Source organism: Streptomyces sp. NPDC012835 (genome assembly GCF_042900885.1).
Lineage (GTDB): Bacteria > Actinomycetota > Actinomycetes > Streptomycetales > Streptomycetaceae > Streptomyces.
On the sequence record NZ_JBIBBW010000002.1, the window covers coordinates 697,969 to 813,311 of the forward strand.

A 115,343-nucleotide genomic window follows, 5' to 3' on the forward strand; every position below is an offset into this window, starting at 1 on the left:
GCGAGGGCGTCGAGGACCTGCGCGGACACCTGGATGGGTCTCGCCTGTTCGAGCCACGTGTACCAGGTGACCCCCACGGCGGAGAGCTGCGCGACCTCTTCCCGCCGCAGCCCCGGCGTACGCCGCCGCCTGCCCCGCTCCAGCCCGACCTGTTCGGGGGTGATGCGCTCGCGGCGGCTGCGCAGGAAACCCGCGAGTTCGTGCCGCCGGACGTCCGTCTCCTCGTTTTCCCGGCTCTCCCGGCTCTCCGGGGCCGCCTGCGCGGAAGTGCTCATACGGCAAGGGTGCCGCAGAGCCCGGACCATGACCAGGAGCGCCGGGTACCCGGACCACGACGCTCGGGTACCGGGCTGAGCGTCGTGGTCCCGGCCCCGGCCTCCTCCCACCGCCTGCCTGCTCCTCCTGCCCTCACCCTCGGCCCGGCGCCCTGGGGCCGGGGACGACCGCCGTGGGGGCGGGCGCCGACGAACTGGCCCTGACCACCAGTTCCGGTGCCAGCAGGACCTGGGCGCGCTCCCCTCGCGGGTCCTTGAGCCGCGCGAGCAGCAGCCGGGTGCAGGCCCGGCCCGCCTCCGCCAGCGGCTGGCGCAGTGAGGACAGGCTCGGGGACAGCAGCGCGGCGGCGGCCGAGTCGTCGAATCCGACGACGGCGACGTCCCGCCCCGGCGCGAGCCCGGCGTCGTGCAGCGCCCGGTAGCAGCCGAGGGCGAGGGTGTCGCTCGCCGCCACCACGGCGGTGACGCCCAGGGGGAGGATCTCCGCGACCGCCTCGCGGGCGGCGTCGACATCGTTGCGCGAGGCCGCCCGCAGTCCGCGTACGGGCAGACCGTGGCGGCCCATCGCCTCCCGCCAGCCCCGCGCCCGGTCGTCGCCGACGCCGGAGCCCTTCGGCCAGCCGAGGAAGGCGATCCTGCGGTGCCCGAGGGCGGCGAGGTGGTCGACGGCGGCGCCGGTGCCGTGCGCCCCGTCGACGTCCACCCAGTCCCCCGGGTCGCGGGTGCCCCAGGGACGTCCGAAGGACACATGGGGGATGCCGCGCTTGCGCAGCCAGTGGGGGCGGGGGTCGGCCCGGTGGGTGTTGCTCAGCACGAAGGCGTCCACCGACCGTTCGCGTAACAGCTCGGCGTAGGCGGCGGGTTCGTCCTCGACCTCGGCGGGCACGGCGAACAGCATGACGCGGTAGCCGGCCTGGTCGGTCGAGTCCGAGAGGGCGTGCAGGAAGCGGTCCAGGACGAGCCCGGACACCCCGTCGCGCGTGGCCCGGACTCCGTAACCGATCAGCAGGCTCGACCGGGTGCGCAGCAGACGAGCGGCCTGATGGGGCCGGTAGTCCATCTCCTCGATCGCCCTGCGGACGCGCTCCAGGGTCCGAGGGGCCAGCAGATCGGGCGAGTTGAGGGCGTTGGACACCGTCTGGGGCGACACACCGGCCCGTTGGGCGACCAGGGCGAGCGTCGCGGGCTTGCCCTTGGGCCCGCCGGACGTGGTCGTACGTGCCATCGCTCGCTCCATTCTGATGCGGTGTCACATCGGGTCCAAGGTTTCACATCCGCCCGTCCCGCGTCCTCGACAATAAGCTGATCATGATCATCACCTCTGTCGTGCGACGGGTGGGCTGGACGACGCCCGACCTCTTACGGGTAGGTCAGGTACCAGGATAAAGAGACTCTGGTACCTGGTTACGCGGTACGCGATCGTCGGTGGGGTGAGCAGAACATCCATGTCCCCCCGGAAGACATCCACCGCCGTCCCCGCGCCCGCCGGCGGGCCGCCCGTCCGCCACGACCACGGATCCGTCCTCGGGTCGCTCGGCCTCTTCACCGTGCTGCTCGGAGCGGCGCTCCCCCTGATCGACTTCTTCATCGTCAATGTCGCCCTGCCGACGATCGACCGCGATCTGGCCGCGGGCCCCGCGCTGCTGGAGCTGGTGGTCGCCGGGTACGGGCTGGCTTACGCCGTACTGCTCGTCCTCGGCGGCAGGCTCGGCGACACCTTCGGGCGGCGACGGCTGTTCCTGGTCGGCATGGCCGCCTTCGGGCTGACCTCCCTCGCCTGCGGACTCGCCCCGAGCGCCTGGACCCTGGTCGGGGCGCGGGTCGCGCAGGGCGCGGCGGCGGCGCTGATGCTGCCGCAGGTGCTGGCCACCATCCAGGCCGCGACCGCGGGGCCGCGCCGGGCGAAGGCGCTCAGCCTGTACGGGGCGACGGCCGGCCTCGCGATGGTGGCGGGCCAGATCCTGGGCGGGGTGCTCGTGGCGGCCGATCTCGCGGGGAGCGGCTGGCGGGCGATCTTCCTGGTCAACGTGCCGATCGCGCTGGCCGGGCTGTTCCTCGCGTACCGCTCGGTGCCGGAGACGCGCTCGGAGCGGCCGGCGCCCGTGGACGTGCCGGGGACCGTGCTGCTGGGCGTCAGCCTGGTGACGCTGCTGGCGCCGCTCACGGAGGGCCGGGCGGCCGGGTGGCCGCTGTGGACCTGGGTGTCGCTGGCGGCCTTCCCCGTCGCCGCGTACGCCTTCCTGCGGGTGGAGCGGCGGGCCGACCGGGAGGGGCGGACGCCGCTGGTGCCGCCGAGCCTGTTCGCGCTGGTCACGCTCCGGCGGGGGCTGGCGCTGCTGGTGCCCTTCGGTATCGCCTTCGGCGGGTTCATGTTCGTGATCGCGGTGGCGCTCCAGCAGGGCCTGCGGATGGGGGCGGTCACCGCCGGAATGGCGCTGGCGCCGATGGCCGTGGCGTTCTTCGCGGCCTCGCTGGCCGGACCCCGGCTGATCCGGCGGTACGGCAGTCGGCTGGTGACGTCGGGCGCGGTCGTGCAGGCGGCCGGTGTCGTGCTGCTGGTGCTCGCCGTCCGGCACGGCTGGCCCTCGCTCACGACGCCGGATCTGCTGCCGGGTGTCGCGCTGGCCGGTCTCGGCCAGGGCTTCCAACTGCCGGTCATCGTCCGGATCGTGCTCTCCGACATCCCGGCGGAGCGGGCCGGAGTGGGCGGTGGCGTCATGGTCACGGCGCAGCAGTCGGCGCTGGCGCTCGGGGTGGCGACGCTGGGGTCGCTCTTCCTGAGCCTGACGACCTCCCTGGGGATGGGCGACGCCCTGACGATCACCCTGCTGGCGCAGTTGGGGCTGGTCGTGCTGACGGGGCTGCTGAGTCTGCGGCTGCCGCGGGCGATCGGCTGAGCCGACGCAGTCCCGTCATGCGGGACGGCCCGGATCACCGAGGTGGTCCGGGCCGTCCGCACCGGGGTGGTGCCGGGTGGTGTCAGTCCCGCGCTTCGGCCGTTTCGCCACCGTCGGCGCCCTGGCCGGCGGCGCGCTCGCGCATCTTGCGCAGCAGTTCCTGCTTCTGGTCGGCGGCGGCCTTGCGGTTGGCGTCCCGGGCGGGGGCGCCGGACTGCGGGTCCGTGCGGCCGGGCCTGGTGCGCTGACCGCCCACGCCGAGAAGGTTGTTGCGGCTCTTTGCCACGGGGTTCTCCCGAAGTGATGAGAAGTGATCTGCGGAATCGTCGGTGGGGGGCGGGCTGTCGCCGCCGCGCTCTCACTCGTAGATCTGGAAGAACATGCGGCTGACGCTACCACCGGGCGGGTCCCGGGACGCAACGGGTTTTCCGGCGGGGCCCCGGATCGCCACTCCTCCGGACAGCTCGCGGGTGCGGCTGCGGTCCGACCCCGCGGCTGAGGACGGGGGCCGGCGCGCATCGCACGTCCGAACGAGTGACAGATATTGATAACTGTCACTCGTCATGCCATGGTTGCCCTGTCACACTCCGCCGCATCCGCGATTTCGTACGGAGGAATCCGCCATGACCACGATCCCCGCCCGCGCCCTCGGCTCCACGGGCCCCCGGTCCTCCGCGCTCGGCCTCGGCTGCATGAGCATGTCGGGTATGTACGGCGGCGACGGCGACCGCGACGAGTCCGTCGCCACGATCCACGCCGCTCTGGACGCGGGCGTCACCCTGCTCGACACCGGCGACTTCTACGGCATGGGGCACAACGAGCTGCTGATCGGCGAAGCCCTGCGCACCGCCCCGGCCGCCGCCCGCGAGCGGGCCCTCGTCAGTGTCAAGTTCGGTGCCCTGCGCGACCCGGACGGCGGCTGGGTGGGCCATGACGGCCGTCCCGCCGCCGTGAAGAACTTCGCCGCGTACTCGCTCCAGCGCCTGGGCGTCGGCCACATCGACATCTACCGGATCGCGCGGCTCGACCCGGACGTGCCGATCGAGGAGACGGTCGGCGCCATCTCCGAGCTGGTCCAGGCGGGACACGTACGGCACATCGGGCTCTCCGAGGTCGGTGCGGCGACCATCCGCCGGGCCGCCGCCACCGCCCCGATCTCCGATCTCCAGATCGAGTACGCGCTGATCACGCGCGGGATCGAGGAGGAGATCCTGCCGACCCTCCGTGAGCTGGGCATCGGCGTCACGGCCTACGGAGTCCTGTCGCGCGGACTGATCAGCGGCCACTTCACCGCCGACCGGAAGCTCGGGGCCGGCGACTTCCGCGCGATGAGTCCCCGCTTCCAGGGGGACAACCTCCGGCACAACCTCGCGCTGGTCGACTCGCTGCGCGGGATCGCCGAGCGGAAGGGGGCGACGGTCGCCCAGATCGCCATCGCCTGGGTGCTGTCCCGGGGCGAGGACATCGTGCCGCTCATCGGTGCCCGCACCCGCGAGCGGCTGGCCGAGTCCCTCGGCGCCCTGGACGTCACGCTGGACGCGAGCGACCTCGACGCGATCGAGCGCGCCTTCCCCGCCGACGTGGCCCGGGGCGAGCGCTACCCGGCGAGCCAGATGACCTCCCTCGACAGCGAGCGCTGACGGGGGCCGCCGGGGGCGACCGGAGCCGACCCGGCCGGGAGCCCGGCTCGACGGGTACCGTGATCCGTCACGTCACGTCCACCGCGCGAGCCACGCACGAGCCCTGAAAGGGCGGGATCTCATGGGCACCGAGACCCTGACCGCCGAGCGCATCCTCGAAGCCACCGAGGAGGTGCTGCGCCGTTACGGGCCGGCGAAGGCGACCGTCGTCGATGTGGCGCGGGTGCTCGGTGTCAGCCACGGCAGCGTCTACCGGCACTTCCGCACGAAGGCGGCGCTGCGCGAGGCCGTCACCTCACGGTGGCTGAGCCGCACGGAGACGGCCCTCGCCCGGATCGTCGCCGACGACGAGCGGGAGCCGGGGGCGGAGAAGATGCGCGGCTGGCTGCTGACCCTGTTCGACGCGAAGCGCCACAAGGCGGGGGACGACCCGGAGCTGTTCGCCACGTTCATCGTGCTCACCCAGGAGCACAGCGGCGTGGTCGAAGCGCATCTGGAGGAGCTGACGGCGCAGCTCACCCGCATCGTCGAAGAGGGGGTGCGGGCGGGGCGGTTCGCCTCGGACGACCCGGCGGGCAGCGCCGGGGCGGTGTTCGTCGCGACGGCCCGCTTCCACGACCCGGCCTATGCGACGGAGTGGCAGAAGCCCACGATCGAGGCGGAGTTCGACGCCGTGGCGGAGCTGCTGCTGCGCGGCCTGCGGGCCTGACCCGGCGCCGCCGGCGTCCCGGGCGCGCCCCGGAGCCGGGGCCCGCCCCGCCGGACCCCGCCCCTCAGTCCGCCGCCGGGTCCACCGTCGCCTGATGGGCGTCGGTGAGGTGCTCCTCGGCCTTGAGCCAGGGCAGGAACTGCGCGCTCTTGCGCCAGCCGCAGGTGTCGCAGACCAACGAGCGCTGCACACCGGCCTTCTGGACGCGTACGACGTGCTCGCGTCCGTGCTGGTCCCATCGGGTGACCTTGCTGGTGGTCGTGGACGGCATGATCCGTGTCTCCCTCGTAGGCCGGGGGACCAGTGTGCCGTACACGGACACGCCAACGGGCCGCGTCGACCGGGGCAGTTGACCCGGTGGCGCGGTCCCGGCACAGAGGAAGGCCCCCGGTTCCCTCCCGAAAGGGAGCCGGGGGCCTTCCGGCCTGTCGCGATGTCCCGTTCAGCAGCCGATCAGGCGTCCGCCCAGGTAGCTCTGGATCTGGTCGAGCGAGACGCGCTCCTGCTTCATCGTGTCGCGCTCGCGCACGGTGACCGCGTTGTCGTCCAGGGTGTCGAAGTCGACGGTGACGCAGAACGGCGTGCCGATCTCGTCCTGGCGACGGTAGCGGCGGCCGATGGCGCCCGCGTCGTCGAACTCGATGTTCCAGTTGCGCCGCAGGTCCGTCGCGAGCCCCTTCGCCTTCGGCGAGAGCTGCGGGTTGCGGGAGAGCGGCAGGACGGCCACCTTGACCGGCGCGAGGCGCGGGTCGAGGCGCATCACGGCGCGCTTCTCCATCACGCCCTTGGCGTTGGGCGCCTCGTCCTCGTTGTACGCGTCGAGGAGGAAGGCGAGCATCGCGCGGCCGACACCGGCGGCGGGCTCGATGACATACGGGGTCCAGCGCTCGCCGGCCTCCTGGTCGAAGTACGACAGGTCGTGGCCGGACGCCTTGGAGTGCGCCGTGAGGTCGTAGTCGGTGCGGTTGGCGACGCCCTCCAGCTCGCCCCACTCGCTGCCGCCGAACTGGAAGCGGTACTCGATGTCGGCGGTGCGCTTGGAGTAGTGCGAGAGCTTCTCGGCCGGGTGCTCGTACCAGCGCATGTTCTCCTCACGCATGCCCAGGTCGCGGTACCAGTTCCAGCGCTGCTCCATCCAGTATTCCTGCCACTGCTCGTCCTCGCCCGGCTTGACGAAGAACTCCATCTCCATCTGCTCGAACTCGCGGGTGCGGAAGATGAAGTTGCCCGGAGTGATCTCGTTCCGGAAGGACTTGCCCATCTGCGCGATGCCGAACGGCGGCTTCTTACGGGAAGTCTGCTGCACCTGGGCGAAGTTGGTGAAGATGCCCTGCGCGGTCTCGGGCCGCAGATACGCGACGGACCCGGAGTCCTGCGTCGGGCCGAGGTGGGTGGAGAGCAGCCCGGAGAACTGCTTGGGCTCGGTGAAGGTGCCCTTGTTGCCGCAGTTGGGGCAGTTCAGGTCGGCGAGGCCGTTCTCGGGGGCCTTGCCGTGCTTGGCCTCGTACGCCTCCTCCAGGTGGTCGGCGCGGAAGCGCTTGTGACAGGAGGTGCACTCGGTGAGCGGGTCACTGAAGGTCGCGACGTGGCCCGACGCTTCCCAGACCTCGGTGGCAAGGATCACCGAGGAGTCGATACCGACAACGTCCTCGCGCGAGGTGACCATGTAACGCCACCACTGACGCTTGAGGTTCTCCTTCAGCTCGACTCCGAGCGGCCCGTAGTCCCAGGCGGCGCGCTGGCCACCGTAGATCTCACTGCACGGGTAGACGAAGCCACGGCGCTTGCTCAGGTTGACGATGCTGTCGATCTTGTCGGCGGCCACGGTGCTCTCTTCATTACGACGACGACGAACGGCGAATGACTCAGATTAGCGGCGGGCGCACCCCTTCGATCAAATCGGTGCTGGGTATCGGACATCCCGCCCACTTCCCAAGCCGTTTCCGACTCGTTGTTGACAATCGTTTCCAATTTTGTTGAAAATGACTGTCATGAACGTACGACGCCTGATACCCACCGCCACCATCGCCGGAGCCGTCACGCTCGGCATGGTGGCCCTGTCCGCCTGCTCCTCCTCCGACGCCGCCACGAAGAGCGGGGGGAAGCTCGCGGTGACCGCGTCGTTCTACCCCATGCAGTTCCTGGCCGAGGAGATAGGCGGCGACCATGTCTCGGTCACCACGCTCACCAAGCCCGGTGTGGAGCCGCACGACCTGGAGCTGAAGCCCCGGCAGACCGCCCAGCTCGGCGAGGCCGATGTGATCCTGTACCTCAAGGGCATACAGCCCGCCGTGGACAAGGCCATCGCCCAGTCCGGTGTGCGGAACACCGTCGACGCGACCACCCTGACCACGATGGAGAAGCACGGCACCGAGACCGGCCACACGCACGACCACGGCGACGACCACGCCGACGATCACGCCGAAGACGAGGCCCACGGGGACGAGGAAGCCTCCACCGACGGCAACGACCCGCACATCTGGCTCGACCCCGTGAAGTACGCCGAGGTCGCCAAGGGCGTCGGCGCCGCTCTGGAGAAGGCCGACCCGGACCACGCCGCCGCGTACAAGAAGAACACCGCCGCCCTGGTCACCACGCTCGACAGGCTGAACACCGACTTCGAGCAGGGCCTCGCCGACACCTCCACCAAGACCTTCATCACCACCCACGCCGCCTTCGGCTACCTCGCCGAGCGCTACGGCCTGGAGCAGGAGGCCATCGCCGGCATCGACCCCGAGGCGGAGCCGAGCCCCGCCCGGGTCAAGGAACTGGAGACCATCGCGAAGCGCGACAAGGTCGGCACCGTATTCTTCGAGACGCTCGCCAGCGACAAGACCGCCAAGACCCTCGCCGGGGACTCGGGACTGAAGACCGACGTCCTGGACCCGCTGGAGGGAATCACGGACAAGTCGAAGGGCGCTGACTACGTCGAGGTCATGCGGTCGAACCTCACGGCATTGCAGAAGGCGCTCGGCGCGAAGTGAATCGGACAGCGGTATCGGAGGCGCCCGGCATGGTGACGGCGAAGACGGGACACGCCCAGGAGGCGGCGGAGGCGCGGGAGCCCGGACCGCTCCCCGCGCCGGTGATCTCCCTGCGCGGCGCCGCCGCCACCCTCGGCGGGCGCCCCGTGCTGCGCGGCATCGACCTCACCGTCCGCTCGGGAGAGGTCGTGGCGCTGCTCGGCGCCAACGGCTCCGGCAAGTCCACCGCCGTGCGCTCGGTGATCGGCCAGGTGTCGCTGACCAGCGGCGGGATCGCGCTGTTCGGCACCCCGCTGCGGCGCTTTCGCGACTGGTCCCGGGTCGGCTACGTACCGCAGCGCACCACGGCGGCCGGCGGGGTGCCCGCGACCGTCCGCGAGGTCGTCTCCTCCGGCCGGCTCTCCCGCACCCGGCTGGGATGGCCCTCCAAGGCCGATCGGGCGGCCGTACAGCGGGCGATCGAGCTGGTGGGGCTGGCCGACCGCGCCAAGGACTCCGTGGGCGCCCTGTCGGGCGGCCAGCACCAGCGGGTGCTGATCGCCCGGGCGCTCGCCGCCGAACCCGAACTCCTGATCATGGACGAGCCGATGGCGGGCGTCGACCTGGCCAGCCAGGAGATCCTCGCCGCGACCCTGCGCGAGCAGGTCGCGGCCGGGACGACCGTCCTGCTGGTCCTGCACGAGCTGGGCCCGCTGGAGCCGCTCATCGACCGGGCGGTGGTGCTGCGCGACGGCTGTGTGACCCACGACGGCCCCCCGCCCCGGGCCGTCGGCCAGCACGCCCTGCCCGGCCACGACCACGTCCACCCCCACGCGGCCGGCGAGCCGCTCCGCACCGGACTGCTGAGCTGACCCATGGAAATACTTCAGACCCCGTTCATGCAGCGAGCGCTGATAGCCGCCGTACTGGTCGGCATCACCGCCCCCGCCGTCGGCATCTACCTCGTCCAGCGCCGGCAGGCGCTGATGGGCGACGGCATCGGCCATGTCGCGATGACCGGGGTCGGGCTCGGCTTCCTGCTCTCCTGGAGCCCCGTGTGGGTGGCGACGCTGGTCTCGGTGGCCGGCGCCGTCACGATGGAGCTGATCAGGGCGTACGGCCGCACCCGCGGCGACATCGCGCTCGCCATGCTCTTCTACGGCGGCATGGCGGGCGGCGTCCTGCTGATCAATCTCGCGCCCAACGGCTCCAACGCCAACCTCAGCACCTATCTCTTCGGCTCGCTGTCGACGGTCTCCCCCTCCGACGTGACCGCGATCTCGCTGCTGGCGGCCTTCGTGGTGCTGGTGACCGTGGGGCTGCGCAGGCAGCTGTTCGCGGTCAGCCAGGACGAGGAGTTCGCCCGGGTCACCGGGCTGCCGGTGCGCACCCTGAACCTGCTGATCGCCGTGACGGCAGCGGTGACCGTGACCGTCGCCATGCGGGTGGTGGGGCTGCTGCTGGTCAGCGCGCTGATGGTGGTGCCGGTGGCGGCGGCGCAGCAGATCACCCGGTCCTTCGTGGTGACGTTCGTGCTCGCCGTCGTGATCGGTACGGCCGTGACGCTCGCCGGCACGGTCACCTCGTACTACCAGGACGTACCCCCCGGCGCGACGATCGTGCTCATCGCCATCGGCGTCTTCGTCCTGCTGACCGGGCTCGCCGCCCCGCTGGCCGCGCGCCGGGCCCGCGCGCCGCACACGGAGGGCACGCCGGACGACGGCGCGCACGGCGCACACGGCGCGCATCCGGCGGACACGGACGTACCGGCAGCGCGGCGTCCCGCGGACGAGGTATCCGTCTGAGCGCGAGCTGGCACAATGGCCCGACGTAAGCGGGTAACGCCCGACGGATGACGACGGGCAGAGGCAAGGAGGCACCTGTGACGACTGCGCCCAGCAGTGGATCGAGCGCGGCCCCCGTCCGCGGCCGATCGACCCGCCAGCGTGCCGCGGTGGCGGCGGCGCTCGACGAGGTGGACGAGTTCCGCAGTGCGCAGGAGCTTCACGACATGCTCAAGCACCGCGGCGACTCGGTCGGTCTGACCACGGTCTACCGCACCCTCCAGTCGCTCGCCGACGCCGGCGAGGTCGACGTACTGCGCACGAACGACGGCGAGTCGGTGTACCGGCGCTGCTCGACCGGCGACCACCATCACCATCTCGTCTGCCGGGTCTGCGGGAAGGCCGTCGAGGTCGAGGGCCCCGCGGTGGAGCAGTGGGCCGAGACGATCGCCGCGCAGCACGGCTATGTGGGGGTGGCCCACACGGTGGAGATCTTCGGCACGTGCGCGGAGTGCGCGGCGAGAGCCGCGAAGAACTGACGCCTCTCCCTCTCGCTTCCGCCGGGCGGGCGGCCGGTGTCCGGCCGCCCGCCCGGCGGTGCGAGGAGGCTGTGCCGCTCAGCCCCGCGAAGCCCGCGCCGGTTGCTCGTCCTGCTCCGGCACGTCCCCCCGGGACTCCTCGTTGGGCAGCGCGCCGCCGAAGCGGCGGTCGCGGGAGGCGTACTCCAGGCACGCCCGCCACAGATCACGCCGGTCGAAGTCGGGCCACAGCACGTCCTGGAAGACCATCTCCGCGTAACTGCTCTGCCAGATCAGGTAGTTGGACGTACGCTGCTCACCGCTCGGCCGCAGGAAGACATCCACGTCCGGCATGTCCGGGTAGTACAGATACTTGGCGAACGTCTTCTCGTTGACCTTGGAAGGGTCGAGTTTACCGGCCGCGACATCGGCGGCGAGCGCCCGCGCCGCGTCCGCGATCTCCGCTCGGCCGCCGTAGTTGACGCAGAAGTAGAGCGTCATCGCGTCGTTGTCCTTGGTCTGCTCCTGGGCGACCTGAAGCTCCTGGACGACCGACTTCCACATCTTGGGCATCCGGCCGACCCAGCGGATCCGGATGCCCAGCTCGTCCATCTCGTCGCGGCGGCGGCGGATGACATCGCGGTTGAAGTTCATCAGGAAGCGCACCTCGTCGGGGGTCCGCTTCCAGTTCTCGGTGGAGAACGCGAACAGGGAGAGGTTCTGGACGCCCATCTCCAGGCAGCCCTTGAGCACGTCGAGGACGACGCCCTCACCCACCTTGTGCCCCTCGGTGCGCGGCAGCCCGCGTTCCTTGGCCCAGCGGCCGTTGCCGTCCATGACGACGGCCACGTGCTTGGGCACCAGCTCGCTCTGTATCACCGGCGGAACAGCGCCGGAGGGATGCGGTTCCGGCGTCTTGTACTCGCGGCGGGAACGCCCCAGGATTCCGCGTCGTGCCATGCGCTTCTCGTCTCCTAGTTCTTCTCTACGTATCTGAGTGAGCGCAGGCCGCGCTCCAGATGCCAGTGCAGATAGGCGGACACCAGCCCGCTGCCCTCCCTGACATGCCGCGCCTCGCACGCGTCGGCCGTCCGCCAGTCCCCCGTCAGCAGCGCGCTGAGCAGCCCGACGGCCTCAGCAGAGGGTACGACGCTGCCGGGCACCCGGCAGTCCCCGCACACGACCCCGCCGGCCCCGACCGAGAAGAAGCGGTTGGGGCCCTGGAGCCCGCACTTCGCGCAGTCGTCGAAGCTGGGCGCGTACCCGTTGACGGCCAGCGAGCGCAGCAGGAAGGCGTCCAGGATCAGATGCGGCGCGTGCTCCCCGCGTGCCAGGGTGCGCAGCCCGCCGACGAGCAGCAGATACTGCTGCACGGCCGGCTCGCCCTCGTGGTCGGTGAACCGTTCCGCCGTCTCCAGCATGGCGGTGCCCGCGGTGTAGCGGGCGTAGTCGGTCACGATGCCGCCACCGTACGGAGCGATGGTCTCACCCTGGGTGCACAGCGGAAGCCCGCGTCCGATCAGCTCGCTGCCCCGCGCGAAGAACTGCACGTCGACATGGGAGAACGGCTCCAGCCGCGCGCCGAACTTGGACTTCGTCCGCCGTACCCCCCGGGCGACGGCGCGGACGCGGCCATGGCCGCGGGTCAGAAGCGTGATGATGCGGTCGGCCTCACCGAGCTTCTGAGTGCGCAGTACGACGCCGTCGTCCCGGAACAGACTCATGGGCTTCATTGTCCCGCACCCGTACGGTGCGCAGGCCCCCGGCCGCCCCGGCGTCCGGGCGGACGGGCCCGCCGAGGACGCGCCGGCTCACGAGAGCGTGCCCGCCGCCGCCAGCAGCCGCTCCGTGTCGTCCGCCCGCAGCTGGAGCGCGCCGCCGACCGTGGACAGCACCTCGCGCTCCGGCGGACTGTAGGCCCCGTCGGCCAGGGCGATCCGCGCGCCCTGGAGGAGGATCGCCTCGCGGCCCGCCGGGGCCAGGTGGGGGGCGAGCGGCTCCAGCGCCTCGTGCAGCTCGATGGCGAGCGCGGCGCCGCACGGGCCGGGCTCGACGATGAACCGGCCGGTGTCCGCCGCGAGCGCCTCCACCAGCTCCGTCAGCCGGTCCTCCGTACAGTCCTCGAACCCGGCCGCGCGCACGGTCAGGACCGCGGTCTCCCTGACCGTACGGGACGAGGTGCCGCCGGCCGCGAGGACGGCGAGGGCGACCGTGTGGACGGCGTCGCGCAGCATCGCGGAGAAGCGGATCGTGGTGGGGTGGTCCAGGACGTCCATGCCGAAGTGGGCGTGGCAGGCGGCGCATTCGACCACGGGACCGGCGTCGCCGCGCGGGAGCAGCGGGATACCGAGGACGGTGAAGCGCCGACGGCCCGTACGGCGGCGGTAGTTGCGGTCGCCCCCGCAGTCGGGGCAGAAGAACTCTCCGTCACCGACGGTGTTCCATGACGTACGAATGCCGCAGAGGCGCATCTTCCGGCCGCTTGATCGTCGGGTTGGCAGCACGTCGCGCACCTCCGTCACGCTTCGGCAACGCTTCGTTGCGTTGCACTCCGCCTCGTCTCCGCTCCCTTTCGGGGATCCCGCTGCGGAGCGTTGCGTTGACGTGATGTTAGCCACATCTTCGGCGTGCCGTCAGCACCGCGGCGTGAGATCGCCACGACATGGCCGAACCCCGCCCACCGGAGTGGCGGACGGGGTTCGTGTGGTGCGGGGCGAAGGCTCAGGTCAGCGGGTCGCGCGGTTGACCGCGGAGATGACGGCCTTCAGGGACGCGCGCGTGGTGTTCGCGTCGATTCCGATCCCCCACAGCACCTTCTCGCCGATCGCGCACTCGATGTACGAGGCGGCCTGGGCGCTCGCGCCCTCACTCATCGTGTGCTCCTGGTAGTCCAGCAGCCTGGCGTCCACCCCGACCTCGGCCAGCGCGGCGAAGAAGGCCGAAATCGGTCCGTTGCCGGTACCGCTCAGCAGTGCCTCCCGGCCGTCCACCACGGCCTGTACGGTCAGCGTGTCCCGGCCGTCCGTGTCGGTGGTGGTCTGGCCGGAGCGGATCTGGATCCGGCCCCAGGCGTTGTCCGGGTTGGGCAGGTACTCGTCCTGGAAGGCCGACCAGATCTGGCCGGGTGTGACCTCGCCGCCCTCGGCGTCGGTCTTGGCCTGGATGATGCGGGAGAACTCGATCTGCATCCGGCGCGGCAGGTCCAGCTTGTGGTCGTTCTTCAGGACGTACGAGATCCCGCCCTTGCCGGACTGCGAGTTGACCCGGATGACCGCCTCGTAGGAACGGCCCACGTCCTTCGGGTCGATCGGCAGGTAGGGCACGGCCCACTCGATCTCGTCGACGGACATGCCGCGTGCGGCCGCGTCGGCCTCCCGCGCGTCGAAGCCCTTCTTGATGGCGTCCTGGTGGGAGCCGGAGAAGGACGTGTAGACCAGATCGCCCGCGTAGGGATGGCGCGGGTGGATCTCCATCTGGTTGCAGTACTCGCTGGTACGACGGATCTCGTCGATCTGCGAGAAGTCGATCTGCGGGTCGACGCCCTGTGAGAAGAGGTTCATGCCCAGCGTCACCAGGTCGACGTTGCCGGTGCGCTCGCCCTGGCCGAACAGACAGCCCTCGATACGGTCCGCCCCGGCCATCAGCGCCAGCTCGGCGGCGGCCACGGCCGTGCCGCGGTCGTTGTGCGGGTGCACGGACAGACAGACGTGCTCGCGCCGGGAGAGATGGCGCGACATCCACTCGAAGCGGTCGGCGTGCGTGGACGGCGTGGACCGCTCCACGGTGGCGGGCAGGTTGAGGATGATCTCGCGGCCGGCCTCGGGCTGCCAGACGTCCATGACGGCCTCGCAGACCTCCAGGGCGAAGTCCAGCTCGGTGTCGGTGAAGATCTCCGGGCTGTACTGGTAGCCGAAGGTCGTCTCCGGGCCGAGGATCTTCTCGGCGTACTCCATCACCAGCCGGGTGCCGTCCACGGCGATCTGCTTGACCTGCTCCTTCGTGCCGCGGAAGACGACCCGGCGGAAGGTGGGGGCGGTGGCGTTGTAGAGGTGGACGGTGGCGCGGTGGGCGCCGCGCAGCGCCTCGACGGTGCGCTCGATCAGCTCTTCGCGGGACTGCGTCAGGACGGAGATCGTCACGTCCTCGGGGATCGCGCCCTCTTCGATGATCGACCGTACGAAGGCGAAGTCGGTCTCGCCGGAGGCCGGGAAGCCGACCTCGATCTCCTTGTAGCCCATGCGTACCAGCAGGTCGAACATCTCGCGCTTGCGGGCCGGCGACATGGGGTCGATCAGGGCCTGGTTGCCGTCGCGCAGATCGGTGGAGAGCCAGCGGGGGGCGGCGGTGATCCGGTTGTCCGGCCAGGTGCGGTCGGGGATGGCGACGGCCTCGTACGGCCCGTACTTGTGGACCGGCATCCCGGAGGGCTTCTGGGTACCGGTCGCGTTGGTTACGGGCGTGGGGCGACCGACGGAAGAATCAGACATTGCGCAGGGCTCCTCGTGTGTCCGCTGGACGGCCGACGGGGCGTGGTCACCGCAACGCCAAACTCCGCGGGGAGGGGGTCGGCCTACGACTACAGGCCCTCGCCGCGGCAGCTAAGGAGAAGCAGCCCGAAACGCATGATGTCCCACAGCGTAACCGAGGCGTCCGGTTCACGCGGGGCCGTATCAACATGCGGGACCGGCCGGCGGGAACAGGCCGGCCCCTCTGTGCGGAGAGTGAGGTTTTAACCGCCCCGAGGCGATGAATCACTCCATTTCAGCAACCTAGGTCGCAATGGGTGACAGGCGTTCCACGGAGTGCCACCGTTGTTTCATGGACGCCATCGCTCCCGCCACCGCCTCCGTCTTCTGCACCATCGTGCCGCCGCACGTACTCGACAGACTCGCGGAGGCCGAGAACCCCGCGCTCTCCGGGCCCGCCCGCCGCACCCTGGAGGCGGACTCCGCGCAGCGCACCCGCCGCCGGCTGGCCACGGCCGCCGGTCCGCGCACGCTCACCGAGCCCGCCGACCAGGACCCGACGGCCACGGGAAAGCCCCGCCGCACCATCCACGACTGCGAGCACACCACCACGCTGCCGGGCAAGAAGGTCCGCGACGAGGGCGACCCGCCCGGCCAGGACGCCACGGTCAACCGCGCGTACGCCGGGCTCGGCGCCACCTTCGAGCTGCTGCTGACCGCGTACCAGCGCGACTCGCTGGACGGCGCCGGGCTGCCGCTGTCCGCGAGCGTGCACTACGACAAGGACTACGCGAACGCCTTCTGGGACGGCGAGCAGATGGTGTTCGGGGACGGTGACGGGGAGGTCTTCCTCGACTTCACCATCCCGGTCGACGTGATCGGCCACGAGCTGACCCACGGCCTCACCCAGTACACCGCCAACCTCGACTACAACGGCCAGTCCGGCGCGCTGAACGAGTCGGTGTCGGACGTCTTCGGGGTCCTGGTCAAGCAGTTCACCCTGGACCAGACCGCCGACCAGGCCGACTGGCTGATCGGTGAGGGCCTGCTCGCCCCCGGCGTGAGCGGGGTCGCCCTGCGCTCCATGAAGGCACCGGGCACGGCGTACGACGACGACGTGATCGGCAAGGACCCGCAGCCCGCCGCCATGAAGGACTACGTCCGGACGACCCGTGACAACGGCGGGGTCCACATCAACTCCGGCATCCCGAATCACGCGTTCTATCTGTTCGCCACCCAGCTGGGCGGAAAGGCGTGGGAGCGGGCGGGCCAGGTCTGGTTCGACGTGCTGACCGGCGGCGAGCTGGAGACCGACGCGGACTTCGCCGACTTCGCCCGGCTGACCGTCGCCGCGGCGCGGGAGCGCTTCGGTGAGGCGGCGGAGCTGGAGGCCGTGACCAAGGCGTGGTCCCAGGTCGGGGTGGCCACGGAGTAGCGCGGACGGCCGACGGCACGCCCCACGGCACGGGCGGCGGCTACCGCCGCCGCCCTTCACGTACTAGAACAGGACTATGCGTATCCAAGTACGGCGCACAGGCGGCTTCGCGGGCATCGAGCGCAGGTCGGAGGTCGACACCGCGGACCTGCCCGACGCCGAGGTCTGGCGGGAGCTGGCCGAACGGGCGAAGGCCGACAGCCACGCCGCCGCGCCCTCGGGCGTGCCGGACGGCTTCAGCTACCGGATCACGATCGACGAGCACACGTTCCACTGCGCGGACCCCCGGCTGACCGACGCCCAGCGCGCGCTGATCTCCCGGGTGCTCAAGGAAGGCGCGTAGGACCTCTCGGCCGGGGCCCCGTTGGGACGGCGGCGAGGCGCGGCCCGGCTCAGAACCCCAGCTTGCGCAGCTGCTCGGGAACCCACCCCGTCCGCCGCACTCGCACGGCTCGGCCCGGGGGCCTCACCGGCTTCGACCGGCTGCGCCGGCCTCCGGCCGCCGGGGCGTGGCCCGGCTCAGAACCCCAGCTTGCGCAGCTGCTTGGGATCGCGCTGCCAGTCCTTGGCGACCTTGACGTGCAGGTCCAGGAAGACCGGCGTGCCCAGCAGCGCTTCGATGTGCTTGCGGGACTTCGTCCCGACCTCCTTGAGGCGCTTGCCCTTGGGGCCGATGATGATGCCCTTCTGGCTGGGCCGCTCGATGTAGACGTTCGCGTGGATGTCGAGCAGCGGCCGGTCCGCCGGGCGGTCCTCGCGCGGCAGCATCTCCTCGACCACGACGGCGATCGAGTGCGGCAGCTCGTCCCGTACGCCCTCCAGCGCGGCCTCGCGGATCAGCTCGGCCACCATGACCTGCTCCGGCTCGTCGGTGAGGTCGCCCTCCGGGTAGAGCGGCGGGCTCTGCGGGAGCAGCGGGACCAGCAGGTCGGCGAGCAGGCCGACCTGCTGGTCGCCGACGGCGGAGACGGGGACGATCTCGGCCCACTCCAGGCCGAGTTCCCTGCCGATCCGGTCGATCGCGATGAGCTGCTCGGCCAGGGCCTTGGAGTCGACCAGGTCCGTCTTGGTGACGACGGCGATCTTCGGCGTCTTCTTGATCGCGGCCAGTTCCTTGATGATGAACCGGTCGCCGGGGCCGAGCTTCTCGTTCGCGGGCAGACAGAAGCCGATCACGTCGACCTCGGCCCAGGTCGTCCGCACGACGTCGTTCAGCCGCTCGCCGAGCAGGGTGCGCGGCTTGTGGAGGCCCGGGGTGTCGACCAGGATCAGCTGCGCCTCGGGCCGGTGCACGATGCCCCGGACGGTGTGCCGCGTGGTCTGCGGCCGGTTCGAGGTGATGGCCACCTTCTGGCCGACCAGAGCGTTCGTGAGGGTGGACTTGCCCGCGTTCGGGCGACCGACGAAGCAGGCGAAGCCGGCCCGGTGGGGGGCTTCGGCTGTCTCGGGAGAAGTCTCGGGAGAGGAGGTACGAGCGCTCATGGCGCCCATTCTCCCCGATCGTTCACCCGCCGCCTACCAGCCGGGCGCCACGGACCGCCGCGTGACCGCCGTCCGGCCCGCAGGGCCGCCGTCTTCAGCCGGCCGTGACCGTGGCCTTCAGGCCGCCGTCCGGGCCCGCCACCAGCACCGGTGTGCCGGGGCCGCCGAGATCGCGCACGGCGGCGCGGTCCTCGTCCGAAGCGCCGGGCGCTGCGGTGACGACGGCGGCCGCCTCCAGTGAGGTGGCGCCGCTGGCCACGGCCATGGCGACGGCGGTGCGCAGCGCGCTGAGCCGGAGGGAGTCCAGGTCGACGGTGCCCGCGACATACGTACGGCCCGTCTCGTCCCGTACGGCCGCGCCCTCCGGTACGCCGTTACGGGCGCGGGCGCTGCGCGCGAGGGTGATGATCTTGCGGTCCTCGGGGTCGAGGTCGGTCCCGGGGCCGGTGCTGTCCGTGCTCTGAGTCATGGCGCCGAGCATAGGCAGCGGACGCGGCCCGGCGCCGGGCGGCCCCGGTGGGCGGGCGGCCCCGGTACGCGGCCATCGGCGGGCTCACCGGGGCGCGGGGCTCAGGGCCGGTCGAGCCGGAGCCGCAGTGCCTTCGGCAGGCCCGCCACCACCAGGTCGTACGAGTCCTCGATCATCTCGCGCACCATCCGGGCGGGCAGCCCGCCGACCGTCACCGTGTTCCAGTGGCGCTTGTTGAGGTGCCAGCCGGGGACGATCTCCGGATGGGTCTCCCGGAGCCGGACCGCGTCGTCGGGGTCGCACTTGAGGGTGGTCTTCAGCGGCCGCTCCTCCAGGGAGCAGAAGGCGAAGATCCGGCCGCCGACCTTGAAGACCGTGAGCTCCGGATTGCGCGGGAACGGGACCTCCTCGGAGGCCCCGTTGAACCCGAGGCAGTACGAGCGCAGCGCCGCCGCCGTCAGCGCGCCGCCCGTCACGACGCCGACGCCTCCTCGCGCACCGGCTCCGCCAGCACCGTGACGATCTTGTTGCGGCGGCCGGCCGGGGATTCGGCGGTCAGCCGGAGCGTACGGCCGTCGGGGAGGGCGACCTCGGCGCTGGCGCCCGCGATCGGGACCCGGCCCAGGGCCTTCGCCAGCAGTCCGCCGACCGTCTCGACGTCCTCGTCGTCGTACTCGTCGAGTCCGAACAGCTCGCCGAGGTCACCGATGTCCAGCCGGGCCGTGACCCGGTAGGCGCCGTCGCCCAGCTCCTCGACGGGCGGCAGCTCGCGGTCGTACTCGTCGGTGATCTCGCCGACGATCTCCTCCAGGATGTCCTCGATCGTGACGATGCCCGCCGTGCCGCCGTATTCGTCGATGACGACCGCGACATGGCTGCGCTCCTGCTGCATCTCGCGCAGCAGGTCGCCCGCGTTCTTCGTGTCGGGCACGAAGGCGGCCGGGCGCATCGCCGTGGAGACCAGGTCGGCTTCGGACTCGCGGTTGATGTGTGTCTTGCGCGCCAGGTCCTTGAGGTAGACGATGCCGACGATGTCGTCCTCGTTCTCCCCGGTGACCGGGATGCGCGAGAAGCCGGAGCGCAGCGCGAGGGTGAGCGCCTGACGGACCGTCTTGGAGCGCTCGATGGCGACCAGGTCGGTGCGCGGCACCATGACCTCGCGGACGAGTGTGTCGCCCAGCTCGAAGACGGAGTGCACCATCCGGCGCTCGTCGTCCTCGATGAGGGACTCGGCCTCGGCGAGGTCGACCATCGCCCGCAGCTCGGCCTCACTGGCGAACGGGCCCTTGCGGAAGCCCTTCCCGGGGGTCAGGGCGTTGCCGAGGAGGATCAGCAGCTGCGGTACGGGGCCCATCACGCGGGCCAGCGGCAGCAGGACGTACGCGGAGGCCGTGGCCGTGTTCAGCGGGTGCTGGCGGCCGATGGTGCGCGGCGAGACACCCACCGCGACGTAGGAGACGAGGACCATCACGCAGATGGCGACGAGGAGCGCCGCCCAGGTCTCCCGGAACTCCTCCAGGCAGACGTAGGTGACCAGCACCCCGGCCGCCATCTCGCAGGCGACGCGCACCAGCAGGGCCACATTGAGATAGCGCGTGGGGTCGGCGGCGACCTGTGCGAGCTTCGCCGCCCCCCGGCGGCCCGAGCGCACCGCCTCGGCCGCCCGGAAGCTGGAGACGCGGGCGAGCCCGGCCTCGGCGGACGCCGCCAGCCAGGCGACGACGACCAGGGCGACCGCGCCGGCGATCAGTTGGGCGGTCATGAGACGGTCGGCGCGGGCGACGGACCGGTCAGTCCCTGCTCGGCCCGCCAGCCGTCCACGATCGCGGCCTGGAGCCCGAACATCTCGGCCTTCTCCTCGGGCACCTCGTGGTCGTAGCCGAGCAGATGCAGCACGCCGTGCACGGTGAGCAGTTGGAGCTCCTCGTCCATGGTGTGCTGCGTCGGGGCCTCCTCGCCCTGCCGCTTCGCCACCTCCGGGCAGAGCACGATGTCACCGAGGAGCCCCTGCGGGGGCTCCTCGTCGTCCTTGACCGGCGGACGCAGTTCGTCCATCGGGAAGGACATGACATCGGTGGGGCCCGGCAGATCCATCCACTGGATGTGCAACTGCTCCATCGCCGCGTCGTCCACCACGATCACCGAGAGTTCGGAGAGGGGGTGGATACGCATCCTGGTGAGCGCGTAGCGGGCGATGTCGAGGATCGCCTGCTCGTCGACCTCGGTACCTGACTCGTTGTTGACGTCGATCGACATGGTGCGCTGCTGCTCTACTTCCCGTTTTCGTTGTCGTACCGCTCGTACGCGTCGACGATACGGCCGACGAGCTTGTGCCGTACGACATCCTGGGACGTGAGCCGGGAGAAGTGCACGTCCTCCACGCCCTCCAGGATGTCCTGGACCTGGCGCAGACCGCTCTTGGTGCCGCCCGGCAGGTCGACCTGGGTGATGTCGCCGGTGATGACGATCTTCGAGTCGAAGCCGAGCCTCGTCAGGAACATCTTCATCTGTTCCGTACTGGTGTTCTGCGCCTCGTCCAGGATGATGAAAGCATCATTCAGGGTCCGGCCGCGCATGTAGGCGAGCGGCGCGACCTCGATCGTGCCCGCCGCCATCAGCCGGGGGATGGAGTCGGGGTCGAGCATGTCGTGCAGGGCGTCGTAGAGCGGGCGCAGATACGGGTCGATCTTCTCGTAGAGCGTGCCGGGCAGGAAGCCGAGCCGCTCCCCCGCCTCGACGGCCGGCCGGGTCAGGATGATCCGGCTGACCTGCTTGGACTGGAGCGCCTGGACCGCCTTCGCCATGGCGAGGTACGTCTTGCCCGTACCGGCCGGGCCGATGCCGAAGACGATCGTGTGCTTGTCGATGGCGTCGACGTACCGCTTCTGGTTGAGCGTCTTGGGGCGGATCGTCCGGCCCCGGCTGGACAGGATGTTCTGCGTGAGCACGTCGGCGGGGGTCTCGGGACCGTCCGCACCGCCGTTCTCACTCGCCCTGAGCATGGCAATGGAGCGTTCCACCGCGTCCTCCGTCATCGGCTGACCGGTGCGCAGCACCAGCATCATCTCGTCGAACAGGCGCTGGACGAGCGCGACGTCCGCCGCGCCGCCCGCCGCGCTGATCTCGTTTCCCCGGACGTGGATGTCCACGTCGGGGAAGGCCCTCTCGACCACCCGGAGCAGGGCGTCGCCCGATCCGAGGACCATCACCATCGGGTGTGAGGCGGGCACGGTGAACCGGGCGTGGGCCTGCCCCGGCGCGGGGGTCTGGGCTGTAGGTGTCTGAGTCATGGGCCGGCGCTGTGGCCTGCGCATACCTCCCGTTGCAGGGTTCTCGCTGCTCGACAACCTCTGGGTTACCAGCGTACGACCCCGCGCGGACAGCGCCCCAGTGCTTTTCCTTGCGCCCTGGGCGAAGCGGCCGCTCAGGCCGAGCGGCCGAACCCGATCGTCGGTACGGCCCGCCGCAGCGGCCACGGGCGGGGCGGCGCGGGCAGCATCTCCGCCAGGAAGCCGTAGCGCCGCAGGGCCGCCGGGTCCTGGTCCGAGCAGCCGTGCACATAGCTCCACCAGGCGGCGACCTCCGCCCAGCCGGGCGCGGACAGCGACCCGCCGAACTCCTGCACGGAGAGCGCGGCGGTCAGCCCCGCGAAGGCCAGCCGGTCCGCGAGGGGCCAGCCGGCCAGTGTGCCGGTGACGAATCCGGCCACGAAGACGTCGCCCGCCCCCGTCGGGTCCAGCGCCTCCACCGCGATCGCCGGGACCTCGGCGGTCTCACCCGTGGAGCCGTCCACCGCGTACGCGCCCTCAGCGCCCAGCGTGACCACCGCGACCGGGACCCGCTCCGCGAGCAGCCGGGCGGCCTCCCTGGGGCAGTCGGCGCGGGTGTAGCGCATCGCCTCCTCGGCGTTGGGCAGGAACGCCTCGCAGTGCTCCAGGTCCGCCAGCCCGGCCAGGTCCCAGCGGCCGGTCTCGTCCCAGCCGACGTCGGCGAAGATCCGGGTGCCGAGCCCCGCCGACCTGGCGATCCACTCGTCCCGGCGCCCCGGTGCCAGCGCCGCGACGGCGGCACGCGCGCGCGGCGGGCACTCCGGCAGGGCGCCCTCGGGCGGTGGCGCCTCGTGGCCGTGCGAGACCATCGTGCGCTCGCCCTCGTACGCCATGGAGACGGTGACCGGCGAGTGCCAGTCCGCGACGGTGCGTGAGCGGGACAGGTCGATGCCCTCGCCCTCCGCGAGCGCGTCCCAGCAGTACTCGCCGTAATGGTCGTCGCCGAAGGCGGCGGAGAGCGAGGTGCGCAGTCCGAGACGGGCCAGCGCTGTGGCCATGTTGGCGATCCCGCCGGGGCTCGATCCCATGCCACGCGCCCAGGACTCGGTACCGCGCACGGGCGCGCTGTCCAGACCCGTGAAGACGATGTCGAGGAAGACCGTGCCCGTCAGATAGACGTCGCACTCCGGATCGTCGGGCCTGCGCAGTCCCTCCAGCGGGTCGACATGGGCGATGTGGTCCAGCGGGTCTCCGTTGGGTGTGATCACGGCGGGCTCCCGATCGCGTGCGGATCACGACAGTCTGCCCGATCCAGCGGACCCGAACGGATCCGCGGTCCGCCGCCGTGCCCGAGCGAGCCGCCCGGAAGGCCGGTGGCGGGCCCGGTCAGCGGGCCCGCTTGGGCAGCGGCACCCGTACGAGGTCGGCGGCGATCGTCAGTTCGCCCTCGAACCCGGCGGCGCGGGCCTGCCGTTCGAACGCGCCCGGGTCGGGGTACCGCTGCGAGAAGTGCGTCAGCACCAGATGCGCCACCCCCGCGTCCCGCGCCGCCCGCGCGGCCTGGCCCGCCGTGAGATGGCCGTGGTCGGTCGCCAGCCGTTCGTCCTCGTCCAGGAACGTGGACTCGATGACGAGCAGGTCGCACCCCTCGGCCAGCGCGTGCACCCCGTCGCAGAGCCGGGTGTCCATCACGAACGCGAACCGCTGTCCCCTGCGCACCTCGCTGACCTCGTCCAGCGTGACGCCGTTCCAGGTGCCCGCGCGCTGGAGCCGGCCGACGTCGGGCCCGGCGATCCCGTGCGCGGCCAGCCGCGCCGGGTCCATCCGGCGCCCGTCGGGCTCCACCAGGCGGTAGCCGTAGGACTCGACGGGGTGGGAGAGCCGGTGCGTCTCCAGGGTGTACGAGGGGGTGCTCGCGAGGACGCCGTCGTGGCGCACCGGCGCCTCGGTCAGCGCGACGGACTCGCGGTAGGCCGTGGCGTACCGCAGCCGGTCGAAGAAACGCTGCCCGCTCGCCGGGTAGTGGGCGGTGATCTCGTGCGGCACCCGGTCGAGGTTGATCCGCTGGATGACCCCGGCGAGCCCCAGCGAGTGGTCCCCGTGGAAGTGGGTGACGCAGATGCGGTTGAGGTCGTGCGCGGCGACGCCCGCGCGCAGCATCTGGCGCTGGGTGCCCTCGCCGGGGTCGAAGAGGAGGCCCTCGCCGTCCCAGCGCAGGAGATAGCCGTTGTGGTTGCGGTGGCGGGTGGGCACCTGACTGGCGGTGCCCAGGACGACCAGTTCCCGTACGGACAAGACCGCTACCCGGGAGGCCAGTTGAGGCCGCGTCCGCCCAGGACGTGCGCGTGCGCGTGGAAGACGGTCTGGCCCGCGCCGGAACCGGTGTTGAACACGATCCGGTAGCCGGTCCCGTCGACCTGCTCGCCGGCCGCGACGGCGGCGGCCTCGCGCAGGACGTCGGCGGCGATCAGCGGCTCGGCGGCGGCGAGGGTGCCCGCGTCCGGGTAGTGCGCCTTGGGAATGACCAGCACATGCGTGGGGGCCTGCGGGTTTATGTCCCGGAAGGCGACGGTGGTCTCCGTCTCTCGGACGACGGTGGCCGGCACATCGCCCGAGACGATCTTGCAGAACAGGCAGTCGGCCTGTGGTTCTCCCGCCATGGCGCGGGCCTCCTCGACTCGGCGCGGCGGCCGCCGCGGCTGATGATCGATTCCGTACGGACGCATGCTATCCGGCGCCGGACGCCCTGTTCAGGACCAGCGGCCGGTGCGGGCCATCACCACGGCGGTGGCGACCGTTCCGGCGGTCGAGGTGCGCAGCACCGTGCTGCCGAGGTAGTACGAGCGCGCGCCCGCCTCGGCGAAAGCCGCCAGTTCCTCGGGGGACACGCCGCCTTCGGGCCCGACGACCAGCACGATCGAGCCCTCGGTGGGCAGTTCGGCCACGGCCAGCGGCTCGCTGCCCGCCTCCTGGTCCTGGTGCAGTACGGCGGCGAAGTCCGCCGTCGCCAGCAGCGCGGCGGCCTGCTTGGTGCTCATCGCGTCCGCGACCTCGGGGAACCGCACCCGCCGCGACTGCTTGCCCGCCTCGCGCGCGGTGGCCCGCCACTTGGCGAGGGCCTTGGCGCCCCGGTCGCCCTTCCACTGGGTGATGCAGCGGGAGGCGGCCCACGGGACGATCGCGTCGACGCCGGTCTCCGTCATGGTCTCGACGGCGAGTTCGCCCCGGTCGCCCTTGGGGAGCGCCTGGACGACGGTGATGCGCGGGCTCTCCGGCTCCGCCTCGGACACCGAGTCGAGCTGGACGATCAGCCGGTCCTTGCCCTCGCTGCCCAGCACCACGCAGTCGGCCCAGCGCCCGGCGCCGTTGGTCAGGACGACGTCCTCGCCCGGCCGCATCCGCTTCACAGCGACGGCGTGCCGCCCCTCGGGCCCGTCCACGACGAACCGTCCGCCGGGTCCGGCAGCGAAGTCGTCGACCAGGAAGACGGGAGCGGTCACGAGGCGTCCTTCGGCTCGCACGTCAACGCGGCGCGGGCCTCGGTGAGTTCCGCGTGCAGCAGCTCCACCAGCTCGCCGGCGGGCAGTTCACGGGCCAGCCGGTGGCCCTGCCCCGCCCACAGCGCCATGCCCTGCGCGTCGCCCAGCCGCGCGGCGGCCTTGCGCAGTCCGGAGGTCAGGTGGTGGACCTCCGGGTAGGCGGCGGGCGCGTACGGGCCGTGCTCGCGCATGAAGCGGTTGACGAGCCCTCGGGCGGGGCGGCCGGAGAACGCCCGGGTCAGCTCGGTCCTGACGAACAGCGGATTGGTCATGGCCTGCTTGTGCAGCGTGTTGGCGCCGGACTCGGGGCACACCAGGAACGCCGTGCCGAGCTGCGCCGCGTCCGCGCCCGCCGCGAGGACCGCCGCGATCTGGGCGCCGCGCATGAGTCCGCCGGCCGCGACGACCGGGATCTGCACGGTCTCCCTGACCTGCGTCACCAGCGACAGCAGCCCGAGGCCCGCGCCGTCGGTGGCCGGGTCGTCGCGGTGCGTCCCCTGGTGGCCGCCGGCCTCGACGCCCTGGACACAGACGGCGTCGGCGCCGGACCACTCCGCGGTCTGGGCCTCCTCGGGGGTGGTCACCGTGACGACGGTGACGGTACCGACCTTGGCGAACGCGTCCAGGGTGGTCCTGGTCGGACAGCCGAAGGTGAACGAGACGACCGGCACCGGGTCGTCCAGCAGGATCGCCAGCTTCGCCTCGTAGCCGTCGTCGCGGCCCGAGTCGGGGTCTCCGAGCGGCGTCTCGTACCAGGTGGCCTCGCCGGCGAGCTGATTGCGGTAGACCTCGACGGCCGCGTGGTCCGCGTAGTTCGGCTGCGGCATGAAGAGGTTGACGCCGAAGGGCCGGGCGGTGAGCCCGCGCAGCTGTTTGATCTCTTCGTACAGACCGTCCGCCGTTTTGTACCCGGCGGCGAGAAAGCCGAGCCCGCCGGCCTCGCAGACGGCCGCGGCCAGCCGCGGGCAGGAAGCGCCGCCCGCCATGGGGGCCTGCACGATCGGATACCGGCAGAGATCGGTCAGTACGGAGGACATGCAGGCATCGTGCCATGCCCTCCGTGACAGCTCCGAATCGGTGTCGCCCCAGCTGTGTGACGGAGCGCCCGACAGGGGCCGCGGCGGAGAAGACACGGCAGGGGCCCGGGGATCGCTCCCCGGGCCCCTGCCGACAGCGGTGCGCCTACCGTCCGTTGAAGGCGTCCTTCAGACGCGAGAACAGCCCCTGCTGCCCCGGCTGGAACTGGCCCGTGGGCCGCTCCTCACCACGCAGCTTCGCCAGCTCGCGCAGCAGCCGTTCCTGCTCGGGGTCGAGTTTCGACGGCGTCATCACCTCGACGTGCACGATCAGGTCGCCCCGGCCGCCGCCCCGCAGATGCGTGATGCCGCGCCCGTGCAGCGGGATCGACTGGCCCGACTGGGTGCCGGGGCGTACGTCGATGTCCTCCATGCCGTCCAGCGTCTCCAGCGGGCACTTCGTGCCCAGCGCCGCCGCCGTCATGGGCACCGTGACCGTGCAGTGCAGGTCGTCGCCGCGGCGCTGGAACATCGCGTGCGCCAACTCGTGGATCTCGACGTAGAGATCGCCCGCGGGGCCGCCCCCGGGGCCGACCTCGCCCTCGCCGGCGAGCTGGATGCGGGTTCCGTTGTCGACACCGGCCGGGATCTTGACCGTGAGCGTACGGCGCGACCGGATACGGCCGTCGCCCGCGCACTCGGGGCACGGCGTCGGGACGACCGTGCCGAAGCCCTGGCACTGCGGGCACGGCCTGGAGGTCATGACCTGGCCCAGGAAGGACCGGGTGACCTGCGAGACCTCGCCCCTGCCGCGGCACATGTCACAGGTCTGCGCGGAGGTGCCGGGTGCGGCGCCCTCGCCCGAGCACGTCGTGCACACGACGGCCGTGTCGACCTGGATGTCCTTGGTCGTGCCGAAGGCCGCCTCGTTGAGGTCGATCTCCAGCCGGATCATGGCGTCCTGGCCACGCCGCGTGCGCGAGCGCGGGCCGCGCTGCGACGCCGTGCCGAAGAACGCGTCCATGATGTCGGAGAAGTTGCCGAAGCCACCGGCGCCGAAGCCACCGGCGCCGCCTCCCCCGCCGCTGGCCGAGAGGGGGTCGCCGCCGAGGTCGTAGACCTGCTTCTTCTGCGGGTCCGACAACACCTCGTACGCGGCGTTGATCTCCTTGAAACGCTCTTGCGTCTTGGGATCGGGATTGACATCCGGGTGCAGCTCGCGGGCGAGCCGCCGGAATGCCTTCTTGATCTCGTCCTGCGAAGCGTCGCGGCGCACGCCGAGTACGGCGTAGTAGTCCGTGGCCACTTACGACTCCGCCAGGATCTGTCCGACGTAACGTGCCACTGCGCGTACCGCTCCCATCGTTCCGGGGTAGTCCATGCGGGTCGGTCCGACCACGCCGAGTTTTGCGACTGCCTCGTCGCCCGAACCGTAGCCGACCGCGACGACGGACGTGGAGTTGAGGCCCTCATGGGCGTTCTCGTGCCCGATACGTACGGTCATGCCCGGATCGGCCGCCTCGCCGAGCAGCTTGAGGAGCACCACATGCTCCTCCAGCGCCTCCAGCACCGGCCGGATGGTCAGAGGGAAGTCGTGTCCGAAGCGGGTGATGTTGGCGGTGCCGCCGATCATCAGCCGCTCCTCGGTCTCCTCGACCAGGGTTTCCAGCAGGACCGCGAGCACCGTGGAGACGGTCCCCCGGTCCTCCGGCTCGAACGAGTCGGGCAGGTCCTGCACCAGCTGCGGGACGTCCGCGAAGCGGCGCCCGACGATCCGGCTGTTGAGCCGGGCCCGCAGATCCGCGAGGGAGGTCTCGCCGAAGGGCGCGGGACAGTCGACCAGCCGCTGCTCGACCCGTCCGGTATCCGTGATCAGGACGAGCATCAGCCGGGCGGGCGCGAGCGCCAGCAGCTCCGCGTGCCGCACCGTCGACCGGGTCAGCGAGGGGTACTGGACGACGGCGACCTGCCGGGTCAGCTGCGCCAGCAGCCGCACCGTACGGCCCACGACGTCGTCGAGGTCGACGGCCCCGTCCAGCAGGTTCTGGATGGCGCGGCGCTCGGGCAGCGACAGGGGCTTGACCCCGGCCAGCCGGTCGACGAAGAGGCGGTAGCCCTTGTCGGTCGGGATGCGCCCGGCGCTGGTGTGCGGCTGGGCGATGAAGCCCTCGTCCTCCAGCACCGCCATGTCGTTGCGGACGGTGGCCGGGGAGACGCCGAGCTTGTGCCGCTCGGTGAGCGCCTTGGAGCCGACCGGCTCCTCCGTGCCGACATAGTCCTGGACGATCGCCCGCAGCACCTCAAGCCTGCGTTCGCTGAGCATGCGGCACACCTCCAGCTGTCGTCCGTCGGATTCTGCTCGGCACTCGTTCTGTTTCCTGCTCGGCACTCGTTCTGCTTGGCACTCGCTCGCGGGGAGTGCCAGTACTCCCCGTGTCAGTGTACGGCCGTGGGGGACACCCCTAGCAAGGCAGCCGACGACGCCGCCTCGCCGGGACCGGTACCGGCGGACACGGCGGCTGCCGGGAGTCTCCCGTAGCGTCCCTGTATGGACGTCGAAGGACATGGGCACGGGTGGGAGCGGCTGGCTCCCGGAGTGAGCCGCCGGCGGCTGCCGGGGTGGGACGCGACGGTGGGGCTGGTGGCCGGGGAGAGCGGCGCCCTGCTGTTCGACACGGGGTCCTCGCTCCGGGAGGGCGCGGAACTCCTGGCGTCGGCGCGGGCGCTGCTCGGCGGGGCCCGCGTGACGCATATCGCACTGAGCCATCCGCACTTCGACCATGTCTTCGGCACCGCGGCGTTCGCGGGGGCCGAGGTGTACGGCGCGGCGGGGACGGCGGAGCTGCTGGCGGCGGACCGCGCGCCGCTGTACGAGGACGCCGTGCGGGAGGGCCTCGCGGCGGCCGAGGCGGCCGAGGCGGTGGACCTCCTGGTGGCGCCCGGGCACGCGGTGTCGGGGGAGCTGGCGATCGACCTGGGCGACGGCGCGGACGTGCTGCTGGCCCGGGTGGGCCCCGGCCACACCGCGCACGATCTGGCGCTGGTGGTGCCGGGCTCCCCCGCCGTCGTGTTCTGCGGCGATCTGGTCGAGGAGTCGGGGGAGCCCCAGGCGGGCCCGGACGCGGTCCCCGCCCGCTGGCCGGCCGCGCTGGACCGGCTGCTGGCGCTGGGCGGCCCGGACGCGGTGTACGTACCGGGGCACGGGTCGGTGGTGGACGCGGCCTTCGTCCGGGCGCAACGCGACGCGCTGGCGGCCCGTTTCGGCGTGTCGTAGCCCTCACCGGCCGTCCGGTTTATCGTCTTGCGAATGCGCAGCTACAGCCCCGACCTGACCCCGCCGTGGAAGAAGAGGTCCACCCCCGCGCCGGAGGTGCCCGCCGAACCGGATCTGGTGGTCGAGGAGGTGTCGACGGGCTTCTGCGGCGCGGTGATCCGCTGCGAGAAGACGGCGGAGGGCCCGACGGTCACTCTTGAGGACCGCTTCTCCAAACACCGGGTCTTCCCTCTGGTGCCCGGTGGCTTCCTGTTGGAGGGCCGGGTGGTGACCCTGGTCCGTCCCTCGGCCGGGGGCCCGGCGCGGCCCGCCCGTACGGCGTCGGGCTCGGTCGCCGTCCCGGGGGCCCGGGCCCGGGTCGCCAGGGCGGGGCGCATCTATGTGGAGGGGCGGCACGACGCGGAGCTGGTCGAGAAGGTCTGGGGCGACGACCTGCGCGTCGAGGGGGTGGTCGTGGAGTATCTCGGCGGGATCGACGATCTCCCCGCCGTCGTCGCCGACTTCGCCCCGGCGCCGGACGCGCGCCTGGGCGTCCTGGTCGACCATCTCGTGCCCGGCTCGAAGGAGTCCCGCATCGCGGCGTCGGTGACGGGCGCGGACGTCCTGGTGGTGGGCCATCCGTACATCGACGTGTGGGAGGCCGTGAAGCCGTCCTCGGTGGGCATCGGGGCGTGGCCGGTGGTACCGAGGGGCGAGGACTGGAAGACGGGCGTGTGCCGGGCGCTGGGCTGGCCCCCGAACACGGGCGCGGCCTGGCAGCACATCCTGTCGCGGGTGCACTCGTACAAGGACCTGGAACCGGCGCTGCTGGGACGGGTGGAGGAGCTGATCGACTTCGTCACGGCCGGTGGCGACGCCTGATGTCTCATGTCTGATGACTGACGTCTGGTGTCCGGGCAGTGTCTGACGCCGGGCGGCTGCCGAGGCCGGCCGGCGTCCCGGACGCGGGCGGTGCCCCGACGCGGGCGGGTGATCAGTCCACCAGGTCCCTGACGACCGCGTCCGCCAGCAGCCGCCCCTTCAGCGTCAGCACCGCGCGCCCCTCCGTGTAAGGACCGGCGTCCAGGAGGCCGTCCCTTACCGCGCGGTCGGCCGCCGCCGCTCCGGCGGGTTTCAGCAGGGACAGGTCGCAGCCGTCGGCCAGCCGCAGTTCGAGCAGGACGCGCTCGACCCGGCGGTCCTCCTCGGTGAGGATCTCGCGCCCGGCGCCCGGCGAGCGGCCCTCAGCGAGCGCCTGGGCGTACGCGCCGGGGTGTTTCACGTTCCACCAGCGCACGCCGCCCACATGACTGTGGGCACCCGGTCCCGCGCCCCACCAGTCGGCGCCGCGCCAGTACAGCTCGTTGTGGAGGCAGCGGCCCGCATCGGAGGTGGCCCAGTTGGACACCTCGTACCAGGAGAAGCCCGCCTCGGCGAGCGCCCGGTCCGCGATCAGATAGCGGTCGGCGTGCTCGTCGTCGTCCGTCATCGGGATCTCGCCGCGCCGGATGCGCCGGGCCAGCCCGGTGCCCTCCTCCACGATCAGCGCGTACGCCGAGATGTGGTCGGGGCCGGCTCCGAGCGCCGCCGCGAGGGTGTCGCGCCAGTCGTCGTCGCTCTCCCCCGGCGTGCCGTAGATCAGGTCGAGGTTGACATGTTCGAATCCGGCCGCGCGGGCCTCCGCGACGCACGCCTCGGGGCGTCCGGGGGTGTGGGTACGGTCCAGGACCTTCAGCACGTGCTGCTTGGCGCTCTGCATCCCGAAGGAGATCCGGTTGAAGCCGCCCTCGCGCAGGGCCGCCAGATAGGCCGGATCGACCGATTCCGGATTCGCCTCGGTGGTGATCTCGGCGTCGTCCGCGAGCCCGAACTCGTCCCGGACCGCCCCCAGCATCCGGACGAGATCCCCGGCGGCGAGCAGCGTGGGGGTGCCGCCGCCGACGAATACGGTACGGACCTGCCGGGGGTCGTCGCCCAGCACCTTCCTGGCCAGCCGGACCTCGTCGGCCAGCGTCTCGGCGTAGTTGTCGCGGGAGGCCAGGACGCCCCCGGAACCGCGCAGCTCGGTCGCCGTGTACGTGTTGAAGTCGCAGTAGCCGCAGCGGGTCGCGCAGTACGGAACGTGCAGGTAGAAGCCGAGCGGCCGGTCCGCCGCGCCCGCCAGCGCGTGCGGGGGCAGCGCGCCGGTCTCGGGCATGGGGTCACCGTCGGGCAGTGCGGAAGGCATGTCCCCAGTGTCCCGTACGGGACAGGTGAACGGCGCCGCGCGGTGGCCGCGGGCCGGACGGCGGCCCGGTGGCCCGCGACCCGTACGGGAGAAGCCCGGCCCGTCACTCGGCCTGGAGCACCAGCAGCGCCAGATCGTCCCCGGGCGGTGTTTCCGCGAACTCGTGCACGGCACGCCGTATCCGCTCCGCCACGCCCTGTGCCGTCATCCCCACGCATGCCGCGAGGGCCCGCGCGAGCCCGTCGCCGTCGTCCAGCAGGCGCCCGCCCGAGCGGCGCTCGGTGACCCCGTCGGTGACGCAGAGCAGGGTGTCGCCCGGCTCCAGGTCGAAGGTGCTGCTCTCGTACGCGACCTTGTCGACCACCCCGAGGAGCAGCTGGGGTTCGGCCGCCGCCCGTACGGTGCCGTCGGGCCGCAGCAGCAGGGGCAGCGGGTGGCCGGCGCTCGCGAGGGTGCAGCGGATGCCGCCGCCCTCGCCCGGCAGGGGCATCAGCTCGCCGTACAGCAGCGAGAGGAAACGGGCCTGGCCGCCCTCGGCGGGGCCACCGGGCGAGGCCGGCTGCACGGTGCCGGGGATGGCGCCCACAGCGGCCACCGCGCCCGTCGTGGCCATCAGTGACGCCGAATCCGCCGCCTCCGTCGCGTTGTCCAGGAGGAGCCGGTTGAGGCGGTCGAGCACGGCGCCGACGCGGTAGCCCTCGCGTGCGAGCAGCCGCAGCCACGGGCGGGCGAGGCCGGTGACGACGGCGGCTTCGGGGCCGCTGCCCTGCACGTCGCCGAGCATGAAGCACCAGCGGTCGCCCGGCGGGCAGGGGAAGACGTCGTAGAAGTCGCCGCCCGCGAGACCGTCGTCGCTCGGCTCGTACACCAGGGAGCTGGCGATCCCGGGGATTCTCGCCACCTGGCTGGGCAGCAGCCCGCGCTGGAGGACGCGGCTGATGGTGACCTGACGGGTGTAGCGGCGGGCGGCGCCGATCGCGAGGGCGACGCGGCGCGCGAAGTCCTCGACGAGCGCGGCGACTTCGTCGGGGACGGTGCTCTGCCCGGGTCTGCCGAGCAGCAGCGTGCCGAGGGCGCGTCCGTTCGCGACCAGCCGGCAGGCGAGAGCGGCACCACCCCCCGACTTGCCGTCAGGACCGTCTTCGGGTCCGTCCTCGGTGCCGCCGCCCGGCCACGGCACCTGCACCGGTTCGCCCCTGGGCGGGTCCGGCAGGCGTGGCGGCTCCTTGTCCAGGGCGGCGCGCAGGGGCTCGATCCGGGACTCGTCGGCGTGCCAGACGCGGGCCAGCCGGGGCGGGGCGCCGGACTGGCCGCCCGCCCCGTCCAGCCAGACCGCGCACCACTGCGCGAGCCGGGGTACGAGGAGCTGGGTGGCGAGCGCGGCGACGAGTTCCTCGTCGAGCTGTCCCGCGAGCAGTTCGGACGCCTCGGCGAGGAAGGAGAGGGCGCCGCGGCCCGTCCACTCCGGGGCGTCGCGGACCGGGCGCCGGGTCGCGGGCGCGAGGATCTCGGCGGCGCGCAGTCCCCGGCGCAGTACGGGTTCGGCGGGCCGGCCGGGTCCCGTGTCGCGGCCTTCGAGCGGCAGCCGGGCCCAGACGGTCTTGAGGCCGGAGCGGTAGGTGATGCCCCAGCGTTCCGCGAGGGCGGCGACGAGTTGGAGACCCCGGCCGTACTCGGGGATGCCGGACGGCATGCGCTCGCGTACGTCGCCGTCCGGGTCGTCCTCGTCGTCCGTGTCACCGCCCACGACGCGGGCGGGATGGTGGTCGGAGACCTCCAGGACGAGGGCGGCCGGCTCCTCGTCCTGTCCGGAGGCGGCTTCGGCGGGTGTCTCCAGGCGGCAGAGCACGTCGACGGTGGTCCCGGCGTGCACGACCGCGTTGGTGACGAGTTCGTCGACGATCAGCACCGCGTCGTCCGCGAGCAGGTCGGTGCTGTGCCGGCCGGGCGAGCAGCTCTCGTCGCCGTGGCAGAAGGTGCAGGTGGCGAGGAGCCCGAGGCTGGTCCAGTCGGCGAGCGCCGCGCGCGCGAAGCGGCGGGCGGCGGCCGGGGCGAGCGGATTGCCGGGCAGACTGGTATGAGAGGTGGACCGCGCGCCCCCGCGTAACGGCACCTGGGGTGCCGGAAGGTGAAGGGTCTCGCGCGGAATCGGAATGGGCCCCACTGCGGCTCCTGATCCGGTTCTGGCGTTGTGCCGCTTACGATCCCGACAGCGTGACAGACGGAGCGCGCTCCCATCCGCAGAGTCAGGGAAGTCGCGGCAGATTTGTCCCAAGCATTGACATCGGGACGCACTACGGGATCAAGAACGAGATCGGCCACAACACACTCTCAAACGAGCCGAACGGCGTGCGGAACCGATCCGAACAGAGCATTCTTGCCTCCCTGGCCGAAACACAGGGGCCGGACAAGGAGTACGGAATGAGCAGGACGACAGTCACCTCCGAGCGGGCGAGCATCCTGCTCGTCGACGACATGGAGGACAACCTCCTGGCGCTCGAAGCGGTGCTGGCCTCGCTGGACGAGCCGCTCGTACGGGCCCGTTCGGGCGAGGAAGCGGTAGGGGCGCTGTTGCGGGAGCCGTTCGCGGTGGTGCTGCTGGATGTGCGCATGCCCGGCATGGACGGTTTCGAGACCGCCTACCGGATCAAGCGGCTCGCCCCGTCCAAGGACATCCCGATCATCTTTCTGAACGGACCTGAATCCGACAGCGGTTATGCCTTCCGGGGGTACGCCACGGGAGCCGCGGACTTTCTGACCAAGCCGTTCGACCCCTGGATGCTGCGCGCCAAGGTCGGCGTCTTTCTCGATCTGCACCGCAAGAAGCGCGCGTTGGAGCGGGCGCTGACGCGCGAGCAGGAGCATCTGGGGGACATCGCGGGACGGCTGTCCTCGATCGAGGACGCGCTGCGGAGCACAGCGCCGAACGATCTGGCCGTACTGGGAGCGCAGTTGGCCCGGATAGAGGAGACGCTGGGAGAGCTGCGGCGCGGGCGGGAGGGCTGACGGCGGGCGAAAGCGCTCGGGGCGGGGCGGGCAGGGGCGGGCCCGCGCTCACGACCCGTCCGCCGCGCTCACGACCGTCCGCCGCGCTGACGACTCCGGCCCGTCCGCCGCCGCGCTGGCGCCCCTGCCCGCGCCGGGCGTCACGCCTCCCGTGAGCCCTCGTACATCTCCTCGATCAGGACCTTGTACTCCCGCTCCACGACCGGCCTCTTCAGTTTGAGGCTCGGGGTCAGCTCGCCGTGTTCGATGTCCAGGTCGCGCGGGAGCAGCCGGAACTTCTTGACGGTCTGCCAGCGCTGGAGACCCTCGTTCAGCCGCTGTACGTAGCCGTCGATGAGCCGCTCGACCGCCGCCGAGCGGACCACCTCGGCGTACGGCCGGCCGGCCATGCCGTTCTCCGCCGCCCAGTCGAGGATGGTCGGTTCGTCGAGGGCGATCAGCGCCGTACAGAAGTTGCGGTCCGCGCCGTGCACCAGGATGTTCGAGACGAACGGGCACACCGCCTTGAACCGGCCCTCGACCTCGGCCGGCGCGATGTACTTTCCGCCGGACGTCTTGATCAGGTCCTTCTTGCGGTCGGTGATCCGCAGGAAACCGTCGACCGACAGCTCGCCGATGTCGCCGGTGTGGAACCAGCCGTCGGGCTCCAGGACCTCCGCCGTCTTCTCGGGCAGCCCGTGGTATCCGGCCATGATCCCCGGGCCGCGCAGCAGGATCTCGCCGTCGTCCGCGATCCGCACCTCGGTGCCGGGCAGCGGTTTGCCGACCGTGCCGGTGCGGTACGCCTCGCCCGGGTTGACGAAGCTGGCCGCGCTGGTCTCGGTCAGTCCGTACCCCTCCAGGATGTGGATCCCGGCGCCGGAGAAGAAGTAGCCGATCTCGGGGGCGAGCGCGGCGGACCCGGAGATCGCCGCGCGCAGCCGGCCGCCGAACGCCTCGCGCAGCTTGGCGTAGACGAGCGCGTCGGCGGCCCGGTGCTTGGCGCCGAGTGCGAACGGCACGGACTTGGTCCCGGTACGGCGGAAGTTGTCCTGGGAGACCTTGGCGTACTCGCGGGAGACGCCGGCCGCCCACTGGAAGATCTTGTACTTGGCGCCGCCGCCGGCCCGCGCCTTGGCCGCGACTCCGTTGTAGACCTTCTCGAAGATCCTCGGCACGGCCGCCATGTAGGTCGGGCGGACCACCGGCAGATTCTCGATGATCCTGTCGACGCGTCCGTCCACGGCGGTGACGTGGCCGACCTCGATCTGGCCGGAGGTGAGCACCTTGCCGAAGACGTGGGCGAGCGGCAGCCACAGGTACTGGATGTCGTCCCGGTTGATCAGGCCGGTGGCGGCGATGGCCTTGGCCAGGTACGACCAGCTGTCGTGCGCCAGCCGCACCCCTTTGGGGCGTCCGGTGGTGCCGGAGGTGTAGATCAGGGTGGCCAGCTGGGTGGCCTCGATCGCCGCGACCCGCTCCTTGACCGCCTCGGGGTGCCGGGTCAGGTACTCGGCGCCGCGTGCCTCCAGGTCCGCGAGCGAGAGCACCCAGCCCTCCGGGTCGCCCTCGGCGGGCTGGGCGTCGGCGGCCTCGATCACCACGACATGGGCGAGGTCGGGCAGCTCGGCACGGCTCTCGCGCACCTTCGCCAGCTGGGCCGCGTCCTCGGCGATCAGCACCCGGCTGCCCGAGTCGGCGAGGATGTACGCGGACTCCTCGGTGTTGGTCGACGGGTAGACGGTCGTCGTCGCGGCGCCCGCGCACATCACCCCGAGGTCGGCGAGGATCCACTCGACGCGGGTGGCGGAGGCGAGCGCGACGCGCTCCTCGGGCCGTACACCCAGCGCGATCAGGCCGGCGGCCACCGCGTACACCCGCTCGGCCGCGCGGGACCAGCTCAGCGACCGCCAGTCGTCGGGGCCCTCGCCGGAGGCCGGGGGCACGGGGTAGCGGTACGCCTCCGCTTCCGGCGTGGCCGCCACGCGCTCAATGAAGAGGGTCGCCACGGAGGGCGGCCGGTTCTCGATCACGTTCTGTGTGTCGCTCACGACATCCTCCGGGCCCGGCAGCGCTGCATGACTGGCTGATCGTGTGACTGGCGAGTAACTAACCGACGAGTAACTATGCTCCGCGATCAGACTAGAGGCCACCCGGCCGGTGCGTAAGAGGCCGGATGGCGCCGGTTCCCGCGCGGTCCCCCGTACCGGTACGGACATGGTCTCCCGCACCGGTACGGGCGGGGTGCCGCACGGCCGTACGCGCCCGGTCCCCGGCACCGGCACGACATGGGCCCGCCGCCCCGTACCCGGTCGGCGCGGGCCCCTCGCGCCGGTACCGCGACGGGCCCGCGCGCCACCGCGTGGGCCCGTCGCGTGGCGCGCTTCGCGCCATCCGAACGGCGTACGTGTCCGGTCCGGCTACTTCTTCGCCTTGCCCGCCGACTCGTCGCTGGAGAGCACGGCGATGAACGCCTCCTGGGGGACCTCCACGCTGCCGACCATCTTCATGCGCTTCTTGCCCTCCTTCTGCTTCTCCAGCAGCTTCCGCTTCCGGGAGATGTCACCGCCGTAGCACTTGGCGAGGACGTCCTTGCGGATGGCGCGGATCGTCTCGCGGGCGATGACCCGGGAGCCGATGGCGGCCTGGATGGGCACCTCGAACGCCTGGCGCGGGATGAGCTCGCGGAGCTTGGCGACGAGCCGTACCCCGTAGGCGTACGCCTGGTCCCGGTGGGTGATCGCGGAGAAGGCGTCGACCTTGTCGCCGTGCAGCAGGATGTCGACCTTGACGAGGTTGGCGGTCTGCTCGCCGGTGGGCTCGTAGTCGAGCGAGGCATAGCCGCGGGTCTTGGACTTCAGCTGGTCGAAGAAGTCGAAGACGATCTCCGCCAGCGGCAGCGTGTAGCGGATCTCCACGCGGTCCTCGGAGAGGTAGTCCATCCCGAGCAGGGTGCCCCGGCGGGCCTGGCACAGCTCCATGATCGAGCCGATGAACTCGCTCGGCGCGAGGATCGTGGCCCGTACGACCGGCTCGTGCACCGAGTCGATCTTGCCCTCGGGAAACTCGCTCGGATTGGTGACGACGTGCTCGCTGCCGTCCTCCATCTGAACGCGGTAGACCACGTTGGGGGCGGTGGCGATCAGATCCAGGCCGAACTCGCGCTCCAACCGCTCCCTGATCACATCGAGGTGCAGCAGCCCGAGGAAGCCGACACGGAAGCCGAAGCCGAGGGCCGCAGAGGTCTCCGGCTCGTAGACCAGCGCAGCGTCGTTGAGCTGGAGCTTGTCGAGGGCGTCGCGCAGCTCGGGGTAGTCCGAGCCGTCCAGCGGATAGAGGCCGGAGAACACCATCGGCTTGGGGTCCTTGTAGCCGCCGAGCGCCTCGGTCGCGCCCTTGTTGAGGGTGGTGATCGTGTCACCCACCTTCGACTGACGGACGTCCTTCACGCCGGTGATGATGTAGCCCACCTCACCGACGCCGATGCCGTCGGCCGGGGTCATCTCCGGGGACGAGACACCGATCTCCAGCAGCTCGTGGGTGGCGCCGGTGGACATCATCCGGATGCGCTCGCGCTTGTTGAGCTGGCCGTCGACCACACGTACGTAGGTGACGACGCCCCGGTACGAGTCGTAGACGGAGTCGAAGATCATCGCGCGGGCGGGGGCGTCCTTGACGCCGACCGGCGCCGGCACGTCCCGCACCACGCGGTCGAGCAGCGCGTCCACGCCGACCCCGGTCTTCGCGGAGACCTTGAGGACGTCCTCCGGCTGACAGCCGATGAGGTTCGCCAGCTCCTCGGAGAACTTCTCGGGCTGGGCGGCCGGAAGGTCGATCTTGTTCAGCACCGGGACGATGGTGAGGTCGTTCTCCATCGCCAGATAGAGGTTGGCGAGTGTCTGCGCCTCGATGCCCTGGGCGGCGTCGACCAGCAGGATCGTGCCCTCGCAGGCGGCGAGCGAACGGGACACCTCATAGGTGAAGTCCACGTGACCGGGGGTGTCGATCATGTTGAGGACATGGGTCCTGCCCTCGTCCTCGCCCGTACGGGGCGCCCAGGGCAGCCGGACCGCCTGGGACTTGATCGTGATACCGCGCTCGCGCTCGATGTCCATACGGTCGAGGTACTGGGCGCGCATCTGCCGCTGATCGACCACACCGGTCAGCTGGAGCATCCGGTCGGCGAGCGTCGACTTGCCGTGGTCGATGTGCGCGATGATGCAGAAGTTACGGAGCAGCGCCGGGTCCGTACGGCTGGGCTCGGGCACGTGGCTGGGGGTCGCGGGCACGCAGGGTCCTGATTCTTGAGACGCGCGGCGTCTCGTCTCGGGTCGACTCGGATCGATACGTAGGCTCCATCGTCCCACGGGTGCGGGACTGCGCCCGGTTTGGGCCGGTCGGAGGGTCGCTGGTACCGTGGACAGCTGTGTCTCGTGCCATCTCGGCGCGGAACAGTGCTTCAGACAGCGTTTTACCGAATCACCGAACCTGAGAAGGCTCTTAACGTGGCGAACATCAAGTCCCAGATCAAGCGGAACAAGACGAACGAGAAGGCTCGCCTGCGCAACAAGGCGGTCAAGTCGTCGCTGAAGACCGCGATCCGCAAGGCCCGCGAGGCGACGGCCGCCGGTGACGTCGAGAAGGCGTCCGTGGCCGCTCGTGAGGCGTCCCGCCAGCTCGACAAGGCCGTCTCGAAGGGTGTCATCCACAAGAACGCCGCCGCCAACAAGAAGTCGGCGCTGGCCTCCAAGGTTGCCTCCCTCCAGGGCTGAGCGCACTCTGTCTTGATCTGATCGCCGGAAGGGACTCAGCGGGCCCTCTCTACCGCTCCTGACCGCGATCCCCCGAACTCGCACGCGACTGCGTTCGCCACGCGGGTGCGAGTTCACCAGCTTTCACACCGGAGGCCCCGGTCACGTCCTGGGAAGGACGCGACCGGGGCCTCCGGCCGTGTCCGGCCTGCGCGCGGATGGCTGCGCGCGGATGGCCGTGCGCGGATGCCTGCGTGCGGATGGCCGTGCGCGGATGGCCGTGCGCGGATGGCCGTGCGCGGATGGCCGTGCGCCCCGGCCCGGTGCGGGTGGCCGGTGCGGGTGGCCGGTGCGGGTGGCCGGGGCGGGTGGCCGGGGCTCCCGGCCCGGCGGTCCGCTACGGGTACGGCGAGGAGCGGCGTACCCGGTCCGGACATGCTCCGGGGGCCGGACATGCTCCGGGGGGCCGGATTCCCGGCCCCGAGCCGCGGCTAGCGGTTCGCGCGGGCGGCGCGGGCGATCGCGACGACGGCCTTCTCCAGCGCGTACTCAGGGTCGTCGCCACCGCCCTTGACGCCCGCGTCGGCCTCGGCGACGGCCCGCAGCGCCGTGGCGACCCCGTCCGGGGTCCAGCCGCGCATCTGCTGGCGCACCCGGTCGATCTTCCACGGGGGCATTCCCAGCTCCCGCGCGAGATCGGCGGGCCGGCCGCCGCGGGCCGACGAGAGCTTGCCGATGGCCCGTACGCCCTGGGCGAGCGCGCTGGTGATCAGTACGGGCGCCACACCGGTCGACAGCGACCAGCGGAGCGCTTCGAGGGCCTCGGCGGCCCGGCCCTCCACGGCGCGGTCGGCCACGTTGAAGCTGGACGCCTCGGCGCGGCCCGTGTAGTAGCGCCCGACGACCGCCTCGTCGATGGTGCCCTCCACGTCAGCGGCGAGCTGCGAGACGGCGCTCGCCAGCTCCCGCAGGTCGCTGCCGATCGCGTCGACCAGCGCCTGGCACGCCTCGGGCGTGGCCGAGCGGCCCACCGCGCGGAACTCCGAGCGGACGAAGGTGAGCCGCTCCGCCGGCTTGGTCGTCTTCGGGCAGGGCACTTCGCGGGCGCCCGCCTTGCGGGCGGCGTCCAGCAGGCCCTTGCCCTTGGCGCCTCCCGCGTGCAGCAGGACGAGGGTGATCTCCTCGGCCGGCGCGTCCAGATACGCCTTGACGTCCTTGATCGTGTCGGCGGAGAGGTCATGCGCGTTCCGCACGACGACGACCTTGCGCTCGGCGAAGAGCGACGGGCTGGTCAGCTCGGCGAGGGTGCCGGGCTGAAGCTGGTCGGAGCTGAGGTCGCGTACGTCGGTGTCGGCGTCGGAGGCGCGGGCCGCCGCCACCACCTGCTGCACGGCACGGTCGAGCAGCAGGTCCTCCTGGCCCACGGCGAGGGTGAGCGGGGCGAGCGGATCGTCGGTGGAAGCTTTTCTGGTGGCCATCGCGGTCCAGCATCGCACGGCCCACCGACACTCGGCCGACGGCCGGTGCCGCTCGGCGGGGACCGGCTACGGTGCTTCCCGCCAGCCCTCCCAGTCGGCGACGAAGTCGTCCAGCTCGGCGGGGTCGAACCGCCCCTCGGGGTCCTCCAGGACCACCAGCCACTGGGCGTCCTCGGCGTCGTCCTCACCGGCCAGGGCGTCCCGTACCAACTGCGGCTCCTCGGTCACCGCGAACCGCTCCCCCAGGGACCGCGCGACCTCTTCCGCCGCGTCACGGTCGGGCAGCACCAGTACGTGTCTCACATCGCTCACAGCCGCATCCTTCCAGTCGGCCGCGGTGGTCAGCTCTTGGGGACGATCTGGATGTCCATCTCGATCTTGATGCTGGAGCCGACGACGGCGATGCCACGGGCCAGCATGGACTGCCAGTTGACGGTGTAGTCCTCGCGGTGCAGCTCGGTGGTGGCGCGGACGGCCGCGCGGGTCTCGCCCTCCATGCCGTTGCCTATGCCGAGGTACTGGGCGTCGAGGGCGACCGTGCGGGTGACGCCGTGGAGCGTGAGGGCTCCGGTGATCGCCCAGTTGTTGCCGCCGCGGTGTCCGAAGCGGTCGCTGTAGAACTCCAGCGTCGGGAAGTTGTCCACGTCGAGGAAGTCGGCGGACCGCAGATGGTCGTCGCGCATCTGCACACTGGTGTCGATCGACGCGGCACCGATGACGACGTGCATGGCCGACTGCTCCATCGTCTCGCCGATCCGGACCGCCCCGGCGAAGTTGTCGAACCGGCCGTGCACCCGGGCGAGCCCGATGTGGCGGGCGATGAAGCCGATCCGGGAGTGGGCCGGCTCGATCTCCCAGTCGCCCGGGGCGGGCAGCGGGAGCGAGGGTGCCACCTGGAGGGTGATGTCGCCGACCCCGCTGTGCTCGCCGCTGCTGACGACCGACACGGTCCCCCGGTACGGGGTGAAGCTGTCGGCCGAGACCGCCAGCCGGTACTCCCCGAAGGGGACCATCGCCACCAGCATGCCGAACGGATCGGTCTCGCCGGTCACCACCTTCCGGCCGTTGCTGTCGCTCACCGTGAACTCGGCCTGTGCGATGGGCGCGTTGACCGGGTCGAGCACCCGGCAGCTGAGCAGGCCGGCACCGGACGGTACGGAGAGTCCCGCGAGCGGGTCGTTCTTCGGGTGAGCGGCCGTCCGTCGGCCGAGAAGGCGGCTGATCATGGTGTGCGTACCCCTGTGCGGTCGAGCTCTGCGGGGCCGCACAGGCACGACGTCCTCGTCGCGGCGGCAGCCCATAACGAAAAGGCATTCGATCACCCTTGTGGTGTTCGGAGCAAACATACCGAGAGGTTTAGGACTTCTGTTACATGCCGCTACGGACCTGCGGCCGGGGTCCCGGGGTCACGGGGCACCGCCCGCAGACCGGCTCCGGCGCCCACCACCGCGATCGGCCCGTCGGTGTCCGTGCGCAGCACCGCCGCTCCCCCGGCCCGCAGCGCACCGACCGTGAGAGGTGATGGATGGCCGTAGGTGTTGTCCCGCCCGACGGAGATCAGGGCGAGCCGGGGGCGTACGGCGCTCAGCAGTGCCGGGTCCTGGTGACGGGAACCGTGGTGGGCGACCTTGAGCACATCGACCGGGGGCAGCGTCGGGTGGGCCCGCGACAGGCCACGCTGCGCGGGCGGTTCGAGATCGCCGAGGAGCAGAACGGTCGGGCCGCCGGAGATCCGTACGAACAGGGCGACGCTGGCGTCGTTCGGCCCGACGCCCGGCTCCGTACCGGGCCCCGGCCACAGGACCCACCAGCTCAGCGGCCCACTGCGGCGCCGCTCCCCCGGTTCCGCCCTGACCACCGGCACCCGCGCCTCGGCCGCCGCCCTGCGGACGAACGCGGCCTGGTCCGGCGGATCCTCGAAGACCGTCGTCTGGATCACACCGACCGATCTGCCGCGCAGCACACCGGGCAGCCCGGCGACGTGGTCGGCGTGGAAGTGCGTGAGCAGCAGCAACGGCACCCGTGTGACGCCGAGGTCCCGCAGACAGCGGTCGGCGGGCCCGGGGTCGGGACCGGCGTCCACGACGACCGCCGATCCGTCGCCCGTCGCGAGCACGGTGGCGTCGCCCTGTCCGACGTCGCACATCGCGAGCGACCACGCGGGCGGCGGCCAGCCGCTGACGATCCGGCCGATCGGCGGCGGCCGCACCACCGCGAGCAGCAGCAGGACGGCGCACCCGGCGGCCGCCCAGGGACGGCGCGCGATCCGCCGCCCCGCGAGCAGGACGAGCGCGGTCACCACCGCGAGCAGCAGCCCGCCCCACCAGCCGCCCGGCCAGGTGATCTGCGCTCCCGGCAGGGCGGCGCCGCCCCGGGCGACGGAGCCGATCCAGCCGGCGGGCCAGCCCGCGACCCGGGCCAGCGCCTCGGCCACGGGCAGCGACAGCGGCGCGGCGGCGAGCGCGGCGAAGCCGAGGACCGTGGCGGGAGCGACCGCCAGTTCGGCCAGGAGGTTGCACGGGACGGCCACCAGCCCGACCCTGGCCGCGAACACGGCGACCACGGGCGCGCACACGGCTTGCGCCGAGCCGGCGGCGGCCAGCACCTCCGCGAGCCTCGGCGGTACCCCGCGCCGGATGAGGGCGGCGCTCCACCGGGGCCCGATGGTGAGCAGGGCGCCGGTGGCAAGGGCGGAGAGGAGGAATCCGTAACTGCGGGCCAGCCAGGGGTCGTACAGCACCAGCAGCAGTACGGCGGCGGCCAGCGCGGGCAGCAGTGTCCTGCGGCGACCCGTGCCGATGGCGAGCAGGGTGATCAGCCCGCAGGCGGCGGCCCGCAGCACACTGGGCTCGGGCCGGCAGACGACCACGAACCCGAGCGTGAGCGCCCCGCCGAGCAGCGCCGTGGAGCGCAGCGAGATCCCCAGGCGTGGTGCGAGGCCGCGCCGTTCGGCTCGCCCGGCCAGGCCGGGAGGCCCGATCAGCAGGGCCAGCACGATGGTCAGATTGCTGCCGGAGACAGCCATCAGGTGCAGCAGATCGGTCGCCGCGAACGCCTCGTGCAGCTCGGGCGCCACCCGCGAGGTGTCGCCGACGACCAGTCCCGGCAGCAGGGCCCGCGCGTCGGACGGCAGTCCCTCGGTCGCCTCGCGCAGACCGGCCCGCAGCTTCCCGGCCGTGCGCTGGACCAGGGTCGGCGGTCCGGTGATCCTCGGCGGCCCCTTCGCCTCCACGCGGAGCGCGGCGGCGTAGCGGTCGTCCGCGTACGACGGCGGCGAGAGGCGTCCGGCCACCGCCAGCCGGGTGGAGGGCAGCAGCCGCTGCCAGCGCTCGGCGTCCTCACCCGGAGCGACGATGAGCAGGACGGGCGTGCGGACCGTGGTGCTCCGGCCGTCGGACGGTGTCACCCGCTCGATGTCCGCGTCGATGACGAACCCCGCCTGTGCGGGCCCGTCGCCGCGCGCCCTCGGGCGCGTGGGCCGGGGATCGGAGGTGACGGTCGCCTCCGCGGTGACCCGGGCGTACCGCTCCGCCAGGGCGGGGACCGGTCCGCGGCGCAGATCCGCGCCGTGCAGTCCGGCGGAGGCGGCTCCGGCCGCCGCGCACAGCAGCGCTCCCGCAACGGCCACCGCGCCCGGCCGGAGCCGTCCGGGCGCCGCCGCGGACCGGATCAGGAACAGCCCGGCGCCCGCCGCGCACAACAGCACACCGACGACGGTCCAGTGCGCCGGGGCGCTCAGAGCCAGGGCCGCCGCGCCCCAGGTCGCGAGGGCCAGCGGGATGAGCCGGAGATCGGCCGGCCCCTCCTGGCGGGGGTTGGACGAGCCAAGGCGGTGCCCGGCCGCCGCGTGGACCGCGGAGCGCGTCATGGCCGTACCAGAGGCTGGAGGTCGGCGAACCTGCGGTCTCCGATGCCGCTGACCTCACGGAGTTCGTCCACGGACCGGAAGCCGCCGTGCCGCGTGCGGTAGTCCACGATGCGCTGGGCCAGGACGGGGCCGACACCGGGGAGCGTGTCGAACTGCTCCGGCGTGGCCGTGTTGAGGCTCAGCGGTCCGCCCGCCGTGCCGGCGCCCGCTTCCGCCACCCCGCCGACCCCGGCGACGCCCACCGCGCCGACGGCTCCCGCACCCGTCCCGGCGGGGGGCGGTTCGGCGGGCGCCCGGCCGTCCACGACCAGCTGTTCGCCGTCCACCAACACCCGTGCCCGGTTCAGCCCGGTCAGGTCCGTGCCGGGCTTGACCCCGCCCGCCGCGTGCAGGGCGTCGGCGACCCGCGAACCCTGCGGCAGCCGCAGCACCCCGGGCCGCCGCACCTCGCCGCCGACATCGACCACGACCCGGACCGCCTCGGCCGGAGAGGGCTGCTGCGCCATCGGCAGCGGCCGGGGCCCTTCCGGTACGGCGCGCGGAGCCTCACCGGACGCCGGGACCTCGGCGCCGACCGTCTCCGGGACCCGCACGGACTGCGGCCGGGCGGTCCAGAAGTGCTGGGCGGCGAGCGTCGCGGCCACGGCCAGGACCACCGCCAGCGCACCGAGCGTCTTCGGTTCGAGGCCGCATCGGAGCTGGATCCACATCGGCAGCCGGTCACGCACCGCCGAGGCCACCGCCCACCCGCGCCCCCGGGCCGCCGCCGGGGCGCCGCCCGCCTGCTCGTCCTGGTCGGTCTCCTTGACGGCGGCACTGGCGAAGAGCGCCTCCGCCCGCCGCCGCGCCTCCACCGGGGACGGAGGCGCCAGCGGTGGCGCCGGCGCAGGCGCAGGAGGCCGGGCGGGCGAGGCAGGAGGGCTCGGCGCCGCAGAGAGGCCCGGCTCGGCAGCCGGGGCCTGCGCCGAAGCCGAATCCGGGGCCGCAGCCGAATCCGGAGCCGAGGCCGGGGCCGCCGCCGGAGACAAGCCGTCCGGGCCACCCGCACGGGTCGGCGCAGACCACCGACGGGTGCGTACGCGACCGAGCGGGGCGCGGTCACGGCGGGCTCGCCCGTGACGGGCCCGGCCGTCGGAGCCGGGTCCCCTACCTGGACCGCTGGTTACGGAGCGTGTTCGAAGTGCCATGCCACCAGACGGTAGGCACATCCGCGTGAATCCGCCGAGCAGGCCCAAATCCCGTGGATAACAAGCTGGTTGTGGAAAACTCGGCCACCCGATCGGGTGGGGCTGTTACCCGTTTGGGTGGCAGTCCGCGCCGACTCGTCAACGCGGTGAGATCACGGCCCCCAGCAGCCCCGGCCCCGTATGAGCACCGATCACCGCCCCGACCTCGCTCATATGCAGATCCACCAGACCCGGCACCCGCTCGCGCAGTCGGTCGGCGAGCGCCGTGGCCCGGTCCTGCGCCGCCAAGTGGTGCACCGCGATGTCCACGGGGCTCGTACCGGCACGCTCGGCGACGATCTCCTCCAGCCGCGCCACGGCCTTAGACGCCGTACGCACCTTCTCCAGCAGCTCGATGCGCCCGTCGTCCAGTTGCAGCAGTGGCTTCACCGCCAGCGCCGACCCCAACAGCGCCTGCGCGGTGCCGATACGGCCACCCCTGCGCAGATAGTCCAGGGTGTCGACATAGAAATACGCGGATGTGCCGGCGGCCCGCTTCTCGGCGGCGGCCACCGCCTCGTCCGGCGTGCCGTCCCCCTCCACGACCTCGGCGGCGGCCAGCGCGCAGAACCCCAGCGCCATCGCCACCATTCCCGTGTCCACCACCCGCACCGGCACGGGGGCGTCCCGCGCGGCCAGTACGGCGGCGTCGTACGTCCCGGAGAACTCCGCCGACAGATGCAGCGAGACGATCGCGCTCGCACCGCCCTCGGCCGCCGCGCGGTACGCGGCGGCGAAGACCTCGGGGCTCGGGCGCGAGGTGGTCACCGAACGCCGCTTCTGAAGCGCGAGAGCCAGCGAGCGCGCCGAGATCTCGGTGCCCTCCTCGAACGCGCGGTCCCCGAGCACGACCGTCAGCGGGACCGATGTGATGCCGTGCCGCTCCATCGCCTGGGGCGGCAGGTAGGCCGTGGAATCGGTGACGATCGCGACATGGCGGGACATGAGCCGGAGGTTACCCGTCGGCGTCGCCACCCGGCAGCCCGCCCCCGTCCCGAAGATCGACCCACGCTCCGCGCGCCCCCGCCACCGCCGGTGTCAGTTCGTCGCCTCCGGCCTGGCCTGCCGCCGGTCGGGCTTCTGCCAGGGGTACGTGGTCCCCCACCGCGAGGCCGGCGGGTCGAGCGCCCGGTCGGCCGCTTCGGTGTCCGACGACGCGCCCCACTCGGCGCCCGTCGCCCCGCCCGGCCCCGACCGCCGCTGCCGCTCCGGCTCCATCTCCTGCTCGGGCGCCTGAGTCCAGTGCCGCAGCGCGCCCGACTCCATGTCGATCTCCGTGCTCAGCGACGACAGGTCGTCCTCCGCGAACTTCCGCGCCCGGTCCCGCGCCGCCCAGCGCAGTGAATCCGCCGAGTGCGTGATCCGGTCGGTGCGCTCGCGCAGCTCGGCCAGCCGCCTGCCGACCATGGCGCGGTCCGGGTCCCGCTCCAAGTGCCGCAGCTCGTCGTCCAGCTCACGGCCGTGCGCGCTCAGCCGCCGGAACAGACCTATCGACTCCGACAGCGAGGCGTCCTCGCCGACGGCCGCCTCAAGCGCGTCCTGCGTGGCCCGCATCGAGGTGCGCAGCCTGAGCCGGAGCTGGGCCAGCTCGGCGCCCGTCCCCACCTGTCCGAAGCTCCTCGCCCGCAGCGTGGTGTCCTCCACCGTGCGGCGCGCCTGGCCGATCGTGCGGTCCACACCACGCTTGGCGGCGCCGATCGCCTTGACGCCCGCGTAGACCCCCAACGCCATGAACACGACGAAGAGAAGCGCAATGATAATGATCGCGGCTTCCATGGACGCCCCTTCTCCGTCGGTCCGGTCCCGCGGCGGCCGTGAACCGGCCCCGCCGCTCCCTCCACCGTAAACCGAACGGGCAGGCCGTGGGTCCCGTCGGAACCCCCAACCTGCCCGTAGGGGAAAGCCCTGGGCCGGTAAGGCCGGTAAGCGCCACCACCTGCGGGCCGGCCGGCAAGCACCACCACCTGCCGGCCCAACATCAGACGGCGGCCGCATATCAGACGGCGGCGGGGCCCTGCGTCAGACAACCACGCCTTCGGCCCGCAGCAGGGAATGGCCCCGGCCCCCCGCCCCGAAGCAGGGATGACCCCGGCCCCGCCCCGCAGCAGGGATGGCCCCGGCCCCGCCCCGGAGCAGGAGAGAGTGACCCCGGCCCCCGCCCCGGAGCGAACCCGCTACGCCGGAACGATGTTCACCAGCTTCGGCGCCCGCACGATCACCTTCCGGATTCCCGCCCCGCCCAGCGCCGCGACCACACCCGCGTCCCCCAGCGCCAGCGCCTCCAGCTCCGCGTCCGTGATCGACGGGGAGACCTCCAGCCGGGCCTTGACCTTGCCCTTGACCTGCACGACACAGGTCACGGTCTCGTCCACGACGTACGCCGGGTCCGCGACCGGGAAGTCCTGGTGCACGACCGATTCGCCGTGGCCCAGCTTCCGCCACAGCTCCTCGGCGATGTGCGGCGCCAGCGGCGCGATCAGCAGCACCAGCGGCTCGGCGACCGACCGCGCGAGCGGGCCGCCCGTCTTGGTCAGGTGGTTGTTCAGCTCGGTGACCTTGGCGATGGCCGTGTTGAAGCGCAGCGCCGTCATGTCCTGGGCGACGCCGTCGATCGCCTTGTGCAGCGCGCGCAGCGTCTCCTCGTCCGGCTCGGCGTCCACGACGGTGACCTCGCCGGTCGTCTCGTCGATCACATTGCGCCACAGCCGCTGCAACAGGCGGTACTGACCGACCACGGCGCGCGTGTCCCACGGCCGCGAGACGTCCAGGGGGCCCATCGCCATCTCGTACAGCCGCAGTGTGTCCGCGCCGTACTCGGCGAAGATCTCGTCCGGGGTGACCGCGTTCTTCAGGGACTTGCCCATCTTGCCCAGGACCCGGCTGACCTTCTCGCCCCCGTACCAGTAGCCGCCGTCCCGCTCCTCGACCTCGGCCGCCGGTACCGCGATGCCACGGCTGTCGCGGTACACGAAAGCCTGGATCATGCCCTGGTTGTACAGCTTGTGGAACGGCTCGTCCGAGGAGATGTGTCCCAGGTCGTAGAGCACCTTGGACCAGAACCGCGCGTACAGCAGGTGCAGTACGGCGTGTTCCGCGCCGCCCACATACAGGTCGACGCCACCGTGCGGCTGCCCCTCGCGCGGGCCCATCCAGTACTGCTCGATGGCCGGGTCGACCAGCTTCTCGCTGTTGTGCGGGTCCAGGTAGCGCAGCTCGTACCAGCAGGAACCGGCCCAGTTCGGCATGGTGTTGGTCTCGCGCCGGTAGCGCTTGACGCCCTCGCCCCGCCCGAGGTCCAGCTCGACATCCACCCAGTCCGCGTTCCGCGACAGCGGCGTCTCCGGCTGGGTGTCGGCGTCGTCCGGGGCGAAGGTGCGCGGCGAGTAGTCGTCGACCTCGGGCAGCTCCAGCGGCAGCATCGACTCGGGCAGGGAGTGCGCGGTGCCGTCCTCGTCGTAGACGATCGGGAAGGGCTCGCCCCAGTACCGCTGGCGGCTGAACAGCCAGTCGCGCAGCCGGAAGTTGACGGTGCCCTCGCCGATGCCGCGTCCGGTCAGCCAGTCGGTGATGCGCGCCTTCGCCTCGGCGACGTCCAGGCCGTCCAGCGAGATACCGGCGCCCGTCGAGTTGACGAGCTTCGCGTCGTACGAGGAGAACGCGTCGTCCCAGGTGGCCGGGTCGGTGCCGCGGTCGTCCGAGGGCTCCACCACGCAGCGCATCGGCAGCTCGAAGGCGCGGGCGAAGGCGAAGTCACGGCTGTCGTGCGCCGGGACGGCCATGATCGCGCCCGTCCCGTACCCCATCAGCACGTAGTCGGCGATGAAGACCGGCACCGGCTCGCCACTGACCGGGTTGGTCGCGTACGCGCCGGTGAAGACGCCGGTCTTGTCCTTGGCCTCGGCCTGCCGCTCGACGTCGGATTTCGAAGCGGCCTGCTTGCGGTAGGCGGCGACGGCCTCGGCGGGGGTCGCGTGACCGCCCGTCCACGCCTCGTGCGTGGATTCCGGCCAGGCGGCCGGCACGATCGACTCGACCAGCTCGTGCTCCGGAGCCAGCACCATGTAGGTGGCGCCGAACAGCGTGTCCTGACGGGTCGTGAAGACCGTGATCGCGCCCGCGCCACCGACCTGGAAGTCGACGCGCGCGCCCTCGCTGCGGCCGATCCAGTTGCGCTGCTGGAGCTTGATGGCCTCCGGCCAGTCCAGCTCGTCCAGATCGTCGATCAGCCGGTCGGCGTAGGCGGTGATCCGCATGTTCCACTGGCGCAGCTTCGCCTTGAAGACGGGGAAGTTGCCGCGCTCGGAGCGGCCGTCGGCGGTGACCTCCTCGTTGGCCAGGACGGTGCCGAGGCCGGGGGCCCAGTTGACGGGCGCGTCCGAGGCGTACGCCAGCCGGTATCCGCCCAGCACGTCGGCGCGCTCGGCGGCGCTCAGCTCACTCCAGGGGCGCCCGTCGGGCGTCGCGCGCTGCCCGCTGTCGAACTGCGCCACCAGCGTGTCGATGGGGCGGGCCCGGTCGGCGTCCCTGTCGTACCAGGAGTTGAAGATCTGTACGAAGATCCACTGGGTCCACTTGTAGTAGTCCGGGTCGATCGTCGCGAAGGAGCGGCGCTTGTCGTGGCCCAGGCCCAGCCGGCGCAGCTGGACCTTCATGTTCTCCATGTTGGCCTCGGTGGAGGCGCGGGGGTGCGTGCCGGTCTGGACGGCGTACTGCTCGGCGGGCAGGCCGAAGGCGTCGAATCCGAGTGTGTGCAGGACGTTGTGCCCGGTCATGCGCTGGTGGCGGGCGAACACGTCGGTGGCGATGTAGCCCAGCGGATGTCCCACGTGGAGCCCGCTGCCGGACGGGTAGGGGAACATGTCCATGACGAATTTCTTGGGCTTCGCGGCCAGCTCGGGGTCGCCGGCCAGCTCACCCGTCGGGTTCGGTGCCTCGTACGTGCCGTCGGCGTCCCAGAAGCCCTGCCAGCGCGCCTCGATGTCGGCGGCCATGGCGGAGGTGTAGCGGTGCGGCGCCACCGGCTCGGCGGCGGCGGGATTGGTCTCGCTCATGTTCTCTGAAGCTCCATCGGTCGTCTCTGCCAGCGGACTCGGCTGTGCCGTTCAGCGGATGACCGTGCTCGTCGGTGCACCACGTTCGTCGGTGAACGAAAAAGGCCCCTCACCCAGGAGGGACCGCCGCGCCGATTCCGACCGGATCTCTCATCCGTCGGGACTGATCAGCGCGGCCCGCTAAGCAGAAGGCGTACGGCACGCATGGCGCCAGGGTACCGCAGCGCCCGGACAGCACGCACGGACGTATCACGCGACGACCCGCCCCCAGCCCGCGGCGGCGAGAACGGACGGCGGAGAGGTACGGCGAGAACGGACCACGGAGAGACACGGCGGACCCGGGCGGCGAAAACAGCGGCGAGGAGGACGGCGGAGCAGAGGTGACGAAGAAGAACGGGCGAGAAGCGAACAAGGAGCGGCCCGCGACCGTACAACCGGACGCGGGAGCGAACAAGAGGGTGCAGGGGCAGGGAGAGGATGAGGAGAGAATGCGGAGAATCCGCGCCAGGAGGGGGCAAGAGGTTGACAGAGGACGTTGAGAGAGACTGCCGGACGGGCCCAGGGGGTCGCGAAGGGAGTGCCGGGACGGCTGCCTTTCCGCGCGTATCGCCTCCATCCGGGCAACTCAGGAGTCGGATAGCTCACCTTCACTCGGCTAAACCCGCAATCCGAGTGCTGCCCGGTATGGCGCCACTTAGCATGCCGCACCGGGACCGCTTTCCCGAGCCCTTCGGAGTTGCCCCCCTATGAACCCTCTTCGCACGCTTGGCTCGTCGCTCGGCTCGGACGTCGGCAGGAGCCGGCAGATCTCCGGCGTGGCGACCGTCGCCGCGCTGGTGCTGGTACCCCTGCTCGCCGTCGTGGGAGGTGACGCCTTCCGCGCCTTCATCGACTTCGGCGCCGGTGTGCTGTCCCTGCTGTCGCTGTCAGGGGCCGTCGTCTGGGGCCTGATAGCCACCGACAGGCTGCTGCTCTCACCGCGCCACCGTCTGGTCGCCCAGGGAGTCCACCGGGCCACCGCGGTCGCCTCGCTCGGCTTCCTCCTGCTGCATGTCAGCATCAAGATCTCGCTCGGCAAAGTGGCTCTGATCGGGGCGCTGTTGCCGTTCGGACTCGGCATCACCGGTACGAACGGACTCATCGGCTTCGGCTCGACGGCCGGGCTGCTGATGGTCGTCGCCGCCACCACCGGCGCCGCGCGCAGCGTCTTCTCGCTGCCCGGCACCTTCGCGTACAAATGGCGGGCCATCCACATGGTGGCCTATCCCGCCTGGTGTTTCGCCATGGTGCACGGGCTGTTCACGGGCCGGCCCGCGGCCACCTATGTCACGGTCATGTACTCGACCGTCATGATCGGTGTGGCCGGTGTCGTCTCGCTGCGTCTGCTGCCCGGCGAGACCCAGCGCCGCCTCGCCGAGCGGGTCATCTCAGTGACGGGCGCCGAGGCCGATCCCCGGGAGTCCAGGGCGACGCGGCGCGACCTGCTGGCGGACCCCCTGCCCGGCGCCACGGGCATCCCGCCGCAGCGCGAGTACCGGCCGGGGCGGGAGCGCGGGTCCGCCGTCCCCACGCCGTCCGGAGGAGTCCCGCTCGACGCGCCCCGCACCCCGCCGCGGCTTCCCGCGCCGTCGCCACCGCTGTACGAGGCGACGCGGCCGATGGCCGATCCCCTGCCGCGCCCCGGAGCCGACCCCCTGGCGGATACCTTCATCGCGCCGCGCGGCGGCCAGGCGTTCACGGGCCCGGAGTCCGACGGCACGGATTCCGGTACGGGTCTGTCGGCCGGCTACCGCGCGGTCGCGCGGGGCGGTGACGCCACCGCCCGGATGCCGGTCACGCCCGGCGCCCCGGCCGGCTCGCGGCGGGGCGGCCCGCCGGGCGGCGACATACCGCTCGCCGAGCGCGTCCTCATGACCGACGAGATCCCGGTCGTCCAGAACGAGCCGGCCGGCCGGGGCGGCTCCTGGCCCGCCCCGATGCCCCCTCCGCCCGGCCAGGCGTTCGCCCAGCCCGCCCCCGCCCCGTACGACACCGGCGCCGTCCCCCCGTACGGCACCGGCGGGAACCAGCCGTACGGAGCGGGGGCGGACCCGCGGCCGTACGACACCGGCGCCGCCCCGCGGTACGACCCGGCGGCGGGCCAGCCGTACGACCGGGGCAGGCCGCCCCCGTACGACCCCGACGCCCCCGAACCGTACGAGCCGGGCCCCTTCCCGTCGTACGGCACGGGCGCCACTCCCCCGTACGACCCCGCCACCCCCTACGGGCCCGGCGGCGCGTCCCCCTACGGACCCACCGGTGCCTCGCCCTACGGCACCACCACGCCCGCCTCGTACGACACCGGTCCGCTGCCGCCGTACACCCCGGGCACCGCCGCTCCCTACGACAGCGGCGCGTTCCCCGCCCACGACGGCGGCGCCCCCGGCGGGCAGGGCAGGGCCGCGCCCGATCCCTACCCACGGCGGTCCGCGTACGGCGCGACCGACCCCGCTCCCGGTCCCGTCCAACAGCCCCCGGCCGGGGAACCCTGGAACGCACCCGCAGGAGACCGACCGTGAATGCCCCACTCCCCGATGTCCCCGAAGTCCGTGTCGTCGGCCTGCCCCAGCTGACGCAGGGCTTCGACCTGGTCGAACGCCTCGATCTGCCCATGCACCTCAAGGTGCACGGCCCGCTCGAAGCCATGACCGGCGAGCGGCTCGCCCAACTGGCCGAGAACATATCCCTGACCGGCCGGGGCGGCGCCGGCTTCCCGTTCCACCGGAAGCTGCGCGCCGTCGCCAAGTCCGCGATCCGTCGCGGGGTACGGCCGGTCGTCGTCGTCAACGGCAGTGAGGGCGAGCCGCCGTGCCGCAAGGACACCGTGATGCTCAACCGGGCCCCGCACCTCATCCTCGACGGCGCGCTGCTGGCCGCCGAGGCGCTCGGCGCGCGCACGCTGGTCATCGCGGTCACCCGTAACTCCACCGAGGTGTCGATCCGCGCGGCGCTCGCCGAGCGCGGGCTGTCCGACCGGCGCGGGCAGGCGCTGCGGGCCAAGGTGGTCCGGACGCCCGAGCGCATGGTCTCGGGGGAGGCGTCCTCCCTGATCCGCGCGATCGGCGGTGGCCCCGCCAAGCCGCCCGGCCGGCGTGAACGCGCCGCCGAGTCGGGCGTCGGCGGCCTGCCGACCCTGCTGTCCAACGCCGAGACCTTCGCCCAGCTGGCCGTCGGCGCGCGGATCGGCGCCCGCCGCTATACGCACACGGGGCTGGAGGACGAGCCCGGCACGGTCCTGCTGACCCTCTCGGGAGCGGTCGCCCGTCCCATGGTCATCGAGGCTCCGACCGGCGTCCCGCTGCGCTACATCCTCCAGATGGCCGGTGCCCCGCCGATGCCGCAGGGGGTGCTGACCGGCGGGTACCACGGCGACTGGATGGACGCCGTCTCCGCCCACGAGGCCGTCATCTCGAAGAAGTCCTTCAAGTCCCTGGGCGGCGCGCTGGGCGCCGGGGCGATCCTGCCGATCGGGCCCGAGACCTGTCCGCTGGGCGAGGCGCTGCGGGTCGCCAACTGGCTCGCGGCCGAGAGCGCCGGCCAGTGCGGCCCGTGCAAGCTCGGGCTGCCCGCCGCCGCCGGCGGCCTCTCCGACGTGATCAACGGTGGTGGCCAGGCATCGCTGGAGGCGCTGCGCGCGGTCGTCCAGGCGGTCAAGGCGCGCGGCGCCTGCCAGCACCCGGACGGCTCGGCGCGCTTCTTCAACTCCACCCTGGCGGCGTTCACCGACGACCTCGCCGCGCATGTGCTGAACGGAGGCTGCGGGCGCGAGACGACCGGCGTGCTGCCGCTGCCCGGCGAGGGCTACCAGGACCTGGTGGAATCCATTCCCAGCGGCGGGAAGCTGGCGATCGACTGGACGCTCTGCGAGGGCCACGGCCTGTGCGCCGACATCCTCCCCGAGCTGTTCCGGATGAGCCCGGACGGCTTCCCCACCCCGGCGAAGGCGGACGTCCCCATGCACCTCCAGGGCGCGGCCCAGCGCGCGGTACGCAGATGCCCGCAGCTCGCGCTCCGTCTGGAGCAGGCACCGCCGCCGCAGCCGAGGGTGGAGAAGGCACCCTCCCGCGCGGCGCTGCCGCCGGGCGGAACCGGCAGTCGCCGCAAGGCGCTTGGCCCCGGGCGCGGTTGACCGCCGGTCGGGCGGGCCTGCCGGGCCCGCCCGACCACCTGCCCCGAGCCACGACAAGACCAGGACACGACGAGACCAGGACACAGCAAGAAGCGGGCCATCCGGATTCGGATGGCCCGCTTCTCTTCGTACTGAACCTGTGGAGCTAAGGAGAATTGAACTCCTGACCTCCTGCATGCCATGCAGGCGCTCTACCAACTGAGCTATAGCCCCTCGCGAGGCGCCACCGGGGTTTCCCTCGGCGACATCGCCAACTTTAACGGTCCCGCCGCCCACCACCAAATCGATTCCGGGCGGGGTGCGGGGACTCAGGCCGTGGCGAACGAGTAGAACCGCTTGAGGGTGCAGTGCTCCTCGACCAGCCGGCCGTAGATCGGCTCGCCCTCCAGCTCCCGGTACGTCTCGATGGGGTCGCCTTTTATGATCAGCGCCCGCGCGCACTCCTCGCACCAGTACTGGTAGTCGGCGTTGACCGGGTCCATGTCACGGACGATCGGCGTGCCACTGCCGCACCAGTCGCATTTACGCCTGTGGGCACCCATCAGTCAGCTCCAGCTCCCGGTCCGGTTCTTCGCCCCCCTCCGGCCGTCCGATTCTGTCACGCGAACGACCTGCGGACAGCCTGAAGTGCCGTGCCTGTAAAGGCTGGACGAGTAAGTCCGGATGACATTCCCTGCTCGGGGCGGGTGAAACCGGCCGGGGCCCTCAAGATCACCCCGCCCACCGGCGGCCCGGGTGCGCACTCGACAAAAAATCCCGCCCCCAGCGGGGGACGGGATTCGATGCGGTATGTCTCTTACTGATTGTGGAGCTAAGGAGAATTGAACTCCTGACCTCCTGCATGCCATGCAGGCGCTCTACCAACTGAGCTATAGCCCCGCGTGTTCCCCGCGCTCCGCGCTGCGAACAAGAAGAACTTTAGCCTGCGACCTGCCGGAAAGCGAAATCCGGCCCCGGCCACCGTCCGGGGCCGCTCAGTCGTCGTCGCCGAGGACCGGCTCCGGGAGGGTGCCGGCGTTGTGCTCCAGGAGCCGCCAGCCGCGCGCGCCCTCGCCCAGGACCGACCAGCAGCAGTTGGAGAGCCCGCCGAGCCCTTCCCAGTGGTACGACTCCAGGCCGAGCAGCCGGCCGATGGTGGTCCGGATCGTGCCGCCGTGGCTGACCACGACCAGGGTGCCGCCGTCGGGCAGCGCGTCGGCGTGGTGCAGCACCAGGGGTGCCGCGCGGTCCGCGACCTCGGTCTCCAGCTCGCCCCCGCCGCGCCGCACGGGCTCGCCGCGCTTCCAGGCGGCGTACTGATCGCCGTACCGGCCGACGATCTCCTCGTGGGTCAGCCCCTGCCAGGCCCCCGCGAAGGTCTCGCGGAGCCCGGCCTCGTACGTGACGCCGAGCCCCGTGACCGAGGCCAGCTCACCGGCGGTGGCGACGGCACGCCGGAGGTCGGACGCGACGATCGTGTCCGGCTTCAGCGAGGCCAGCAGACGCGCCGACCGCCGGGCCTGGGCGAGGCCCTCGGGGGTCAGCTCGATGTCCGTGGAGCCCTGGAAGCGGCGCTCCAGGTTCCAGGCCGTCTGGCCGTGGCGCCACAGGACGATGCGGCGGCCCCGGCCGCCCTGCGCGCCGTTCAGCTCAACTCACCTTCCGCGTCACCGGCGATCCCGGTGTGGTCTCCGGTGGCGTCGGCGTGCTCCCTGGCCTTGCCACGGGTCTTGACGGCGTCCTCGGGCAGCGACAGCTCGGGGCAGTCCTTCCAGAGCCGCTCCAGGGCGTAGAAGACGCGCTCCTCGCTGTGCTGCACGTGGATGACGATGTCCACGTAGTCCAGGAGGATCCAGCGCGCGTCGCGGTCGCCCTCGCGGCGCACCGGCTTGGCGCCCAGTTCCTTCTGGAGCCGCTCCTCGATCTCGTCGACGATCGACTTGACCTGGCGGTCGTTGGGCGCGGAGGCGAGCAGGAAGGCGTCCGTGATGGACAGCACGTCGCTGACGTCGTACGCGATGATGTCGTGGGCGAGCCGGTCCGCCGCGGCCTGGGCCGCGGCGTTGACGAGCTGAAGGGAACGATCAGTAGCGGTCACTGGCAGGCTTTCGTAGACGGTCGTGGAGAGACCCAGGATCTCACGGACCACCGACAGCCCGCGCTCCCCGCCGAGGGGCGGGGATCACCCCCGCCCCTCGGCGCCCGATCCGGCGGGCGCCGGCGCCGCTCCCAGTTAATTGATCTTGTAATCCTGGCCGAGGACGACGGAGACATCGGCGTTCGCCGCCGCCTTGGCCTTCTGCACCGCGCTCGCCGGCAGACCGAGGGTCTTGGCGACCTCTTCCGCCTGCGCCTTCTTCGCGTCGTCCCCGTAGGTGACGCGTGACGATGTCACCGCCTCGGCCGTCCCGGCGTCCACGAAGCCGTAGCCGCCGTTGACCAGCGAGATACGGGCCGACTCCGCCGCGTCCTGGTCACCGCTCGCGTTCTTCACGCCGACCCGGACCGCCGCGCCCTGCTCGGGGGCGCTGACGGAACCGCCGAGAATGTCCTTCACCACGCTGTCGGCGGTCTCCTCGCTGAGCGTGCCGTTCTCCTGGACGGGCAGGAGCGTCGTCCCGTAGTCGCCCACCTTGGCGTGTTCGGCGAGCTTGGCGAGCGCGGCGCCGAGGTCCTTCTCCGGCAGCGAGGGGTCGAGGATCTGTCCCAGGGTCTCCACCGTGATGGTCGCCGACTTCGGATCGTCGGAGACCTTGCGCAGCGCGCCCTGGAGAACCTGCCCGAACCGCTGGAGCTGCTTGCCCTCGGCCTCGTCGGGCGCCCGGTAGGTGGCGTAGGCGACGGCCATCTTGCCGCTGAGGGTCTGCTTGTCGCCCTTCTTCACCAGCGCGTCGTCGCCCTTCTTCGCGCCGGGCACCTCGGTGTCCGTGTCCACCTCGATGCCGCCGACGAGTTCGACGAGCGTGTCCAGGTACGGGGTGTCCAGCCGCCAGGTGCCGGAGATCTTGGTGCCGAGCAGCGTGCCGACGGAATCGCGGGTGGCGTCGGAGCCGTCCTCGTCCACGGACTTGCCGAGCGTCGTGGAGACTCCCTCGTCGTCGGCCACCGCGAGGGAGTTGGGCAGCAGGACGGTGGTGCCCTTACCGGTCGTGGAGTTGTTGACCAGCAGCGCCGTGGAGGTGTCCTTCTGCTTCGTGCTGCGCAGGTGCACGACGATGACGTCGCGCTTCTGGGGCCCCGAGACGGCGCTCGCCTTCTCCTCGGACGAGGAGAGACCGGGCAGCGCGCCGGCCCACCAGAGGTAGCCCACGCCGGCGCCGACCACCAGGACGAGCGCGACGACCAGGGCCACGACGCGGCTGCGGCCCCGGCGCTTGGCCTCCTCGCGGCGCTCGGAGCGGCTCTCGGTGAACTTGAGCCAGTCGATGACGTCCTCGGAGTCCTCGCTCGGCTCCTCTATGAAGGAGAACTGCTCCGTCTTGTAGTCGCGTTCGTCGGTGTCGGGCCGCCGCTGCCCCGGCACGGCGGCCTCGGGCGCGCCGCCCCGCTCGGGCGGGACGGACGAGGCGGGCGGGACCGGCGCCGCGGATGCCGGGGGCGGTTCGGGGGCGAAGGGTTCGGGCGCGGGGGCGGCGCCGTGCCGCGCCTCGGAGACGGCCTGCTGGGGGGCCTGCTGCTGCGGGATGTTCCACTGCTGCTGTTGCCGGTCGGTGTCGACGCCGACCGGTTGCTGGCTGCCCGTGTCGTAGCCGTACCCGTCGTATCCGTACCCCTGTTGCTGCTGTTGCTGCTGCGCGTACGGGTCGTACGGCTGCTGCGGGTGCGGCTGATCCGGCTGGGCGTAGGGGTCATAGCCGTACCCCTGCTGCTGCGGCTGCCCATAGGCGTCGTACTGCTGCTGGGCCTGGTTCTGCTGAGGCTGGTTCTGCTGAGGCTGGTTCTGCTGGGGCTGCTGATACACCGGCTGCCCGTATTCGTCGTAACCGACGACGGAGGGCTGCGCGTAATACGGGTCGTACGGATCGTACGGCTGCTGTCGGTCGTTCACGGTGCCCCTCTCCGTGGCTCATTCGCCGCGGTACAACTGCCGCTTGTCGATATAGCGCACGACACCGTCCGGCACCAGGTACCAGACCGGATCGCCCTTGGCCACCCGGTCCCGGCAGTCGGTCGACGAGATCGCCAGCGCCGGCACCTCCACCAGCGAGACCCCGCCCTTCGGCAGTCCGTCGTCCGTCAGATCGTGGCCCGGCCGGGTGACTCCGATGAAGTGGGCGAGCGAGAACAGCTCCTCGTGATCGCGCCAGCTCAGGATCTGGGAGAGCGCGTCGGCGCCGGTGATGAAGAAGAGGTCCGCGTCGTCGTTGAGGTTCCGCAGGTCCCGCAGCGTGTCGATGGTGTACGTGGCGCCGCCCCGGTCGATGTCGATCCGGCTGACCGAGAACTGCGGGTTCGACGCCGTGGCGATGACCGTCATCAGGTAGCGGTCCTCGGGCGGGGAGACCGCTCGCTGACTCTTCTGCCACGGCTGCCCGGTCGGCACGAACACCACCTCGTCGAGGTGGAACAGCGCGGCGACCTCGCTGGCCGCCACGAGGTGCCCGTGGTGGATCGGGTCGAACGTCCCGCCCATGACGCCGAGTCGACGCTTACCGCGGCCTGATCCGGTGTCGGGAACGGGGACGGGGCCGGTGGACGCCTGCTGCTCTCCCATGCGGCCACAGCCTACTGGCACCGGATCGCGACGCCGCGTCAGCGGTCGCGGTTGAAGCGGGTGGTGATCCACAGCAGCAGGAGCAGCACGAACAGGGCGCTGCCACCGATCAGGGCCGGGTTGAGGCTTTCGTGCTGGCCGCCCTCGCCGCCCTCGGCGAGCATGACCAGGTTGGCGGCGGTGCCGGTGAGGCTCATCTTCTGCGGGCCCTTTTCCTCGGGGATCGTGGGGAAGTCGGAGCGGAGACTTCGGGCACATCGTATGCGGGGCCGCCGGGCACGCTCACGCCGACTCAGTCGTTGTGATCGTTGTCGCGGTATCCGCGCAGCAGGAACCAGGCGAGGAAGGCGGCTCCGACCAGGCAGACGACCAGCACGATCGGCACCGTACGGCCCGGTCCCTGCTGATCGGACGCGGCGGCGAGCAGTGTGACGGTCTCCGGCATGTCGGTTGTGCTCCTCGGTCTTTTCCGGCTGGGGCCGGGGGCGTTTTCCCCCCGGGGCTCAGCCACGGGCCCCCGCCACACGGTAGCGCCAGCCTCTAGGGTGGAGGCCGTCAGGGGGACGAGCTCGGACTCGTACGAACAGGGGATATCCATGACAGACGACCGTCACGACGCGGCCGACGGCGGGGCCGCCGGCCACGAGAAGGTGCCGAGCAGGCAGCGCAAGCGCTTCCCCGGTATTTCCTCCCGGGCGTACGAACACCCCGCGGACCGCTCGGCACTGGTCGCCCTGCGCAAGCTGAGCGGGTTCGACACGGTCTTCAAGGCGCTGAGCGGACTGCTGCCCGAGCGGAGCCTGCGGCTGCTCTTCCTCTCCGACTCGGTGCGGGTGAGCGACGCCCAGTTCACGCATCTGCACGCCATGCTGCTGGACGCCTGCTACATCCTGGACCTGGAAAAGGTCCCCGTCATGTACGTGGCGCAGGACCCGAAGCCCAACGCGATGTGCATCGGTCTGGACGAGCCGATCATCGTGCTCACCACAGGGCTGGTGGAGCTGCTCGACGAGGAGGAGATGCGGGCCGTCGTGGGCCATGAGGTGGGCCACGCGCTGTCGGGTCACTCCGTCTACCGGACGATACTGCTCTTCCTCACCGGTCTCGCGCTCAAGGTCGCCTGGATCCCGCTGGGCAATGTCGCGATCATGGCGATCGTGACGGCGCTGCGCGAGTGGTTCCGCAAATCGGAGCTGTCGGCGGACCGGGCCGGGCTGCTGGTCGGGCAGGACATACGGGCTTCGATGCGCGGTCTGATGAAGATCGCCGGTGGTAACCATCTGCACGAGATGAACGTGGACGCGTTCCTGGCGCAGGCCGAGGAGTACGAGTCCGGCGGCGATCTGCGCGATTCGGTGCTGAAGATCCTCAATGTGCTGCCGCGCACGCACCCGTTCACCACCGTGCGGGCCGCCGAGCTGAAGAAGTGGTCCGAGAGCCGCGACTTCCAGCGGATCATGGACGGCCACTACCCGCGCCGTGCGGAGGACAGGGACACCTCGGTCACGGACTCCTTCCGCGACTCCGCCTCGCACTACGCGGACACGGTCCGCGGCAGCAAGGACCCGCTGATGAAGCTGGTCGGCGACATCGCGGGCGGGGCCGGCGATCTGGGCGGCAAGCTGCGCGACAAGTTCACGGGAGGCGGCGGGACGGGCGGCAACCGCGCCTCGGGCGACGGCGACCGCGACAACGGCAGCGGGTCCGGCGGCAGTGGGTCCGGCGGCAGCGGCGGTACGGACGAGGGGCCGGGCCGGCCCTGACCTCCGGCTCGCGGGCGGGCAGCGGTCGGGCCGGACCCCGGTGGTGGTCCGGCCCGACCCCGGTCCACGGGAGTCAGCGGGCCGGACCGCTCTCCGCCCCGCCCGGCTCCGCCGGCGGGGACAGCGCGCCGCAGAGGGCGGACGGCACGGGGCCCGTCGCGTACGGGTCGGTGGCGGCCGGGTTGTGCGGCTTCGCCCGTTCGCCCGCCAGCAGCGGACGCAGCGCCCTGGGCACATCGGCCGAGCAGGACTGCGGGCCCACCTGGGCCGAACTGCTCAGCAGCGCAGCCTGATGCCGGGGCAGATCGTCGACGGTGAGCCGAAAGCGCAGCTCGCGCCGTACGGTGAACAGCGAGGCGTCCGTCGCGGGCGGGGCGGTGGACCCGCTCGGCCGCAGGGTGTAGACGAAGACGTGGTCCGAGACCACCTCCAGCGTCCCGGGCGCCTTCTCCTCGTACCGCAGTGAGCCGCGCACCCGCACCCGACTGTCGGCGAACGCCACCTTCGCCGGGTCGAAGCGCACCAGCCAGCCGATCGGGGCGTGCTGCCCGTCGTCGGCCGGATCGGTGAAGCTGCGGTCGAACTGCCCCTGCTGCTCGGGGTCGAGCAGCACGCGGACGGGCCGTACCGTACGGCCCATCAGGACGTCCGGGTCGAGGGACGAGGCGACGAGGTAGTCCTTGACGACGGCCAGCGCGGCCACCACCTGGCCCTCCGCGAAGTCCCCGGTGGGGCGGGCGGCGGGCACGGTGATCCCTTCGGCCCCCACCCGGAACCGCGCGGCGGGGCTGCGCGCGAGCAGCTCACCGGGGGCGCCGCCCGGCACCGGCCCCTCGGGGGCCAGCGGGATCACCGAGATCCGCGCCTGCTCGGCCGCGCGGACCGGCGGCGGCCGGTAGGGGTTGCGCAGGCCCAGATAGACGGCCGTGCCGAAGGAGATCACCAGAACCAGCAGGAGCAGCAGAAGCTGTCTCGGGCCGCTTCCGAAGCGTCTTCTGCCCCGGCTCCCCCAGCCCCTGCCCGGTGACCCGGTCGGCAGGTGCGGCGGGAGTCTGCGCACGGCGTGGGCGCGGTCGGTCATCCGCTCGCGCGCGGAGAACTCCTGGAGGTGGGCAGCGCGGATGAACGACTCGTCGAAGACGACGGATCGGTACTCGTCGTCCTCACCGCCAGGGGGTCCGTCGGGTTCCCCCTCGGGTGGGTCTCCGTGCCCTGCCATACCTTGAGGGTAGGTCGGAGGGGTCGAACGTAAACGCCGGAGAAGTCGGCAACTTCCGGTTGGCCCGCACTCACCCGTTCAGGTCGTGAGGCAGCCCGGTCCCACCCGGCGCGGCCGAAGCGGCGGGCGCCGAGCGGGGTGCCTCGGCGGACGGCGTGCTCCGGCCCGGCTTGTCGACCCCCGTGGTGGCGGGCTGGGGCACCTGGCCGTCGCGGCTGCTCGCGCCGCCCCGGTAGACGGCGGTGAAGGCCAGCGCGACCATGCCGATGCCCATCACCAGGGCGAGCAGCCAGGCGACCGGGCGGTGCCAGCGGGCACTGCCCCGGTAGGGCCGCAGGGTGCCGCCGTGGCGCCCGTAGGGGCCGGCGCCCCCGTCGGGGTCGTCGGGGTCGTAGCCGCTCCCGTAACCGTGCTCGGGGCCGTACGCGCCGTCGCGGCCGTACAGCTCGAACTGATCGTCGTACTGGTCGTCGTCGTGGGAGCCGCCGCCGGATCTGGCGCGGGCGGCCTCGGCCTCGGCGCGTGCCTGGGCGGCGGCGAGCAGCCGCTCGACGGCGGAGGGTTCGTGGATGGTCGCGGATCTGACGAAGTCCTCGTCGAATACCACGGAGGCGAAGTCCTTGTCCGCGCCTCCGCGGTCGTCGTCGGGCTCGCGGCCGTCAGGAAACGGCCTGCCCCCCACGTCGTCCGGCACATCTTCAGAGTAGACCGGGAGGGGCGTTTTGGGCAGGCGGAGTCGGAACTCTCCCGGCTTGGCGTTCCTCACACCCGTCCGGTGTTCCACCGCGCGGTGAAGCGCTACCGGATGTGCCCGTCGCCGGTGACGATGTACTTCGTGGAGGTCAGCTCGGGCAGCCCCATCGGCCCCCTCGCGTGCAGTTTCTGGGTGGAGATGCCGATCTCGGCGCCGAAGCCGAACTGCCCGCCGTCCGTGAACCGCGTGGACGCGTTCACGGCGACCGTCGTGGAATCGACCAACTGGGTGAACCTGCGGGCGGCGGCCTGCGACGTGGTGACGATCGCCTCGGTGTGGCCGGACGACCAGAGCCGGATGTGCCGGACGGCCGCGTCCAGGGAGTCGACGACCGCGGCGGCGATGTCGTACGACAGGTACTCGCTCTCCCAGTCGTCCTCCGTCGCCGGTACGACCGTCGCCTTCGTGCCCGCCGCGTACGCGAGCACCCGCTCGTCCCCGTGCACCGTCACCCCGGCCTCCGCCAGGGCGTCCAGCGCGCGCGGCAGGAAGGCGGCGGCGCTGTCCTGGTGGACGAGGAGCGTCTCGGCGGCGTTGCAGACGCTGGGGCGCTGGGCCTTGGAGTTGATCAGGATGTCGACGGCCATGTCGAGATCGGTGTCGGCGTCCACGTACACGTGGCAGTTGCCGGTGCCGGTCTCGATGACGGGGACGGTGGAGCCCTCGACGACCGTACGGATCAGGGAGGCGCCGCCGCGCGGGATCAGTACGTCGACCAGTCCGCGCGCCCGCATCAGTTCCCGCACGGCGTCCCGGCCCTCGCCGGGGACCAGTTGGACGGCGTCGGCGGGCAGTCCCGCGCCGCCGACCGCGTCGCGCACCACCCGGACGAGCGCGGTGTTGGAGGCGATGGCGGACGAGGAGCCGCGCAGCAGCACGGCGTTGCCGGACTTCAGGCAGAGGGCCGCGGCGTCCACGGTGACGTTGGGGCGGGCCTCGTAGATGATCCCGACCACGCCGAGCGGGACCCGCACCTGGCGCAGGTCGATGCCGTTCGGCAGGGTCGAACCGCGTACGACCTCGCCGACCGGGTCGGGCAGGGCGGCCACGTCCCGTACGTCCCCTGCCATGGCCCTGATCCGCTCCGGGGTCAGCGTCAGCCGGTCGATGACCGACTCGGCGGTGCCCGCCTCACGGGCCCGCGCGACGTCCTCGGCGTTGGCCGTGACGATCTCGTGGGTACGGACCTCCAGCGCGTCGGCGATGGCCAGCAGCGCGTCGTCCTTGGCCGCGCGCGGCAGCGGCGCGATGTCGGCGGCCGCGGCGCGGGACCGGTAGGCGGCCCTGGCGACCGGGGTGAGGTTGTCGTACGGCGAGAGCGAGGTCATGTCCCGCAGGGTAATGCGCGCCCTGCGGGCATTCGGCACGTATTCCGCACTCCGAGACACGGCGGTGACCCGGGGGCCACCGCCTCGGCCGTCCGTACGACGCCGGCACCGCCGTCCGTCAGAACGGATGGACTCCGACCGGCGCCGCCGGGGGCGGACCGTATCCCTCCGCGATGCGCAGGTGGTACGTCTCGCGGTCGATGACCTCCAGGCCCACGATCTCCCACGGCGGCAGCTTCGCGGTGGAGCGGTGCTCGCCCCAGAGCCGCAGCGCCACCGCGGCGGCGTCGTGCAGGTCCCGGGCCTCCTCCCAGTAGCGGATCTCCGCGTGGTCGTTGGCGTATCTGCTCGTCAGCAGGAAGGGATGGTCGTGGGCGAGCTGTTCGAGACCACGCCTGACCTCCGTCAGCGGCGCTTCCCGGCCCGAAACGCTCAGCGTGATGTGCCACAGCTTCGACACCGGGCGTCCCTCCCCGGACACGTCCGCCGTCGGTGCAGCCTCCCGTCGCCGTCCGTCGTCGGCGTCGGCGGCTCCGGCGCCGCCGTCGAAGGCGTCCCCCGCTTCGACGCTGGTCAGGGCTCGTTTCTCACCCGTCGCCCGCCGGGCGTCGGCGCTGCCACCGGTCCCTCGGGGCACCGCCCCGGGGCGCGCTCGTCTCACCAGCGGCCTCCTGTTGTTGCGTCGTCGTGCTGTACCCCGCCTGTACCCCTGGGACAAAGTTGACCAGTCCCGGGCGGAACGTGGGGCCGTTTTGGTAAAGGTGCCTGCCCGAAGGCCGGACTTTCAGCCGTTTCAGGGCCGGGTCAGGGATGCAGGACGACCAGATCGTCTCTGTGTACGACCTCGCGCTCGTAGGCGGGGCCGAGTTCACGTGCCAGCTCTCTGGTCGAACGGCCGAGCAGCTGGGGGATCTCCTTGGCGTCGAAGTTGACCAGCCCCCGCGCGACCGGCCGGCCCGCCGGATCCCGCAGCTCGACCGGGTCACCCGCGCTGAACTCGCCCTCCACGGCGGCGATCCCGGCCGGCAGCAGCGAGGTGCGCCGCTGCACGACGGCCCGGACCGCGCCGTCGTCCAGGGTGAGGGCGCCCAGCGGGGTGGAGGCGTGCTCCAGCCACAGCAGCCGGCCCGCCGAGCGGCGTCCCGTGGGGTGGAAGTACGTGCCGGTGTCACGGCCCGCGAGGCCGTCGGCGGCCCGGCTGGCGGAGGTCAGCACCACCGGGATGCCCGCCTCGGCGGCGATCCTGGCGGCCTCGACCTTGGTGACCATCCCGCCGGTGCCCACTCCCGCCTTGCCGGTACTGCCGATGGAGACACCGGCCAGGTCCTCGGGGCCGCGCACCTCGGCGATCCGGGAGGCGCCGGGCCGGCTCGGGTCGCCGTCGTAGAGCCCGTCGACGTCGGAGAGCAGCACGAGGAGGTCGGCGCGGACGAGATGGGCGACGAGGGCGGCCAGCCGGTCGTTGTCGCCGAAGCGGATCTCGGCGGTGGCGACGGTGTCGTTCTCGTTGACGACCGGCAGGGCGCCCATGCCGAGGAGTTGGTCGAGCGTCCGGTAGGCGTTGCGGTACGAGGCCCGGCGACTGGTGTCGTCCGTGGTGAGGAGCACCTGCCCGACGCGTACGCCGTACCGGGCGAACGAGGCGGTGTACCGGGCGACCAGCAGCCCCTGCCCCACACTGGCCGCGGCCTGCTGGCGGGCCAGGTCGCGGGGGCGGCGGGGCAGTCCCAGCGGGGCGAGTCCGGCGGCGATGGCACCGGACGACACGAGCACGATCTCCCGCTCGCCCCCGCCCGCCGCGTGCGCCCGGCCCCTGACGGCGGCGAGCACGTCGACCAGCGCGTCGACCCGGTCCGCGTCGAGTCCTCCGGAGGCGGTGGTGAGCGAGGAGGAGCCGACCTTGACGACGATCCTGCGAGCCTGTGCCACCGCGTCCTGCCGTGTCGCTGCCACCGTGCTCAGCCTCTTGTTCTCGCGCTCTCGTACGCCCGTACCGCTGCCGGGCGGGCCCGCTCCAGCGTACGCGGACCGGACCGGACGGAGGTGGTCCATTTCACTGGATGGGACACGAGTGAGGTGCGTCCCGAGGGTCAAACTCGCGTCAACAGGACAACCGGGCCGCCGCGACAGCGGTCTGACAGGTGTAACAACAGTCGGGATACATCGCCTGTCCCCCCGGCGCTACGCTGACCGGGACGGCGCCCTCGTACGTCGCCGATCATGGCGGCTCTTTCAGCCTCGAACCCCCCCGAGAACCACAACACGAGATGGGCCATCCGTACATGCCAGTAAAAGTGAGTGTCGTCATTCCGGTGTACAACCCGGGGAAGTACATCGATCCCTGCGTGAATTCACTGCTGGCCCAGACCCTGCCGGCCGAGGATTTCGAAGTGCTTTTCGTCGATGACGGCTCGACGGACGACACACCGGCCCGGCTCGACAAACTCGCCGAGGAACATCCGCACTTCCGGGCGATCCACATCCCCAACTCGGGCTGGCCGGGCAAACCCAGGAACATCGGGGTCGCGGAGGCGGCGGGCGAGTACGTCCAGTTCCTCGACCAGGACGACCACCTGGCGTCCGACGCGCTGCGCCGGCTGTACGAGATGGGCCACCGCAACGGCTCGGACATCGTCATCGGCAAGGTGGCGTCCAATTTCCGCGGTGTTCCGCACGGCGTTTTCAGGACGACCCGAGAAAAGTGCGATCTGACGAACGCACCGCTGTACGACAGCCTCACCCCGCACAAGATGTTCCGTACGGAGTTTCTCCGCGAGAACGGCATCGCCTACCCGGAGGGCAAGCGGCGGCTGGAGGACCAGCTGTACATGATGCAGGCGTATTTCCCCGCCAAGGTCGTCTCCATTCTGGGGAACTACACCTGCTACTACTACTCGAAGCGGGACGACGGCCAGAACGCCGGATCGGCGCGGATCGTGCCCTCCGGGTACTACGGCAACCTCCGCGAGGTCCTCAAGGTCGTCGAGAACAACACTGAACCGGGTGAATTCCGCGACCGGTTGCTGCGGCGCTTCTACCGGGTCGAAATGCTCGCACGGCTGAGCGAGCCGTCGGTTCTCGGCTACACGCCGGAGTACCTGGACGAGATGTGCGACGCCGTGCGGCCGCTGGCGCGGGACTTCATGCACGACGGTGTGCACGACGGGCTCGGCGCCCTGACCCGGCTGCGCTCCACCCTGCTGCGCGCCGACGACCGCGAAGGGCTGCTCAAGGCCGCCGCCTTCGCCAAGTCGGTGACGGGCGCGGCCCGTCTGGAGGACTTCGTCTGGGAGCAGGACGGCAGGATCGCGCTCACCGTCACGGGTCGGCTGGTGCACGGCGAGGAGCAGCGTCCGCTGCGCTTCGTCCGCCGCGACGGCCGCTACTTCCTGCACCCGGAGATCACCGAGGGCCTCCTCCCGGACGGCGAACTCCTCGACGTGACCGACGACATGGACGAGTTCAAGGGCGAGATCTCGCTGCGCAACCGGGAGACGGCCGTCGAGTGGCCGTGCCCCGCGCAGTTCACCGTCAAGATCGAGAAGGTCACGGAACCGAAGCCGGCGGACGCCACCGCGAGCGCGGCGGAGGCGGACAGCGCCACGAAGGAGCGGAGCCCCGCGAAGACGGAGAGTCCCGCGAAGGCGGCGGAGGACGTGTACGAGGTCGTCCTGTACGGCACCGGCCATGTCACCAGCGAGGCCGTCAAGGGCAGGGGCCGGGTCTCGCGCGGCTTCTGGGACGTCTGGGTGCCGCTGCGCGGCCTCGGGCTCGTACGCAAGGCCAGGCTCGGCGCGGACCGGGCGCCGCAGGTGGACGCCAAGTGCCTGCCCGCCGTGCTCGGTACGCCCGGCCGGCCGGTCATCCCGTACTTCACCGACCCGTACGGCAACCTCACCCTCGATGTCGCGGGCCGCGCCAAGAAGATGGCCGCCTATCTGGCGGACCGCCCCGTCTTCCGGATGCCGGGCAGCCGCTCCGAGCTGCGTCTCGACGTGTTCACCGGCACCGCCTCGGGTTCCCGCGCGGTCGAGCTGGTGCTGACCGGGGCTGACGGCACCGTCAGGACCGCCCCCGCCACGCTGCGCCCCGACCACGGCCGGGCCCACCTCGATGTGCCCCCGCGCGTCCCCGGGCTGCCCGCGGGCCCCGCGCGGCTCGCCGTCCGGCTGGACGGCGAGCAGGACCCGGCGCTGGACCTGTGCGAGGTCCCCGTCACCGAGGACGGCCGTGTCCGGCTGGACCGCGGCGACCTGCCCCAGGTCGATCCGCTGCTCGTCCGGGTGGTGACGGTGCAGCGCCGCAGGGCGTCCGTGCGCAAGGTGCTGCGCTCCCTCGGCGGCCCGGTCGTGCGCCGGCTGCCCCCGGCGGCGCGCAAGAAGATCCGGCGGCTCGCGGCGCGTCTCTGACGACTGCCGGCCGCCGACAGCGACTCCCCGTGACAGAACAAGGATGTGATCAGATGCAACCGCTTTCGATCGAAGGCTCCTGGGTGCATGAGCCGAAGATCTTCGCGGACCGCCGCGGCAGTTTCCACGAGTGGTTCGGCGCGGAGGAGTTCGCCAAGCTGGTGGGCCATCCGCTGAACCTCGCCCAGGCGAACTGCTCCGTCTCCAGCCGCGGCACACTGCGCGGCATCCATTTCGCCGATGTGCCGCCCAGCCAGGCCAAGTACGTGAAGTGCGTGCGCGGTACGGTGCTCGACGTGGTCGTGGACATCCGGGTCGGCTCCCCGACGTACCGGCGCTGGGAGGCCGTCACGCTGGACGACGTGGACCACCGCGCGGTCTATCTGTCCGAGGGTCTCGGACACGCCTTCATGGCGCTGACCGATGACGCGACCGTGGTCTATCTCTGCTCCGAGGGGTACGCCCCGCAGCGCGAGCACGGCGTCAATCCGCTGGACCCGGCGCTCGGCATCGAGTGGCCCGAGTCCGTCCGCCCGCTGCTGTCCGACAAGGACGCGGCCGCCCCGACGCTCGCCGAGGCCGAGGCCCAGGGCCTGCTGCCGTCGTACGAGAACTGCCGGGCGTACCAGGCGGAGTTGGCCGCGCGCGGCTGAACCGGCCGGCCACGGTGGCGGGGGCCCGCCGCCCCCCCCCCCCGCCCCGGCCCCCCCCCCCCCCGGCCCCCCCCGGGGGGGGGCCCCCCGCGGGGGCCCCCGTTCAAGGGCGCCGGGCCCGACGCCGCGCGGGCGCGGCGCGCGGGGGGGGGGGGGGGGGGGGGGGGGGGCCGGGGGCGGCGGGGGGGGGGGGCCCGGGCCCCCCCCCCCCCCCCCCCCCCCCCCGCCACCGTCCTGTCCACCGGTCCGGCGTCAGCCCGTGATCGCCTCGATCTGCCGGCGCAGCGGCACGAAGGCCGAGCGCGAGCGGCGCAGGTTGCGGGCCCGGACCAGACCGGGCCAGAAGCCGGCCCCGAGCAGCGCCTCGGGCCGCACGGCGTTCTTGCGGACGAGCACCTCCTGCGGCACGTCCTGGGGGTCGGGGACGACGTACTCCTCGATGATCTTGTCGTACGCGTTCTTCAGCACCGTGGACTCGGAGTTGGCGCCGAAGACGGCCACCACCCCGGTCGGCGCGGTGTCGATGTCGACCACCAGCAGGTCGGGGCGGTAGCGCCGCAGCACCTGGGCGACCTTGTAGACGTCACCGGCCCAGAACTTGGTGTGCCGGTCGCGGGCGGCCTCGTCCACGTCACGCGGCAGCATGTCGTCCAGCAGGATCACGCTGGACCAGCGGGAGTGCCTCTCGACATTCATGAAGTCGCGCAGCGCGTACTCGAAGAGGTGCATGCCGTCGATGAAGGCCAGCTCCAGCTTCGGGTCGCCGCCGAGCAGATTGACCGGGTCGCGGCGGGCCAGCGCGCGGAACGGGTTGCGGCCGTTGCGCAGATGGATCAGCGGGTCCTTGCGGGCGAAGAAGTCGTCGCTGGTGGCCCTGACCAGATGGACATCGCAGCTGATGTCCGTGACCACCCGGAAAGCCGGGTCGACAGCCACCGAGGGAACCCGGGACAGCGCCAGACTGCGCCCGTCGTTTACCCCGATTTCCAGATAGGTACGGGGTTTGTACACACGGTGCATATGGCGCAAGAAGCCGTGGCGATCCACGTAAAGGGCCCTTCACTGAGAATCAACAACCAGAGAATGATTCTCAGCGAACTTAGTGGGAAATAGCCCCGTACGTAAACATCTACCGGCCGGTAACACCCATGTGGCGCTCGGCTCTCAGCAATTCGGGAAGCGCCTCGGTGAGTGCGGAACGCCAATCCCTGATGGGGTCGATTCCGGCCGACTTCCACGCGTCGTGCGCCAGCACGCTGTACGCGGGCCGCGGCGCGGGCCGTACGAAGGCCGCGCTGGTCGTCGGACGGACCCGCTCCGGGTCGGCGCCCAGCTGCCGGAAGATCTCCCGGGTGAAGCCGAACCAGCTGGTCTCGCCGCCGCTGGTGCCGTGGTAGACACCGGGCGCTGCCGTCCCCGCGAGGGCCGCCCGGCCCAACCGGACCAGCCGGTCGGCGAGATCGGCCGTCCAGGTGGGCTGACCGCGCTGGTCGTCCACCACGTCCAGGGTGTCCTTGACGGACTCCAGCTTGATCATCGTGCGGACGAAGTTGCCGCCGCCCGCCCCGTACAGCCACGCCGTACGCACGACGTAGCCACGCTCGGGGAGCGTGTCGAGCACCGCGCGCTCCCCCGCCAGCTTGGTACGCCCGTAGGCGCTGTGCGGGCCGGTCGGGGCGTCCTCCGCGTACGGCGTGCCCGCGTCGCCGGGGAAGACGTAGTCCGTGGAGATCTGGAGCAGCACGGCACCCGACTCCCGGCACGCCTCGGCGAGGACCCTCGGTCCGGTGCCGTTGACGGCGAGCGCCTCGGGCTCCCTGGTCTCCGCGTCGTCCACGGCGGTCCAGGCGGCGCAGTTGACCACCACGGCGGGTGCGTGGGTGTCGAGGGCCGCGCGTACGGCGGCGGGGTCGGTGATGTCGAGCGCGGCGCGGTCGAGCCCGGCCGTCCGCTCCCCCTCGGCGTCGAGCCGGGCGAGCAGGTCCTGGCCGAGCATCCCGCCGGAACCGGTGACCAGCCAGGCGCTCACAGCGCGGCCCTGGCCTTCAGCGGCTCCCACCAGGCGCGGTTCTCGCGGTACCACTCCACGGTCTCGGCGAGGCCGGTGGCGAAGTCCTTGCGCGGCTCGTACCCCAGCTCGTCGCGGATCTTGGAGCAGTCGACGGAGTAGCGGCGGTCGTGGCCCTTGCGGTCGGTGACGTACTCGACGCTGGTGTCCCAGTCGGCTCCGCACGCCTCCAGCAGCAGCCCGGTCAGCTCCTTGTTGGAGAGTTCGGTGCCGCCGCCGATGTTGTAGACCTGGCCGGCCCGGCCCTTCGTACGGACCAGCTCGATGCCCTGGACGTGGTCGTCGATGTGCAGCCAGTCGCGGATGTTCCCGCCGTCCCCGTACAGCGGGACCTTCTTGCCGTCGAGCAGGTTGGTGATGAACAGCGGGATGACCTTCTCGGGGAAGTGGTGGTGCCCGTAGTTGTTGGAGCAGCGGGTCACCCGCACGTCGAGGCCGTGGGTGCGGTGGTACGAGAGGGCGATCAGATCGCTGGACGCCTTCGCCGAGGAGTAGGGCGAGTTGGGTTCCAGCGGGTGGGTCTCGGGCCAGGACCCCTCGTCGATCGAGCCGTAGACCTCGTCGGTGGAGATGTGCACGAAGGTACGGACCCCGGCGCGGTGGGCGGCGGCGATCAGCGTGTGCGTGCCGACGACATTGGTGCGGACGAACTCCGCGCCGCCGTCGATGGAGCGGTCCACGTGCGACTCGGCGGCGAAGTGCACCACCTGGTCGTGCTCGGCCATCAGCCTGCCGACGAGTTCGGCGTCGCAGATGTCGCCCTGGACGAAGGCGAATCCGGGGTGGTCGCGCACCTCGTCGAGGTTGGCCGGGTTGCCCGCGTAGGTCAGGCTGTCGAGGACCGTGATCCGGACGTCGCCGGGCCCCTGGGGGCCGAGCACCGTACGGACGTAGTGCGAGCCGATGAAGCCCGCACCTCCGGTCACGAGAATCCTGTCGGTCATGAGGAGATCTGCACCTTGCTGTGGTCGCCGAGGACGAGTCGGTGGGCGGACGGGGTACGGGGCGCGGGGGTGATCTCGACGTCCCGGCCGATCAGCGATGCCTGCACCCGGCGCACGCCGGTGATGGAGGAGCCGCGCAGGACGATGGAGTACTCGATCTCGCTGTCCTCGATCCTGCACCCTTCCGAGATGGACGTGAAGGGGCCGACATAGGCGTCGTGGACCACGGTGTCCGCGCCGATGATCGCGGGACCGACGATACGGCTTCCGGTGACCCGCGCGCCCGCCTCGATCCTGACCCGCCCTATGATCTCGGTCGCCTCGTCCACGCTGCCGTCGCGGCAGGGCTCCACGGTCTCCAGCACGGAGCGGTTGACCTCCAGCATGTCGGTGACGTTGCCGGTGTCCTTCCAGTACCCGGAGATGGTGGTGGAGCGCACGTCGCGCCGCTGGTCGATCAGCCACTGGATGGCGTGCGTGATCTCCAGCTCGCCCCGCCAGGAGGGCTCGATGGCGCGCACGGCCTCGTGGACGGCCGGAGTGAAGAGGTAGACGCCGACGAGCGCGAGATCGCTCTTGGGCTCCGCGGGCTTCTCCTCCAGGGCCACCACCCTTCCCTCGGCGTCCAGTTCGGCCACGCCGAAGGAGGTCGGGTTGGGCACCTTCGTCAGCAGGATCTGCGCGTCGGGCCGCTCCTCGCGGAAGCCGTCCACCAGACCGCTGATGCCGCCGACGATGAAGTTGTCCCCGAGGTACATCACGAAGTCGTCGTCGCCGAGGAAGTCCCGGGCGATGAGGACGGCGTGGGCGAGTCCGAGGGGGGCGTCCTGCTGGAGGTAGGTGACCTCTATGCCGAACCGGGAGCCGTCGCCGACGGCCTCCTTGATCTCCTCGGCGGTGTCCCCGACGATGACGCCGACCTCCGTGATGCCCGCCTCGGCGATGGACTCCAGGCCGTAGAAGAGAACCGGCTTGTTCGCCACGGGGACGAGCTGTTTCGCGGAGGTGTGCGTGATCGGGCGCAGGCGGGTGCCCGCCCCGCCGGACAGTACGAGTGCCTTCACGGTCCCCATCCCCTGCTGATCTTCGATGCCGCCGGGCTCCGCCCGACCGGTCCGATTTTACCCACCATCTCCATTAAGGGACGCTGTTGGCCGTCTTGGACGGGTGAATCGGGGGCGCACGGGGGTGCGTTCCGGAGCTGGCGCGCGCGGGCGAGCGCCGGTCCGGTACCACCGGCGGTGTTGCTGTCGTCCCTGTCGGGTGCCCGTCCGGGCCACGCCCATGCGGCCCGGACAGAAGCGGATCGTTCGCTGGTCCGGAAGCGCCGGGTCACCTGTCGTCCGGACGGAAGCGGGTCACGCGACGCGGTTGCGCAGCGTCGCCAGGGCCTGTGCCTGGGCGCGCAAGCGGCGTCCGACCCTGCGCGCCAGCGACTTGCGTCGGCGTACGTCCTTGGGCGCCTCGATGCGCCGCAGCCCCGGCTTGCCCAGCCAGTCGGGCACGGTCACCTCGTACATCTCCTCCGATATTCCGGAGGACTTGTCCCCGAAGTGCGGGAAGACGAGATGGGGCGCGCGGTCCCGGCCGCGGTGGACCACCTCGGGAACGGTCTCCGCCTTGACGAAGGCCAGCATGTCCGCCAGCAGATCGAGCCGGCCCAGGGCCACGCACTGCAACCGCAGCCGTTCGGCGACCTTGATGCGCCGGGCGACGCCGGGGGTCCAGTAGCGCTCCATCAGCGGCGCCGCGAGTTCCAGCTTGTGCCGCTGGATCTTCTTCGGCTGCTTGAGGACGCCGTGGCCGAACTGCTGGATCAGTCCGACGGTGAAGGGTCTGACCATCAGCTGATCGCGCTTCGGGCCCGCCGGCACCAGGTCGGTGATGAGCGCCATCAGCGCACCGGCCGAATCGAACCGGAGCGTATAACTGCCGCTCTTGGTCACGTGTTTGCCGTCGTCCCGGCCGACCAGGTAATAGCAGGTGTAATCCGCTATGACGGAGACACCCTTGCCCCGGATGTACGCCTCCAGGGTGAAGAGGGCGTCCTCACCGGTCTTCAGCCCCTCGTCGAACCGCAGATCCAGCCGCTCGACGAGCGCGCGCCGGAACAGCTTCTGCGCGCTCAGCGTGTAGATCACCTTCGAGTCGTAGATGTCGACGCGCTCGGCGGTACGGCGCCACATCGACCCGGGCGCGCCCCTGTTCACGCCCTCGACCTTGCCGAGCACCACGTCCGTACCGGCGCGGTCGGCCATGGCGACCATCCGCTCCAGGGATTCCTCGGCGAAATAGTCGTCCGCGTCGAGGAAGAAGAGATAGCGCCCCCGGGCCAGGCCGATGCCCACGTTGCGCGGCCCGCTGGGGCCGCCCGAATTGGCCTGGCGTACCACCCTGGTCGGGATGGCGGTCCTGGCCGCGAATTCCTCCAGATATTCCCCCGTGCCGTCGGTCGAGCCGTCGTCGATGGCGACGATCTCGATGCGGTCGGCGCCCAGGGTCTGGGCCTCGACCGATTCCAGGCAGCGGATCAAGTAGGGCATTGCCTCATATGCCCCGACGATCACACTCACATCAGGAGCAGATTTATCGTTCATCGGAAAGGAAGACAAGTTGTAGCGATTGTTGGTTGTCTTCCCCTGTTCACCATTCTCTGTGAGTGCCGTCACACGGCTCTGATACCCCGTCGAGCCCATGGCGCCGGCCCGGACGACGACAGGCCCGGTGGGCCGCCGTCGAGGCGCCCCACCGGGCCTGTCGTACCGTTCCCGCCGTCCCTCGCGGGCCGGCCGGGCTATCCGCGTACCGGGGAGTCCAGGTCATTGACCTCGGGCTCGGCGGCCGGCGCGGAGTCGTCCGGCGGCGGCGCGCTCTCCGGCTCGGCGAGCCGCTGCTCGACGCCCGCGTTGCGGACCTGTGCCTTCTCGGCCAGCTCCCGGTTCGCCGCGTTGAACTGCTCCATCGACGTCGGTTCGTCGGGGCCCAGCAGATACCGCTTCAGCTCGGTACGGGCCCGGGCCTGCCGGTCGGCGGCCGGGTCGGCCACCGCCGCGAGCAACTCGTCCAGTTCCGCCGCGCTGTTGGAGAGGACGACGGCGGCCCGTACGGCGGTGTTCTGCCGCTTGAACTCCTCGACGCCCAGCTCGGCGGAGTCGGTGACCGCGTACGGCTTGCCGCTCGCGATGAAGTCCGAGACCACGCTGGAGATGTCGGAGACCATGGCGTCGGACTGGTTGAAGCAGTCGTACAGCTTCGGGTCGGGACCGGTGACGACGCGGTGCTCCCAGTAGCCGAAGGACTTCCAGAAGGCGTCGTTCCACTCGATACGCAGCCGCTTGGCCTCGTCCAGCTCGCGCTGGTCCGCCACGGAGGTGCGCGACCGCTCCGCCTCGTCGCCGCCGACCCGGGCCGACCCGTCCAGCTCCGCGAGGCGCGTCTCGGTACGGACCAACACGGCGCGTGCGGCGCTCTGTTCGGACCGTGCCGCCTCGGCGGCCTCGGCCCAGCGGGGCTCGGTCAGCCGCGCGGCCGTGGCCTCGGCGAGCATGGCCGTGATGCGCTCGTGGACGTCCTTGGCCTTGCGGTCACGGATGCCGGTGAACGGGTGCGGCTTGTAGATGACCCGGACCGGCCGCTCGGCGGCCAGCAGCCGCCGGACGATGTTCTCCCCGGCCAGCAGCAGCGAGGTGTTGCCGGGGTTGTCGTCCCAGCCCTCCCAGGTGGGCGCGTACAGCACGGTGGGGATCGGGTTCCTCGCCGTGCCGTCCCCCGGCTGGATCGGCGCCAGCTGCGGCCGCCCCACCTCGACGATGTCCTCGTCACGCACACCGACGTCGGCCAGCGCGTAGCGGTCGCGGCCGGCCCGGCCCGCGGTCCACACCTCGTCGTACACCTTGCTGTACGGGTTGACGCTGGCGAGCTTGTCGCTGTCGCCGTGGCCGATGAAGACGTGCTTCATGGTCGGCACGCGCAGCAGGTGGATGTTCTTGCCGACGTTGGCCGCGTACAGCGCCACCCGGACCGTGGAGAGGTCCATGTTCATCAGATGCGTCCCGCCGGGCACGCAGATCACCGGCACCGACGTCGGGGCGAGCTGGGCGGCGATGCCGCGCTCACGCAGGATGATCAACGGCTTGCCGTCGATCTGCTCCATGGTCTCCAGCCACATGTTGACCTGGTAGACCGACTCCTTGGATCCGGAGAAATAGAGCACCACGGTGGGCCGGTACGCGCGCAGCCAGTCGTCCACCGCGGCGAGCACCCTGCCCGCCGCCGGGACGCGACGGCGCCGGCGCAGGTTCAGCACGAGCGCGGCGACGTAGAGCAGACCGAGGCCGAGCGTGAGGCTCACGCCCACGTAGCCGTAGACGTAGTCGCCGGTCCAGGCGGCGACGATCAGACCGGCCACCGCGGGGAGGTCGAGGTGGAGCATCTTCTCGCCGGAGCGGCGCAGCAGCGCGGCCGGCGGGGCGTCGGGGATGCTCAGGGCGCTCAGGTCGACGTTGCGGGTGGCGACCGGCATGGTGCGGCGCAGCCGGATCAGGGTCACCAGCGCGCCGTGACAGACCTGGAGGGCGTAGAAGACCAGGAAGCCGCCGAGCATGACGTAGAAGATGATGCGGTCGGCGAGGTCGAGCCGCGCCACGAGCAGGACCAGCAGCAGCTGACGCACGAGGAAACGGATCGACAGTCCGGCCCGGACCTTCTGGAGCCGGTTGACCAGGTAACTGCCACGCATATGCAGAAAACGGTCGGCTCCGTAGGTCACGGCCGAGGCCGCGGCGAAGAAGCCGAGATTCGGAATCAGTGCGGCGAGCAGCACGCACGGATAGCCCAGGCCCAGCAGGACTGCTGCGGCCAGCTCGGACCGGCTGCCCACGCGGGCCAGTCGAATGGCGGTCGAAATCACGAAGAACCTGCTCCAGGGGGTGCCGGCTGTTTCACATTTCAAAGAAAGTGTGAAGGTGAGGCTTTACGCATTCGGGCCCCTGCGATACACCGGAAAGTGGTCGCAAAGGCCCGAGACACGTAAGTTGTGGGGAATTATTACACATCTTCCTGACGGTCCAGCACGGCGGCCAGCGCCTGCTCGAAGTCGGACGCCTGGGAGGCGCCGCGCGTCGGATCCTGCTGCCGTACGTCGATCACATGGCCGGTCAGCTCGGAGAGCAGCACGTCCAGGGAGGTCTTGGCGACCGCCTCGGAGGAGAGCAGCGACCCCTCGGGCTCCTGACCGAACGCCTTGGTGCGCATGGGCGTCGCGGTGCGCTCGGGGTTGACGCAGTTGACCCGGATTCCCTCGCCGGCCCATTCGTCCGAGAGCGCCTGGGTGAGGTTCACCATGGCCGCCTTCGTGGACGAGTAGAGGCTGTACTCGGCCCGGCCCCTGGTGTAGCTGCTGGAGGTGTAGAGCAGCAGCTGCCCCTTGGTCTCCACCAGGTACTTGTACGAGGCGCGCGCGATCTGCACCGGGGCCAGGTAGTTGACGTTCAGCGCTTCCTGGATGGTGGTGTTGTCGGTCTCGGCCAGCTTGCCGATCCGCAGCACGCCCGCGGTGTTGATCACGTAGTCGATGCGGCCGGTCTCGCCGTAGGCACGGGACAGCGCGTCGTCGACGTGCTCCGGGTTCTCCACGTGCGTCCCGGTGGTGGAGCGGCCCAGCGCGTAGACCTTCGCGCCGTAGCTCTCGGCGAGCTGCGCGATGTCGGCGCCGATGCCGTAGGAGCCGCCGAAGACGACCAGCGTCTTGTCGGCCAGCAGCTCACGGTAGGCGTCCTCGGAGACCTGCTGGGGAGCGGCGGTGGAGGCCAGCTGGAAAAGCTTGTCGGCGATGAAGACGTCGACCGGCTGGGTCACCTTCATGTTGTACTCGTCGCCCGCGACGACGTAGATCGGCACGTCGGGCAGGTACTTGAGCACCACGGAACAGTCGTCGGTGGCCTGGAAGTTGGGGTCCTCCGCCGCCACCTCGTACGCCCTGCGGACGGTGGAGAGCTTGAACGCCTGCGGGGTCTGGCCGCGCCGCAGCCGGGAGCGGTCGGGCACGTCCGTGATGAACTCGCCGTCGCCGCCGTGCGTGCGGGTCACGATGATGGTGTCGGCGGACGGGATCGCCACGTCCACGGCCTGGTAGCGGCCGAGCGCGTCCACGCAGTCCTTGATCACGCGCTGGGACAGCAGCGGGCGCACGGCGTCGTGGAACAGGACGTTGCGGTCCTCGCCCTCCGCCAGCCCCTCGCCGAGAGCGGCGATGGCGCGCTCGGTGGTCTCGTTGCGCGTCGCGCCGCCCTCGATGACCCGGGTGACCTTGGTCAGACCGGCCTTGGCGACGATCTTCTCCACGTCCGGCACGTAACCGGGCGCCATGAGCACGATCACGTCGTCGATCGAGTCGCTCTGCTCGAAGATCCACAGCGTGTGCTCGATGACGGCCTTCCCCGCGATCTTCAACAGCTGCTTCGGGATCGACAGACCCACACGCTGACCTGTACCGCCCGCCAGGACGACGGCGGTGGTGCGGGGCTTCGCGGGCGACGCGGAAGTTGCAGACACAGGACTGACCTACCTTGCGGGCTCAGAGGATGAAGCGATGGTCCCACCCGTGGCAATCCTCGTGCAAGGCGGACCACGACCGGCGGTCACCGGTGCGCAACCCCTGATTCACCTGCGACGACGAATGCGGCTCCGGGACGTACGACGGGGTGGTCAGTGAAGGACACCACATCAGTCTCACATGCGAGCACGGGGGGTCGCACATGAGTAGTCACACAGGGCGCCTCCCCGGCGACCTGGTGTGATAACGGGCGGTCACGGCATACGCCATGACCGCCCGCGCCCACCGGGAACCGGATCAGAAGGGCCGGAACTCGTCGTACTCCTTCTGCGAGTCGTCCCGCTCCGCGTCCCGGTCCCGGCGGCGCTGCGCCGCCGGACGGGGCTCCTCGAGCCGGTGGTCCTCGCCGCGGCGGCCGAGCATCTCGGCGCCCGCCATCATCGTCGGCTCCCAGTCGAAGACGACCGCGTCCTCCTCGGGGCCGATCGCCACGCCGTCGCCGGCCCGCGCGCCGGCCTTCATCAGCCGGTCCTCGACCCCGAGCCGGCTCAGCCGGTCCGCGAGGTAACCGACCGCCTCGTCGTTGCTGAAGTCGGTCTGCCGCACCCAGCGTTCGGGCTTCTCGCCGCGTACGCGGTAGATGCCGTCCTCCTCCAGCGTGACGGAGAAGCCGGCGTCGTCGACGGCCTTCGGACGGATGACGATCCGGGTCGCCTCCTCCTTCGGCCTGTCGGCACGGGCCTTGGCGACGATCTCGGCGAGCGCGAAGGACAGCTCCTTGAGCCCCATGTGCGCCACGGCGGAGACTTCGAGGACCTGATAGCCGCGCTGCTCCAGCTCGGGCCGGATCATCTCGGCGAGGTCCTTGCCGTCCGGGATGTCGATCTTGTTGAGGACGACGAAGCGCGGCCGGTCGGCGAGCCCGCCGTACTGCGTCAGCTCCTCCTCGATCACGTCGAGGTCGGTGAGCGGGTCACGGTCGGACTCCAGCGTGGCCGTGTCCAGGACGTGCACGAGGACGGAGCAGCGCTCGACGTGGCGCAGGAACTCCAGCCCCAGGCCACGGCCCTGGCTGGCGCCCGGGATCAGACCGGGGACGTCGGCGATGGTGTAGACGGTCGAACCGGCGGTGACCACACCGAGGTTGGGCACCAGCGTGGTGAACGGGTAGTCCGCGATCTTGGGCTTGGCCGCCGAGAGGACGGAGATCAGCGACGACTTCCCGGCGCTCGGGTAGCCGACGAGCGCCACGTCGGCGACCGTCTTCAGCTCCAGGACGACGTCCCCGCCCCGGCCGGGCTCGCCGAGCAGCGCGAAGCCGGGCGCCTTGCGACGGGCCGAGGCCAGCGCCGCGTTGCCCAGACCGCCCCGGCCGCCCTCGGCGGCGACGTAGGTGGTGCCCTCCCCGACCAGGTCGGCGAGGATGTTGCCGCGCTTGTCGAGGACGACGGTGCCGTCGGGCACCGGCAGGACGAGGTCCTGGCCGTCCTTGCCCGAGCGGTTGCCGCCCTCGCCCGGCTTGCCGTTGGTGGCCTTGCGGTGCGGCGAGTGGTGGTAGTCGAGCAGCGTGGTCACGGACTGGTCGACGACCAGGATGACATCCCCGCCCCGGCCGCCGTTGCCGCCGTCGGGGCCGCCGAGCGGCTTGAACTTCTCACGGTGTACGGAGGCGCAGCCGTGGCCTCCGTTACCCGCGGCGACATGCAGCTCGACGCGGTCCACGAAGGTGGTCATGGGGATTGCCTCCAGTACATACGGAAATGTCTTACGTCAGAACACGCGAAGGGCGGACCCGCTTCCCGTCTCCGGGAAGTGAGGTCCGCCCTCGCGAAGAAAACCGTTCTACAGCGTGCCCGTGCCGGAATCGGCTCAGGCGACCGGAACGATGTTCACGACCTTGCGGCCACGGCTGGTGCCGAACTCCACCGCGCCGGGGTTCAGCGCGAACAGCGTGTCGTCGCCGCCACGGCCGACGCCGGAACCGGGGTGGAAGTGCGTGCCGCGCTGGCGGACCAGGATCTCACCGGCGTTGACGACCTGACCGCCGAAGCGCTTCACGCCGAGCCGCTGAGCATTGGAATCGCGCCCGTTCCGAGTGGACGATGCGCCCTTCTTGTGTGCCATGTCTCCTCAGTCCCTTACTTCGCAGCCGCGGGGATGCCGGTGACCTTGATCGCCGTGTACTGCTGGCGGTGGCCCTGGCGACGGCGGTAGCCCGTCTTGTTCTTGTAGCGAAGGATGTCGATCTTCGCGCCCTTGTGGTGGTCCACGATCTCGGCCGTGACCTTGATGCCGTCCAGCACCCACGGGTCGCTGGTGACGGCGTCGCCGTCGACCACGAGCAGGGTCGAGAGCTCGACCGTGTCGCCAACCTTGGCGGTGGGAATCTTGTCAACCTCAACGATGTCGCCGACAGCAACCTTGTGCTGGCGACCACCGCTGCGCACGATGGCGTACACGCGGATCTCACTCTCGCTCGGAACGGAAACCCCTGATGCCAGCCGCTCACACGGCCCGGGGGCCGTGATGATCCGGAAAGGACGAGCGGCCTCTTCCGACCGCGCCGAAAGACGCCGGGAAGGTAGGTGCTCAGGGGTAGGCGCGCATACAAACACGCCGACGCTCAACAATACGGACCGCTTTCCGGGGGGTCAAACCGGGTCCGGCGGGCCGGGACGGCGCGGTGCCCCGCCCCGGAGTGTGGAACTCCTGGGCGGGGCACCGGTCCGTTCACCGACGTGCCACCGGGGTTCAGTCCTCGGTCGGCGCCGACACTCCGCGCGGCGACTGCTGCTCGGCCGCGGCGGTCTTCTTCGTCGTCGACTTGGCCGTGGTCTTCTTGGCCGTCGTCTTCTTCGCCGTGGCCTTCTTGGCGACCGTCTTCTTGGCCACCGCCTTCTTCGCGGGGGCCTTCTTGGCGGGCGCCTTCTTCGCCGGCGCCGTCTTGGCCGTCTTGGCGGTCTTGGCCGTCTTGCGGACCGCCTTCTTGGCCGGGGCGGCCTCCTCGTCGGCGGCGTCGGCGGCGGAGCCGTCCGACACGGCGGAGGTGTCCGCGGTCGGCTCCGCGGCCTCGGCGGACCGCACCGGCTCGGCGGCCGGCTCGGCCGGCTCCACCACGACGACGGCCGCTTCCTCCGCGCCCGACGGCGAGCCGGCGGGGGCGGTGGCCTTACGGGTCGCCCGGCGGCGCGCACGCGGCGGAGCGGCGGCGGGCGCCTCCTCGGCGGCGGGCGCCTCGGCCTCGGCCCGCGTGGCCGTCTCCGGCTCGGGCTCCGGCTCGCTCTCGGCGGGCGCCGAGGGCAGGACGACCTCGGCGTCCGCCGTGTCCACGGCCTTCGGCGATCCGGCCGGGGCCGACGCCTTACGGGTGGCCCGACGGCGCGTACGGCCCTGGGGGGCCGCCTCGGCGGCGGGTGCCTCCGGCTCGGCGGCCGGGGCGGCGGGAGCGGCGTCCTCGGCCCGCGCGGCGGCGGCCGGCGCCTCGGTCCCGGTCACATCCGCCCGCGGCTCCACCGGAGCGGTCTCGGCTTCCGCGGAGCGCGGCGCCCCGGCGGGGGCCGACGCCTTGCGCGACGCCCGGCGGCGGGACCGGCCGCGTACGGACGCCTCGGCCTCCGCGACGCTGCTGAACAGCTCCTCGTCGGGCGTGAACGCGGGCTCGGGCAGCGCGGCCGGAGCCGCCGCCTCCGCCGCGACCTCGGCCTCGGACTCGCTCTCCGTCACCGTGGCGGCCGTCTCGTGGTCGTGCTCGTGCTCGGTCCCCGAAGCGCCGCCGCGACCACGCTTCTTGGCGCGCTTGCCGTTGCCGCCACCGGACGCCGTGGGCTGCTCCATGTGGACGATCACGCCGCGGCCGTTGCAGTGGACGCAGGTCTCGGAGAACGACTCCAGCAGGCCCTGGCCGACCCGCTTACGGGTCATCTGGACGAGGCCCAGCGAGGTGACCTCGGCGACCTGGTGCTTCGTACGGTCCCGGCCCAGGCACTCCAGCAGCCGGCGCAGCACCAGATCGCGGTTGGACTCCAGCACCATGTCGATGAAGTCGATGACGACGATGCCGCCCAGGTCGCGCAGGCGCAGCTGCCGGACGATCTCCTCGGCCGCCTCCAGGTTGTTCCTGGTGACCGTCTCTTCGAGGTTGCCGCCCTGCCCGGTGAACTTCCCGGTGTTGACGTCGACCACGATCATGGCCTCGGTCTTGTCGATGACCAGCGAACCGCCGCTCGGCAGCCAGACCTTGCGGTCCAGTGCCTTCATCAGCTGCTCGTCGATCCGGTACGTCGCGAAGACGTCGACCTCGCTGGTCCAGCGCGACAGCCGGTCGGAGAGGTCGGGCGCGACATGCGCGACATAGCCGCTGATGGTCTGCCACGCGTCGGCACCGCTGACGATGACCTTCGAGAAGTCCTCGTTGAAGATGTCGCGGACGACCCGGACGGTCATGTCGGGCTCACCGTAGAGAAGGGTCGGCGCGTTGCCGCTCTTGGCCTTCTTCTTGATGTCCTCCCACTGCGCCTGGAGCCGCTCGACATCGCGGCGCAGCTCGTCCTCGCTGGCGCCCTCGGCTGCCGTACGGACGATGACGCCCGCGTCCTCGGGGACGATCTTCTTGAGGATGGTCTTCAGCCGGGCCCGCTCGGTGTCGGGCAGCTTGCGGCTGATGCCGGTCATCGAGCCTTCGGGCACGTACACGAGGTAGCGGCCGGGCAGCGAGACCTGGCTGGTCAGCCGGGCGCCCTTGTGGCCGATCGGGTCCTTCGTCACCTGGACGAGCACCGACTGGCCGGACTTGAGCGCGGTCTCGATGCGGCGCGGGCCGTTGGCCATGCCGAGCGCCTCGAAGTTGACCTCACCGGCGTACAGGACGGCATTGCGTCCCTTGCCGATGTCGACGAACGCGGCCTCCATGGAGGGCAGTACGTTCTGCACCTTGCCCAGGTAGACGTTGCCGACGTAGCTGGTGGCCTGCTCCTTGTTGACGTAGTGCTCGACGAGCACGTTGTCCTCGAGGACGCCGATCTGGGTGCGCTCGCCGCTCTGGCGGACGACCATCACCCGTTCGACGGCCTCGCGGCGGGCCAGGAACTCCGCCTCGGTGATGATCGGCACCCGGCGACGGCCCTGCTCGCGGCCCTCGCGGCGGCGCTGCTTCTTGGCTTCGAGCCGGGTCGAGCCCTTGATGGACTGCACCTCGTCGGCGCCGGTGCCCGGCTCGCGCTCGGTGGATTCCTTGGCGCGCCGCTCGCGCGGCTCGCGGACCTTGACGACCGTGCGCTCCGGGTCGTCCCCGTTCGAGCCGGAACCGGACTCGGCCTCGGCGCCGCTGTCGCCGCTGCGACGGCGCCTGCGCCGACGGCGGCGGCTGCTGGAGGAGCCGCCACCGGAGGCGGCCTCGGTGTCGTCGTGCTCGTCCTCGTCGGCCGGGGCGCTGTCGCGCTGGTCGTCGCGGTGGTCGTCCCGCTCGGCGTGCCCGTCGTCGGCGCGCTCGGCGGACTCCTCGTGGTGGTCGTCACCGCCCTGCTCGTCGCGGTCGGTGTCGTCCGCCGACTCGCCCCGGCGACGGCGCCGGCCGCCCCGGCGACGGCGGCGCGAGGGACGGTCCTCGAACTCGTCGGAGTCGTCGCCCTCGGCGGACCGCTCCGTCTCGGCGGCGGCCTCGGCGTCGTCGGTCTCCTCGGCGCTCTCGCGCGGCGCCCGGGCGGCGGGCGGCGCGGTCTCGGCGGGCTCCGCCGGGGCCTCGCCGCGACGGCGGCGCCTGCTGCGCCGGCCCGAGGGCTCGGGCGCGGCGGCCGGCTCGGGGGCGGCCACGGCGGCGGTCTCCTCGGTCTCCTCCTCGTCCGGCTCGTCCGCGTGTCCGTAACCGGCGGCGGCCATGGCGGCGGCGGTCTCCGGGGTCTGGAACATCGGCTCGGTGAAGACGGGGGCCTGGAAGACGGCGACGGCGGGGCGGGCCGCGCGGCGGCGCGAGCGCTCGGGAGCCTCGGTCCGCTCCTCCTTGGCCCTGCCGGTCTCCTTCGTGCGCTTCTCCTTGGCGGGCGCGGCCTTGGCGGGCTCCGCCTTCGCGGGCTCCGCCTTCGCGGGCTCCGCCTTCGCCGCGGGCGCGGCCGGCTCGCCCGTGGCGGGGGCAGCGGCGGCGGGCGCGGTCGCGGGAGAGGTGGCCCGGCGGCGCGTACGGCCCCGGGTGGCGGCCTTCTCGGCGGCCTGGACGTGCTCCTCGTCGGCGGCGATCCGGGCGACGGCCTCATCCGGCAGGCTCTCGCCCCGGGCGGCCCTGTCGCTGTCCGCCTCGACGGCCGGGGCGGCCTCGGCTGCCTCCGGCGCTCCGGCGGGTGCGGTGGCCCTGCGGGTGGCACGACGCCGGGCACGCGGCGCTGCGACCGGCTCCTCGGCCGGGCTCTCCTCGGCGGCGGGCGCTTCGGCGACCTGCACCGGCTCGGCGACGATCTCGGCAGCGGGCTCGGAGACGGTGGTCTCGGGGGCGGCGGCCTTACGGGTGGCGCGGCGACGCGCACGCGGCGCGGCGACCGGCTCCTCGGGGGCGGGCTCGGCGGCGGCCTCGGCCACCGGCTCGGGCGCCGTGGCGGGCTCGGCCGCGGCCGGCTCGGGCGCGGTGGTCTTACGGGTGGCGCGGCGGCGCGCACGCGGCGCGGCGACCGGCTCCTCGGCGGCAGCGGCGGGCTCGGCAGCGGTTTCGGCTGAAGCCTCTGCCACCGGCTCGGGCGCGGCGGTCTTGCGCGTCGCACGGCGGCGCGCACGCGGCGCTGCGACCGGCTCCTCGGCTGCGGAGGTCCTGGTCTCCGGCGCGCCCGTCTCGGCGGCCGGTGTGACGCTCTCCGTCACGCTTCCGGGGTTCTTGGCCTCGGCGGCGGCGGCCGGCGGTCCGGCCGGGCGGGACGCGGCGCGGCGCCTGCGGCGCGGCGGCAGCGTATCGCTGGGTGAGCTGTTCTCTTCGTCGGAGTTGGTGTTCCCGGGGGTGCCGGGTTCGATGGACTCGAGCATGCGGGCGTTCTCCCGTCACGCTCCCGGGCGCCGCGCCTGATTCCGGTCCGGCCGCGGCCCGCGCAGTGCGCGGATACCGCCGTCCGGGGCGCGGGCGCCGCACGGGAGCTGTTATGTCTGGCTCGCCGGTTCCCTACGCGGTGTACGTACGGCCTGGCGAAAGTCTTCTGGTCAGGTGCGCCGCCCGACCCAGGTGGCTCCCGAGTCCTGGGGCTGCGCTACAACGACCGCTCCTACGCGGTACCCGCACCTTCAGGCGCCTTCGCGGCGGCGGATCCGGCGGCCTCGGTAGGGGCGGGCCGGTCTGCCTCGCGGTCGGGCGCGAGCGGGTCGGTCACCGTGCCGCTCTCCTCGTCGAAGAGCCCCTGCGCCAGCCTGGTCACCGCTGCGGGGACCGGCGGCGCCAGGTCGGCCACAGCTCGGAGACCGGACAGGACGTCGTCGGGTCGGACGGCAGGTGTTACGTGCCGAACCACCAGCCGCAGTATCGCACAGGGCCCGTCCCCCGGCCTATCAGGCTGGGGACGGGGCGGCTGCGGGTCGACCTCCAGGCCGGCCACGGCGGCGCGCGCGTCGAAGGTCCGCAGGCCGTTCTTGCCCCGGCGCTGCACCTCCACGGACTCGGCGGCGAGGAACGCGGAGACGGCGTGTCCGGCCGCCTCCTCCGTGACGCCTTCCAGCCTCAGCTCCCATACGGAAGCGGTCAGCCGGTCGGCGAGTCCCGACGTACGGGCCTCGACGGCGTCGATGATGTCGAGGCCCGCGGGCAGTGACGCGTCGAGCAGCTCGCGCAGTTTGTCCGGGTCACGCGCCTCCACGAGGGCGATCTCCAGGAACTCGGCCTCGCTGCCGGTGCCGGTGGGTGCGGCATTGGCGTACGACACCTTCGGGTGCGGAGTGAAACCGGCCGAGTACGCCATGGGCACCTCGGCGCGGCGCAGCGCCCGCTCGAACGCGCGCTGGAAGTCACGGTGACTGGTGAACCGGAGGCGGCCACGCTTGGTGTAGCGCAGTCGGATGCGCTGCACCGCCGGTGCGGGCGGCGGGCCTTCGGGCTGTCGCTTGCCCAGTGGTTCTTCTCCTCGGTGCGGGCGGTACGCGGTGACGCGCCGCCCTTGGACGTGGGGGCCACCCCGGATCCCGGTTCACCCCCGCCAGCTGCGGGGAGATCTCGGGTGCGGGTGCCGCGCCGGGGACGATCGTTGTACTACCCAGAGTACGCGCACGGCCGCGAGACGGTTCCCAGGCTCTACGGACGCACTCCCGGCTCCTACCCGCCCGTCCCGATCCAGAACCTCAGCTTTCCGCCGCGCCGGTCCTCCAGCTCCCCGCCGGCCGCCTCGATGACCTTGCGGGACGCCGCATTGGTGGTGTCGCAGGTGACGAGCACGGAATCGATCCCGATCCCCCGCGCCACCGGCAGCGCCGCGATCAGCATCGCGGTGGCGTGCCCCTGCCGGCGCGCGGTGGGCCGCACGGCGTAGCCGATGTGGCCGCCGACCTCCCGCAGAAACGGGTTGAGCCGGTGCCTGATCGCCAGCCGCCCGAGGAAGGTGTCGCCCGCCACGTACCAGAGGGTCGTGTTGGGCACCCAGCCCTCGATGCGCGGCGTCTCCTCCAGGGGCTCGGCGTTCAGCCGCTCGACGTAGGCCGCGAAGACCTCGGGCCGGTGCCAGGTGGCGCCGTACTGCTCCATCTCGTGCAGCAGCAGCGACCGTTCCCCGGCGTCCTCCTCGGTGAACTCCTTCATCGCGTCGAGGAACGAGGCGTGGACCCGGATGTCGGGGGCGATGAATCGCGGCATCCCTCCATTGTGCGCCCGGCGCTACTTGACCACCGTCAGGGGCAGCAGCTTCTTGCCCGTGGGGCCGATCTGGATGGAGGTGTCCATCTGAGGACACACCCCGCAGTCGAAGCACGGCGTCCAGCGGCAGTCCTCGACCTCGGTCTCGTCGAGCGAGTCCTGCCAGTCCTCCCAGAGCCAGTCCTTGTCGAGGCCCGAGTCCAGGTGGTCCCAGGGCAGGACCTCCTCGTAGCCGCGCTCCCGCGTGGTGTACCAGTCGACGTCCACGCCCTGCGCCGGCAGCTCCTTCTCGGCGCAGGTCATCCAGCGGTCGTACGAGAAGTGCTCGCGCCAGCCGTCGAAGCGGCCGCCGTCCTCGTAGACGGCGCGGATGACGGCGCCGACGCGGCGGTCGCCGCGGGAGAGGAGGCCCTCGACGATGCCGGGTTTGCCGTCGTGGTACCGGAAGCCGATCGAGCGGCCGTACTTCTTGTCGCCGCGGATCTTGTCGCGGAGCTTGGTCAGCCGGGCGTCGGTCTCCTCGGCGCTGAGCTGCGGGGCCCACTGGAAGGGGGTGTGCGGCTTGGGTACGAAGCCGCCGATGGAGACCGTGCAGCGGATGTCGTTCTGGCCGGAGACCTTGCGGCCCTCGGCGATCACGTTGACGGCCATGTCGCCGATCTGGAGGACGTCCTCGTCGGTCTCGGTGGGCAGACCGCACATGAAGTACAGCTTCACCTGCCGCCAGCCGTTGCCGTAGGCCGTGGAGACCGTACGGATCAGGTCCTCCTCCGAGACCATCTTGTTGATGACCTTGCGCAGCCGCTCGGAGCCGCCCTCGGGGGCGAAGGTCAGCCCGGACCTGCGGCCGTTCCTGGTCAGCTCGTTGGCGAGGTCGACGTTGAAGGCGTCCACGCGGGTGGAGGGGAGGGAGAGGCCGATCTTGTCCTCTTCGTAGCGGTCGGCGAGGCCCTTGGCGACGTCGCCGATCTCGCTGTGGTCGGCGGAGGACAGCGAGAGCAGTCCGACCTCCTCGAAGCCGGTCGCCTTCAGCCCCTTCTCGACCATGTCGCCGATCCCGGTGATGGAGCGCTCGCGCACCGGCCGGGTGATCATGCCGGCCTGGCAGAAGCGGCAGCCGCGGGTGCAGCCCCGGAAGATCTCCACGGACATCCGCTCGTGGACGGTCTCCGCGAGCGGGACGAGCGGCTGCTTCGGGTAGGGCCATTCGTCCAGGTCCATGACGGTGTGCTTGGACACCCGCCACGGGACGCCGCTCCGGTTGGGCACGACGCGGGCGATCCGGCCGTCCGCGAGGTACTCGACGTCGTAGAAGGCGGGGACGTACACCCCGCCGGTCTTCGCCAGCCGGAAGAGGACCTCCTCGCGCCCGCCGGGCCGGCCCTCCGCCTTCCAGGCGCGGACGATCTCGGTGATCTCCAGCACGGCCTGCTCACCGTCGCCGATGACCACACAGTCGACGAACTCCGCGATCGGCTCGGGGTTGAAGGCGGCGTGGCCGCCCGCGAGCACGATGGGGTGGTCGAGGGTACGGTCCCGGGCCGCCAGCGGGATGCCCGCGAGGTCCAGGGCCGTGAGCATGTTGGTGTAGCCCAGCTCGGTGGAGAAACTCAGCCCGAAGACGTCGAACGCGCCCACCGGGCGGTGCGAATCCACGGTGAACTGGGGGACCTTGTGTTCCCGCATCAGCTCTTCGAGGTCCGGCCAGACGCTGTAGGTGCGCTCCGCGAGGACGCCGGGGCGCTCGTTGAGCACCTCGTAGAGGATCATGACGCCCTGGTTGGGCAGCCCGACCTCGTAGGCGTCGGGGTACATCAGCGCCCAGTGGACATCGCAGTCGTCCCACTCCTTGACCGTGGAGTTGAGTTCACCGCCGACGTATTGGATCGGCTTCTGCACATGCGGGAGCAGGGCTTCGAGCTGTGGGAAGACCGACGCAGCAGCAGGCATCTCGCGACTTTCGTGGGCGGGCGGGAATGACCATCCAGACTACCCCGGTGGTCACCGGGTCAGCGCCGTCCGGAGTTTACGGGCGGAAGCCCTCGCCCACACCTCCGGGAGCCGCCGCTCCAGCCGCTCGGCCCGCGCCGCCTCCTCGCCGTGGAGCAGCCCCCAGGTGAACGCGGACTCGCCCGCCGCGTGCGCCTGGACGGCCAGCTCCCGCAGGGCCTCCCTGGCCATCACGCTGTCCTGGTGGTCGCCGAGCACGCTCTGCACGGCCTTCATCCGTTCGGCGAACCGCTCGGCGGGTCTGCCGAGCGCGGGCCTCGCGGCCTCGGCGGCGTACCGGGCGCGTTTGGCGGCCTTGCGGGCGCTGTGCAGGGCGATGTCCCGCTCCGGTCCCGGTGGGAGCGCCAGCGCGTGGTCGACGCGGTCCGCCAGCCGGCCGTGGATCTTCAGGATCCGTCCGGGCAGCGCCTGGCGTGCCGGGGAGGCGGCGCGGCGGCGCAGCGGCGGGTCGGCCAGGAGCGCGTCCAGCGCGTCGAGCAGGGCCAGATAGCGCTCGCTGTCGAGTACGGCGAGGGTCCGCTCCCGCGAACCGGCCCACCGCTCGGCGTTCCACGTCTGGAGGCGGGCGCTCACCGGGCCGAGGAGCAGGGTGTCCGGCAGGGCGTCGATACGGGTGCGCAGCCGGGCGGACAGGACCTCGTGGTCGCGGTCGACTCCCAGCTCGGCCGCGAGCCACTTCAGCTCGGCGGCGACCGGGTCGGTGACCGTCCGGTCGAGGAAGGCGCGGTACGTGCGGAAGGCGGAGCGCAGCCGGCGGCTCGCGACGCGCATCCGGTGCACGGAGTCGGGCAGGTCGCGGCGTACGGCGGGGTCCTGCGCGACGACCGCGGCGACCTGTGCGCGCAGATAGGCCAGCACATGGTCCCCGGCGGTGGACGGGGGGCGTTCCTCCCGCGGCGTCGCCCGCGCTCCGGTCTCCGTCAGCGCCCGGTCCAGCTTGGACGCCGCGGAAGCGGGCCGCAGCCCGGCCCGGCGCAGCTTCTTCTCCACCGCGTCGAGGAGGGCCGGGTCGGCGCCGTCGGCCAGCTCCACCTCGACCTCGGTCCAGACGGCGGTGGCGGAGCCCCCGTCGAGGCGCTGCGCGCGTACGGCGTCCACGCTCACCTCGGCGAGCGGCGTGTTCCGCGCGTCGCACAGCCGCCGCACGTCACGGGAGGTCCGCAGCCGTACGACGGGCAGCAGCTCGGCGTCCCGGGTGCGGGAGCGGAGCAGCGCGGCCAGCTCCGCCGGGACGGCGTCGCCGAGCGGCGCCCGGATCTCGTCGCGGATGCCGGTGGCGACGGGGAATTTCAGATGCCAGCCCGCGTCGTCGCCGCCGGTCCTTCTGCGCAGGGTGAGGGAGGCCCGGGCGAGACGCAGGTCGGCGGTGTCGTAGTGGACGGCGTCGAGTTCCGTGACGCCCCGGGGCAGAACCACCGAGGCGCCGCCGGTCCCGGTCAGATCGGGTACCACGGCGGCGCACTCGGGAAGCTCGTACTTCCGTTCGATCTCCCGCTTGGTATCGGCCATATGACGAACCTAACCGGCGGGCGGGCTTTCCAGCAGCTTCAGGCCGTTACGGGCCGTTGCACCCGGATCGACTGGAGCAGTCCGACCGCTATCCAGACGGCGAACATCGACGTGCCGCCGTACGAGACGAACGGCAGCGGCAGCCCGGCCACCGGCATGATGCCGAGCGTCATCCCGATGTTCTCGAACGCCTGGAACGCGAACCAGGCGATGATCCCGGCGGCCACGACCGTCCCGTACAGCTCGGTCGTCTCGCGGGCGATCCGGCAGGCGCGCCACAGGACCACGCCGAGCAGCACCAGGATCAGCCCCGCGCCCAGGAAGCCCAGCTCCTCGCCCGCGACGGTGAAGACGAAGTCGGTCTGCTGCTCGGGCACGAACTGTCCGGTGGTCTGCGAGCCCTGGAAGAGACCGGTGCCGGTCAGTCCGCCGGAGCCGATCGCGATCCGCGCCTGGTTGGTGTTGTAGCCGACGCCGGCCGGGTCGAGGCTCGGGTTGGCGAAGGCGGCGAAGCGGTTGATCTGGTACTCGTCGAGCACCCCGAGCGCCGCCACCGCGACGGCGCCGGCGACGCCCGCGCCGACCAGGCCGAGAATCCAGCGGTTGGAGGCGCCGGAGGCGAGCAGCACCCCGAGCACGATGACCGCCATGACCATCACCGAGCCGAGGTCCGGCATCAGCATGACGATCGCCATCGGGATGACCGCGAGGCCCAGCGATTTCGCGACCGTGCGGTGGTCGGGATGGAGCTGGTCCCCGGCGTCGACCCGGGCGGCGAGCATCATCGCCATCCCCAGGATGATGGTGATCTTGGTGAATTCGGACGGCTGGATGGTGAAGCCGCCGCCGACCACGATCCAGGAGTGCGCGCCGTTGATGGTCGCGCCCAGCGGGGTGAGGACCAGCAGGACGAGCAGCACCGAGAAGCCGTAGAGCACCGGCACCGCCCCGCGCAGGGTGCGGTGGCCCAGCCAGACCGTGGCGATCATCAGCGCCACACCGATGCCGGTGTTGAGCAGATGGCGGAAGAGGAAGTAGTACGGGTCGCCCTGGTTCAGCGAGGTGCGGTTGCGCGTCGCCGACCAGACCAGCAGCGAGCCGAGCACGGACAGCGCCAGCGCCGAGAAGAGGAGCGGCCAGTCGAGCCGGCGCACCACCGAGTCACGGGCCGAGAGCCGCGCCCAGGTGCCGCGCTCCGGGCCGTAGCCGGAGACCGAGAAGCCACTTGTACCGGCCATCGCTCAGTCCCTCCGGCCGACGCCGGCGGGCGGCCCCGCGAGCACCGGCTCCCCGGCGGGCAGTTCCTTCTCCGGTTCGAACGGCTTGATCTGCGGCGCGTCGATCGACCCGTCGGGCTGGATCTTGGGCAGCGCCTTGACGGGCGTGGCCATGAGCGCCTTCTTCATGTCCTGGTTGCCCTCCTTGTCCAGTCCGTACATCGCCTCGTAGATCTTGCGCACGGCGGGCCCGGAGGCACCGGATCCGGTACCACCCTGGGAGATCGTCATCACGATCGTGTAGTCCTTGGTGTACGAGGCGAACCACGAGGTCGTCTGCTTGCCGTAGACCTCGGCCGTGCCGGTCTTGGCGTGCATCGGGATCTTGTCCTGCGGCCAGCCGCCGAACCGCCAGGCGGCCGAGCCGGTCGTCGCGACTCCCGCGAGGGCCTTGTCTATGTCGTCGCGCGTGGCCTGGTTCATGGGCAGCTTGCCGTGGGACTTCGGGGCGATCTCCTCGACCCGCTTGCCGTCGGCGCTGACGACGGCCTTGCCGACGGTGGGGTTGAAAAGCGTGCCGCCGTTGGAGATCGCGGAGTAGATCGTCGCCATCTGGATCGGGGTGACGAGGGTGTCGCCCTGGCCGATGGAGTAGTTGACGGAGTCACCGGCGCGCATCAGGTTGCCTTCGAGGCAGCCCTCGTAGGCGAGCTGTTCGACATAGGTGCCGCCCTTCTTGCCCTGCTTGCACCAGCCGCCCTTGTTGGCCTCCCAGAACTTCTGCTTCCAGTCACGGTCCGGGACGCGTCCGCTGACCTCGTTGGGGAGGTCGATGCCGGTCTCCTCGCCGAGGCCGAACTGGTGGGCGGTCTTGTAGAACCAGTTGTTGGCCGTCTTCTTGGGCTTGGTGCCGCCGTCCTTCTGCCACTCCTTGTGCGCCAGGCCGTAGAAGACGGTGTCGCAGGAGACTTCGAGGGCCTTGCCGAGGGTGATGGAGCCGTATCCCTTGGACTCGAAGTTCTTGAAGACCTGGCTGCCCACGTTGTACGAGCTGGGGCAGGGGTAGTTGCCGTTGAAGGGGTATCCGGCGTTGACGGCCGCCGTCGACGAGATGACCTTGAAGATCGAGCCCGGCGCCGCCTGGCCCTGGATGGCCCGGTTGAGCAGCGGGAAGTTGGACTTCTTGCCGGTGAGCTTGGCGTAGTCCTTGGCGGAGATCCCGCCGACCCAGGAGTTGGGGTCGTAGGTGGGCTGGGAGGCCATCGAGACGACCCGGCCGGTCTTCGCCTCCATGACGACGACGGCGCCGGAGTCGGCCTTGTAGTTGACGCCGGTGTTGCGGTCCATCTCCTTGCGGGCGGCCTTCATCGCCTCGTTCAGCTCGTACTCCGCGACGGCCTGCACGCGGGCGTCTATCGAGGTGACGACATTGGCTCCGGGCTGGGCGTCGTCGCTCTGGGCCTTGCCGATGACGCGGCCGAGGTTGTCGACCTCGTAGCGGGTGACCCCGGCCTTGCCGCGCAGCTGCTTGTCGTAGGTGCGCTCCAGGCCGGAGCGGCCGACCTGGTCGGAGCGCAGGTACGGCGAGTCGCTGTCCTGCGCCTTGGCGATCTCGTCGTCGGTGACGGGCGAGAGGTAGCCGAGGACCTGCGCGGTGTTGGCGAGTCCGGGCGCCGGGTAGCGGCGTACGGCGGTGGGCTCGGCGGTGATGCCGGGGAAGTCCTCGGCGCGCTCGCGGATCTGGAGCGCCTGCTGGGTGGTGGCCTCGTCGGTGACGGGGATCGGCTGGTAGGGCGAGCCGTTCCAGCAGGGCTTGGGGGTCTTCGCGTCACAGAGCCGGACCTTCTTGATGACCTCGTCCGGCTTCATGCCGAGGACATCGGCGAGCCGGGTCAGCACGGCCCTGCCGTCGTCCTTCATCTTCATCAGGTCGGTGCGGCTGGCGGACACCACGAGACGGGTCTCGTTGTCGGCGAGCGGGATTCCCCGGTTGTCGAGGATGGAGCCGCGCACGGCGGGCTGGACGACCTGCTGCACGTGGTTGTTCTTGGCCTCGTCGGTGTACTCCTGGCCGTTGCGCACCTGGAGGTACCACAGGCGCCCGCCGAGCGTGAGGAGCAGGGAGAAGACCAGGACCTGGATGGCGACGAGCCGGATCTGGACGCGGGGGGTCCGGCCGGTCTCGGGGATATTGCTCATGGCTGCGAAGCGCCCTTCGTGGGAAGGGTGGTGACGGGCGAGGGGTACGGGGTGCTCACAGGCGCTTGACCCCCTTGATGCGGCCGGCGCGCGCGGCCCGGCTGCGGGCCGCCTTGAGCCGCAGTCCGCCGCGCTGGCCGCCGATCCGCAGACCGGTGCCGCCGGTGATCCAGCCCGCGGCGACATCGCTGCCGCCGCTGTTGCCGGATTCGGCGAGCGGGTCGTTGTCGGCGCGTCTGGCCAGCCACATCACCAGCGGCACGGTGAACGGCGCGAGCAGCAGATCGTAGACGGCGGCGGTGAACAGCAGCCCGGCCAGGCCGACATGGCGGGCGGCGGTGTCACCGACGAGGGCGCCCACGCCCGCGTAGAGCAGGGTCGAGCCGAGGGCGGCGGCGACGACCGCGGCCATCGGGACGAACGCCGAGCGCAGCTGGCCCTTCTCGGGGCGCACCAGACCCGCGAGGTAGCCGATGACGCAGAGCACCAGGGCGTAGCGGCCGGCGGCGTGGTCGGCGGGCGGGGCGAGGTCGGCCAGCAGGCCCGCGCCGAAGCCGATCAGCGCGCCGCTGACATGCCCGTACACGAAGGCCAGGGCGAGGACGACCAGGAGCATCAGGTCGGGCACGGCGCCGGGCAGCTGGAGCCGGGCGAGGACGGACACCTGGACCACCAGGGCGACCACGACCAGCGTGGCCGAGAGCAGAATCCGGTTGAAGCGCATGGGGATCAGCTCTACTCCTGCTCGTCTGCCGGGTCGTCGCCGTCCGGCCGGGCGTCGCCGCCGCCGGGGAGCCGGTCGCCGGCCTGGCCATTGGTCCGGCCGTCGGCGACGGCCGGTGCGGGTGTCTCGCCGGTGACGGCTCCCACCGCCTCGCGGTCGGCCTCGCCGTTGGGGTTCAGCTCGGTGTTGCCGTCCGGGGACGGGGTGACCGTGACGGTGACGGTGGGCGTGGGGGTGGGCTTGGACTTGGGCGGCAGCACCGTGTCGCGCGGGTCCTGCCGGGGCGCCTCGACGACGACACCGACGAGGTCGAGCTTGGTGAAGCCGACGAAGGGACGGACGGAGAGGGTACGGGTCAGATCGCCGCCGGACGGGTCCACGCGGACGACCTCACCGACCGGGACGCCGGGCACGAAGGGCTTGTCCTTGCTGGACCCGAAGGTGACCAGCCGATCGCCCTTCTTGATCTTGGCCTTGCCGTTGAGGAGCTGCACGGAGAGCGGCCGGTCGCCCTGTCCCGTGGCGAAGCCCAGCTCGTCGGACTTCTCCATGCGCGTACCGACCGTGAAACCCGGGTCGTTGGCGAGCAGCACGGTCGCGGTGTTCGGCCCGACGGTGGTGACGCGGCCGACGAGTCCCTCGCCGTTGATGACGGTCATGTCGCGCGTGATGCCGTCGTTGCGGCCCATGTCGATGGTGATGGTCCAGGAGAAGCCCTGGGCCGCTCCTATGGCGATGACCTGGGCGCCCTTGATGCCGTACTGGCCGGCGCCGGCCGCCTTGAGCATCTTGTCCAGCTCGCGCACCCGGCTGCGGTTGCGGTCGTCGCTGCCGAGCCGCTGCTTCAGCGCGGTGTTCTCGCGCTGGAGAGCGGCGACGCGGTCGTGGCGCGCGGCGGAGTCCCGGACGGCTCCTATGGCGTTGCCGACCGGATTGACCGCGGACGCGACCCCGTTCTCCACCGGTCCGAAGACCGTCGCGGCGGCCTGCCGCGCTCCGTCGACCGGGGATTCCTCACCACCGCGGATGTCCACGGTGATCAGGGCGAACGCGATGGCGATCAGCAGCACCAAGAGCAGACGGCTCTCTCGTGTGTCCCTCACGTGCGGCGGCCGTGCCTTCCTCGTAGGAATGATTCTGCCTGTGTACCGACGATCCGCCGCATCCCAGTGCCCCTCCCGGCAGGCTTCGCCACCGGCTACCTGCGGGGCTGCGCGTCCAGCACCTGCTGGAGCGCCTCGAACTCCTCGACGCACTTGCCGGATCCGAGGGCGACGGAGTCCAGCGGGTCCTCGGCGATGTGGATGGGCATCCCGGTCTCCCGGCGCAGCCGCTCGTCCAGACCGCGCAGCAGCGCGCCGCCGCCGGTGAGGACGATCCCCCGGTCCATCACGTCACCGGACAGCTCGGGCGGGCACTTGTCGAGCGTGGTCTTCACCGCGTCGACGATCGCGTTGACCGGCTCCTCGATGGCCTTGCGGACCTCGGCGGCGGAGATGACGACGGTCTTCGGCAGCCCGGAGACCAGGTCACGGCCGCGGATCTCGGTGTGCTCGTCCTTGTCCAGGTCGTAGGCGGACCCGATGGTGATCTTGATGCTCTCGGCGGTCCGCTCGCCCAGGAGGAGCGAGTACTCCTTCTTGACGTGCTGGATGATCGCGTTGTCCAGCTCGTCGCCGGCCACCCGGATGGACTGCGCGGTGACGATGCCGCCGAGCGAGATCACCGCGACCTCGGTGGTGCCGCCGCCGATGTCGACGACCATGTTGCCGGTCGCCTCGTGCACGGGGAGCCCGGAGCCGATGGCGGCGGCCATGGGCTCCTCGATGATGTGCACCTGGCGCGCGCCGGCCTGGGTGGACGCCTCGATGACGGCACGGCGCTCGACTCCCGTGATACCGGAGGGCACGCAGACGACAACGCGGGGGCGGGCGAGATAGCGGCGCTTGTGGATCTTCAGGATGAAGTAGCGCAGCATCCGCTCGGTGATTTCGAAGTCGGCGATCACGCCGTCCTTCAGCGGCCGGACGGCAACGATATTGCCGGGCGTCCGGCCGATCATCTTCTTCGCCTCGGAGCCGACCGCGAGAATGCCGCCCGTGTTGGTGTTGATGGCGACCACGGACGGCTCGTTGAGCACGATGCCCCGGCCCCTGACGTACACCAGCGTGTTGGCGGTCCCGAGGTCGACAGCCATGTCACGGCCGATGAACGACATGTTGTTCCCCATGAGGATGCGTCTGGCCTTCCCAAGCGTTGATGGCTTTTCAGGATGGCGAGGTGGGTGCTTTGGCGTGGAGGTTTCCATCGTAGTGCCGCCGGAAGGGCGGCGGCGCGCTGGCCCACCTCAATAGGAGTGACGAAGTGTCGGACCGATGCGTTCCCGGAAGTGGCCTAGATATGCCCAAAGGCGACCGAATTCCTTCGGTCGCCCCAGGTCGTCAGCGCCGTTTGGCTGACAGTTGGTCAGGAAAGTCCGGGGAAGAAGATTTTAAGTTCCCGAATGGCGGACTCCTCGGAGTCCGAGGCGTGAATCAGGTTCTCCCGGACGATGGTGCCGAAATCCCCCCGGATGGACCCGGGAGCCGCGGCGATCGGGTCAGTCGGACCGGAGAGCGCGCGTACGCCCTCGATGACCCGCTCGCCGTCGACGACGAGAGCGACCACCGGGCCCGAGGCCATGAAGGCGACGAGCGGCTCGTAGAAGGGCTTGCCCTTGTGCTCGCCGTAGTGCTGCTCCAGCGTGTCCTGGTCGAGCGTGCGCATCTCCAGCGCGCTGATGGTCCAGCCCGCCTTGCGCTCGATACGGCCGATGATCTCGCCCACGAGTCCGCGGCGGACGGCGTCCGGCTTGAGGAGGACGAGGGTGCGCTGGGTCATATGTGCGGCTCCTTGCAGCCAAAAGAGTGCGGTCGGCTGAGATTACCGGGCTCCCCCGCCCGGCCCGGAACCGCCCCGGGCCCCGGCCTACGCCGCTCCCGCCCCGGTCTCCGCCTGAGCGGCCCAGCGGGCCTTGGCCTCGTCGATCCTGCGGCCGTAGTGGACCGAGGCCCACCACAGCACCGCGAAGATGACGCCGAGCACGAACATGGCGGGGACCACGAAGCCACTGGCGATCAGCAGGAGCTGGAACGCCCAGCCGATCCCCACGCCGCCGGGGCGGGTGATCATCCCGCAGAGCAGCACGGAGAGCAGCATCCCGACGCCGCAGACCGTCCACACCGTGCCCATCGACAGGTCGTCCGACTTCATGGCGACCAGACCGGCGAAGCCGATCACGAAGAACTCGCCGATCAGGGTGGACGCACAGAGCGTTCGCATGGGTTTCAGCCCCTCTTCAGCAGCAGCCGGGCCTCGCCGACCGTCATGACGGAGCCGGTCACCAGCACCCCGGCCCCGGCGAACTCGGACTCCTCCTCGGCCAGCGTGATCGCCGCCTCCAGCGCGTCGTCCAGACGCGCCTCCACCTGGACGCGGTCCTCGCCGAAGACCTCGACGGCGACGCCCGCCAGCTCGTCCACGTCCATCGCGCGATGGCTGGAGTTCCGCGTGACCACCAGCTCCGTACAGATCGGCTCCAGCGCTTCGAGCACCCCCCGCACGTCCTTGCCGTCCAGGGACCCGAGCACCCCGATCAGCCGGCTGAAGCCGAAGGACTCCGTGACGGCGTCGGCCGCCGCCCGCGCGCCTGCCGGGTTGTGCGCGGCGTCCAGCACGACCGTCGGCGAGCGCCTGACGACCTCCAGGCGGCCCGGCGAGGAGACCGAGGCGAACGCCTTGCGGACGGTGTCCATGTCCAGCGGACGGGGCTGCTCGGCGCCGATGCCGAAGAACGCCTCCACGGCGGCGAGCGCCACCGCCGCGTTGTGCGCCTGGTGCGCGCCGTACAGCGGCAGGAAGACCTGCTCGTACTCACCGCCGAGGCCGCGCAGGGTCAGCAGCTGGCCGCCGACCGCGATCTCGCGCGCGACCACGCCGAACTCCATGCCCGCGCGGGCCACCGTCGCGTCCACGTCGACGGCCTTCTTGAGCAGGACCTGCGCGGCGTCCACCGGCTGCTGCGCCAGGATGACCGTCGAGCCCTGCTTGATGATCCCGGACTTCTCCCCGGCGATCTCGCCGGGAGTGGAGCCGAGCCGGTCCGTGTGGTCCAGGTCGATGGGGGTGACCACGGCGACCGAGGCGTCGATGACGTTCGTCGCGTCCCAGCTGCCGCCCATGCCGACCTCGACCACCGCGGCGTCCACCGGCGCGTCCGCGAACGCCGCGTACGCCATGCCGGTCAGCACCTCGAAGTAGGAGAGCCGGTGCTCCTGGGCCGCGTCGACCATCTCGATGTACGGCTTGATGTCCGCGTACGTCTCGATGAACCGCTCGGCGGAGATCGGGGCGCCGTCCAGGCTGATCCGCTCCGTGAGCGACTGGACGTGCGGGCTGGTGTAGCGGCCGGTGCGCAGCTCGAACGCGCTGAGCAGCGCCTCGATCATGCGGGCGGTGGACGTCTTGCCGTTCGTTCCCGTGATGTGGATCGACGGGTAGGCGCGCTGGGGCTCCCCCAGGACGTCCATCAGCGCGGCGATGCGCACCAGCGACGGGTCGAGCTTCGTCTCGCCCCAGCGCTCCGCGAGCTGCTGCTCCACGGCGCGCAGCGCCTTGTCCACCTCCGGGTCCTCGGGGCGGGCCGGAACGTCGTCACCGGCGGGCGGACCCGCCTGGGCACGGAGCGTGCGGCTGCCGGCCTCGATCACCGCGAGGTCGGGGTCTCGGTCGGTCGCGGCCGCGACGATCTCGTCGAAATCGTCGGGCTCGCCGGGCTGGTCGGAAGGACGGTGCTCACTCACGCCACCAGTCTACGGAGGGCCACCGACAGCGGCCGGGCGCGCCCCGCCCCGGCACGCGCGGGGCCCCCGGCCGGTGCGGCCGGGGGCCCTGTCGGTACGGGTCGCGTCAGCCCCGGGGCAGCGCCGCGACCTGTGCGGTGATGCGCTCGATGTCGGCCTCCGCCTTGGCGAGCCGGCCGCGGATCTTGTCGACGACGTTGTCCGGGGCCTTGGCGAGGAACGCCTCGTTGCCCAGCTTCGCGGCGGCCTGTGCCTTCTCCTTCTCGGCGGCGGCGAGGTCCTTGGTCAGCCGCTTGCGCTCCGCCTCGACGTCGATCGTGCCGGAGAGGTCGAGCGCCACCGTGGCGCCCGCGACCGGCAGGGTCGCGGTCGCGTGGAAGCCCTCCTCGGCCGGCAGCAGCCGCAGCAGCTGGCGGATGGCCGCCTCGTGCGCGGCGAGCGAGGTGCCCGACAGGTCGAGCCGGGCCGGGACCTTCTGCCCCGGCTGGAGGCCCTGGTCGGAGCGGAAGCGGCGGACCTCGGTGATGACCTGCTGGAGGTTGTCGATCTCGCGCTCGGCCGCCGCGTCCCGGAAGCGGCTGTCCTCCGGCCAGTCGGCGATGACGACCGACTCCCGGCCGGTGAGCGTGGTCCAGAGCGTCTCGGTGACGTACGGGATGACCGGGTGGAGGAGGCGCAGGGTGACGTCGAGGACTTCGCCGAGGACCCGCCCGGAGACCTTCGCGGGCTCGCCGCCGGCGAAGAACGAGGTCTTGGACAGCTCCACGTACCAGTCGAAGACCTCGTCCCACGCGAAGTGGAAGAGGGTGTCGGAGAGCTTCGCGAACTGGTAGTCCTCGTAGTACGCGTCGACCTCCGCGACCACCGAGTTCAGCCGGGAGAGGATCCAGCGGTCGCTCGCGGACATCTCGGCGGCGTCGGGCAGCTCGCCCTCGACGGTCGCGCCGTTCATCATCGCGAAGCGCGTGGCGTTCCAGATCTTGTTGGCGAAGTTGCGGGAGCCCTGGACCCAGTCCTCGCCGATCGGCACGTCGACACCGGGGTTGGCGCCGCGGGCCAGCGTGAAGCGGACCGCGTCCGAGCCGTAGGTGTCCATCCAGTCCAGCGGATTGACCGCGTTCCCGAAGGACTTCGACATCTTCTTGCCGAACTGGTCGCGGACCATGCCGTGCAGCACGATGGTGTGGAACGGCGGGGTGCCGTCCATCGCGTACAGGCCGAACATCATCATCCGGGCGACCCAGAAGAAGAGGATGTCGTAGCCGGTGACGAGGACCGAGTTCGGATAGAACTTCTCGACGCTCTCGGTCTGTTCGGGCCAGCCCAGCGTGGAGAACGGCCACAGCCCGGACGAGAACCAGGTGTCCAGGACGTCGGTGTCCTGCGTCCACCCCTCGCCGGTCGGTGCCTCGTCGTCGGGGCCGACGCAGACGACCTCGCCGTTCGGCCCGTACCAGACGGGGATGCGGTGGCCCCACCACAGCTGGCGCGAGATGCACCAGTCGCGGAGGTTGTCGACCCAGCCGAAGTAGCGGGGCTCCATCTCCGCCGGGTGGATCTTCACCTGTCCGTCGCGGACGACATCACCGGCGGCCTTGGCCAGCGGCCCGACCTTGACCCACCACTGGAGCGACAGCCGGGGCTCGATGGTCGTCTTGCAGCGCGAGCAGTGCCCGACGGAGTGCGTGTACGGGCGCTTCTCGGCGACGATCCGGCCCTCGGCGCGCAGCGCGGCGACGATGGCGGCGCGCGCCTCCATCCGGTCGAGCCCCTCGAAGGGGCCGGGGACGGTGATCACCGCGCGCTCGTCCATGACCGTGATGTTCGGCAGGTCGTGGCGGCGGCCGATCTCGAAGTCGTTCGGGTCGTGCGCGGGGGTCACCTTGACCGCGCCGGTACCGAACTCCGGGTCGACGTGCTCGTCCGCGACGACCGGGATCGTACGGTCGGTGAGCGGCAGCTTGATCCGCTTGCCGACGAGGTGCGCGTACCGCTCGTCGTCGGGGTGGACGGCGACGGCCGTGTCACCGAGCATCGTCTCGGCGCGGGTGGTCGCGACGATGACGGAGTCCTCGCCGTCGCCGTACTTCAGCGAGACCAGCTCGCCGTCGTCGTCCTGGTACTCGACCTCGATGTCGGAGATCGCGGTGAGACAGCGCGGGCACCAGTTGATGATGCGCTCGGCGCGGTAGATCAGCTCGTCGTCGTAGAGCTTCTTGAAGATGGTCTGGACGGCCTTGGACAGCCCCTCGTCCATCGTGAAGCGCTCGCGCGACCAGTCGACGCCGTCCCCGAGCCGCCGCATCTGCCCGGAGATCTGGCCGCCGGACTCGTCCTTCCACTGCCAGACGCGCTCGACGAACGCCTCGCGCCCCAGGTCGTGGCGGGACTTGCCCTCCTTGGCCAGCTCCCGTTCGACGACGTTCTGGGTGGCGATGCCGGCGTGGTCCATGCCGGGCTGCCACAGCGTCTCGTACCCCTGCATGCGCTTGCGGCGGGTCAGGGCGTCGATCAGGGTGTGCTCGAAGGCGTGCCCGAGGTGCAGGCTGCCCGTGACGTTGGGCGGCGGGATGACGACGGTGTACGGCTCCTTGTCGCTTTTCGCGTCCGCCGCGAAGTAACCGCGCTCTACCCAGCGCTCGTACAGCTTCCCCTCCACCTCGGCCGGAACGTACTGGGTCGGCAGTTCGGGGTTGCTGGCTGGCTGCTGCTGAGTGTTCTCGGTCACGGGACTCAGTTTAGAGGTGTCACAGCTGTGTGCCGAAACGGGTTGTTCCGTAACGGTGCGGCCCCCGGCACTCTCGGCGCCCCGCCCTTACGTCAGGATGTTCGAAACGCATAAACATCTCACAGGGGGACTGCACACATGAGCTACAACCAGCCGGGCCCGTACGGAGGGCAGCCGCCGCAGGAGCCGCAGCAGCCCGGCCCGTACGGCCAGCCGGGTCCTTACGGTCAGCCGGGTCCTCACGGTCAGCAGCCGCAGGGCCAGCCCCAGCCCGGCTACGGTTACCCGCCGCAGGCGCCGCAGGGCGTTCCGCCGCAGCAGCCCCAGCCCGGCTACGGTTACCCGCCGCAGGCGCCGCAGGGCGTTCCGCCGCAGCAGCCCCCGCCGGCCCCGGGCTACGGCTACCCGCAGCAGCCGGGCCAGCCGGGCCAGCCGGGCCAGCCGGCCGGCCCCTACGGCCAGCAGCCGCCCCCGCAGCCCCCGTACGGCCAGCAGCCGCAGTGGGGCGGGGGCGCGTACCCGCCCCCGCAGGACGCGCCGAAGAAGAAGACCGGCCTGATCATCGGTGTGGCCGTGGTGGCGCTGGCGGTGATAACGGGTGGGGTGTACTTCCTCACCTCGGGCGGCGCGAGCAACAGCGATGTCGCGGACGACACGAAGGGGTACAAGCTGACGCCCGCGGCGTCGCTCGACTCGTACAAGCGCCCCCAGGAACCCATCAGCAGCGAGCTGACCGGCGCCAAGAAGACGGAGGTCGAGAAGAAGGGCGTCAAGAACCCCACCCAGGTGGCCACCAACTACACGGCCGGCAGCGAGGCGACCGCGAAGACCGTCTCGCTCCAGGGCTGGTGGGGAGAGGTGGACGACCCGGCGCTGGTCATCGACAACTCCTTCAACGGCGTCACCGACGAGGACCCGACCACCGGCATCAAGGCCGAACTGGTCGGCAGCGCCAAGCTGGTCACGCCGGACGGCTTCGAGGGCGCGCTGATGAAGTGCCAGAACATCAAGTTCATCAACCCCAAAGGCGACGGGACCATGGAGAAGGGCCCGAAGGAGTACGAGGTCCCCACCTGCATCTGGGCCGACTACTCCACGGTCGGTGTGGTCACGGCCGCCGACGTGGCCGGGCTCCTCACCGGCAAGGCGACCACGTCCCAGGAGGACACGGCCGCGCTCGCCGCCAAGCTCTACGGCTCCTCCCGCACCAAGATCTGACCCCGGCGCGGTCAACACACAGGGGCGCCCGGCCGGTTGGACCGGCCGGGCGCCCCTGTGTCGTGCCTACGTACCCGCGACCGCTACGCGGACTTCTCGTGGCGGCCGTCGTTCTTCACGATGCGCGGCTCGCGCGGGACCAGCGTCGGGTTCACGTTGTCGCGGACGACCTCCGCCGTGATGACGACCCGGGCGACGTCCTTGCGGGACGGCACCTCGTACATGACCGACTGGAGGACCTCTTCGAGGATGGCGCGCAGCCCGCGCGCGCCGGTGCCGCGCAGGATCGCCTGGTCGGCGATGGCCTCCAGGGCCGGACGGTCGAAGTCCAGCTCCACACCGTCGATTTCGAAGAGGCGCTGGTACTGCTTGACCAGCGCGTTGCGCGGCTCGACCAGGATCTGGAGCAGCGCCTCGCGGTCGAGGTTGTGGACCGAGGTCAGCACGGGGAGACGGCCGATGAACTCGGGGATCATCCCGAACTTCACCAGGTCCTCCGGCATGACCTCCTGGAACTGGTCGCTCTCCTCGACCTCGCGCTTGGAGCGGATCGTCGCGCCGAAGCCGATGCCCTTCGCGCCCGCGCGGGACTCGATGATCTTCTCCAGGCCGGAGAAGGCGCCGCCCACGATGAACAGCACGTTCGTCGTGTCGATCTGGATGAACTCCTGGTGCGGGTGCTTCCGGCCGCCCTGCGGCGGTACGGAGGCGGTGGTGCCCTCCAGGATCTTCAGCAGCGCCTGCTGGACGCCCTCGCCGGAGACATCGCGGGTGATCGACGGGTTCTCGCTCTTGCGGGCGACCTTGTCGATCTCGTCGATGTAGATGATCCCGGTCTCGGCCTTCTTGACGTCGTAGTCGGCCGCCTGGATCAGCTTCAGCAGGATGTTCTCGACGTCCTCGCCGACATAGCCGGCCTCCGTGAGCGCCGTCGCGTCGGCGATGGCGAACGGTACGTTCAGCATGCGCGCCAGTGTCTGCGCGAGGAGCGTCTTGCCCGAGCCGGTGGGGCCGAGCAGCAGAATGTTGGACTTGGCCAGCTCGATCGCGTCCTCGCGACCCGCGCCACCGCCGTTCTCACCGGCCTGGACGCGCTTGTAGTGGTTGTAGACCGCCACCGAGAGGGCCTTCTTCGCGGGCTCCTGCCCGACGACGTACCCCTCGAGGAACTCGTAGATCTCGCGCGGCTTGGGCAGTTCCTCCCAGCGGACCTCGGAGGTCTCCGCGAGTTCTTCCTCGATGATCTCATTGCAGAGGTCGATGCACTCGTCGCAGATGTAGACACCGGGACCTGCGATGAGCTTCTTCACCTGCTTCTGGCTCTTCCCGCAGAACGAGCACTTGAGCAGGTCGCCGCCATCACCGATGCGTGCCACGAGGTGCTTCCCCTTCGCCTGGGAGCAGCCTGGTTCAGCGGCTCCTGTGCCTCATATCCGACGGTACCTTGCCCGGGCCCCCGTTCGGGCCCCCCTTGGCACGGTTCGCATGGTCGTGGAATGTCCGCTGCGACCGGTGCGAGCCCGCGCCAAGGGCGCCGGGTGGTCAGGCGGCCGCTGCGGCGGCCGTCGTCTTGCGGGTCGACACGATCTGGTCGACCAGGCCGTACGCGAGCGCGTCGTCGGCCGTGAGGATCTTGTCGCGCTCGATGTCGTCGCGGACCTTCTCGATCGGCGTGGTGGAGTGCCGGGCGAGCATCTCCTCCAGCTGCGAGCGCATCCGGAGGATCTCGTTGGCCGCGATCTCCAGGTCGGAGAGCTGCTCACGGCCGGTCTGGCTGGACGGCTGGTGGATCAGCACGCGCGCGTTGGGCAGCGCCAGCCGCTTGCCAGGGGTGCCCGCGGCGAGCAGGACGGCGGCGGCCGAGGCGGCCTGGCCCATGCAGACGGTCTGGATGTCGGGCTTCACGAACTGCATCGTGTCGTAGATGGCCGTGAGGGCCGTCATCGAGCCGCCGGGGCTGTTGATGTAGATCGAGATGTCACGGTCGGGGTCCATCGACTCCAGGCACAGCAGCTGTGCCATGACGTCGTTGGCGGACGCGTCGTCGATCTGCACGCCGAGGAAGATGACGCGCTCCTCGAAGAGCTTCGCGTACGGGTCGTACTCGCGCACACCCTGCGAGGTGCGCTCCACGAAACGCGGCACGACGTAACGGTTGTCCACCTGCGGGCCGGAGTAGAGGCCGCTCGCGGAGTAGTTGTTCATGGGAGTCTTCACCATCCTGTGGCGTTCGATAGGGCTGGGCGGGCTGATGCGGGGCGGGTGTACGTGGGTACGTCAGGCCCCGGTACCGCCGCCGCCCGGAACGCCCGAAGCAGCGGAGATGATCTCGTCGATCAGGCCGTATTCCTTGGCCTCTTCCACGGTGAACCACTTGTCGCGGTCGCCGTCCCGGATGATCGTTTCCACGCTCTGGCCCGAGTGGTGGGCCGTGATCTCCGCCATGCGCTTCTTGGTGCGGAGCAGGTATTCGGCCTGGATCTTGATGTCCGAGGCCGTACCGCCGATACCGGCGGAGCCCTGGTGCATCAGGATGTCGGTGTTGGGCAGCGCGAACCGCTTGCCCGAGGTGCCGCCGGTCAGCAGGAACTGGCCCATGGAGGCCGCCATGCCCATCCCGATGGTGACGACGTCGTTCGGGATGTACTGCATGGTGTCGTAGACGGCCATGCCGGCCGTGACGGAACCACCGGGGCTGTTGATGTAGAGGTAGATGTCCTTCTCGGGCTCGGCCGCGAGGAGGAGGAGCTGCGCCGTGATCTTGTTGGCGATGTCGTCGTCGACCTGCTGGCCGAGGAAGATGATCCGCTCTCCGAGCAGCCGGCTGTAGACCTGGTCGCCGAGGCCACCACCGAGGGACGGCTCACCGGCGGCGTAAGGCATCAGATTCGTCACGTATACACCTGCTCGTCTCTGACGGCTTTGGCCGTCTCAGCGTCTTCGTACCGGGGACGGGAGACTCCCCTGCCCTCGTATTCATGGACCCTAACGCGCTGGTCGGCGGGCGCCATCCCGCTTCCGTGGCTGTTCGCTGGGAGCGCAAGGTAGTTGAGGCCGTACGCGGCTTCCTGCCGGGCTCGCGGGGGGGGATCCGGGGGTCGGCCCCGGGAGGCGGCCGGGAGCCCGGCAGGACCCGCGCGGGAGGCGTCGCGGACCGGCCAGGGGGCCGGGACAGGTCGGGCCCCGGGCGCGTGGTCGCGTCCGGGGCCCGTCCGGTCATGAGGAGCGGAACGCTCAGGCTCCGGCCTTCTCGTCCTTGGCCTCGTCCGTCGTGGCCTCGGCCTTGCCGGCGTCGGCCGACTCGGCGGCGGGGGCGTCCTCGGACACCTCGGCCGTCTCGTCGGACTCGTCCTCGTCGTCCAGCTCGACCGGCTTGCCGTTGGTGTCGGTGACCGTGGCGGCCTCGACCACCACCGCGAGGGCCTTGCCGCGGGCGACCTCGCCGACCAGCATCGGCACCTGGCCACCCTCGACGACCGCCTGGGCGAACTGGTCGGGGGACATGCCGGAGGACTGCGCGCGCCGCATGAGGTGCTCGGTGAGCTCCTCCTGGTTGACGTTCAGCTTCTCCTTGTTGACCAGCTCGTCGAGGATGAACTGGGTCTTGATGCCCTTCTCCGCCTGCTGCTTGGTCTCGGCGTCGAACTCCTCCTCGGTCTTGCCCTGGATCTCCAGGTACTTGGCGAGGTCGAGGCCCATCTGACCGAGCTGGTGGTGCTCCAGGTTGTGCTTGCGGGTGTTGATCTCCTCCGCGAGAAGCTTCTCGGGGATCGGCACCTCGGCCAGCTCCAGGAGGGCGTCGAGGACGCGCTCCTGGGCCTGCGTGGCCTGCTCGTACTGCTTGCTGCTCTCCAGGCGCTTGCGGCTGTCGGCCTTCAGCTCGTCGAGCGTGTCGAACTCGCTCGCCAGCTGGGCGAACTCGTCGTCCAGCTCGGGCAGCTCACGGGCGGCGACCTGGCTGACCTTGACGGTGACCTCGGCCTCCTTGCCCTCGGCGGCGCCGCCCTTCAGCTCGGAGGTGAAGGTGGCCTCGCCACCGGCCTCCAGGCCGGTGACGGCCTCGTCGATGCCGTCCAGCAGGTCGCCGGAGCCGATGGTGTACTGCACACCCTCGGCGACACCGTCGGGCAGGACCTCGCCGTCGACCTTGGCCTCCAGGTCGATCGTGACGACGTCGCCGTCGGCGGCGGCGCGCTCGACCGGGTTGGTCGAGGCGAAGCGGTCACGGAGCTGCTCGACCGACTTCTCGATGTCCTCGTCGCTGACCTCGATGGGGTCGACGGTGACCGCGATGCCGGAGTAGTCCGGGATCTCGATGACGGGACGGACGTCGACCTCGGCGGTGAAGGCGAGCAGTTCGCCGTCCTTCAGCTCCGTGATGTCGACGTCGGGCTGGCCGAGGACATTGATCTCACCCTCGTTGACCGCTTCGGTGTAGAACTTCGGGAGGGCGTCGTTGACGGCCTCCTCCAGCACAGCACCACGCCCGAACCGCTGGTCGATGATCCGGGCCGGGATCTTGCCCTTACGGAAGCCCTTCACCGTGACCTGCTGGTTGATCTTCTTGTACGCCGCGTCGAGGCTGTCCTTGAGCTCCTCGAAGGGCACCTCGACTGTGAGCCGAACCCGAGTCGGGTTCAGGGTCTCCACGGCGCTCTTCACGGTTCGGTCTCCTTGGTGGCTGATTCTTGGGTTCTGCTGCGTCCGCCGCACTGCGGCGGTCCCAGCGGATCGGCCCGGTTCTTCAGAGACTCTGCAGACACACGGGCACGCAGCTTGCATAGTAACCGCAAGCGGGAACGGCCCCACAATGTGATCTTGCGATGCGATCGTGAAAGAGATGGTCGGGGTGGCCGGATTCGAACCGACGACCTTCCGCTCCCAAAGCGGACGCGCTACCAAGCTGCGCCACACCCCGTCGGTGCGACACGTAGGGTACATGCCCGGCGGCCCGTCGCCGCCATCTTCGACCGGCGCTTTGCGGGTGTGCGCCGAACGGCGGGGACCCGCTACGATGTTGTCCGTGCCGCACTCACGTGAGTCGCGGCGCGCTCTGTGCGGGCGTAGCTCAATGGTAGAGCCCTAGTCTTCCAAACTAGCTACGCGGGTTCGATTCCCGTCGCCCGCTCCACGGCCCGCGGCCCGTCTCGTCGGAATTCCCCCACGAGACGGGCCGCGGTCGTTTTCCGGCCCGCCCGCCGGATCGGGCGCCCCTCGCATCGGGCCGCCGGTCAGAAGCTGATCTGGTTGATGGTCTCGGCTATCGAGTTGAGGAACTTGTTCACCGACGGCGCGATGTTGGTGGAGGCGAGGAAGAAGCCGAAGAGGATCGCGACGATCGCCGGCCCCGCCTTGATCGAGCCCCCGCGGATCAGCACGACGAGAATGATCGCCAACAGAAGCACCACAGACAGTGAGATGGCCACTACTGATCACACCCTCGGTCGGTCCGCCTAGCCCAGCCAGCGGGAGAGGCACCGGAGGGTACGGCGTCGTGCACCCCGGCGTTCCCGCTCGGACCATCGTGCCATCAACCTCCGTGCGGGTGTGGCCCCGTGGCGATTCCTCGCCGTCGGATTCACGCCAATCGCGCCCCCGGCGCGCCGGGGCGGGTACGGCACGCACGGGGCCCCGGGACGGAACCGCCACATCACCGCTGACGCGAATTCGATCGAGCCGCTCCTTTGTGCGCACAGCTTATTCACGAGCCATTCCGGTGAGCACCACAGAATGACCGCCAATGAATTTACGGAGAGTTGCAGCACAGGGCAAGGCTGAGCGATATGCCCCATTTAAAACCGATTAATTGGTGCATATCGCCTGGTTGTCGACGGTTTCAGTTGCGAATGCGCCACGCGGTCGACGTGTTTTACGAATTACCCGGGACGCGGTTAGCGTGTGGTGATGCCCCAGGCGCCGAATGGATATGCGAGGCCCTCGGTCGATCAGGCGGGGACGCCTGAACCGACCACCGGAACCACCCCTGTGGCGGTGGCCGACACACCGGCACCGACCCGGCGGCCACCGGCCACGTCGACGGCGGAGCACCCCGTCGTGTCGACCAAGCGGGACGCGTTCTTCGACAACGCCAAGTTCCTGGCGATCGTCCTGGTGGCGGTGGCGCACGCCTGGGAGCCGGTCATGGCCGGCAGCCGCGCCACGAAGGCGCTCTACCTGCTGGTCTACGCGTTCCACATGCCGGCTTTCATCGTCATCTCCGGCTACTTCTCCCGGAGCTTCGCCGCCAAGCCGCGTCAGCTCCAGCGGCTGCTCACCGGAATCGCCGTACCGTACGTGGTCTTCGAGGTGGCGTACTCCCTCTTCAAGCGGTACGCGGACCACACCCCCGACCATCCGATCAGCCTGCTCGACCCCTGGTATCTCACCTGGTTCCTGGCCGCGTTGTTCATCTGGCGGCTGACCACGCCGCTCTGGCTCACGCTGCGCCATCCGCTGCCGGTCGCGCTCGTCGTCGCGGCGCTGGCCTCGCTCACCCCGAACATCGGCGAGGATCTCGGGCTCCAGCGCGTGCTCCAGTTCGCGCCGTACTTCGTGCTGGGGCTGTGTCTGCGGCCCGAGCACTTCCAGCTCGTCCGGCGGCGCGAGGTGCGGCTGCTGGCGGTGCCGGTGCTCGCCGGCGCGGCGGTGTTCGCGTACTGGGCGGCGACCCGTATGCGTACCGCCTGGCTCTACCACAACACCAGCGCGCAGGAACTGAACGCCCCCTGGTGGGTGGGGCCCGTGATGTCCTTCGCGCTGTTCGGCTGCTCGCTGCTGCTGACCGGCGCGTTCCTGTCCTGGGTGCCGAGCCGGCGGACGTGGTTCACGGCGCTGGGCGCGGGCACGATCTGCGGCTATCTGATGCACGGCTTCGTGATCAAGGGAGCCGTGTACGCGGGACTGTTCGACGACCACTCGTGGCTGCTGAGCCCCACCGGAAGGATCGTGGTGACGGTCGCGGCCGCTCTCGCGGTGACGGCGCTGTGTACCGCTCCGGTGCGGCGGCTGCTTCGGTGCGTCACCGAGCCCGAGATGACCTGGGCGTTCCGCCGCACCGGATAGCCGGGAGCGGACAGCCGGTGACCGGGCGACCGGTGATCGGACCACCGGGGCACCCCCTGCTCCGTACATGACACATACACCCCCTCAGCGCCCCTCGCCGAGCACCTCCCGGCCGAGGGGCGCCCGTATGCCTCCAGAGGGTCCGTCACCTCCGTGACCCATGTCTCAGCGGGGCGCAACCAGCCGCGCGCGAAAGGTCGTTGAGACCCCCCGGACCTGGGGCGGAGCGCACGCCGGGAGCGAATCTGACAGTTACTCAGTAAACCATTTGGTAAACTAATTACTGACGATTTCTTGACGCTCCTTTGACTCGATGATGGAGGAACGATCCCATCGGACACGCAGAGACCCTCATAGCGATGGGCGGCGCTTTCCTCGCCGCCGCCGTGCTCGCCCGTCTGGGGAGCCGTATCGGGCTGCCCACTATTCCCCTGTTCACCCTGGCCGGGATCCTCCTCGGCCCGCACACCCCCGGCATCGTGCTGGTCAAGGACCCGCACGAGCTGGAGATGCTCTCCGCCCTCGGCCTCGTCCTGCTGCTCTTCTACCTGGGCCTGGAATTCCACCTGGACGACCTCAAGGAGGGCGGCCGGAAGATGGCCCTCGCCGGGGGCGCTTACCTGCTGCTGAACGTGGGCGCGGGTCTCGGCTTCGGGTTCGCGATGGGGTGGGGTACGTCGGAGGCGCTGGTCCTGGCCGGTGTGCTCGGCATCTCCTCGTCCGCGATCGTCACCAAGGTCCTGGTCGACATGGGACGGATCGGCAATCCGGAGACCAAGCCGATCCTCGGGATCATCGTCGTCGAGGACATCTTCCTGGCGCTCTACCTCGCCGCTCTCCAGCCGATCCTGTCCGGTGCGGACAGCACCCGGGCCGCGCTCGTGGACGGCGGGAAGGCGTTCGGCTTCCTGCTGCTGCTGGCGCTCGCCGCCCGGTTCGGCACGAAGGTGATCAGCCGGTTCATCAACACCAGGGACGACGAGCTGCTCGTCATCTCCTTCCTCGGTGCGGCGGTGCTGGTGGCCGGCATCTCCGAGTGGTTCGGCGTGGCCGACGCCATCGGCGCGTTCATGGTCGGTCTGATGCTCGGCGCGACGACCTCGGGCGACCGGATCAGGGAACTCGTCCATCCGCTGCGGGACGCGTTCGGCGCGATCTTCTTCTTCTCCTTCGGCCTGTCGATCAACCCCGGCGATCTGCCGTCGGTGGTCTGGCCCGTGCTCATCGCCGTCGCGCTGACGGTGGTGATGAACGTCGGGGCCGGTCTGGCGGCTGCCAGGATCTTCGGCTTCGGCGCGGGGCCGGCGGCCAACATCTCGACCACGCTGCTGGCGCGCGGTGAGTTCGCGCTGATCCTCGCGACGATGGCGGCGGGAGCGGGGCTGGACAGCAGGCTCGCCCCCTTCATCGCCGGATACGTCCTGGTCCTCGCGGTGCTCGGGCCGCTCGCGGCCGGCCGGTCGCACTGGCTGGCCCGGATCCTCCCGGGCGGCCGGGCCAAGGGCGGCGACGGTGGTGGTGCCGGTGATGACGCGGACGGCCCCGAGGGGGACGGCGCCGGGTCCGCCGGCGGCGAGGACACCAGGAAGAGCACGGAGGCGTCCGTGACGAGCTGACTCCCGATGCTCTTACCCCGCACCCGCCGCGCCCGTCCCCGTAACCGTCCCTCCGCCCGCGGACTCCCGTACCGCCAACCCGCACCCCGCCCCGTCGGCCGCCCCGGCCGCCGGGGCGGCCGACGGGGCGGGGTGCGTCCACGGCCGCGTCGGGGGCGCGGACGGCCCGTTCAGGCTTCGCGGCAGATGAGCAGCAGCGCCCGGTCGTCGTTGACATCCTTGGCCACCGCCTCGATCAGATGCCAGGCCGCGCCCTCGAAGCCGGGCACCACATAGCGGTCCGCCTCGCCGGTGAGCCGGTCGATGCCCTCCGAGATGTCCCGCCCCGGCGCCTCGACCAGACCGTCGGTGAAGAGCATCAGCACGTCACCGGGGCGCAGCGTGCCCTTCGCCGGGTCGAACTCGGCCCCGTCGTAGACCCCGAGCAGCGGGCCCTCCCCCGACTTCTCCTCCCAGCGGCCGCTGCCCGCGTGCAGCTGGAGCGCCGGCAGATGGCCCGCCGAGAGCAGCTCGTAGTCGCCGGATTCGAGGTCGAGCACGAGATGGATGGAGGTGGCGAACCCCTCGTCCCAGTCCTGCCGGAGCAGATAGCCGTTGGCCGCCGGCAGGAAGCCGTGCGGCGGGAGCGAGCCGAGGAGTCCGCCGAAGGCGCCGGACAGCAGCAGCGCCCGGGAGCCCGCGTCCATGCCCTTGCCGGAGACATCGGTGAGGACGACCTCCAGGGAGCGTCCGCCGTTGGTCCGCGCGGCCACCACGAAGTCGCCGGAGAAGGACTGGCCGCCGGCCGGGCGCAGCGCCATCTCGTGGTGCCAGCCCTTGGGCAGCAGCGGCAGGGCGCTCTGGACGCGGATGCGTTCCCGCAGGTCGAAGAGCATGGTGCCGCCGCGTCGCCAGGGCACCCCGACCCGGGCCCTGAACTGGGCGATCAGCAGTCCGAAGAGGCCGCAGGCGGCGACCACGAGCACTGTGCCGGGGGTGACCCTGGCGGGGCCCTCCGGGTAGGGGCCGAGGACCATGGACTCGATGATCAGGGCGGCGGCCGCTGCGGCGTACAGGCCGAGCAGGCTGGCGGGTCGCAGGACCAGTCCGCCGGCCACGATCGGCAGGACGAGCGCCGAGGGCGCGAACCAGACGGGGACCGCGATGGTGGCGAGGGCGATGGCCGGGACGGTGAGCATCAGGCCGACGAGCGCGATCCAGTCGGAGCCGTCGCCCCTGAAGTAGTCGACGCCGGATTTGCGCACGCCGGTGCGGACCCGGTGCAGCTTCTTGCGCATCCGGGCCGAGTAGGAATCCGCTCGCGCGACGCCGGCCATTGTTGTGGACCCTATCGATCCACCGGCCCGGCGTGCAGGGGGACCCCTGTGACATTGCGTTCGAAATGGGGTCGCCCCGTTGTCGTACCCCTGGTACTGATGGCATATGACTATGGAAATGCGAGTGCTGCGCCCGGCCGAATGGGACCGCTGGTTCGACGCGTTGGAGCTGGCGTTCGGCGGCGTGCCGGAGACCGGCGCGGAGCGGGCGCTGTGGCGGGACCTGACGGAGTGCGGGCGGTCCCTC

98 protein-coding genes and 4 tRNA genes (2 of these 102 only partly in view) are annotated in these 115,343 nt (G+C 71.3%); 23 read left to right on the plus strand and 79 right to left on the minus strand.

The genetic code is table 11. The features are described from left to right. Both ACFY6S_RS10585 and ACFY6S_RS10590 read right to left on the minus strand, forming a co-directional pair. A protein-coding gene (locus ACFY6S_RS10585; RefSeq protein WP_388821498.1) for a helix-turn-helix domain-containing protein crosses the window boundary here: on the minus strand, positions 1-275 show its 5' portion. The gene continues 685 nt to the left of window position 1, outside the view; only the first 275 of its 960 coding nucleotides appear in the window; the start codon lies at positions 273-275; its stop codon lies beyond the left edge, outside the window. A 133-nt stretch (positions 276-408) separates the two neighbouring features. Then, a complete protein-coding gene (locus ACFY6S_RS10590) occupies positions 409-1,500 on the minus strand; it encodes a LacI family DNA-binding transcriptional regulator (protein WP_388821501.1) in 1,092 nt (363 codons plus the stop codon). A 220-nt stretch (positions 1,501-1,720) separates the two neighbouring features. Here ACFY6S_RS10590 and ACFY6S_RS10595 point away from each other — a divergent pair, with 220 nt between their 5' ends. Further along, complete coding sequence (locus ACFY6S_RS10595) at positions 1,721-3,172, plus strand: MFS transporter (protein WP_388821642.1); 1,452 nt, start codon at positions 1,721-1,723, stop codon at positions 3,170-3,172. 82 nt (positions 3,173-3,254) lie between these two features. Here the strand turns inward: ACFY6S_RS10595 and ACFY6S_RS10600 are convergent, their stop codons facing one another. Further along, positions 3,255-3,458: a DUF6243 family protein gene (locus ACFY6S_RS10600; RefSeq protein WP_388821504.1), complete on the minus strand. Its 204-nt coding sequence runs from the start codon at positions 3,456-3,458 to the stop codon at positions 3,255-3,257. A 337-nt stretch (positions 3,459-3,795) separates the two neighbouring features. On the opposite strand from ACFY6S_RS10600, the gene ACFY6S_RS10605 reads away from it, so the two are divergent. Then, entirely contained in the window at positions 3,796-4,812 is a 1,017-nt protein-coding gene (locus ACFY6S_RS10605; RefSeq protein WP_388821507.1) for an aldo/keto reductase, read from the plus strand. Between the two features lie 121 nt (positions 4,813-4,933). Next, the gene (locus tag ACFY6S_RS10610) at positions 4,934-5,521 is read left to right on the plus strand and encodes a TetR family transcriptional regulator (RefSeq protein WP_388821510.1); all 588 of its coding nucleotides are present in this window, start codon (positions 4,934-4,936) and stop codon (positions 5,519-5,521) included. A gap of 64 nt (positions 5,522-5,585) precedes the next feature. Here ACFY6S_RS10610 and ACFY6S_RS10615 read toward each other — a convergent pair whose 3' ends face one another. Continuing rightward, positions 5,586-5,792, minus strand: a complete 207-nt coding sequence (locus tag ACFY6S_RS10615; RefSeq protein WP_388821513.1) for a hypothetical protein — start codon at positions 5,790-5,792, stop codon at positions 5,586-5,588. 171 nt (positions 5,793-5,963) lie between these two features. Then, on the minus strand, positions 5,964-7,346 hold the full coding sequence (locus ACFY6S_RS10620) for a glycine--tRNA ligase (protein ID WP_388821516.1): 1,383 nt from the start codon (positions 7,344-7,346) through the stop codon (positions 5,964-5,966). A gap of 166 nt (positions 7,347-7,512) precedes the next feature. Here ACFY6S_RS10620 and ACFY6S_RS10625 point away from each other — a divergent pair, with 166 nt between their 5' ends. From ACFY6S_RS10625 to ACFY6S_RS10640, 4 genes are all read left to right on the plus strand, one after another. Further along, positions 7,513-8,505: a metal ABC transporter substrate-binding protein gene (locus ACFY6S_RS10625; RefSeq protein WP_388821518.1), complete on the plus strand. Its 993-nt coding sequence runs from the start codon at positions 7,513-7,515 to the stop codon at positions 8,503-8,505. 29 nt (positions 8,506-8,534) lie between these two features. Continuing rightward, positions 8,535-9,356, plus strand: coding sequence for a metal ABC transporter ATP-binding protein (locus ACFY6S_RS10630; RefSeq protein ID WP_388821521.1), 822 nt, complete (start codon positions 8,535-8,537; stop codon positions 9,354-9,356). A gap of 3 nt (positions 9,357-9,359) precedes the next feature. Continuing rightward, the gene (locus tag ACFY6S_RS10635) at positions 9,360-10,289 is read left to right on the plus strand and encodes a metal ABC transporter permease (protein WP_388821524.1); all 930 of its coding nucleotides are present in this window, start codon (positions 9,360-9,362) and stop codon (positions 10,287-10,289) included. Positions 10,290-10,366: 77 nt separating this feature from the next. Next, positions 10,367-10,807 carry a Fur family transcriptional regulator gene (locus ACFY6S_RS10640; protein ID WP_388821527.1) on the plus strand — a complete coding sequence of 147 codons (441 nt, stop codon included), beginning with the start codon at positions 10,367-10,369 and terminating at the stop codon, positions 10,805-10,807. A gap of 78 nt (positions 10,808-10,885) precedes the next feature. Here the strand turns inward: ACFY6S_RS10640 and ACFY6S_RS10645 are convergent, their stop codons facing one another. From ACFY6S_RS10645 to leuA, 4 genes are all read right to left on the minus strand, one after another. Continuing rightward, positions 10,886-11,746: an isoprenyl transferase gene (locus tag ACFY6S_RS10645; RefSeq protein WP_388830445.1), complete on the minus strand. Its 861-nt coding sequence runs from the start codon at positions 11,744-11,746 to the stop codon at positions 10,886-10,888. Between the two features lie 14 nt (positions 11,747-11,760). Next, a complete protein-coding gene (recO, locus tag ACFY6S_RS10650; RefSeq protein WP_388830443.1) occupies positions 11,761-12,510 on the minus strand; it encodes a DNA repair protein RecO in 750 nt (249 codons plus the stop codon). Between the two features lie 87 nt (positions 12,511-12,597). Further along, complete coding sequence (locus ACFY6S_RS10655; protein WP_388830457.1) at positions 12,598-13,257, minus strand: TerB family tellurite resistance protein; 660 nt, start codon at positions 13,255-13,257, stop codon at positions 12,598-12,600. Between the two features lie 255 nt (positions 13,258-13,512). Next, complete coding sequence (leuA, locus tag ACFY6S_RS10660; protein ID WP_388830441.1) at positions 13,513-15,273, minus strand: 2-isopropylmalate synthase; 1,761 nt, start codon at positions 15,271-15,273, stop codon at positions 13,513-13,515. Between the two features lie 331 nt (positions 15,274-15,604). Here leuA and ACFY6S_RS10665 point away from each other — a divergent pair, with 331 nt between their 5' ends. Further along, the gene (locus ACFY6S_RS10665; protein ID WP_388830438.1) at positions 15,605-16,687 is read left to right on the plus strand and encodes a M4 family metallopeptidase; all 1,083 of its coding nucleotides are present in this window, start codon (positions 15,605-15,607) and stop codon (positions 16,685-16,687) included. A 76-nt stretch (positions 16,688-16,763) separates the two neighbouring features. Further along, complete coding sequence (locus tag ACFY6S_RS10670; RefSeq protein WP_388830435.1) at positions 16,764-17,030, plus strand: protealysin inhibitor emfourin; 267 nt, start codon at positions 16,764-16,766, stop codon at positions 17,028-17,030. Between the two features lie 176 nt (positions 17,031-17,206). Here ACFY6S_RS10670 and era read toward each other — a convergent pair whose 3' ends face one another. The 13 genes from era to hrcA all read right to left on the minus strand — a co-directional run bounded on the left by era (position 17,207) and on the right by hrcA (position 28,785). Beyond that, positions 17,207-18,169: a GTPase Era gene (gene era / locus ACFY6S_RS10675; protein WP_388830432.1), complete on the minus strand. Its 963-nt coding sequence runs from the start codon at positions 18,167-18,169 to the stop codon at positions 17,207-17,209. Between the two features lie 94 nt (positions 18,170-18,263). Beyond that, entirely contained in the window at positions 18,264-18,638 is a 375-nt protein-coding gene (locus ACFY6S_RS10680; protein WP_388830429.1) for a cytidine deaminase, read from the minus strand. Between the two features lie 101 nt (positions 18,639-18,739). After that, complete coding sequence (locus tag ACFY6S_RS10685) at positions 18,740-19,099, minus strand: MmcQ/YjbR family DNA-binding protein (protein WP_388830454.1); 360 nt, start codon at positions 19,097-19,099, stop codon at positions 18,740-18,742. Positions 19,100-19,110: 11 nt separating this feature from the next. Next, on the minus strand, positions 19,111-20,400 hold the full coding sequence (locus tag ACFY6S_RS10690) for a hemolysin family protein (RefSeq protein WP_388830425.1): 1,290 nt from the start codon (positions 20,398-20,400) through the stop codon (positions 19,111-19,113). Beyond that, complete coding sequence (gene ybeY / locus ACFY6S_RS10695; protein ID WP_388830422.1) at positions 20,397-20,894, minus strand: rRNA maturation RNase YbeY; 498 nt, start codon at positions 20,892-20,894, stop codon at positions 20,397-20,399. The genes ACFY6S_RS10690 and ybeY overlap by 4 nt, the downstream gene beginning before the upstream one ends. A 14-nt stretch (positions 20,895-20,908) precedes the next feature. Further along, positions 20,909-21,928: a PhoH family protein gene (locus ACFY6S_RS10700; RefSeq protein WP_388830419.1), complete on the minus strand. Its 1,020-nt coding sequence runs from the start codon at positions 21,926-21,928 to the stop codon at positions 20,909-20,911. A gap of 134 nt (positions 21,929-22,062) precedes the next feature. Beyond that, positions 22,063-23,175, minus strand: a complete 1,113-nt coding sequence (locus ACFY6S_RS10705) for a carbohydrate kinase family protein (protein ID WP_388830416.1) — start codon at positions 23,173-23,175, stop codon at positions 22,063-22,065. A 118-nt stretch (positions 23,176-23,293) separates the two neighbouring features. Continuing rightward, positions 23,294-24,202, minus strand: coding sequence for a ribonuclease Z (locus tag ACFY6S_RS10710; protein ID WP_388830413.1), 909 nt, complete (start codon positions 24,200-24,202; stop codon positions 23,294-23,296). 5 nt (positions 24,203-24,207) lie between these two features. After that, complete coding sequence (locus ACFY6S_RS10715; protein WP_388830411.1) at positions 24,208-24,567, minus strand: histidine triad nucleotide-binding protein; 360 nt, start codon at positions 24,565-24,567, stop codon at positions 24,208-24,210. A 90-nt stretch (positions 24,568-24,657) separates the two neighbouring features. Beyond that, positions 24,658-25,407: a 16S rRNA (uracil(1498)-N(3))-methyltransferase gene (locus ACFY6S_RS10720; protein ID WP_388830408.1), complete on the minus strand. Its 750-nt coding sequence runs from the start codon at positions 25,405-25,407 to the stop codon at positions 24,658-24,660. Continuing rightward, the gene (locus tag ACFY6S_RS10725; protein ID WP_388830405.1) at positions 25,404-26,483 is read right to left on the minus strand and encodes a nitronate monooxygenase; all 1,080 of its coding nucleotides are present in this window, start codon (positions 26,481-26,483) and stop codon (positions 25,404-25,406) included. The genes ACFY6S_RS10720 and ACFY6S_RS10725 overlap by 4 nt, the downstream gene beginning before the upstream one ends. Positions 26,484-26,628: 145 nt before the next feature. Continuing rightward, positions 26,629-27,768, minus strand: coding sequence for a molecular chaperone DnaJ (gene dnaJ / locus ACFY6S_RS10730; protein ID WP_388830402.1), 1,140 nt, complete (start codon positions 27,766-27,768; stop codon positions 26,629-26,631). After that, positions 27,769-28,785, minus strand: a complete 1,017-nt coding sequence (hrcA, locus tag ACFY6S_RS10735) for a heat-inducible transcriptional repressor HrcA (RefSeq protein ID WP_388830399.1) — start codon at positions 28,783-28,785, stop codon at positions 27,769-27,771. A gap of 225 nt (positions 28,786-29,010) precedes the next feature. On the opposite strand from hrcA, the gene ACFY6S_RS10740 reads away from it, so the two are divergent. Further along, positions 29,011-29,736, plus strand: coding sequence for an MBL fold metallo-hydrolase (locus ACFY6S_RS10740; RefSeq protein ID WP_388830396.1), 726 nt, complete (start codon positions 29,011-29,013; stop codon positions 29,734-29,736). A 33-nt stretch (positions 29,737-29,769) separates the two neighbouring features. Then, a complete protein-coding gene (locus ACFY6S_RS10745; RefSeq protein ID WP_388830393.1) occupies positions 29,770-30,597 on the plus strand; it encodes a DUF3097 domain-containing protein in 828 nt (275 codons plus the stop codon). 112 nt (positions 30,598-30,709) lie between these two features. Here ACFY6S_RS10745 and hemW read toward each other — a convergent pair whose 3' ends face one another. Beyond that, positions 30,710-31,942 carry a radical SAM family heme chaperone HemW gene (hemW, locus tag ACFY6S_RS10750; RefSeq protein WP_388830390.1) on the minus strand — a complete coding sequence of 411 codons (1,233 nt, stop codon included), beginning with the start codon at positions 31,940-31,942 and terminating at the stop codon, positions 30,710-30,712. A 103-nt stretch (positions 31,943-32,045) separates the two neighbouring features. Next, positions 32,046-34,106, minus strand: a complete 2,061-nt coding sequence (locus ACFY6S_RS10755) for a SpoIIE family protein phosphatase (protein ID WP_388830387.1) — start codon at positions 34,104-34,106, stop codon at positions 32,046-32,048. 257 nt (positions 34,107-34,363) lie between these two features. Between ACFY6S_RS10755 and ACFY6S_RS10760 the strand changes: the two genes are divergently transcribed. After that, positions 34,364-34,948 carry a two-component system response regulator gene (locus ACFY6S_RS10760; protein WP_388830384.1) on the plus strand — a complete coding sequence of 195 codons (585 nt, stop codon included), beginning with the start codon at positions 34,364-34,366 and terminating at the stop codon, positions 34,946-34,948. Between the two features lie 140 nt (positions 34,949-35,088). Here ACFY6S_RS10760 and ACFY6S_RS10765 read toward each other — a convergent pair whose 3' ends face one another. Continuing rightward, positions 35,089-36,978 carry an AMP-dependent synthetase/ligase gene (locus ACFY6S_RS10765; protein WP_388830381.1) on the minus strand — a complete coding sequence of 630 codons (1,890 nt, stop codon included), beginning with the start codon at positions 36,976-36,978 and terminating at the stop codon, positions 35,089-35,091. A gap of 369 nt (positions 36,979-37,347) precedes the next feature. Next, positions 37,348-39,216 (minus strand): translation elongation factor 4, encoded by a 1,869-nt coding sequence (lepA, locus tag ACFY6S_RS10770; protein ID WP_388830378.1) that lies wholly within the window; start codon positions 39,214-39,216, stop codon positions 37,348-37,350. 216 nt (positions 39,217-39,432) lie between these two features. On the opposite strand from lepA, the gene rpsT reads away from it, so the two are divergent. After that, positions 39,433-39,699: a 30S ribosomal protein S20 gene (gene rpsT / locus ACFY6S_RS10775; RefSeq protein ID WP_388830375.1), complete on the plus strand. Its 267-nt coding sequence runs from the start codon at positions 39,433-39,435 to the stop codon at positions 39,697-39,699. A 470-nt stretch (positions 39,700-40,169) separates the two neighbouring features. On the opposite strand, the gene holA is transcribed toward rpsT, so the two are convergent. The 8 genes from holA to leuS all read right to left on the minus strand — a co-directional run bounded on the left by holA (position 40,170) and on the right by leuS (position 51,301). After that, positions 40,170-41,156 (minus strand): DNA polymerase III subunit delta, encoded by a 987-nt coding sequence (gene holA, locus ACFY6S_RS10780; RefSeq protein ID WP_388830372.1) that lies wholly within the window; start codon positions 41,154-41,156, stop codon positions 40,170-40,172. A 66-nt stretch (positions 41,157-41,222) separates the two neighbouring features. Further along, positions 41,223-41,468 (minus strand): hypothetical protein, encoded by a 246-nt coding sequence (locus ACFY6S_RS10785; RefSeq protein WP_388830370.1) that lies wholly within the window; start codon positions 41,466-41,468, stop codon positions 41,223-41,225. Between the two features lie 29 nt (positions 41,469-41,497). Further along, positions 41,498-42,382 (minus strand): YceI family protein, encoded by an 885-nt coding sequence (locus ACFY6S_RS10790; RefSeq protein ID WP_388830367.1) that lies wholly within the window; start codon positions 42,380-42,382, stop codon positions 41,498-41,500. Positions 42,383-42,534: 152 nt separating this feature from the next. After that, on the minus strand, positions 42,535-45,024 hold the full coding sequence (locus ACFY6S_RS10795; protein ID WP_388830365.1) for a ComEC/Rec2 family competence protein: 2,490 nt from the start codon (positions 45,022-45,024) through the stop codon (positions 42,535-42,537). Further along, complete coding sequence (locus ACFY6S_RS10800) at positions 45,021-45,878, minus strand: helix-hairpin-helix domain-containing protein (protein WP_388830363.1); 858 nt, start codon at positions 45,876-45,878, stop codon at positions 45,021-45,023. Before ACFY6S_RS10800 ends, ACFY6S_RS10795 begins: the two co-directional genes overlap by 4 nt. Positions 45,879-46,349: 471 nt before the next feature. Then, the gene (locus ACFY6S_RS10805; protein ID WP_388830360.1) at positions 46,350-47,195 is read right to left on the minus strand and encodes a DegV family protein; all 846 of its coding nucleotides are present in this window, start codon (positions 47,193-47,195) and stop codon (positions 46,350-46,352) included. Positions 47,196-47,288: 93 nt separating this feature from the next. Further along, the gene (locus ACFY6S_RS10810) at positions 47,289-48,026 is read right to left on the minus strand and encodes a hypothetical protein (protein WP_388830357.1); all 738 of its coding nucleotides are present in this window, start codon (positions 48,024-48,026) and stop codon (positions 47,289-47,291) included. Between the two features lie 398 nt (positions 48,027-48,424). After that, the gene (leuS, locus tag ACFY6S_RS10815; RefSeq protein ID WP_388830354.1) at positions 48,425-51,301 is read right to left on the minus strand and encodes a leucine--tRNA ligase; all 2,877 of its coding nucleotides are present in this window, start codon (positions 51,299-51,301) and stop codon (positions 48,425-48,427) included. A gap of 746 nt (positions 51,302-52,047) precedes the next feature. On the opposite strand from leuS, the gene ACFY6S_RS10820 reads away from it, so the two are divergent. Next, complete coding sequence (locus ACFY6S_RS10820; protein WP_388830351.1) at positions 52,048-53,859, plus strand: hypothetical protein; 1,812 nt, start codon at positions 52,048-52,050, stop codon at positions 53,857-53,859. After that, positions 53,856-55,469, plus strand: coding sequence for an NADH-ubiquinone oxidoreductase-F iron-sulfur binding region domain-containing protein (locus ACFY6S_RS10825; RefSeq protein ID WP_388830348.1), 1,614 nt, complete (start codon positions 53,856-53,858; stop codon positions 55,467-55,469). The genes ACFY6S_RS10820 and ACFY6S_RS10825 overlap by 4 nt, the downstream gene beginning before the upstream one ends. A gap of 140 nt (positions 55,470-55,609) precedes the next feature. Here ACFY6S_RS10825 and ACFY6S_RS10830 read toward each other — a convergent pair. The 9 genes from ACFY6S_RS10830 to ACFY6S_RS10870 form a co-directional block, all read right to left on the minus strand. Continuing rightward, positions 55,610-55,682, minus strand: a tRNA-Ala gene (locus tag ACFY6S_RS10830). Between the two features lie 95 nt (positions 55,683-55,777). Continuing rightward, positions 55,778-56,011, minus strand: coding sequence for a hypothetical protein (locus ACFY6S_RS10835; protein WP_114621985.1), 234 nt, complete (start codon positions 56,009-56,011; stop codon positions 55,778-55,780). Between the two features lie 264 nt (positions 56,012-56,275). After that, positions 56,276-56,348, minus strand: a tRNA-Ala gene (locus ACFY6S_RS10840). 95 nt (positions 56,349-56,443) lie between these two features. Then, positions 56,444-57,097 (minus strand): histidine phosphatase family protein, encoded by a 654-nt coding sequence (locus tag ACFY6S_RS10845; protein WP_388830451.1) that lies wholly within the window; start codon positions 57,095-57,097, stop codon positions 56,444-56,446. Further along, positions 57,094-57,546 (minus strand): ribosome silencing factor, encoded by a 453-nt coding sequence (gene rsfS, locus ACFY6S_RS10850; RefSeq protein ID WP_388830344.1) that lies wholly within the window; start codon positions 57,544-57,546, stop codon positions 57,094-57,096. Before rsfS ends, ACFY6S_RS10845 begins: the two co-directional genes overlap by 4 nt. 135 nt (positions 57,547-57,681) lie before the next feature. Continuing rightward, positions 57,682-59,496: an LCP family protein gene (locus ACFY6S_RS10855; protein WP_388830341.1), complete on the minus strand. Its 1,815-nt coding sequence runs from the start codon at positions 59,494-59,496 to the stop codon at positions 57,682-57,684. A gap of 18 nt (positions 59,497-59,514) precedes the next feature. Next, on the minus strand, positions 59,515-60,162 hold the full coding sequence (gene nadD / locus ACFY6S_RS10860) for a nicotinate-nucleotide adenylyltransferase (protein WP_388830338.1): 648 nt from the start codon (positions 60,160-60,162) through the stop codon (positions 59,515-59,517). Positions 60,163-60,200: 38 nt separating this feature from the next. After that, entirely contained in the window at positions 60,201-60,359 is a 159-nt protein-coding gene (locus ACFY6S_RS10865; protein ID WP_388830335.1) for a hypothetical protein, read from the minus strand. 95 nt (positions 60,360-60,454) lie between these two features. Beyond that, the gene (locus tag ACFY6S_RS10870; protein WP_388830332.1) at positions 60,455-60,607 is read right to left on the minus strand and encodes a hypothetical protein; all 153 of its coding nucleotides are present in this window, start codon (positions 60,605-60,607) and stop codon (positions 60,455-60,457) included. Between the two features lie 151 nt (positions 60,608-60,758). On the opposite strand from ACFY6S_RS10870, the gene ACFY6S_RS10875 reads away from it, so the two are divergent. Next, positions 60,759-61,925 (plus strand): M48 family metallopeptidase, encoded by a 1,167-nt coding sequence (locus ACFY6S_RS10875; RefSeq protein ID WP_388830329.1) that lies wholly within the window; start codon positions 60,759-60,761, stop codon positions 61,923-61,925. Positions 61,926-61,998: 73 nt separating this feature from the next. Here the strand turns inward: ACFY6S_RS10875 and ACFY6S_RS10880 are convergent, their stop codons facing one another. The 5 genes from ACFY6S_RS10880 to proB all read right to left on the minus strand — a co-directional run bounded on the left by ACFY6S_RS10880 (position 61,999) and on the right by proB (position 67,155). After that, positions 61,999-63,144, minus strand: coding sequence for a hypothetical protein (locus tag ACFY6S_RS10880; protein WP_388830326.1), 1,146 nt, complete (start codon positions 63,142-63,144; stop codon positions 61,999-62,001). A gap of 70 nt (positions 63,145-63,214) precedes the next feature. Next, positions 63,215-63,838 carry a hypothetical protein gene (locus tag ACFY6S_RS10885; RefSeq protein WP_388830323.1) on the minus strand — a complete coding sequence of 208 codons (624 nt, stop codon included), beginning with the start codon at positions 63,836-63,838 and terminating at the stop codon, positions 63,215-63,217. A gap of 104 nt (positions 63,839-63,942) precedes the next feature. Next, positions 63,943-65,226, minus strand: coding sequence for a glutamate-5-semialdehyde dehydrogenase (locus tag ACFY6S_RS10890; protein WP_388830320.1), 1,284 nt, complete (start codon positions 65,224-65,226; stop codon positions 63,943-63,945). A 118-nt stretch (positions 65,227-65,344) separates the two neighbouring features. After that, positions 65,345-65,887, minus strand: a complete 543-nt coding sequence (locus ACFY6S_RS10895) for a hypothetical protein (RefSeq protein WP_388830317.1) — start codon at positions 65,885-65,887, stop codon at positions 65,345-65,347. A gap of 143 nt (positions 65,888-66,030) precedes the next feature. Next, positions 66,031-67,155, minus strand: coding sequence for a glutamate 5-kinase (gene proB / locus ACFY6S_RS10900; RefSeq protein WP_388830448.1), 1,125 nt, complete (start codon positions 67,153-67,155; stop codon positions 66,031-66,033). Positions 67,156-67,520: 365 nt separating this feature from the next. Here proB and ACFY6S_RS10905 point away from each other — a divergent pair, with 365 nt between their 5' ends. Both ACFY6S_RS10905 and rfbC read left to right on the plus strand, forming a co-directional pair. Continuing rightward, positions 67,521-69,635: a glycosyltransferase family 2 protein gene (locus ACFY6S_RS10905; RefSeq protein ID WP_388830314.1), complete on the plus strand. Its 2,115-nt coding sequence runs from the start codon at positions 67,521-67,523 to the stop codon at positions 69,633-69,635. Positions 69,636-69,688: 53 nt separating this feature from the next. Then, complete coding sequence (rfbC, locus tag ACFY6S_RS10910; RefSeq protein WP_388830311.1) at positions 69,689-70,288, plus strand: dTDP-4-dehydrorhamnose 3,5-epimerase; 600 nt, start codon at positions 69,689-69,691, stop codon at positions 70,286-70,288. Positions 70,289-70,540: 252 nt separating this feature from the next. Here rfbC and ACFY6S_RS10915 read toward each other — a convergent pair whose 3' ends face one another. The 24 genes from ACFY6S_RS10915 to ACFY6S_RS11030 form a co-directional block, all read right to left on the minus strand. Beyond that, positions 70,541-71,308, minus strand: a complete 768-nt coding sequence (locus ACFY6S_RS10915; protein ID WP_388825788.1) for a class I SAM-dependent methyltransferase — start codon at positions 71,306-71,308, stop codon at positions 70,541-70,543. 109 nt (positions 71,309-71,417) lie between these two features. Further along, on the minus strand, positions 71,418-72,317 hold the full coding sequence (gene rfbD, locus ACFY6S_RS10920) for a dTDP-4-dehydrorhamnose reductase (RefSeq protein ID WP_388825785.1): 900 nt from the start codon (positions 72,315-72,317) through the stop codon (positions 71,418-71,420). After that, positions 72,314-73,300, minus strand: a complete 987-nt coding sequence (rfbB, locus tag ACFY6S_RS10925) for a dTDP-glucose 4,6-dehydratase (protein ID WP_388825782.1) — start codon at positions 73,298-73,300, stop codon at positions 72,314-72,316. The genes rfbD and rfbB overlap by 4 nt, the downstream gene beginning before the upstream one ends. Next, positions 73,297-74,364, minus strand: coding sequence for a glucose-1-phosphate thymidylyltransferase (locus ACFY6S_RS10930; RefSeq protein WP_388825779.1), 1,068 nt, complete (start codon positions 74,362-74,364; stop codon positions 73,297-73,299). The genes rfbB and ACFY6S_RS10930 overlap by 4 nt, the downstream gene beginning before the upstream one ends. 294 nt (positions 74,365-74,658) lie before the next feature. Then, the gene (locus tag ACFY6S_RS10935; RefSeq protein ID WP_388825776.1) at positions 74,659-75,897 is read right to left on the minus strand and encodes a glycosyltransferase family 2 protein; all 1,239 of its coding nucleotides are present in this window, start codon (positions 75,895-75,897) and stop codon (positions 74,659-74,661) included. A gap of 197 nt (positions 75,898-76,094) precedes the next feature. After that, a complete protein-coding gene (locus tag ACFY6S_RS10940; protein ID WP_388825773.1) occupies positions 76,095-78,209 on the minus strand; it encodes a hypothetical protein in 2,115 nt (704 codons plus the stop codon). A gap of 137 nt (positions 78,210-78,346) precedes the next feature. After that, on the minus strand, positions 78,347-79,852 hold the full coding sequence (locus ACFY6S_RS10945; protein WP_388825770.1) for an SDR family NAD(P)-dependent oxidoreductase: 1,506 nt from the start codon (positions 79,850-79,852) through the stop codon (positions 78,347-78,349). A gap of 298 nt (positions 79,853-80,150) precedes the next feature. After that, the gene (obgE, locus tag ACFY6S_RS10950; protein WP_388825767.1) at positions 80,151-81,587 is read right to left on the minus strand and encodes a GTPase ObgE; all 1,437 of its coding nucleotides are present in this window, start codon (positions 81,585-81,587) and stop codon (positions 80,151-80,153) included. 135 nt (positions 81,588-81,722) lie between these two features. Then, positions 81,723-81,977, minus strand: coding sequence for a 50S ribosomal protein L27 (gene rpmA / locus ACFY6S_RS10955; protein WP_114621967.1), 255 nt, complete (start codon positions 81,975-81,977; stop codon positions 81,723-81,725). A 14-nt stretch (positions 81,978-81,991) separates the two neighbouring features. Continuing rightward, positions 81,992-82,312: a 50S ribosomal protein L21 gene (rplU, locus tag ACFY6S_RS10960; RefSeq protein WP_097869286.1), complete on the minus strand. Its 321-nt coding sequence runs from the start codon at positions 82,310-82,312 to the stop codon at positions 81,992-81,994. 292 nt (positions 82,313-82,604) lie between these two features. Next, positions 82,605-86,852, minus strand: a complete 4,248-nt coding sequence (locus tag ACFY6S_RS10965; RefSeq protein WP_388825762.1) for an Rne/Rng family ribonuclease — start codon at positions 86,850-86,852, stop codon at positions 82,605-82,607. 233 nt (positions 86,853-87,085) lie between these two features. Then, a complete protein-coding gene (locus ACFY6S_RS10970) occupies positions 87,086-87,880 on the minus strand; it encodes a TIGR03936 family radical SAM-associated protein (protein ID WP_388825759.1) in 795 nt (264 codons plus the stop codon). 242 nt (positions 87,881-88,122) lie between these two features. After that, entirely contained in the window at positions 88,123-88,656 is a 534-nt protein-coding gene (locus ACFY6S_RS10975) for a GNAT family N-acetyltransferase (protein ID WP_388825756.1), read from the minus strand. A gap of 21 nt (positions 88,657-88,677) precedes the next feature. Next, positions 88,678-90,606: a TIGR03960 family B12-binding radical SAM protein gene (locus ACFY6S_RS10980; protein ID WP_388825753.1), complete on the minus strand. Its 1,929-nt coding sequence runs from the start codon at positions 90,604-90,606 to the stop codon at positions 88,678-88,680. Positions 90,607-90,657: 51 nt separating this feature from the next. Then, positions 90,658-92,175 (minus strand): CHAD domain-containing protein, encoded by a 1,518-nt coding sequence (locus ACFY6S_RS10985; RefSeq protein ID WP_388825750.1) that lies wholly within the window; start codon positions 92,173-92,175, stop codon positions 90,658-90,660. Between the two features lie 38 nt (positions 92,176-92,213). After that, positions 92,214-93,413 carry a rod shape-determining protein RodA gene (gene rodA / locus ACFY6S_RS10990; RefSeq protein ID WP_388825747.1) on the minus strand — a complete coding sequence of 400 codons (1,200 nt, stop codon included), beginning with the start codon at positions 93,411-93,413 and terminating at the stop codon, positions 92,214-92,216. A gap of 3 nt (positions 93,414-93,416) precedes the next feature. Continuing rightward, entirely contained in the window at positions 93,417-95,591 is a 2,175-nt protein-coding gene (gene mrdA / locus ACFY6S_RS10995; RefSeq protein WP_388825744.1) for a penicillin-binding protein 2, read from the minus strand. Positions 95,592-95,646: 55 nt separating this feature from the next. Next, the gene (mreD, locus tag ACFY6S_RS11000; RefSeq protein ID WP_388825741.1) at positions 95,647-96,315 is read right to left on the minus strand and encodes a rod shape-determining protein MreD; all 669 of its coding nucleotides are present in this window, start codon (positions 96,313-96,315) and stop codon (positions 95,647-95,649) included. Positions 96,316-96,326: 11 nt separating this feature from the next. Continuing rightward, complete coding sequence (gene mreC / locus ACFY6S_RS11005; protein WP_388825738.1) at positions 96,327-97,418, minus strand: rod shape-determining protein MreC; 1,092 nt, start codon at positions 97,416-97,418, stop codon at positions 96,327-96,329. A gap of 95 nt (positions 97,419-97,513) precedes the next feature. Next, positions 97,514-98,533: a rod shape-determining protein gene (locus tag ACFY6S_RS11010; RefSeq protein ID WP_114621988.1), complete on the minus strand. Its 1,020-nt coding sequence runs from the start codon at positions 98,531-98,533 to the stop codon at positions 97,514-97,516. Between the two features lie 248 nt (positions 98,534-98,781). Next, positions 98,782-99,195 (minus strand): nucleoside-diphosphate kinase, encoded by a 414-nt coding sequence (gene ndk, locus ACFY6S_RS11015; RefSeq protein WP_388825735.1) that lies wholly within the window; start codon positions 99,193-99,195, stop codon positions 98,782-98,784. Positions 99,196-99,282: 87 nt separating this feature from the next. After that, a complete protein-coding gene (locus ACFY6S_RS11020; protein ID WP_388825732.1) occupies positions 99,283-99,636 on the minus strand; it encodes a DUF4233 domain-containing protein in 354 nt (117 codons plus the stop codon). Positions 99,637-99,641: 5 nt separating this feature from the next. Further along, positions 99,642-101,156, minus strand: a complete 1,515-nt coding sequence (locus tag ACFY6S_RS11025) for a bifunctional folylpolyglutamate synthase/dihydrofolate synthase (protein ID WP_388825729.1) — start codon at positions 101,154-101,156, stop codon at positions 99,642-99,644. Between the two features lie 106 nt (positions 101,157-101,262). After that, the gene (locus tag ACFY6S_RS11030; protein ID WP_388825726.1) at positions 101,263-103,884 is read right to left on the minus strand and encodes a valine--tRNA ligase; all 2,622 of its coding nucleotides are present in this window, start codon (positions 103,882-103,884) and stop codon (positions 101,263-101,265) included. 138 nt (positions 103,885-104,022) lie between these two features. Between ACFY6S_RS11030 and ACFY6S_RS11035 the strand changes: the two genes are divergently transcribed. Next, positions 104,023-105,102: a hypothetical protein gene (locus ACFY6S_RS11035; protein ID WP_388825723.1), complete on the plus strand. Its 1,080-nt coding sequence runs from the start codon at positions 104,023-104,025 to the stop codon at positions 105,100-105,102. Positions 105,103-105,185: 83 nt separating this feature from the next. On the opposite strand, the gene clpX is transcribed toward ACFY6S_RS11035, so the two are convergent. The 5 genes from clpX to ACFY6S_RS11060 form a co-directional block, all read right to left on the minus strand. After that, positions 105,186-106,478 (minus strand): ATP-dependent Clp protease ATP-binding subunit ClpX, encoded by a 1,293-nt coding sequence (gene clpX / locus ACFY6S_RS11040; RefSeq protein ID WP_114621946.1) that lies wholly within the window; start codon positions 106,476-106,478, stop codon positions 105,186-105,188. Between the two features lie 166 nt (positions 106,479-106,644). Further along, a complete protein-coding gene (locus ACFY6S_RS11045; RefSeq protein ID WP_388825718.1) occupies positions 106,645-107,322 on the minus strand; it encodes an ATP-dependent Clp protease proteolytic subunit in 678 nt (225 codons plus the stop codon). Between the two features lie 57 nt (positions 107,323-107,379). Continuing rightward, positions 107,380-107,985, minus strand: coding sequence for an ATP-dependent Clp protease proteolytic subunit (locus ACFY6S_RS11050; protein ID WP_388825851.1), 606 nt, complete (start codon positions 107,983-107,985; stop codon positions 107,380-107,382). Between the two features lie 351 nt (positions 107,986-108,336). Continuing rightward, on the minus strand, positions 108,337-109,764 hold the full coding sequence (tig, locus tag ACFY6S_RS11055) for a trigger factor (protein WP_388825715.1): 1,428 nt from the start codon (positions 109,762-109,764) through the stop codon (positions 108,337-108,339). Between the two features lie 179 nt (positions 109,765-109,943). Beyond that, positions 109,944-110,020 (minus strand) — tRNA-Pro (locus ACFY6S_RS11060). 139 nt (positions 110,021-110,159) lie between these two features. Between ACFY6S_RS11060 and ACFY6S_RS11065 the strand changes: the two genes are divergently transcribed. After that, a tRNA-Gly gene (locus ACFY6S_RS11065) sits at positions 110,160-110,233 on the plus strand. Between the two features lie 100 nt (positions 110,234-110,333). Here the strand turns inward: ACFY6S_RS11065 and ACFY6S_RS11070 are convergent. Next, positions 110,334-110,528 (minus strand): hypothetical protein, encoded by a 195-nt coding sequence (locus ACFY6S_RS11070; RefSeq protein WP_388825712.1) that lies wholly within the window; start codon positions 110,526-110,528, stop codon positions 110,334-110,336. Positions 110,529-111,006: 478 nt separating this feature from the next. On the opposite strand from ACFY6S_RS11070, the gene ACFY6S_RS11075 reads away from it, so the two are divergent. Together ACFY6S_RS11075 and ACFY6S_RS11080 are read left to right on the plus strand one after the other, a co-directional pair. Further along, positions 111,007-112,164, plus strand: a complete 1,158-nt coding sequence (locus ACFY6S_RS11075) for an acyltransferase family protein (protein WP_388825709.1) — start codon at positions 111,007-111,009, stop codon at positions 112,162-112,164. Positions 112,165-112,523: 359 nt separating this feature from the next. Next, positions 112,524-113,780, plus strand: coding sequence for a cation:proton antiporter (locus ACFY6S_RS11080; protein ID WP_388825706.1), 1,257 nt, complete (start codon positions 112,524-112,526; stop codon positions 113,778-113,780). 170 nt (positions 113,781-113,950) lie between these two features. On the opposite strand, the gene ACFY6S_RS11085 is transcribed toward ACFY6S_RS11080, so the two are convergent. Further along, a complete protein-coding gene (locus ACFY6S_RS11085; protein ID WP_388825703.1) occupies positions 113,951-115,096 on the minus strand; it encodes a PP2C family protein-serine/threonine phosphatase in 1,146 nt (381 codons plus the stop codon). A gap of 106 nt (positions 115,097-115,202) precedes the next feature. Here ACFY6S_RS11085 and ACFY6S_RS11090 point away from each other — a divergent pair, with 106 nt between their 5' ends. Continuing rightward, positions 115,203-115,343, plus strand: partial view of a GNAT family N-acetyltransferase gene (locus tag ACFY6S_RS11090; RefSeq protein ID WP_388825700.1) — the 5' end (the start) only. Its footprint extends 1,113 nt past the window's final position; 141 of the gene's 1,254 nt are visible here — the first part of the coding sequence; it begins with the start codon at positions 115,203-115,205; its stop codon lies beyond the right edge, outside the window.

Excerpts from the sequence above, each read along its gene's own strand:
- ACFY6S_RS10590 (WP_388821501.1), bottom strand. The coding sequence starts at position 1,500 with ATGGCACGTACGACCACGTCCGGCGGGCCCAAGGGCAAGCCCGCGACG.
- ACFY6S_RS10595 (WP_388821642.1), top strand. The coding sequence starts at position 1,721 with ATGTCCCCCCGGAAGACATCCACCGCCGTCCCCGCGCCCGCCGGCGGG.
- ACFY6S_RS10605 (WP_388821507.1), top strand. The coding sequence starts at position 3,796 with ATGACCACGATCCCCGCCCGCGCCCTCGGCTCCACGGGCCCCCGGTCC.
- ACFY6S_RS10610 (WP_388821510.1), top strand. The coding sequence starts at position 4,934 with ATGGGCACCGAGACCCTGACCGCCGAGCGCATCCTCGAAGCCACCGAG.
- ACFY6S_RS10615 (WP_388821513.1), bottom strand. The coding sequence starts at position 5,792 with ATGCCGTCCACGACCACCAGCAAGGTCACCCGATGGGACCAGCACGGA.
- ACFY6S_RS10625 (WP_388821518.1), top strand. The coding sequence starts at position 7,513 with ATGAACGTACGACGCCTGATACCCACCGCCACCATCGCCGGAGCCGTC.
- ACFY6S_RS10630 (WP_388821521.1), top strand. The coding sequence starts at position 8,535 with ATGGTGACGGCGAAGACGGGACACGCCCAGGAGGCGGCGGAGGCGCGG.
- ACFY6S_RS10635 (WP_388821524.1), top strand. The coding sequence starts at position 9,360 with ATGGAAATACTTCAGACCCCGTTCATGCAGCGAGCGCTGATAGCCGCC.
- ACFY6S_RS10645 (WP_388830445.1), bottom strand. The coding sequence starts at position 11,746 with ATGGCACGACGCGGAATCCTGGGGCGTTCCCGCCGCGAGTACAAGACG.
- recO (WP_388830443.1), bottom strand. The coding sequence starts at position 12,510 with ATGAGTCTGTTCCGGGACGACGGCGTCGTACTGCGCACTCAGAAGCTC.
- ACFY6S_RS10655 (WP_388830457.1), bottom strand. The coding sequence starts at position 13,257 with ATGCGCCTCTGCGGCATTCGTACGTCATGGAACACCGTCGGTGACGGA.
- leuA (WP_388830441.1), bottom strand. The coding sequence starts at position 15,273 with ATGTCTGATTCTTCCGTCGGTCGCCCCACGCCCGTAACCAACGCGACC.
- ACFY6S_RS10665 (WP_388830438.1), top strand. The coding sequence starts at position 15,605 with ATGGACGCCATCGCTCCCGCCACCGCCTCCGTCTTCTGCACCATCGTG.
- ACFY6S_RS10670 (WP_388830435.1), top strand. The coding sequence starts at position 16,764 with ATGCGTATCCAAGTACGGCGCACAGGCGGCTTCGCGGGCATCGAGCGC.
- era (WP_388830432.1), bottom strand. The coding sequence starts at position 18,169 with ATGAGCGCTCGTACCTCCTCTCCCGAGACTTCTCCCGAGACAGCCGAA.
- ACFY6S_RS10680 (WP_388830429.1), bottom strand. The coding sequence starts at position 18,638 with ATGACTCAGAGCACGGACAGCACCGGCCCCGGGACCGACCTCGACCCC.
- ACFY6S_RS10690 (WP_388830425.1), bottom strand. The coding sequence starts at position 20,400 with ATGACCGCCCAACTGATCGCCGGCGCGGTCGCCCTGGTCGTCGTCGCC.
- ybeY (WP_388830422.1), bottom strand. The coding sequence starts at position 20,894 with ATGTCGATCGACGTCAACAACGAGTCAGGTACCGAGGTCGACGAGCAG.
- ACFY6S_RS10700 (WP_388830419.1), bottom strand. The coding sequence starts at position 21,928 with ATGACTCAGACACCTACAGCCCAGACCCCCGCGCCGGGGCAGGCCCAC.
- ACFY6S_RS10715 (WP_388830411.1), bottom strand. The coding sequence starts at position 24,567 with ATGGCGGGAGAACCACAGGCCGACTGCCTGTTCTGCAAGATCGTCTCG.
- ACFY6S_RS10725 (WP_388830405.1), bottom strand. The coding sequence starts at position 26,483 with ATGTCCTCCGTACTGACCGATCTCTGCCGGTATCCGATCGTGCAGGCC.
- hrcA (WP_388830399.1), bottom strand. The coding sequence starts at position 28,785 with ATGCTCAGCGAACGCAGGCTTGAGGTGCTGCGGGCGATCGTCCAGGAC.
- ACFY6S_RS10740 (WP_388830396.1), top strand. The coding sequence starts at position 29,011 with ATGGACGTCGAAGGACATGGGCACGGGTGGGAGCGGCTGGCTCCCGGA.
- ACFY6S_RS10745 (WP_388830393.1), top strand. The coding sequence starts at position 29,770 with ATGCGCAGCTACAGCCCCGACCTGACCCCGCCGTGGAAGAAGAGGTCC.
- hemW (WP_388830390.1), bottom strand. The coding sequence starts at position 31,942 with ATGCCTTCCGCACTGCCCGACGGTGACCCCATGCCCGAGACCGGCGCG.
- ACFY6S_RS10760 (WP_388830384.1), top strand. The coding sequence starts at position 34,364 with ATGAGCAGGACGACAGTCACCTCCGAGCGGGCGAGCATCCTGCTCGTC.
- holA (WP_388830372.1), bottom strand. The coding sequence starts at position 41,156 with ATGGCCACCAGAAAAGCTTCCACCGACGATCCGCTCGCCCCGCTCACC.
- ACFY6S_RS10790 (WP_388830367.1), bottom strand. The coding sequence starts at position 42,382 with ATGATCAGCCGCCTTCTCGGCCGACGGACGGCCGCTCACCCGAAGAAC.
- ACFY6S_RS10795 (WP_388830365.1), bottom strand. The coding sequence starts at position 45,024 with ATGACGCGCTCCGCGGTCCACGCGGCGGCCGGGCACCGCCTTGGCTCG.
- ACFY6S_RS10805 (WP_388830360.1), bottom strand. The coding sequence starts at position 47,195 with ATGTCCCGCCATGTCGCGATCGTCACCGATTCCACGGCCTACCTGCCG.
- ACFY6S_RS10810 (WP_388830357.1), bottom strand. The coding sequence starts at position 48,026 with ATGGAAGCCGCGATCATTATCATTGCGCTTCTCTTCGTCGTGTTCATG.
- leuS (WP_388830354.1), bottom strand. The coding sequence starts at position 51,301 with ATGAGCGAGACCAATCCCGCCGCCGCCGAGCCGGTGGCGCCGCACCGC.
- ACFY6S_RS10820 (WP_388830351.1), top strand. The coding sequence starts at position 52,048 with ATGAACCCTCTTCGCACGCTTGGCTCGTCGCTCGGCTCGGACGTCGGC.
- ACFY6S_RS10835 (WP_114621985.1), bottom strand. The coding sequence starts at position 56,011 with ATGGGTGCCCACAGGCGTAAATGCGACTGGTGCGGCAGTGGCACGCCG.
- nadD (WP_388830338.1), bottom strand. The coding sequence starts at position 60,162 with ATGGGAGAGCAGCAGGCGTCCACCGGCCCCGTCCCCGTTCCCGACACC.
- ACFY6S_RS10865 (WP_388830335.1), bottom strand. The coding sequence starts at position 60,359 with ATGAGCCTCACCGGCACCGCCGCCAACCTGGTCATGCTCGCCGAGGGC.
- ACFY6S_RS10870 (WP_388830332.1), bottom strand. The coding sequence starts at position 60,607 with ATGCCGGAGACCGTCACACTGCTCGCCGCCGCGTCCGATCAGCAGGGA.
- ACFY6S_RS10875 (WP_388830329.1), top strand. The coding sequence starts at position 60,759 with ATGACAGACGACCGTCACGACGCGGCCGACGGCGGGGCCGCCGGCCAC.
- ACFY6S_RS10880 (WP_388830326.1), bottom strand. The coding sequence starts at position 63,144 with ATGGCAGGGCACGGAGACCCACCCGAGGGGGAACCCGACGGACCCCCT.
- ACFY6S_RS10890 (WP_388830320.1), bottom strand. The coding sequence starts at position 65,226 with ATGACCTCGCTCTCGCCGTACGACAACCTCACCCCGGTCGCCAGGGCC.
- rfbC (WP_388830311.1), top strand. The coding sequence starts at position 69,689 with ATGCAACCGCTTTCGATCGAAGGCTCCTGGGTGCATGAGCCGAAGATC.
- ACFY6S_RS10915 (WP_388825788.1), bottom strand. The coding sequence starts at position 71,308 with ATGCACCGTGTGTACAAACCCCGTACCTATCTGGAAATCGGGGTAAAC.
- rfbB (WP_388825782.1), bottom strand. The coding sequence starts at position 73,300 with ATGACCGACAGGATTCTCGTGACCGGAGGTGCGGGCTTCATCGGCTCG.
- ACFY6S_RS10935 (WP_388825776.1), bottom strand. The coding sequence starts at position 75,897 with ATGAACGATAAATCTGCTCCTGATGTGAGTGTGATCGTCGGGGCATAT.
- obgE (WP_388825767.1), bottom strand. The coding sequence starts at position 81,587 with ATGACCACCTTCGTGGACCGCGTCGAGCTGCATGTCGCCGCGGGTAAC.
- rpmA (WP_114621967.1), bottom strand. The coding sequence starts at position 81,977 with ATGGCACACAAGAAGGGCGCATCGTCCACTCGGAACGGGCGCGATTCC.
- ACFY6S_RS10965 (WP_388825762.1), bottom strand. The coding sequence starts at position 86,852 with ATGCTCGAGTCCATCGAACCCGGCACCCCCGGGAACACCAACTCCGAC.
- ACFY6S_RS10975 (WP_388825756.1), bottom strand. The coding sequence starts at position 88,656 with ATGCCGCGATTCATCGCCCCCGACATCCGGGTCCACGCCTCGTTCCTC.
- ACFY6S_RS10980 (WP_388825753.1), bottom strand. The coding sequence starts at position 90,606 with ATGCCTGCTGCTGCGTCGGTCTTCCCACAGCTCGAAGCCCTGCTCCCG.
- ACFY6S_RS10985 (WP_388825750.1), bottom strand. The coding sequence starts at position 92,175 with ATGGCCGATACCAAGCGGGAGATCGAACGGAAGTACGAGCTTCCCGAG.
- rodA (WP_388825747.1), bottom strand. The coding sequence starts at position 93,413 with ATGGCCGGTACAAGTGGCTTCTCGGTCTCCGGCTACGGCCCGGAGCGC.
- mrdA (WP_388825744.1), bottom strand. The coding sequence starts at position 95,591 with ATGAGCAATATCCCCGAGACCGGCCGGACCCCCCGCGTCCAGATCCGG.
- mreD (WP_388825741.1), bottom strand. The coding sequence starts at position 96,315 with ATGCGCTTCAACCGGATTCTGCTCTCGGCCACGCTGGTCGTGGTCGCC.
- ACFY6S_RS11010 (WP_114621988.1), bottom strand. The coding sequence starts at position 98,533 with ATGTCGTTCATCGGCCGTGACATGGCTGTCGACCTCGGGACCGCCAAC.
- ndk (WP_388825735.1), bottom strand. The coding sequence starts at position 99,195 with ATGACCCAGCGCACCCTCGTCCTCCTCAAGCCGGACGCCGTCCGCCGC.
- ACFY6S_RS11020 (WP_388825732.1), bottom strand. The coding sequence starts at position 99,636 with ATGCGAACGCTCTGTGCGTCCACCCTGATCGGCGAGTTCTTCGTGATC.
- ACFY6S_RS11035 (WP_388825723.1), top strand. The coding sequence starts at position 104,023 with ATGAGCTACAACCAGCCGGGCCCGTACGGAGGGCAGCCGCCGCAGGAG.
- ACFY6S_RS11045 (WP_388825718.1), bottom strand. The coding sequence starts at position 107,322 with ATGGTGAAGACTCCCATGAACAACTACTCCGCGAGCGGCCTCTACTCC.
- ACFY6S_RS11050 (WP_388825851.1), bottom strand. The coding sequence starts at position 107,985 with ATGCCTTACGCCGCCGGTGAGCCGTCCCTCGGTGGTGGCCTCGGCGAC.
- ACFY6S_RS11075 (WP_388825709.1), top strand. The coding sequence starts at position 111,007 with ATGCCCCAGGCGCCGAATGGATATGCGAGGCCCTCGGTCGATCAGGCG.
- ACFY6S_RS11080 (WP_388825706.1), top strand. The coding sequence starts at position 112,524 with ATGGGCGGCGCTTTCCTCGCCGCCGCCGTGCTCGCCCGTCTGGGGAGC.
- ACFY6S_RS11085 (WP_388825703.1), bottom strand. The coding sequence starts at position 115,096 with ATGGCCGGCGTCGCGCGAGCGGATTCCTACTCGGCCCGGATGCGCAAG.